This window comes from Spirosoma sp. 209 (assembly GCF_002006735.1).
Classification (GTDB): domain Bacteria; phylum Bacteroidota; class Bacteroidia; order Cytophagales; family Spirosomataceae; genus Spirosoma; species Spirosoma sordidisoli.
The window spans coordinates 1-115,343 of sequence record NZ_MVEC01000007.1; the positions used below are offsets into that span (position 1 = coordinate 1).

Annotated in this window: 81 protein-coding genes (1 of these 81 running past the window's edge); 35 read left to right on the top strand and 46 right to left on the bottom strand. The window is 57.0% G+C overall.

The genetic code is table 11. From position 1 onward, the window contains the following. Positions 1–41 precede the first annotated feature (41 nt). Positions 42–896: an aldo/keto reductase gene (locus B1C80_RS13715; RefSeq protein WP_077921755.1), complete on the bottom strand. Its 855-nt coding sequence runs from the start codon at positions 894–896 to the stop codon at positions 42–44. Positions 897–1,050: 154 nt separating this feature from the next. On the opposite strand from B1C80_RS13715, the gene B1C80_RS13720 reads away from it, so the two are divergent. Next, positions 1,051–2,625 (top strand): M81 family metallopeptidase, encoded by a 1,575-nt coding sequence (locus tag B1C80_RS13720; protein WP_077921756.1) that lies wholly within the window; start codon positions 1,051–1,053, stop codon positions 2,623–2,625. A 193-nt stretch (positions 2,626–2,818) separates the two neighbouring features. After that, positions 2,819–3,409, top strand: a complete 591-nt coding sequence (locus B1C80_RS13725) for a class I SAM-dependent methyltransferase (RefSeq protein ID WP_129601190.1) — start codon at positions 2,819–2,821, stop codon at positions 3,407–3,409. 62 nt (positions 3,410–3,471) lie between these two features. On the opposite strand, the gene B1C80_RS13730 is transcribed toward B1C80_RS13725, so the two are convergent. Further along, positions 3,472–3,873 (bottom strand): cytochrome C, encoded by a 402-nt coding sequence (locus tag B1C80_RS13730; protein WP_077921758.1) that lies wholly within the window; start codon positions 3,871–3,873, stop codon positions 3,472–3,474. A 172-nt stretch (positions 3,874–4,045) separates the two neighbouring features. Here B1C80_RS13730 and B1C80_RS13735 point away from each other — a divergent pair, with 172 nt between their 5' ends. From B1C80_RS13735 to B1C80_RS13755, 5 genes are all read left to right on the top strand, one after another. Then, the gene (locus tag B1C80_RS13735) at positions 4,046–4,783 is read left to right on the top strand and encodes a class I SAM-dependent methyltransferase (RefSeq protein ID WP_077921759.1); all 738 of its coding nucleotides are present in this window, start codon (positions 4,046–4,048) and stop codon (positions 4,781–4,783) included. Between the two features lie 141 nt (positions 4,784–4,924). Continuing rightward, complete coding sequence (locus B1C80_RS13740) at positions 4,925–7,972, top strand: TonB-dependent receptor (protein WP_077921760.1); 3,048 nt, start codon at positions 4,925–4,927, stop codon at positions 7,970–7,972. An 18-nt stretch (positions 7,973–7,990) separates the two neighbouring features. Then, complete coding sequence (locus tag B1C80_RS13745) at positions 7,991–9,487, top strand: RagB/SusD family nutrient uptake outer membrane protein (protein WP_077921761.1); 1,497 nt, start codon at positions 7,991–7,993, stop codon at positions 9,485–9,487. 101 nt (positions 9,488–9,588) lie between these two features. Beyond that, positions 9,589–11,010, top strand: coding sequence for a glucoamylase family protein (locus tag B1C80_RS13750; RefSeq protein WP_077921762.1), 1,422 nt, complete (start codon positions 9,589–9,591; stop codon positions 11,008–11,010). Between the two features lie 84 nt (positions 11,011–11,094). After that, positions 11,095–12,024, top strand: a complete 930-nt coding sequence (locus B1C80_RS13755; RefSeq protein WP_077921763.1) for a DUF3445 domain-containing protein — start codon at positions 11,095–11,097, stop codon at positions 12,022–12,024. A 21-nt stretch (positions 12,025–12,045) separates the two neighbouring features. Here B1C80_RS13755 and B1C80_RS13760 read toward each other — a convergent pair whose 3' ends face one another. Beyond that, positions 12,046–14,613, bottom strand: coding sequence for a DUF5686 and carboxypeptidase-like regulatory domain-containing protein (locus B1C80_RS13760; protein ID WP_077921764.1), 2,568 nt, complete (start codon positions 14,611–14,613; stop codon positions 12,046–12,048). Positions 14,614–15,205: 592 nt separating this feature from the next. Further along, complete coding sequence (locus B1C80_RS13765; RefSeq protein ID WP_077921765.1) at positions 15,206–16,894, bottom strand: VRR-NUC domain-containing protein; 1,689 nt, start codon at positions 16,892–16,894, stop codon at positions 15,206–15,208. A gap of 108 nt (positions 16,895–17,002) precedes the next feature. Between B1C80_RS13765 and B1C80_RS13770 the strand changes: the two genes are divergently transcribed. From B1C80_RS13770 to pgk, 3 genes are all read left to right on the top strand, one after another. Continuing rightward, positions 17,003–17,995 carry a DUF2157 domain-containing protein gene (locus tag B1C80_RS13770; protein WP_077921766.1) on the top strand — a complete coding sequence of 331 codons (993 nt, stop codon included), beginning with the start codon at positions 17,003–17,005 and terminating at the stop codon, positions 17,993–17,995. Continuing rightward, positions 17,982–19,208, top strand: a complete 1,227-nt coding sequence (locus tag B1C80_RS13775) for a hypothetical protein (protein ID WP_077921767.1) — start codon at positions 17,982–17,984, stop codon at positions 19,206–19,208. The genes B1C80_RS13770 and B1C80_RS13775 overlap by 14 nt, the downstream gene beginning before the upstream one ends. A 204-nt stretch (positions 19,209–19,412) precedes the next feature. Then, positions 19,413–20,600, top strand: coding sequence for a phosphoglycerate kinase (gene pgk, locus B1C80_RS13780; protein WP_077921768.1), 1,188 nt, complete (start codon positions 19,413–19,415; stop codon positions 20,598–20,600). 84 nt (positions 20,601–20,684) lie between these two features. Here the strand turns inward: pgk and B1C80_RS13785 are convergent, their stop codons facing one another. From B1C80_RS13785 to B1C80_RS13795, 3 genes are read right to left on the bottom strand one after another with little or no spacing between them, the layout of a single operon-like run. Next, entirely contained in the window at positions 20,685–22,205 is a 1,521-nt protein-coding gene (locus tag B1C80_RS13785) for a lipopolysaccharide assembly protein LapB (RefSeq protein WP_077921769.1), read from the bottom strand. Positions 22,206–22,220: 15 nt separating this feature from the next. Next, positions 22,221–22,976 (bottom strand): zinc ribbon domain-containing protein, encoded by a 756-nt coding sequence (locus B1C80_RS13790; protein ID WP_077921770.1) that lies wholly within the window; start codon positions 22,974–22,976, stop codon positions 22,221–22,223. Positions 22,977–22,993: 17 nt separating this feature from the next. Then, on the bottom strand, positions 22,994–24,094 hold the full coding sequence (locus tag B1C80_RS13795; protein ID WP_077921771.1) for a Nif3-like dinuclear metal center hexameric protein: 1,101 nt from the start codon (positions 24,092–24,094) through the stop codon (positions 22,994–22,996). Positions 24,095–24,241: 147 nt separating this feature from the next. Between B1C80_RS13795 and B1C80_RS13800 the strand changes: the two genes are divergently transcribed. Beyond that, positions 24,242–25,399, top strand: coding sequence for a patatin-like phospholipase family protein (locus tag B1C80_RS13800; protein WP_077921772.1), 1,158 nt, complete (start codon positions 24,242–24,244; stop codon positions 25,397–25,399). A 10-nt stretch (positions 25,400–25,409) separates the two neighbouring features. Here B1C80_RS13800 and accC read toward each other — a convergent pair whose 3' ends face one another. Continuing rightward, the gene (gene accC, locus B1C80_RS13805; RefSeq protein ID WP_077921773.1) at positions 25,410–26,915 is read right to left on the bottom strand and encodes an acetyl-CoA carboxylase biotin carboxylase subunit; all 1,506 of its coding nucleotides are present in this window, start codon (positions 26,913–26,915) and stop codon (positions 25,410–25,412) included. A gap of 224 nt (positions 26,916–27,139) precedes the next feature. Between accC and B1C80_RS13810 the strand changes: the two genes are divergently transcribed. Together B1C80_RS13810 and B1C80_RS13815 are read left to right on the top strand one after the other, a co-directional pair. Continuing rightward, positions 27,140–28,444, top strand: coding sequence for a pyridoxal phosphate-dependent aminotransferase family protein (locus tag B1C80_RS13810; protein WP_077921774.1), 1,305 nt, complete (start codon positions 27,140–27,142; stop codon positions 28,442–28,444). Between the two features lie 145 nt (positions 28,445–28,589). Beyond that, on the top strand, positions 28,590–28,775 hold the full coding sequence (locus B1C80_RS13815) for a histone H1 (protein ID WP_077921775.1): 186 nt from the start codon (positions 28,590–28,592) through the stop codon (positions 28,773–28,775). Positions 28,776–29,093: 318 nt separating this feature from the next. Here the strand turns inward: B1C80_RS13815 and B1C80_RS13820 are convergent, their stop codons facing one another. After that, positions 29,094–29,501: a MaoC family dehydratase gene (locus B1C80_RS13820; protein WP_077921776.1), complete on the bottom strand. Its 408-nt coding sequence runs from the start codon at positions 29,499–29,501 to the stop codon at positions 29,094–29,096. 132 nt (positions 29,502–29,633) lie between these two features. Between B1C80_RS13820 and B1C80_RS13825 the strand changes: the two genes are divergently transcribed. Next, entirely contained in the window at positions 29,634–30,878 is a 1,245-nt protein-coding gene (locus tag B1C80_RS13825; protein WP_077921777.1) for an acyltransferase, read from the top strand. Positions 30,879–30,889: 11 nt separating this feature from the next. Here B1C80_RS13825 and B1C80_RS13830 read toward each other — a convergent pair whose 3' ends face one another. Next, positions 30,890–31,351, bottom strand: a complete 462-nt coding sequence (locus B1C80_RS13830; RefSeq protein WP_077921778.1) for a DUF4440 domain-containing protein — start codon at positions 31,349–31,351, stop codon at positions 30,890–30,892. A 66-nt stretch (positions 31,352–31,417) separates the two neighbouring features. Here B1C80_RS13830 and B1C80_RS13835 point away from each other — a divergent pair, with 66 nt between their 5' ends. From B1C80_RS13835 to argC, 5 genes are all read left to right on the top strand, one after another. Continuing rightward, entirely contained in the window at positions 31,418–32,395 is a 978-nt protein-coding gene (locus B1C80_RS13835) for an NADPH:quinone oxidoreductase family protein (protein WP_077921899.1), read from the top strand. 321 nt (positions 32,396–32,716) lie between these two features. Further along, positions 32,717–33,454 carry a 3-oxoacyl-ACP reductase FabG gene (gene fabG, locus B1C80_RS13840; RefSeq protein ID WP_077921779.1) on the top strand — a complete coding sequence of 246 codons (738 nt, stop codon included), beginning with the start codon at positions 32,717–32,719 and terminating at the stop codon, positions 33,452–33,454. A 223-nt stretch (positions 33,455–33,677) separates the two neighbouring features. After that, positions 33,678–34,571, top strand: a complete 894-nt coding sequence (locus B1C80_RS13845) for a diacylglycerol kinase family protein (protein ID WP_077921780.1) — start codon at positions 33,678–33,680, stop codon at positions 34,569–34,571. Between the two features lie 99 nt (positions 34,572–34,670). Beyond that, the gene (locus B1C80_RS13850) at positions 34,671–35,879 is read left to right on the top strand and encodes an argininosuccinate synthase (protein ID WP_077921781.1); all 1,209 of its coding nucleotides are present in this window, start codon (positions 34,671–34,673) and stop codon (positions 35,877–35,879) included. Between the two features lie 170 nt (positions 35,880–36,049). After that, positions 36,050–37,030 carry an N-acetyl-gamma-glutamyl-phosphate reductase gene (argC, locus tag B1C80_RS13855; RefSeq protein WP_077921900.1) on the top strand — a complete coding sequence of 327 codons (981 nt, stop codon included), beginning with the start codon at positions 36,050–36,052 and terminating at the stop codon, positions 37,028–37,030. Between the two features lie 5 nt (positions 37,031–37,035). Here the strand turns inward: argC and B1C80_RS13860 are convergent, their stop codons facing one another. The 13 genes from B1C80_RS13860 to B1C80_RS13920 all read right to left on the bottom strand — a co-directional run bounded on the left by B1C80_RS13860 (position 37,036) and on the right by B1C80_RS13920 (position 53,093). Further along, positions 37,036–38,136: an ABC transporter ATP-binding protein gene (locus B1C80_RS13860; RefSeq protein WP_077921782.1), complete on the bottom strand. Its 1,101-nt coding sequence runs from the start codon at positions 38,134–38,136 to the stop codon at positions 37,036–37,038. Between the two features lie 2 nt (positions 38,137–38,138). Further along, positions 38,139–39,455 (bottom strand): hypothetical protein, encoded by a 1,317-nt coding sequence (locus B1C80_RS13865; RefSeq protein ID WP_077921783.1) that lies wholly within the window; start codon positions 39,453–39,455, stop codon positions 38,139–38,141. Further along, positions 39,452–40,906, bottom strand: coding sequence for a glycoside hydrolase family 130 protein (locus tag B1C80_RS13870; RefSeq protein ID WP_077921784.1), 1,455 nt, complete (start codon positions 40,904–40,906; stop codon positions 39,452–39,454). Before B1C80_RS13870 ends, B1C80_RS13865 begins: the two co-directional genes overlap by 4 nt. Positions 40,907–40,925: 19 nt before the next feature. Continuing rightward, positions 40,926–41,732, bottom strand: a complete 807-nt coding sequence (locus tag B1C80_RS13875) for a carbohydrate ABC transporter permease (RefSeq protein WP_077921785.1) — start codon at positions 41,730–41,732, stop codon at positions 40,926–40,928. A 164-nt stretch (positions 41,733–41,896) separates the two neighbouring features. Continuing rightward, positions 41,897–42,748 (bottom strand): carbohydrate ABC transporter permease, encoded by an 852-nt coding sequence (locus B1C80_RS13880; RefSeq protein WP_077921786.1) that lies wholly within the window; start codon positions 42,746–42,748, stop codon positions 41,897–41,899. 89 nt (positions 42,749–42,837) lie between these two features. Beyond that, on the bottom strand, positions 42,838–44,133 hold the full coding sequence (locus B1C80_RS13885) for an extracellular solute-binding protein (protein ID WP_077921787.1): 1,296 nt from the start codon (positions 44,131–44,133) through the stop codon (positions 42,838–42,840). A 76-nt stretch (positions 44,134–44,209) separates the two neighbouring features. Then, positions 44,210–45,274 (bottom strand): LamG domain-containing protein, encoded by a 1,065-nt coding sequence (locus B1C80_RS13890; RefSeq protein ID WP_077921788.1) that lies wholly within the window; start codon positions 45,272–45,274, stop codon positions 44,210–44,212. A 45-nt stretch (positions 45,275–45,319) separates the two neighbouring features. Next, on the bottom strand, positions 45,320–46,822 hold the full coding sequence (locus tag B1C80_RS28110; RefSeq protein ID WP_139361654.1) for a RagB/SusD family nutrient uptake outer membrane protein: 1,503 nt from the start codon (positions 46,820–46,822) through the stop codon (positions 45,320–45,322). Positions 46,823–46,833: 11 nt separating this feature from the next. Continuing rightward, entirely contained in the window at positions 46,834–50,298 is a 3,465-nt protein-coding gene (locus tag B1C80_RS13900; RefSeq protein WP_161492764.1) for a SusC/RagA family TonB-linked outer membrane protein, read from the bottom strand. A gap of 38 nt (positions 50,299–50,336) precedes the next feature. Then, positions 50,337–51,428, bottom strand: a complete 1,092-nt coding sequence (locus tag B1C80_RS13905; RefSeq protein ID WP_077921790.1) for a FecR family protein — start codon at positions 51,426–51,428, stop codon at positions 50,337–50,339. A gap of 109 nt (positions 51,429–51,537) precedes the next feature. Further along, positions 51,538–52,137: an RNA polymerase sigma factor gene (locus B1C80_RS13910; protein ID WP_077921791.1), complete on the bottom strand. Its 600-nt coding sequence runs from the start codon at positions 52,135–52,137 to the stop codon at positions 51,538–51,540. A 191-nt stretch (positions 52,138–52,328) separates the two neighbouring features. After that, the gene (locus B1C80_RS13915) at positions 52,329–52,631 is read right to left on the bottom strand and encodes a hypothetical protein (protein ID WP_077921792.1); all 303 of its coding nucleotides are present in this window, start codon (positions 52,629–52,631) and stop codon (positions 52,329–52,331) included. 30 nt (positions 52,632–52,661) lie between these two features. Beyond that, positions 52,662–53,093 carry a hypothetical protein gene (locus tag B1C80_RS13920; protein ID WP_077921793.1) on the bottom strand — a complete coding sequence of 144 codons (432 nt, stop codon included), beginning with the start codon at positions 53,091–53,093 and terminating at the stop codon, positions 52,662–52,664. A 532-nt stretch (positions 53,094–53,625) separates the two neighbouring features. On the opposite strand from B1C80_RS13920, the gene B1C80_RS13925 reads away from it, so the two are divergent. Next, entirely contained in the window at positions 53,626–57,426 is a 3,801-nt protein-coding gene (locus B1C80_RS13925) for an endo-1,4-beta-xylanase (RefSeq protein ID WP_139361655.1), read from the top strand. A gap of 136 nt (positions 57,427–57,562) precedes the next feature. Here B1C80_RS13925 and B1C80_RS13930 read toward each other — a convergent pair whose 3' ends face one another. Together B1C80_RS13930 and B1C80_RS13935 are read right to left on the bottom strand one after the other, a co-directional pair. Next, complete coding sequence (locus B1C80_RS13930) at positions 57,563–58,399, bottom strand: DUF2490 domain-containing protein (RefSeq protein ID WP_077921795.1); 837 nt, start codon at positions 58,397–58,399, stop codon at positions 57,563–57,565. Between the two features lie 151 nt (positions 58,400–58,550). Continuing rightward, the gene (locus tag B1C80_RS13935) at positions 58,551–59,291 is read right to left on the bottom strand and encodes a hypothetical protein (RefSeq protein ID WP_139361656.1); all 741 of its coding nucleotides are present in this window, start codon (positions 59,289–59,291) and stop codon (positions 58,551–58,553) included. Positions 59,292–59,655: 364 nt separating this feature from the next. Here B1C80_RS13935 and B1C80_RS13945 point away from each other — a divergent pair, with 364 nt between their 5' ends. Further along, positions 59,656–60,180 (top strand): hypothetical protein, encoded by a 525-nt coding sequence (locus tag B1C80_RS13945; protein WP_077921797.1) that lies wholly within the window; start codon positions 59,656–59,658, stop codon positions 60,178–60,180. A gap of 317 nt (positions 60,181–60,497) precedes the next feature. Next, positions 60,498–60,866 (top strand): hypothetical protein, encoded by a 369-nt coding sequence (locus B1C80_RS13950; protein WP_077921798.1) that lies wholly within the window; start codon positions 60,498–60,500, stop codon positions 60,864–60,866. A gap of 67 nt (positions 60,867–60,933) precedes the next feature. On the opposite strand, the gene B1C80_RS13955 is transcribed toward B1C80_RS13950, so the two are convergent. The 4 genes from B1C80_RS13955 to B1C80_RS13970 form a co-directional block, all read right to left on the bottom strand. Further along, on the bottom strand, positions 60,934–62,079 hold the full coding sequence (locus B1C80_RS13955; RefSeq protein ID WP_077921799.1) for a glycerate kinase: 1,146 nt from the start codon (positions 62,077–62,079) through the stop codon (positions 60,934–60,936). A 24-nt stretch (positions 62,080–62,103) separates the two neighbouring features. Then, positions 62,104–63,063, bottom strand: a complete 960-nt coding sequence (locus B1C80_RS13960) for a D-2-hydroxyacid dehydrogenase (protein WP_077921800.1) — start codon at positions 63,061–63,063, stop codon at positions 62,104–62,106. 23 nt (positions 63,064–63,086) lie between these two features. Further along, complete coding sequence (locus tag B1C80_RS13965) at positions 63,087–64,859, bottom strand: L-lactate permease (protein WP_077921801.1); 1,773 nt, start codon at positions 64,857–64,859, stop codon at positions 63,087–63,089. A gap of 73 nt (positions 64,860–64,932) precedes the next feature. Further along, positions 64,933–67,098, bottom strand: coding sequence for an alpha-amylase family protein (locus B1C80_RS13970; protein WP_077921802.1), 2,166 nt, complete (start codon positions 67,096–67,098; stop codon positions 64,933–64,935). A 1,281-nt stretch (positions 67,099–68,379) separates the two neighbouring features. Here B1C80_RS13970 and B1C80_RS13975 point away from each other — a divergent pair. After that, positions 68,380–68,853, top strand: coding sequence for a hypothetical protein (locus B1C80_RS13975; protein WP_077921803.1), 474 nt, complete (start codon positions 68,380–68,382; stop codon positions 68,851–68,853). A gap of 105 nt (positions 68,854–68,958) precedes the next feature. Here B1C80_RS13975 and B1C80_RS13980 read toward each other — a convergent pair whose 3' ends face one another. Further along, positions 68,959–70,182 carry a DUF4861 family protein gene (locus B1C80_RS13980; protein WP_077921804.1) on the bottom strand — a complete coding sequence of 408 codons (1,224 nt, stop codon included), beginning with the start codon at positions 70,180–70,182 and terminating at the stop codon, positions 68,959–68,961. Positions 70,183–70,230: 48 nt separating this feature from the next. Further along, complete coding sequence (locus tag B1C80_RS13985) at positions 70,231–72,756, bottom strand: glycoside hydrolase N-terminal domain-containing protein (RefSeq protein ID WP_369822702.1); 2,526 nt, start codon at positions 72,754–72,756, stop codon at positions 70,231–70,233. A 152-nt stretch (positions 72,757–72,908) separates the two neighbouring features. On the opposite strand from B1C80_RS13985, the gene B1C80_RS13990 reads away from it, so the two are divergent. Beyond that, positions 72,909–73,946 (top strand): LacI family DNA-binding transcriptional regulator, encoded by a 1,038-nt coding sequence (locus tag B1C80_RS13990; protein ID WP_077921805.1) that lies wholly within the window; start codon positions 72,909–72,911, stop codon positions 73,944–73,946. A 63-nt stretch (positions 73,947–74,009) separates the two neighbouring features. Here B1C80_RS13990 and B1C80_RS13995 read toward each other — a convergent pair whose 3' ends face one another. Next, entirely contained in the window at positions 74,010–75,026 is a 1,017-nt protein-coding gene (locus B1C80_RS13995) for a LacI family DNA-binding transcriptional regulator (RefSeq protein WP_077921806.1), read from the bottom strand. 278 nt (positions 75,027–75,304) lie between these two features. On the opposite strand from B1C80_RS13995, the gene B1C80_RS14000 reads away from it, so the two are divergent. The 9 genes from B1C80_RS14000 (at position 75,305) to B1C80_RS14040 (ending at position 91,019) form a co-directional block, all read left to right on the top strand. Further along, the gene (locus B1C80_RS14000) at positions 75,305–78,334 is read left to right on the top strand and encodes a TonB-dependent receptor (RefSeq protein ID WP_077921807.1); all 3,030 of its coding nucleotides are present in this window, start codon (positions 75,305–75,307) and stop codon (positions 78,332–78,334) included. Positions 78,335–78,405: 71 nt separating this feature from the next. Next, positions 78,406–79,887, top strand: coding sequence for a RagB/SusD family nutrient uptake outer membrane protein (locus B1C80_RS14005; protein ID WP_077921808.1), 1,482 nt, complete (start codon positions 78,406–78,408; stop codon positions 79,885–79,887). 32 nt (positions 79,888–79,919) lie between these two features. Then, entirely contained in the window at positions 79,920–82,508 is a 2,589-nt protein-coding gene (locus tag B1C80_RS14010) for a glycerophosphoryl diester phosphodiesterase (RefSeq protein ID WP_077921904.1), read from the top strand. Positions 82,509–82,568: 60 nt separating this feature from the next. Further along, positions 82,569–84,311 (top strand): sodium:solute symporter family protein, encoded by a 1,743-nt coding sequence (locus B1C80_RS14015; protein ID WP_077921809.1) that lies wholly within the window; start codon positions 82,569–82,571, stop codon positions 84,309–84,311. A gap of 42 nt (positions 84,312–84,353) precedes the next feature. Continuing rightward, on the top strand, positions 84,354–86,402 hold the full coding sequence (locus tag B1C80_RS14020; protein WP_077921810.1) for a glycoside hydrolase family 2 protein: 2,049 nt from the start codon (positions 84,354–84,356) through the stop codon (positions 86,400–86,402). Continuing rightward, a complete protein-coding gene (locus B1C80_RS14025) occupies positions 86,377–88,719 on the top strand; it encodes an FAD-dependent oxidoreductase (RefSeq protein ID WP_077921811.1) in 2,343 nt (780 codons plus the stop codon). Before B1C80_RS14020 ends, B1C80_RS14025 begins: the two co-directional genes overlap by 26 nt. 270 nt (positions 88,720–88,989) lie before the next feature. Next, positions 88,990–89,283 (top strand): hypothetical protein, encoded by a 294-nt coding sequence (locus B1C80_RS14030; protein ID WP_077921812.1) that lies wholly within the window; start codon positions 88,990–88,992, stop codon positions 89,281–89,283. Between the two features lie 229 nt (positions 89,284–89,512). After that, positions 89,513–89,941, top strand: coding sequence for a DoxX family protein (locus B1C80_RS14035; RefSeq protein ID WP_077921813.1), 429 nt, complete (start codon positions 89,513–89,515; stop codon positions 89,939–89,941). Between the two features lie 232 nt (positions 89,942–90,173). Beyond that, positions 90,174–91,019: a sugar phosphate isomerase/epimerase family protein gene (locus B1C80_RS14040; RefSeq protein WP_369822703.1), complete on the top strand. Its 846-nt coding sequence runs from the start codon at positions 90,174–90,176 to the stop codon at positions 91,017–91,019. Between the two features lie 22 nt (positions 91,020–91,041). Here B1C80_RS14040 and B1C80_RS14045 read toward each other — a convergent pair whose 3' ends face one another. From B1C80_RS14045 to rpe, 11 genes are all read right to left on the bottom strand, one after another. After that, positions 91,042–91,452, bottom strand: coding sequence for a VOC family protein (locus B1C80_RS14045; protein ID WP_077921815.1), 411 nt, complete (start codon positions 91,450–91,452; stop codon positions 91,042–91,044). Between the two features lie 10 nt (positions 91,453–91,462). Further along, the gene (locus B1C80_RS14050; protein ID WP_077921816.1) at positions 91,463–92,461 is read right to left on the bottom strand and encodes a hypothetical protein; all 999 of its coding nucleotides are present in this window, start codon (positions 92,459–92,461) and stop codon (positions 91,463–91,465) included. 11 nt (positions 92,462–92,472) lie between these two features. Continuing rightward, positions 92,473–95,211 carry a hypothetical protein gene (locus B1C80_RS14055; RefSeq protein ID WP_077921817.1) on the bottom strand — a complete coding sequence of 913 codons (2,739 nt, stop codon included), beginning with the start codon at positions 95,209–95,211 and terminating at the stop codon, positions 92,473–92,475. A 139-nt stretch (positions 95,212–95,350) separates the two neighbouring features. Continuing rightward, positions 95,351–96,742 (bottom strand): NAD(P)/FAD-dependent oxidoreductase, encoded by a 1,392-nt coding sequence (locus tag B1C80_RS14060; protein ID WP_077921905.1) that lies wholly within the window; start codon positions 96,740–96,742, stop codon positions 95,351–95,353. A 97-nt stretch (positions 96,743–96,839) separates the two neighbouring features. After that, positions 96,840–97,601 carry a glycosyltransferase family 2 protein gene (locus B1C80_RS14065; protein WP_077921818.1) on the bottom strand — a complete coding sequence of 254 codons (762 nt, stop codon included), beginning with the start codon at positions 97,599–97,601 and terminating at the stop codon, positions 96,840–96,842. A gap of 147 nt (positions 97,602–97,748) precedes the next feature. After that, positions 97,749–98,918: an acyltransferase gene (locus tag B1C80_RS14070; RefSeq protein WP_077921819.1), complete on the bottom strand. Its 1,170-nt coding sequence runs from the start codon at positions 98,916–98,918 to the stop codon at positions 97,749–97,751. A gap of 16 nt (positions 98,919–98,934) precedes the next feature. Then, entirely contained in the window at positions 98,935–100,728 is a 1,794-nt protein-coding gene (locus tag B1C80_RS14075) for a hypothetical protein (RefSeq protein WP_236648781.1), read from the bottom strand. A 74-nt stretch (positions 100,729–100,802) separates the two neighbouring features. Next, on the bottom strand, positions 100,803–102,596 hold the full coding sequence (locus B1C80_RS14080) for a glycosyltransferase family 39 protein (protein WP_236648782.1): 1,794 nt from the start codon (positions 102,594–102,596) through the stop codon (positions 100,803–100,805). Between the two features lie 63 nt (positions 102,597–102,659). After that, positions 102,660–104,717, bottom strand: a complete 2,058-nt coding sequence (locus B1C80_RS14085) for an OmpA family protein (protein ID WP_077921821.1) — start codon at positions 104,715–104,717, stop codon at positions 102,660–102,662. A 117-nt stretch (positions 104,718–104,834) separates the two neighbouring features. Then, the gene (locus B1C80_RS14090; RefSeq protein ID WP_077921822.1) at positions 104,835–106,247 is read right to left on the bottom strand and encodes an alpha-amylase family glycosyl hydrolase; all 1,413 of its coding nucleotides are present in this window, start codon (positions 106,245–106,247) and stop codon (positions 104,835–104,837) included. 61 nt (positions 106,248–106,308) lie between these two features. Further along, positions 106,309–106,980 carry a ribulose-phosphate 3-epimerase gene (rpe, locus tag B1C80_RS14095; RefSeq protein WP_077921907.1) on the bottom strand — a complete coding sequence of 224 codons (672 nt, stop codon included), beginning with the start codon at positions 106,978–106,980 and terminating at the stop codon, positions 106,309–106,311. Between the two features lie 119 nt (positions 106,981–107,099). Between rpe and ligA the strand changes: the two genes are divergently transcribed. After that, complete coding sequence (gene ligA / locus B1C80_RS14100; RefSeq protein ID WP_077921823.1) at positions 107,100–109,175, top strand: NAD-dependent DNA ligase LigA; 2,076 nt, start codon at positions 107,100–107,102, stop codon at positions 109,173–109,175. A 68-nt stretch (positions 109,176–109,243) separates the two neighbouring features. After that, on the top strand, positions 109,244–110,143 hold the full coding sequence (gene dapA, locus B1C80_RS14105) for a 4-hydroxy-tetrahydrodipicolinate synthase (RefSeq protein ID WP_077921824.1): 900 nt from the start codon (positions 109,244–109,246) through the stop codon (positions 110,141–110,143). A 102-nt stretch (positions 110,144–110,245) separates the two neighbouring features. Here the strand turns inward: dapA and B1C80_RS14110 are convergent, their stop codons facing one another. The 3 genes from B1C80_RS14110 to B1C80_RS14120 form a co-directional block, all read right to left on the bottom strand. Further along, positions 110,246–110,440 (bottom strand): hypothetical protein, encoded by a 195-nt coding sequence (locus B1C80_RS14110; protein WP_077921825.1) that lies wholly within the window; start codon positions 110,438–110,440, stop codon positions 110,246–110,248. A gap of 95 nt (positions 110,441–110,535) precedes the next feature. After that, positions 110,536–112,740 (bottom strand): carbohydrate binding family 9 domain-containing protein, encoded by a 2,205-nt coding sequence (locus tag B1C80_RS14115; protein WP_077921826.1) that lies wholly within the window; start codon positions 112,738–112,740, stop codon positions 110,536–110,538. A gap of 122 nt (positions 112,741–112,862) precedes the next feature. Then, positions 112,863–115,343, bottom strand: partial view of a M14 metallopeptidase family protein gene (locus B1C80_RS14120; protein WP_077921908.1) — the 3' portion only. Its footprint extends 93 nt past the window's final position; 2,481 of the gene's 2,574 nt are visible here — the last part of the coding sequence; the start codon falls outside the window, past its right edge; the stop codon is at positions 112,863–112,865.

Below are 115,343 nucleotides of genomic sequence, written 5' to 3' on the forward strand. Positions count from 1 at the left end.
CTGCCAGCTACTCCAAACGCCCCCGACTGGCTGTACTATCGTTAAAAATTGATCTCGTCGGGGTTCAGGCCTGATCCGCCAATGTAGGGCAGCTTGTTGATGGCCAGCATGTCGGCCTCGCTGATGGTAAAATCAAAAACGTCTGTATTGGCTTTGATTCGCTCGGGCGTCACCGATTTGGGCAGGGGCAGGGTTCCGTTCTGCAGGCACCAGCGGATACACAACTGGGCTACCGACTTGTTATAATGACTGGCTAGTTCGGCCAGCGTTTCGTTACCGAGCATTTTGCCGGTACCCAGCGGTCCCCAGGCTTCGATCAGGATGTTGTGCTGCCGGCAGAAGTCGACCGTTTCGGCCTGTGTCTGCCCCGGGTGGTATTCGATCTGGTTGATGGCTGGTATTACATCGGCTTTGTCCATCAGCGCGTCCAGGTGGTGGGGCAGGAAGTTACTGGTGCCGATGGCCTTGATCCGTCCGTCTTGGTGCAGCTGCTCAAACGCCCGCCAGGTATCGGCGTTGATGGCCTGCCAATCTGAATACCGGCGCGCATTGGCGGGCCAGTGAATCAGGTATAGGTCGAGGTAGTCGAGTTGCAGGTCAGCCAGCGTTTTCTCAAACGCCTTCATGGTTTTATCGTAGCCGCGCTCCGTATTCCATAGCTTACTGGTGATGAATAGTTCCGTCCTGTCGACGCCCGACTCGGCCAGGGCGGTTCCGATGCTGGTTTCGTTGCCATAGACTGCCGCCGTGTCAATGTGTCGATAACCGGCATCGAGAGCGGCTTTGACGGCCGAGATGGCAGTATCGCCGTCGGGTGTTTGCCAGGTTCCGAAGCCAACGCCCGGAATGGAGGTACCGTTGTTTAAGGTGTATGTGTCTGTGATCGACTCAATCATGATACAGGTACTGTTTATTTGGGTTATTGTACCTATAAACTACCCGACCGGGCGGCTTTGTTCATACCTGTTCGGGCCCGGCAGGGTCCGTCTAAACCCTATGTACAGTATAGAGTGTCTTCGGAAAACAGGCCGTATCGCTTAACTTGGGGCCATGAAACAGCTTCTCGCAGGATTTGTCATCTGGTTTTCGGTCAGTACCAACGGACTGGCCCAGTCGACGGGGCAGCCCGGTCCCGCCAAACTACCCCGCATTGCCATTGCCGGTCTGGGCATTGAGTCGAGCACGTTTTCGCCGGCGCTGACCCACGAAGAAGCATTCCATGCGCGGTATGGACCGGAGGTATTCAATGCCTATCCGTTCATGATGCCGGTGTCGCCCCTGCGTAAACAGGCGCTCTGGCTGCCTGCCGTTGTCGGTAAATCGCTGCCGGGCGGAGCCGTAACGCGGGAGGCCTACGAGTCGCTGGTGACCAAAACCCTCGATTCACTGAAGAAGTACGGCCCTTACGACGGACTCTATTTCGACATCCACGGCGCTATGAGTGTGGTCGGACTCGACGATCCGGAAGGGGATTTCCTGACTCGCATCCGGCAGGTGATTGGCTACAAAACGATTGTTTCGACATCTATGGATCTGCATGGCAACGTGTCGTGGCGATTGGCTCAGCAGACCGACCTGATGACCTGCTACCGGATGGCTCCGCACGAAGACGCCATGCAAACCAAAGAGCGGGCTGTAGTCAACCTGCTCGAGCGCATCAAAAGCGGGAAGGGCAAACCCGCCTACAAAGCCTGGATACCCGTGCCGATCCTGCTGCCGGGCGAGAAAACCAGCACCCGCATCGAGCCGGGCCGGAGCCTGTATCAGCAGGTAGAACCAGCCTCGAAGCAGGTTGGTATTGTTGATGCCGCCATCTGGATCGGCTACGCCTGGGCCGACGAACCCCGCAATCAGGCGGTGGTGATGGTTACCGGCGACGATAAAGCCGCCGTAACCCAGGCGGCTGAGAAACTGGCCCGCAACTTCTGGAGCGTTCGGCATCAGTTCGACTTCGTTGCTCCTACCGGTCCGCTGGAAAAATGCCTGGCCGACGCGCTGGCCAGCCCCAAACATCCGTTTTTTATCAGCGATACGGGCGATAACCCGACGGCGGGTGGAGCGGGCGACGTAACCTGGACCCTCACCCAGCTGCTGGCCCGACCCGAATTTCAAAAAGCCGACGGCCCGTCGCTGATTTACGCGTCGATTCCCGATGCGGACCTGGTGCAGAAAGCCATCGCGGCCGGTGTGGGTGGTTTGGTAGAAGGAACGGCTGGTGCCCGGGTTGATGCGCGGTTTGCACCCCCCGTCAAACTTAAAGGAACGGTAACCTCAATCGTTCGTGGGGATAAAGATGCGGAAGTGGAAGTCGTCGTCAACGTGGGCAGTATCTACGTCATCGTCACCCAGAAACGGAAGCCCTACCACAAGGAAATCGATTTTACCCGGCTTGGCCTCAAGCCCCGCGAAGCCAATATCGTTGTGGTCAAGATTGGCTATCTCGAACCTGAGCTCTATGCCATGCAGCAGGGCTGGATTATGGCCCTGACACCGGGTGGCGTCAATCAGGATCTGGCCCGGCTTCCTTACAAGCGCATCCGGCGGCCCATGTTCCCGTTCGACAAGGACATGAAAACGCCCGATCTGTCAGCCCAGCTGGTGCCCATCTCCGGCACGTCGAAATAAGCGCTGCCCGTCGGTTAGCTGAACGATTGCCGAACCGCAACGGGCCATAAGCTGGTCTTGCGTTAAACTAGTGTGCTGAACGACTGCGGGTGCGAACGGGCGGCTGTAGCAACGGTTATCTGATCAAACAATCTGCCTGCTTTGGGCTTTCTTACAGTATTGGAATCATCAGTAATCAGATAACCTGCTCAACGTGGCTACTAACACCCTTCCAGCAACTTACTTCGACGATGTATACCGCGCCAGCGATGATCCGTGGGCGTTTGCAACAAGCCCCTACGAACGAGCTAAATACGAAGCAACCGTAGCCGCTCTGCCCAATGCCCACTATCACAACGGGTTTGAAATAGGCTGCTCGATCGGGGTGCTGAGCGAGATGCTGGCCCGCCGTTGTGAGCAGCTGCTGTCGGTCGATGCCAGTGAACTGCCGCTGAAAACGGCCCGGCAGCGACTGGCTCCCTATACACATGTCAGCATCGAACAGATGGCCATTCCGGACCAGTTTCCGGACGGACCGTTCGATCTGATTCTGCTGTCGGAGGTGGGCTATTACCTCTCGCTCGATGACCTGACCCGGGCGCGGCAGCGAATGATCGATACCCTCTCGCCCGGTGGGCACCTGCTGCTCGTACACTGGACACCCGTAGTCCCTGACTATCCGCTGACGGGCGATCAGGTGCATGACCATTTCATGGCTATTGCCGGCGCTGGCCAGCCCCTGACCCATCGGCTGAACCAGCGGGCCGACACCTACCGGCTCGATTTGTTTCAGAAACAGCTGTGACATTGACGGCACAAAAAAACGCGATGGATGGCTCCACCGCGTTTTTTTGTGCCGTCAACAACCTACGATTTCTTGGTTGTCGTCTTTTTGGTCGTTGTCGACTTTTTGGTGCTGGTCTTCTTGCCCGTATCATCGAGCGAGTTGATCCAGACGGCCAGTTTCATCGCATCTTCCTTGGGAACCTGCTTCATGGCAGCCATTGGAGGGTAGCCCGGCCAGTTGGTAGGAACGGGATTGTAGATCAGGTCTACAATCTTCTCATTCGAATAGTTTTTCTTGGCCACATCAACGTACGCCGGACCTACCAGCCGCTGGTTGGGGCGGTGGCAGGCAATGCAGGTATATTTGCTCATCAGCGCATTCATATCTGCCGGAATATCGGCTGTTGGTGCCTGTGCGTTAACGTTGAATGCAGCTACGGTCAAAGCGGTCGTAGCGAGGAGGGTACCAAACAATTTTTTCATGTGAACCGGGTAAGCGATTAATTGGAAAAAAGAATAGCAGGCTATAGGCAAGCCTCACAAAAATAGAGGCTTCAGGATGATAAGCCAATCGAGGCTTGGGATTTTCCTACTAAAACAATTGTCAGACAATAGTTTCTTTAAATCGTTTAAAATAAAAACACATTTTTTTTCAATGACACCCATCGACCGTTTCTCCGGGCATGCCGGCCTGTACGCTCAGTATCGGATTGATTATCCGGCCGAGTTATTCGATTTCGTGCTCTCATTCGTCACAGATCGGCAAAACGCCTGGGATTGTGCCACGGGTAACGGGCAGGTGGCGGGTGCTCTGGCCGAGGTGTTTTCGCATGTCGACGCTACCGATATCAGCGAAGCCCAGCTGGCGCAGGCCGTACAGCACCCGGCCATACATTATCAGCTCTGCACAGCCGAACAGACGCCCTTCGCCGACCATACGTTCGATCTCGTCACGGTGGCGCAGGCGCTCCACTGGTTCGACGTAGAGGCTTTTCACCGGGAGGTTCGGCGGGTGGCCAAACCGGGTGCCGTACTGGCCGAGTGGGGGTACGGTCTGGTAGCACTGGGGGAGGAGCTCGACGCTGTGCTGGTTGATTTCTACCGGAACCGGGTCGGGCCGTACTGGGATCCGCAACGCGCCTACATCGATAATGCCTACGCCACGCTGCCATTCCCGTTTGCTGATCGGCAGCAGGCGTCGTTCACCATCCGGCGGAGCTGGACACTGGATCGGTTCGTGAACTACCTCCGAACGTGGTCGGCTGTACGTCAGTACATCCACGAGAACGAAGAAGATCCGGTCATCCACCTGGGCGAAACGCTCAAACCCGTTTGGGGGGCGGGGGAGCGCGAGGTTCAGTTTCCGGTGTTTCTGCGGCTGGGTCGGGTGTAAGTTTCGGGCCGGATCAGGGTGGGCGTATCGACCTAAAAAAAACGATTTATGGACGTTTTGTATGGTTCTGCAAAGATTAAATAGTACGGACGTAGGAGTGCGTTGTATATTTGCTCTGTAGAACCTAAAACTCAACGATCCATGTGTAGAATACGTTATACACTTCTCCTGGTGTGGGTGGCCGTCTGTGGACTGGCCCACGCCCAGAATCAACAAATTACGGGACGAGTCACGTCGCAAAGTGACAAGCAGGGGTTGCCGGGGGTGAGCGTCATCATCAAAGGCACCACAACCGGTACCGCCACGGATGCCAACGGCGCCTACACCCTGTCGGCGGGGCAGGGCGCTGTGCTGCAGTTCAGCATGATCGGCATGAAGCCGCAGGAAGTGACGGTGGGCAATCAGACCCAGATCAACGTTGAACTGGCCGATGATGCCAAAGCGCTCGAAGAAGTCGTGGTGGTGGGCTACGGTACCCAGCGCAAGATCGACGTGACAGGGGCCGTTGCGCAGGTAAAAGGCGAAGAGCTGGTTCGGCAACCCGTTCTGTCGGCAACGCAGGCCCTCCAGAGCAAGGTAGCGGGCGTACAGGTCATCAACTCCGGCGCCCCCGGACAGGCGCCCGTTGTCAGGATTCGGGGTACGGGTACGCTGCTGGGCGGGGCCGATCCGCTGTACGTCGTTGACGGGATTATCACTGAAGATATCCGGAACATCAACACCTCCGACATCACCTCGGTCGATATCCTGAAAGACGCATCCGCCACCGCCATTTACGGGGTTCGGGCCGCCAACGGGGTGGTGCTGATTACGACAAAGCGCGGTCGGTCGGGAGCTCCGCAGGTCACCTACGATGGCTACGTGGGAATTCGCACGCCAGCCAGCCGGGTGAAGATGGCCGATGCACCGTTGTTTGCGCAGTATAACAACGAAGCCGTTCGCTACGACAGCCAGACCGACCCGCTTCCGTTCGATCCGGCTGCCATTACGGCCAACACCGACTGGTTTCGCGAAATTACCCGTACGGGCATCCAGCATAACCACGCCCTGTCGGTCAGTGGCGGCACCGAGAAAACGACCTATCTCTTCAGCGCCAGCTACTTCAACGAGAAAGGGATTCTGCGCGGCAATGACTACAACCGGCTGGTGCTGCGCCTGAACAACGACTATACCTTGTCGCCAGCCTTGAAACTGGGGCATAACCTGAGCCTGGCCAACAGCAACTCGGTCCTGGCCGATGCGGGCAGCGCCCTGCTCGAAACCACCGACAACATCAGCACGACCTCGCCCGTTCGGGGCAGCGGCTCGGTATATTCGGCCTTCACGAACGCCTACCGGCAGGCCCCGCTGGTACCGGTTTACAATCCGGACGGGACCTACGGTTTCACAGCCCGGAACAACGTAGCCAACCCCATTGCGCAGCTCGACTACACCAACTTCGAAGCCAAGGGACTGCGGTTGCAGGGGTCGTTTTTCGCGAACCTGACCATTGCCAAGCACATCACCGTTATTTCCAACTTCGGTATCGAGTCCAACGTGCTGCGGTCGTACAATTACTCGCCCGTGTACCGGGTGTCGGCTAACCAGCAGAATGCGGTCAGTACCCTAACGGTGGGACGGTCGAACAACGCGCGCTGGCTCTGGACCAACACGGCCGAATACGCCAATACCTTTGCCGAACGCCATACGGTGAAAGTCTTGGCCGGTTTCGTGAACGAACGGTTCCAGGGCGATGTGCTGCGGAGCGCCCGGCAGGATGTGCCGCCCCAGTCGAATTACTTCTACCTGAACACGGGCAATGCCTCAACGGCTACCAACGAACAGACCGGAACCCTCGAAACCCGCCAGTCGTACATTGGCCGGGTCAACTATAACTTCGCCGACCGGTACCTGCTGACTGCTACGGCCCGCTATGACGGATCAAGCAAATTCCCGACCAGCAACCGCTGGGGTTTCTTCCCCTCTATCGGCGCGGGCTGGGTAATCAGTGAGGAGTCGTTCATGCGGGGAAAAACGCCGTTCGATGTGTTGAAAGCCCGCGTCAGCTGGGGGCAGACGGGTAACGACCGCATTCCGGCCAGTGCGTTCCAGTACACCATTGCCAGCGGACTCGACTACGCGTTCGGACCCGACCAGAGTTCGCAACAGGGCCGAACCATCACGAACCTGATCGACCCTAACCTCCGGTGGGAAATCACGACCGGTACCGACGTCGGGCTGGAGTTTGCGCTGGCCAAGAACCGGCTAAGTGGCGAGGTGGCCTACTACCAGAAACGCACCCGGGATGCCCTCTTTCTGCGGCCCATCGACGCTATTTTCGGTGACCTGGATGGGTCGTACCTGACCAATGCGGCCACGGTGCTGAACAAAGGGGTAGAGTTCGGTCTGAACTGGCGCAACTCGGTAAATACCAGTTTCCAGTATAACATCGGGGCCAACGTGACCATGAACCGCAACCGGCTCGAAGACGTGCAGGGTGGTCTGCCCATCAACGACGGCGGCATCGGTAACGGCCAGTTCACGACCCGCACCGCCGTGGGGCAACCCGTAGGTTCATTCTGGGTATGGCAAACGGATGGTATTTTTCAGACGCAGGAGCAGGTCAACAACACGTCAGCTAAGATAGAAGGCACCAAACCCGGCGATTTCCGGTACGTAGATCAGAACGGAGACGGCACTATCGATGATGAAGACCGCGTCTTCGTTGGCTCGTACCAACCCAGGCTCTACTTCGGCGTCAACGGCGGGTTTACCTACCGCAGCATCGACTTCTCGACGGACTGGTACGCCAACTTCGGTAACCAGGTCTACAACGGTAAGAAAGCCCAGCGGTTCGGTAATGAAAACATTGAAGCCTCGCGGGCTGATCGGTGGACACCCACCAACCCCAGCAATACCGAACCCCGCGCCAGCAATGCCGTACCGATCTCGTCGACCTACTACGTTGAGTCCGGCTCGTTTTTCCGGATCAACAATATAACGCTGGGGTACACGCTGCCCAAAACGCTGGTATCGAAGGCAAAACTTAACCGCGCCCGGCTGTACGTGACGGCGCAGAACGCACTGACCATCAAGTCGTTTTCGGGTTATTCGCCCGAGCTGCCCGGCGGACCGCTCAACTCGGGTATTGAGCTGAATGCATATCCCGTTACATCAGCTTATCTGGTAGGTATCAATCTCGGATTTTAAGTTAAGCACTCAACAGACATGAAACGGATTCATAAATCAATGGCTATAGCCCTGGTAGGCGGGCTTTCACTGGTAACCTCGTGCCAGAATTTTCTGGACGTACCACCGCAGGGGCAGCAAACCCCAACCGACTTCTTCTCGAGTAACCCCGACGCGGCAACCACGCTCGTGAACGCCGTTTACGCCAAGATGCTCGACTGGAATTTTCACTCGTTCTCCTGGAACGGGATAACAAGTATGACCTCCGACGATGCGGAGAAAGGTAGCTCGCCGGGCGATACGGGTACGGACAAAGACCAGCTCGACAACCTGACCTTTACGCCGTCGAGCCTGTCGTTCAACGAAGTATGGGTCGGGCAGTACGAAGGCGTTGCCCGCGCCAATCAGGCGTTGACCAACCTGCCAAACCTGACGATTGGCGATACGCTCAAAAACCGGCTCGTTGGCGAGGCTAGTTTTCTGCGGGCTTATTTTTACTTCAATCTGGTCCGCTGTTTCGGGGGCGTGCCGCTGATCACTACGGTGGCCGACCCGACCAACCCAACCGATATTGAGCAGGGGCGGGTCAGAGCCACGCGTGAACAGGTCTACGCGCTGATTGAACGTGATCTGCAAACAGCCGTCACGAATCTGCCCGAAAAAACGCAGTATGGCACTGCCGATCTGGGCCGGGCCAGCAAAGGTGCCGCCAAAGCGCTGCTGGCCAAAGTGTCGATGTACCAGAAAAAATGGAATGTGGTGCAGCAGCTGACCGACGAGATCATCGCGTCGGGCCAGTATTCGCTGTTGCCGAACTACGGTGAGATCTGGCGCGAGTCGTCGGAGAACGGCCCGGAGTCGGTTTTCGAGATTCAGGGTAAAGGAACGACGCCCAACCGGGGGGTGCAGGGGTATTTTGAAAGCCAGGGCGCCCGGGGCGACGGTGGCTGGGGTTGGGGTTTCAACGTGCCGACCGAAGACCTGGAAAAAGCGTATGGCGTAGGCGATACCCGCAAAGACGGTACGATCATCCGGCGCGGCACTACACTCTGGGACGGGCAGGTGGTAAGCGCCAATGCCGAAAATCCCCGGTACAATTTCAAGGCGTACATCAGCCGCACCCGCGAGTCCTATAACGGCGACAACTGGGAAACCAACAAGAATATTCGGGTATTGCGTTATGCCGAAGTGCTGCTCATGAATGCCGAAGCGGCCAACGAACTCGGGCAGTCGGCCAAGGCGCTGACATCGCTCAACCTGGTTCGGGCGCGGGCGCGGGGTGGTGCTACGGGGGTTGTGCCCAACGTAACCACCACGGCGCAGGCCGCCCTGCGGACGGCCATCTGGAACGAACGGCGTCTGGAGCTGGCCTTCGAGCATGATCGCTGGTTCGACCTGGTGCGTCAGGGACGGGCTGCCGAGGTGCTGCGGGCCCAGGGCAAGAATTTTGTGGTGGGTAAGCACGAACTGTTCCCCATTCCGCAGAACCAGATTCAGCTGAGCGGGGGCGCGCTAACCCAGAACCCCGGCTACTAACCAGACCGAAATCGTTTTACTGGCCCGTGAGGATCGATACTCCGACCTCACGGGCTTTTTTACCCGCTCCGAAACGAGCCTGGTCAATTGGACGAAACCCTATGAAACATATTCTTACGATTCTCACGCTGTGCGGATCGCTTTCCATCGTTTGTTGCCAGCCCCGGACGCAGGCCGTTGCGCCCGTTCCTAAACCGGCGGGGCTGACCGCGTCGGACCAGTCGTTTCTCGACAGTCTTCAGCGCGACACGTTCCGGTATTTCTGGGAAACTGCCAATCCCGAAAACGGCCTCGTGCCCGACCGGGCGCCAACCCCGTCGTTCAGCAGTGTGGCTGCCGTAGGTTTTGGGCTGACGTCGTATCTGGTCGGGGTAGAGCGGGGGTACGTCACCCGCCAGCAGGCCGCCGACCGTACCGTGCGCACGCTTCGGTTTTTTGCCAGCGCGCCCCAGTCAGAAAAAGCAACGGGTGTGGCGGGGTACAAAGGCTTTTTTTACCACTTTCTGGATATGAAAACCGGTGAGCGATTCCGGCAGGTCGAGCTGTCGACGATCGATACGGCCTTGCTGCTGGGCGGCATCCTGAGTGCTCAGTCCTACTTCGATCAGAACACGCCCGTCGAAACGGAAATCCGACAACTGGCCGAGCAGATCTACGCCCGGGTCGACTGGACCTGGATTCAGGGCAGGAATGGCCCGGCCTCTAAACCGTTCGTCTCGATGGGCTGGCACCCCGAAACGGGCTTTATTAAAAACGACTGGACGGGCTATAACGAAGCCATGCTCCTGTACGTGCTCGCGCTGGGGTCGCCTACGCACCCGGTCGGAACCGACGCCTGGGCCGCCTGGACAAAATCGTACCCGTGGGCTACGTTCTATGACCAGCCGCATGTCAATTTCGACCCGCTGTTTGGCCACCAGTACTCGCACGTCTGGATCGACTTTCGGGGCATTCGCGACGAGTACATGCGCGGCAAAGGCATCGACTACGCCGAAAACTCGCGCCGGGCTACCTATGCTAACCGCGCTTACTGCCTGAACAACCCGGCCAACTGGCAGGATTACGGCCCAACGATCTGGGGACTGACGGCCTGCGACGGACCTAAAGATACCACGGTGGCGGGCCGAACATTCTTTTCGTATCGTGCCCGCGGAGCCGCATCGACGCAGATTGTAGACGACGGCACCATTGCGCCTACGGCCGCCGGTGGGTCGATGGCGTTTGCGCCCGAAATCTGCATACCGGCGTTGCGGACCATGAAAACGAAATACGGAGATAAGCTCTACGGCCCCTACGGCTTCCGCGATGCCTTCAACCCAACGTACCGTTACCCGTCGGCTTTTGCCAACGGCTCTACCCAAACGGGTTGGTTCGATGTCGACTACCTGGGTATCGACCAGGGGCCTATTCTGCTTATGGCCGAAAACCTGCGGACACAATTTGTCTGGAACCTGATGAAGAAAAATCCGCACATCCGGCGTGGGCTGGTGAAAGCCGGTTTTTCGGGGGGCTGGCTGAACTAGCCCGTCGGGTAGAGTGCGAGCAGGCATTACCTTTGCTGACCATATGAACGCTGGCAACCGTAACGCCTGTTCAGCTACCCGCCTATGCTCCCGTACTTTCCGTTTGGTCCGCAGTTTAACGACAAGATTGGCACCCGCCTGCTGACCGACGCCGATCCGCTGATCGACATCGATGACCACTATCTGGCCGAGGTGCTGTTAAAACGCCAGTTGCTGACCGGGCAGCCCGGCTATTATTACCAGTCGCAGCCAGGCCACGAGACGGCGCAGTGGGACATAGTGGCGCTGGTGCTGCAAGAGGCTGCCCGCCGGGCACCCGACGCCTTTACGCTCCAGCAGCAGGGCGACGAATGGCACTGGCAGAACCACCGGCTCAACGAAGCCTACACCTTTACCGTTGGTAAGGTCGATACGCTGCCGCAGGAGCCACTCGACTGGGTAGGTCGGCAGGTGGCCGAAGATCTGCTGGTATTATCGGGAGAAGGCGTTCGGCTCGTGGCGGGGCAGTTGTGCTTCGGCAACGGCTGGTGCCTGGACGATAAGCTGGGATTACCCTTCTGGGACATTCACGCGCCCATCAACCCCATTGTCGAGTCGATGATGCGGGCTGCGTTGGTCCTAATGGAGAGGATACCCCTCGGTCGACCCGTCTGGCGGCTCAACTGGAGCCTCAAACTCAGCGATCAGCTCGACATGACCAGCCGCCATACGCCCGCGCTCGATCGGCTGCTGGCCGAACGGCTCCCTCAACTGGCCCCCGATACCATAGCGCAGCAGCTTTTTGTCCGTATCGAGCGGCAAACCCTTACCCGACTTCAGCGATCCGGCGCGGTGCTGTTCGGCATCCACACCTACCAGAACCGACTCGATCGCGAGCTGGCCGAACGGCCTGGTGCAGCTCAGAACCTGGCGGCCGTACTGGAAACCGCTCCGCCCGCCCTGCTCGACTACAAAGGCATCAGTCCGTTTCTGGAACCCCTGCTGACGGGTCTGAAACAGGAAAAAACTTCATGAAGCCCCCTTTTAGATCTGTTTTTACAGCGATACATGAATAGCAGCCCGAATGCCAAAAGACCGTGTGCCGGGTGCGTTCAGGTGGGTTAACCGATGGACAGCCGCAACCCGCAGAAAGCGAAAAATATTGTCGATCCCATATCCGAGTTCTACATAAGGGGTAGGCCCGATTGATTTAGGTAGATATAGTTGAGGTAAGTACTCGGGACTAGATTCGAAGTACTTGGAGACTAACTCCTCATTATCCACCCGTAAACTTCCGTAGAGTAGTTTGCCCACTGCAAACGTCCTTAAACCCCACCGATTAAGTAACGGGATTCGGTTCGTTACTAACCCTTCAAACGAGTGATGAAAGGATAAGGACAGATACCGGTCGCTGGCAAATTCCGAGTAGTTCATCAGGTTGAACGCATTTTTGGCGTAAACAAAGGTCTCATTGCCCAGGTGTACGTTCAACAGGTTGATTGGCAATAGCGAAGGCGTATACAAACCTTCGATGGTATAGTCTGTTTTTCCAAACAGGCCAAAGCGCAGCATGTGCGAAAAATCGACTTTGACAATATGGTAGTTCCCCAATTGGGACCCAACAGACGCTAACAGTGTATCGCTAACATGACCGAATGTGTATTTCAAACCAATAACGGGAGCTGATTTGCCGGCCCGGGTTCTTATTCGGTTAGGGTTGCGGCTGGGTATCCGGTTGGGAATATACCGTAGGGCAAAGCTGGCTTCCGGCGCATTGAAGGGCGTGACAATCGAGAATCGCTCCTTACTAAATTCTTCTGGATAGAAATAATCGAGTGGATAAAACGCACGGTGGCGCAGAGTCAGTGTCGTCGTGATATTTTGAGAAAAGTCTTTCTGGAAAAACACTTGATAGTCTCGCTGATAAAATGCTCCGTTTGATCGGCCAAAGCGGGAGGCCAGCCGAAATAACGCATTATCACCGATATCCTCCTGGCGAATACCAATCTGATCGATATCAAGATTGGCTTTCAAGCCGAAACGGGTAAGGGGTGCCGTTGATGGGACGTAGGTGATTTCTAAATCTCGTTTCAGTATTTTATCGCGGGTTCCGTAGGCAAGATACCCGTTTATCTGCCATTTTTTGCTGAATCCGGGGCTGGTGCGCATACCGAGCCAGAAACGATTCTGCTCTATGTTATTCCGCGCGTAGCTAAAGAATGCAGATCCTAATTCAACAGCTTTCGTAAGGCGCACATAACCGCCGTTGACAAAAAAATTGACTGCTTTTGATAGCCGCCTGAACGACGGCACCTGACTAACTGTGTCGATCAGTGCAAGTGATAGCTGTTCATCTTTGGTCAGTTTTTCCTGCCGTTGCTGGGTCCAGAAGGCATCATCGGCTTCTTTACTATCGGCCCTGATTTCAACGGGGGCATCAAAAAAAGCCAGCTCTTTTGGCTTGTTGACAATTACATCTTTCAAGTTGATAGCCAGGCCGATAACAACGCCTGTCGATTTATCGAAAAGCTCAGATGCATCGATAACCAGTCGCGTCTTTTCGGGCATCCAGGTATCCTCTTTTTCGCCAAGCTGTTCATATTCCTGTTGAATCTGTATTTTATCAATGAAATTGATGTTTGCGGTTTTGTCGATATTGGCGTCAATCTGCACGAGTGCGTACGAGGTCGTGTCTATCCAGAGCGTACCTCTAAAGGCCAGGTCGCGGGTATTTTTCGGGTCGAAATCAATTCGGAAGCAGGTATGTAATCCGACCTGGGTTGTGTCCCGTAAAAAATATGTGTAAACTCCGGTTCCGCCTTTTGCCAGAGGGGACATAAATTCTTTACGAAAAAGGCCAATCCAGTTCTGGTAAAAATTAATCGTATTATAGCCCGAAGCGGTAAGTTGTGTTATAAAATCGTTATCAGCAATCCCAAGACCTTTTGAGTAACTTTTCTGAACAATTTCTTTCATCCGCATCGGATTTTTTTTGAAATAAATTGTCGAAATAGCTTCTGATAAATATATAGGGATAACCAGATTTGCATTCTTGTCGCGCAGAGATTCTATCTGAGCTAATTTTTGGTAAATGTCGCGGATAATTCTTTTCTGCTTGAATTTTTCGGATAAGTTCTGGACGGAAATGCTTATTCGGTTGTAAGCCTCACATTCGTAGGCATTTATTTCGGCAAAATTATTTTTACTCCTGTGCTCATCGACTTTACGCATAATTCGATAGGCAGGGTCCTGGCCACGAGTACGAACGATTACCTCTTTAAGTTGCTGTGCGCTGGCAGATAACTGAATATTAATCGTTTGTTGAGCTACAATGCTCACCGGTTTCCGGCTGGTGATATACCCAATGGACGAAGTAACCAGCGAGTCTGCCAGCGTCTGTACCGTCAGTTTGTAATTTCCATCAAAATCGGACTGGGTGCCTACTGATTTCCCCTTTAATGCAATCGATGCAAAAGGAATGCCTTCGCCTGTTTGCGCATCGGTTACTTTGCCTGTGATGGAGTAAATAGGCTGGGCAGAGATGTTATGAACAGTTAGCAAAAAAGCAAGTGGTAGCAGGCGGAAAAGCATTCGCTTTGCTACTGGTACAATGAACGCGAACATAGTGTTACGGTAGGTAAATATAAGCTAGGCAAGCAGTTCAGAAGCTTGCGAAGTAGTTGAAATAGACGTAATCTGTAAATGTATTTCGATAAATAAGCCTGGATAATTAAGTCGGTACTTTCAGAGAAATAATGGCCCTCATTCTTATGTATTAATCGAATAGGATTTATTGCATAGGCTCGTCAATTTATTCAAGAATGATCAGCACTTATTGCCTGTAGGTTTGTCTTTTCTAATTATTCACTAGACGAAACACGAGGTGAAAAGTTTCTCTATGTATTGGATTTATTTGAAGTGTTAATGATGTATTGTTGTACTATCAAACTAGTATTTTTTAGGCAGTCTAGAAAGGAGAGGGTGAATAGCTATGAGGCAAAAGGCGGGGCTGAACAGACCATAACCGTGTGTAGCGGGGAACTCTCAGGAGTTGTTCGACCAGGTCATGGACTGGTCCGGCGGAGAAAATGCAAAGGCAGGGAGATTATCCCTGCCATAGGAAAACCGACCGCATCGGCTACCGTTTGCTGTCGCTACTCAGCAGTTGCCAAACTGCCCCAACTCAGCAGAGAAAGAAGTCTTTTTGTATATAGGATCAAAGCTCCCAGATAACCCGCACGACCTTACCGTGAACGCCGATGGTCTGGAAAAATTCGAGCCAGTGTAGCTGCTGCGGGCCGAGGTGGTCGGTGGGTGATTTGACTTCCACGAATTCATAATGCCCGGCCTGGTTCCAGATCAGCAGGTCGGGAAAGCCGCGCGTATGTTCGCGAACATTCCGGGCCATTTCGAGCAGGATAAGCCGGAGCTGCTCCAGATCGAGGAGGTCGATAAGGCGCTGAACCAGCGTTAGCAGCTCATCCGACCAGTCGACGAGTACGTTGGTGATGCCGTACTTGGCGTTGAACATACGGCCCGTATGCCGTCGCCAGTCGTCGCGGGTAGTTAGTTCGGTCAGGCGCTTTTTGAGCAGCTCTTCGCGTTTCAGGTAAAAATCGGGCAGGTAAAAGTCCGACGGCGCGCGCTGCAGCGGGTGATGAATGGTCGATACGTTGGCGTCGTAGATGATATCCCAGAACACCAGCCCGAACAGTCCGCGCCAGGGGTAGTTTTCGGTAAAAGCCGCGTCGTAGCCCGACTCGAGGTAATAGTTCATCACGCCAGCCTCTACATGATGTCGATAGGCGGCTGGTATGTTCAGGCTTTCGGCATCGGACAGGAAGCGGGTGGTGGCCTTGCGGGGGCGCTTTTTCTCGCCGACGCTCAGGATTTTCTCGCGGAAGTCGTTCGCAAAATAGCGTTCTTCGGCATTGAGGGGCGCTACGGCAATCTCGTCGCAGAGGGCCAGGGCTTCGTCGACGGCGCCGTTGCGGAACAGCAGCCGGACACGTCGTTCCCGGGCCGGCACGCGGTCGCTCAGCTCATAAACAGCCAGGGCCTGCTCGGGTAGCTTTTGTCGTTCCAGGTAGCCACCCACCTTGCATACCAGTTTCTGATAGCCCGGAATGGCAATTTCGGTTAGCTCAGGCCGGGTTTCGTTCCAGTTCAGAAACCAGTTGTAAATATCTTCGGCGGGCGTTTCGCTGGTTTTCAGTTCGTAAAACTCCTCGTTCGTCAGCGAGATCATCAGCTTATCCTCCACCTCTTTACGGGTACGAAAGCGGGCCGTCATCTTGCTGTCGTCGTAGCGCTCGAAGTTGACCATGCCCAGATCGCGGACCACAAAATCAGTCATGCTGCCGCCCCGGTTGCCGAAGAACAAGTACTTGACCATCATCCCCTCGGCTTCGAAGTTCATCCGGATAACCGTTTCGTGGGTGGTCAGGCTGGTGACTATTTCGCCGAAATCGAGTTCATGTAATGCGTACCGAACTACACCCTCTTTCTTTTCCTTGTTGAGCGGGCGTACTTCTTCCGGCGAAAGCGGAAGCAGATCCAGGAGTTCGGGTTTGGTGAAAACACCGAGTGCGTCGTCGCCCATACCTTCGTGGTGTGGTGATAAACGTTCGATAAAGCCAGTTGTCAGGAGTTCGCCAATGGCCGCCGGTAGGTCGGTAATTTCGGCATACTGCAGTTTGTTGACACGAAAAAAGAGTCCTTTTCGGTTACTGAGTCGTACGTATACACACTGGGCGTCGAGGCCGAGGGCTTCGAACCGGCGGATAAAATCCCACTCGGCCTCGTTAAGCAAGCCCCCGTACAGCCGTTTGACAAAGTCCAGCACGTAGCGGAAATTGTCGAGGTAATACCGGGGGGTAAGAATAACTTTCTGTCGTCCGACCATGCCAGGGATTAGTGATTCGGTTTCCCGGTAGCTACTGTCGGGAGACCAGTTTTGGAGCCGCCCGACGGAGCCGTGCTGACCATATAGACAACAAAAAAAACGCTGGATATGTCCCCAACAGACAGCCTGAATGAGTTCGTAAAGCAAGGTATTCTATCGGCCCAGCAAGCGGCAACGATCGATCGGTTTGAACGCGAAAAACCCCTTTCGCTACACTGGGAGCTACGTTCGCTGCTCTACGGGGGAATCCTGCTGCTGAGTTCCGGGCTGGGGTTACTGGTATACGATAACTTCGATCAGATTGGTCATGGCGCGCTGTTGCTGGCTATGGCGGCTGGCTGCGGAGCCTGCTTCTTTTTCGCCTGGCGCCACCGGCCCGACTGGACGTTTGAGCTGGCCCGAAGCCGGTCATCGTTTGGCGATTATGCCTTACTGCTGGGTTGTCTTCTGTTTCTTACACTGGAAGGTTATGCCCAGTATGCCTACACCGTTTTCGGCACCCGATACGGGCTGGTCACCCTGTTGCCGGCGGTTCTGTTTTTGCCCCTGGCCTACCGGTTCGACCACCGGGGGGTATTGAGTATGGCGCTTACGGCCCTTATCTCGTGGGTAGGCGTCACCATACGGCCGCTCGAACTGTATGTCAAAACCAACTTCTTCGATCAGAAAACGGTGTATTCGGCCATCGTGCTGGCGCTGGTGCTGATCGGGGCCGCGCTGCTGCTGGAGCGTCGGCGCATCAAACCCCACTTCACGTACACCTACCTGACCATTGCGGGTAATCTGTTGCTGGTGGCGCTGCTGGGCGGGCTCTTCAATTTTGACTCCGTTCGCCCGCTGTTCGGCCTGGCCCTGATCGGAACCTGCGTCGCCTTCGACCAGTTTGCCCGGCGCAAACGGGCTGTCGACAGCGGGCTGGTATTATTTATTCTGATGAGTGCCATCTACGGCTACATCGGTATTACCTACCTGGTGTTTCATTACCTGGATTTTACAGCCGCCAGCAGTTATTACTGGTATTTTATCCTGACCGGTATTGGCTTTGTGGCGTACCTGCTCAGCCAGTTGCCTAATCGGAAACCGACGAATGAAAGCGTATAACGACGAATGGATTTATAACCGGGAGCTGGTCCGACAGGCCGAACGGTGGCACAAACGCGGCCTGCTGACCGACGCGCAGATCGGCACCGTACAGCAAAACTACCCGCTTGGATTCCGGCAAACGAACGGTATTCTGGAGGTAGGTCTGTTTCTGTTCACGACGCTGGCGATACTGGGTACGTTTTTACTGACAACAACGCTGGTGTCGGGTCTGCTCGATGAGCGCACCTCCTTCGGTACAGTGAGTGTAGTGTTCAGTCTGGGGTTGGGGGTGCTGGGGCAACAGCTGATCAACCGGCGGCTGCTCTACAGAAATGGCGTCGATAATGCCATAGCGGTGCTGGCAGCGGGCTTCCTCGTGCTGGGGCTGCTGATGTTTCTGCCCGAGAACCTTCGGCTTTCTACCTACTGCCTGGCCGCGTTGCCCATCCTGCTGCTGGGGCTCTGGTACTACGGCGATACCATTCTGGCCTTTCTGTCGCTGGCTACGTTCTACACCTTTGTGTTCAATGGCATGCTGGCGTTTAGCTGGGGCAAAGATGCACTACCGTTTGTCATGATGGCCGTATCGGGTGGATTATACGGGCTGTCGCGTAGTCGCTGGCTGGTTGGCGGCCCGGGCGACACTCTGACCAAAGCACAAACGTATTATGCCGATCCGATCAACCTGATGGAGTCGCTGTCGCTGGTGGTGCTGATCGCCAGCGGTAATTATTTTGTAGTGCGCGAACTGAACGGCCTGTTGCTGGAGTCTACGCCCGACCGGCCCCGTTTTGCCGAAGCGCCCGAGATTGGCCTACCGGCGCTGTTCTGGCTACTGACCTTTCTGATACCGGGCGCCTGCTTCGGCTATGGGCTGCGGACTCGCAACCGAATTTTGCTGTCGATGGGGGCGCTGGGGCTCGTTGCGGCCGTGGCTACGCTACACGAATATGCCGCGATCGTATCGCTCAATACCGCGCTGACGCTCGGCGGACTGGCGCTGATCGGAATTGCCGTAGGCTGTATTCGCTACCTGCAGAGCCGCCCGGCCGACCAAACCCGGGGCCGCTTCTCGGATACTCCCGACGACGACTCGCCCGCGGGTATTCTTGGCCATGCCGACACGATAGCGGCCATACAAGCGGCTACGCAGGCCCAGCCTGCTCAGCGGGAGAGCCTGCGGTTTGGCGAAGGTAACTTCGGCGGGGGTGGGAGCGAAGGTCGCTACTAATGCATGGATACAAGGTCAGCATGGCTGTAACACCTGCATAGGGTTGAGATCGGGCCGGGGCAAACAGAGGTGATCCCGACTGACTAACGGGTTGGGTTAGGCAGGAGACGTAGGCTTCATCGCGTCAATCAGCCGGGTTCTGCGGTGGGTCTGGCGAAAAAGTCCTAAGTTTGACCCCGTAAACTAACCAATGATTGCCCTCGCATGAAGACCGTAGACGCCTACAACTTTGCTGGCAAAAAAGCCCTTGTCCGGGTTGATTTTAACGTGCCGCTCGACAAAGAATTCAACATCACCGACGATACCCGCATCCGGGCAACGATCCCGACCGTGATGAAAATTGTCAATGATGGTGGGTCGGCCATACTGATGTCGCACCTGGGGCGGCCCAAAGGAGGCCCCGAAGAAAAATATTCACTCAAGCATATCATTCCGGCGCTAAACGAAGCATTTGGCCGGGAGGTGAAGTTCGCTGACGACTGCATTGGTCAGTCGGCCGCGGACCTGGCAGCCTCGCTGCAACCGGGCGAGATTCTGCTGCTCGAAAACCTGCGTTTTTACAAGGAAGAGGAAAAAGGCGATGTAGCCTTTGCCGAAAAGCTCGCAAAACTCGGCGATGTCTGGGTAAACGATGCCTTCGGTACCGCTCACCGCGCCCACGCCAGCACCGCCGTGATGGGGCAGTTCTTTACCGACCGGGTGGCTGGTTACGTGATGGAAGCCGAGCTGGTCAACGCCAAAAAAGTGCTGGGCGAAGCCGAACGGCCTTTCACGGCGATTATGGGTGGTGCCAAAATTTCGGACAAGATCCTGATCATCGAGAAACTGCTCGACACCGTCGACAACCTGATTATTGGCGGGGGGATGACCTATACCTTTACCAAAGCGCAGGGTGGTCAGATCGGTAAGTCGCTGCTCGAAGCTGATAAGCAGGAGCTGGCGCTGGAGCTGCTGAAGAAGGCAGAGCAGAAAGGCGTCAAGATTTACATGCCTGTCGATAACGTCTGCGCCGATGATTTCTCGAACGACGCCAACCGGCAGGTGGTGCGTACGGGGCAAATTCCGGATGGCTGGGAAGGCCTGGACATCGGACCCGAGACGGTGAAACTGTTCACGGAGGTCGTGCTGGCTTCGAAAACCATTCTCTGGAACGGACCTATGGGCGTATTCGAGTTCGAAAACTTCGCTACGGGTACAAACGCCATTGCCGAAGCGGTGGTAAAAGCTACCGAAGAAAACGGTGCTTTCTCGCTCATTGGCGGTGGTGATTCGGCTTCGGCCGTCAATCAGGCAGGCTACGGCGACCGGGTGAGCTACGTCTCTACCGGCGGTGGTGCCCTGCTCGAGTACATGGAAGGCAAAACCCTGCCAGGCGTAGCGGCACTCGACTAAACGCCACACAACCTATCCCACGTGGAGACGCGAGGGGTCTCGTCTCTACATGGGGTAGCAGCAACAAGCCCGAAAATAAACGCCTTACAGCCCGCTCAGGGCCGCTTTCGCTTTGTTGTCGACGCTGTTTTTGTACTCGTGTCGCTTGAAAGACAGGGCTTTTTCGAAGAACGACCGGGCGCGCGTCCGGTCGTTCTTTTGTTGGTAGATATAGCCCAGCTGAAGCGCCGAGGACGCTCCGAACGAAAGATTCTGCTGTCGGGCTGCCGGGCTATCGGCCAGGGTCAGCGCCCGGCTCAGATAGGGAGCCGCTGTGTCGGGCGCGTTCCGGCGCTGGTAGATGCGACCCAGCCGGTAGTTGTACTCGATCTGTTCGGCCAGCGCCGGAAAACGCGCTTCGGTGTAAGGCCGAAGGTACGCCAGCGCGCTATCCGTATAGCCGCCATCAGCCGCCAGCCGCGCCCGCATCAGTACTTTCTGCTGGGCAGAGGGGCTGCGTTTCAGGTATTGTTCAGCCAACTTCTGGGCGGCTTTGTCCGACTCGACGGCCTGCCGACCCACGCGGGTAACCTGTACGAGCAACGGCCGGGCACTGGCGTCGGGTTCGTTAGCCAGCCACTGGCAGAGAAACAGTTTGTAATAGGAGTCCTTCAGGAAATTACGCCCCCGGTAGGTAGACAGAAATCGCTGAAAATGGCGTGTAGCGGTACCGTACTGCCCTTTTTGCAGGTAGATGTCGCCCAGAATATTGTCCATAACGGGAATGGGCTGGTACGACGCAGCCGTAGGGCGAGCGTTCAGATACGTCAGCGCCTGCTCGCTATGACCGTTCTTCTGTTCTATCGTGGCTCCGAAGAAATGGAGCAGCAGATTATCCGGGTTAGCCCGAATCAGTTGCTGTAACGTCTGGCTGTCGGCTTCGGTGAAGCGGAGCACGTAAGCCCGTACCATCAGATCGATGAGCCGGGCCTCCAGACCAAAAACGGGATCGCGCTGCGCCCGGCTGATCTCCTGCTGCCCCTGCTGAATAGTACCCCGCAGGCCGAGCAGGCTGGCTACCCAGCTATAGCTTTCCGGTACGGAGCCGATCATGATGTGCAGGGTTCCCAGCGACTTATAGGTGGGCAAAAAATCCGGAAACCGTTTCTGGTTATCGGCCAGCAGTTTGTACGCGCGGATGACATCCCAGCTGGCGCTCATCTCTTTGCCAAACTTCAGCTTGATAAACGCCCAGTGGAGCCGCACTTCGGCCTGAAGCACCCGTTGCCAGGGCGACGTATCGTCCAGCGACTGCAGGCCGTCGAGCCGTTCGGCTTCGCGGTCGCTCCAGGTGGCAAACAGCTGATCATCGTCGGAGGTGACCAGCGTGAGCATGTCGGCGTAATCGTCGACGAAAATACGAATGCCGTTATGGGTTGGCTCGCGGGCCAGCAATTGCCGGGCGGGCTGGACGTTGGCTTTCTGCAGATCGGTATAGACGCGCTGCAGCCCGGGTGTCCAGACAAAGTCCTGCGCCTGCACGGGGGCCGCCAGCCAGACGAGTACCCAAAAAACAACGGATCGACACAGGGTTTCTGGTAAGAAAGCTGTGTCGATCCGTCGCATCAGAGTAGGCTGTACTTAGCGTCCGCGGCCTACTACAGCCGGCTCGGGAACGCCTTCTACATCGGCAAAAATCCGTCCGCAGTGTTCGCAAACGATGATCTTTTTCTTGTCTTTGATGTCGGCCTGGCGCTGGGGTGGTACTACGTTGAAGCAGCCGCCACAGGCTCCGCGTTTCACCATCACAACGGCTAGTCCGTTGAGGGCGTTACCGCGAATTTTGTTGTACGAGTTCAGCAGCCGCGGCTCAATGGTCGTTGCCTGCTGGTCGCGCTGCCGGATCAGTTCTTTCTCCTCTTCCTGACTTTCGGAGGTAATCTGATCGAGCTCCTGCTTTTTGGCTTTCAGGTCTTCTTTCCGTTCGTTCAGGGCTTCCTGGGTCGTCTTGATCTCCTCTTCTTTGCCCCGAACCCGAAACTGGGCTTCGCTGATCCGTTTATCGGCCAGCTCGATCTCGAGCGACTGCAGTTCGATTTCTTTCGAGATCGCATCAAACTCGCGGTTGTTGCGGACGTTCATCTGCTGATCCTTGTATTTGGTGATCAGCTTCTCGGCGTCTTTCTTGGCAACCCGGTTCCGCTCGATTTCCTCGTCCAGCGTTTTGATTTCGGCCTGGAACTTCCCGATCCGCGTCTCGAAACCGGCAATATCGTCTTCCAGATCGCGCACCTCTTCGGGCAAACCTCCCCGGATTTTTATGAGTTCGTCGAGTTGAGAGTCGAAGGATTGCAGTTTCAGAAGAGCGTCTAGTTTTTGCGCAATCGTCAGTTCCATTCGGAATGTATTTAGTGCTACGTGAAGTATTGTACCGGATTCGTGTCTATTCCGGATAAAATTACCGCAAAAATAGTGAATTTTTTTGCCAAAAGCCCGCCGATCAACTCTTTCGTACAGACTTCGCTTTCATAATGGCCAATGTCGCAGATGATTAGGCGACCTTCGGCGTCGAAGAACTCATGATACTTATAGTCGGCTGTAACAAAGGCATCGGCTCCGGCGCGCAGGGCATCGGCCAGTAAAAAGCTACCCGCTCCGCCACAAACGGCAATACGCTGTATGGGGCGGTCGGGGAGGGCGGTATGGCGGATGAGGGGCAACTGCATCGTTTCTTTCAGATACGTGAGCCAGTCCGCGCCCGTCATTGGCGCTGGGAGGTTGCCCACGGCGCCTGACCCGACGGTCTGATTGCTGTTGGTGAGGGCGTACAGATCGTAGGCCGGCACCTCATACGAATGCGCCTGCTTCATGGCTGCCACAATAGCGCCTTCCAGATGGGTCGGCAGCAGCACTTCAAGCCGCTGCTCCTGCACGGTTTCATCGCGATCTACTGCCCCTACAACCGGATTGGCTCCGCTTAGGGGTCTGAACGTTCCCGTTCCGCCCACCCGAAACGAACAGTGGTCATAGGCCCCAATGCGGCCCGCCCCGGCCTCATACACAGCCCGCAAGACCGCCGGCAGGTCGGCGTCGGGGGTGTAGACAACGAGTTTGCTCAACGTCTGCGCTTTGGGCGCCAGAATCTGCACCTGCTGCAGGCCCAGCTTTTCCGCGATTTTTGCGTTGACGCCCCCGGCCACATTGTCCAGGTTGGTATGGCTGGCGTAGATGGCCACCTCGTTTTTTATGGCTTTAATGACCGTTCGCTCTACGTAATTTTTTCCATTCAGTTTTTTCAGCCCCCGGAAAACGATAGGGTGGTGTGCCACAACCAGGTTACACCCCCTGGCTAAGGCTTCGTCGATAACGGCTTCGGTGGCGTCGAGGGTAACCAGCACGCCGGTGATGAGCGTGTTGGGGTCCCCTACAATCAGGCCGGCATTATCATAGGATTCCTGATAGGCCAGGGGGGCAATGGTTTCCAGATAAGCGGTAAGCTGGCGGATGGTTGTCATAAATAGAAAAAACGATTGGTCGAAAATTACACCCTTCGGCTGGTTTCCCCAAAATCGACTCGTTGCGACTAATGCCTAACGGCTTGCCTTCGCTCAGATTGTCAGTAACTTATCCGCTTGTCACTGCTAGACCAACCTTACCCAATCATGAAACTGTTACTTCTTTCCGCTCTTTTTTTGCCGTTGTTGTCTACCGTTATGGCTCAGACTGACCCACCTCCCAAACGATTGCTCGTGGTGTCGGGTGGTGGGGCGCGGGGGGCCTGGGGAGTTGGAATCGCTAATTTTCTGGATTCGACCGGAAAACGCTATGCCCACGTAGTTGGCACCAGTACCGGTAGTCTGATGGCTCCACTGATCCTGCTTCGTAAATACGATGTGCTTAACCGGGCCTATACGTCCGTGACGCAAAAAGATATTTTTACCGTTAACCCGTTCAATAAGCGAGGGGCCATTCGGCTGCTGAATGCCCTGTGCCGATTCAACAAACCCTCGTTGGGAACGACCGAAAACCTCCGGAATCTGATCCGTACGTTCGTTACGCCAGCCGATTATGCTCAGATCCGTACCAGTCCGCTGGGCCTTGACTTTACAGTGTCAGTGGTGAACCTCCGAACCCTCGAAGCGGCCTATAAGTCGGCCAGTCAGCATTCCGATTATGAAGAAATGGTAAACTGGACCTGGGCATCGGCCAACCAGCCCGTATTTATGTCGCCTTATATCACCAGAAATGAAGCAGGTGCTGACGATTTTTGGGTCGATGGTGGTGTTAGAAATCCAATTCCGATTCGGGAAGGCCTGCAACTGGCATTCGACAAGCGGTACGAAGCCGTCGACGTAATTATAAATAGCCTGCCCAGCGCCGACGAACCCGCAGCCAGCTGGCCCGATGGGAAAGCCACCGTCTTCAAGGCGCTCACCCGGACACTAGCTACCTACGGTAGTGGCACCCGCGAAATGAATATAGCCATTGGGCGGTTGCTGAACAGACTGAATCAACTCACCCTCCCGCAACTGGCTGAACAGGCTTCGCTGAGCAGCCAGCCAGTAGGGACTGAAGCTGCCGAACCAAGCCTGGTGCTGACGTTTTATTTTATGCCGCACGACCTGTACGCGCTGATTCCGAACGAGCTGATATTTGACCCGGCCACCATGACTACCCTGCTGGAGGCAGGCCGTCGCGGGCGATACGTTACCCAGGTACAGGAGGCCATAGCTACCCCCGGCTTACCCGTTGAAGGAACCTACTCCTTTCAGCTGTCAAGAACGACACTGGGGCGGTTGTTAAGGGAGCTAAATCCCTAATGCTGTCCGACTACCCGATTCGGTTGGTTTTCCATTTACTTCTCGACGCCATTGGCCTCTCATTAACTGCTTCGCTGCGTCTGGGGGTGTTTGTTTCCAGCAGCCAGGCCGCCAGCACAGCCGCCACGCTGGTTTCATTGGGGTCCGGGCTGGTAGTGGTCAGCATTTCCGGTTTGAAGTAGTTGGCAACAAAGCCGGTATCGAACTGACCCGACCGGAAGGCCTCATGCTCCATCACGAACCGGCCAAAGGGGAGTGTCGTCTGAACCCCCGAAATCTGGTATTCGTCAATAGCCCGGATCATTTTCTGGATGGCCTCGTCGCGGCTGTCGCCGTAGGTAACGAGCTTGGCGATCATCGGATCGTAATAAATCGGGATGGCCATCCCCTGCTCAAACCCATCGTCGACCCGCACACCATTTCCCTGGGGACGAACGTAGGTGTCGAGCGTGCCTACGTCGGGCAGAAAGTTATTGGCCGGGTCTTCGGCATAGACCCGTACTTCAATGGCGTGCCCTTTGATGTGCAGATCTTCCTGCCGGATGGTCAGGGGTTTCCCTTCGGCAATGTAGATCATCTGTTTTACCAGGTCGACGCCCGTAATCTGTTCGGTAACGGGGTGCTCGACCTGAAGGCGCGTGTTCATCTCCAGGAAATAGAAGTCGAGCTGATCATTGACGATGAACTCCACCGTACCGGCCCCGTAGTAGCCGCAGGCGCGGGCTACATCGACAGCCGCCCGGCCCATGGCGTCGCGGATGTCGGGTGTCAGGATCGCCGAGGGGGCTTCTTCAACGACTTTCTGATGGCGTCGCTGTACGGAGCATTCGCGTTCGAAGAGATGAATGATATTGCCGTGCTGATCTCCCAGGACCTGAATTTCGACGTGCCGGGGCGAGGTGACGTACTTCTCAATGAACACCGACCCGTCGCCGAAGGCCGATATGGCTTCGCTGACAGCGCGGTCCATCTGCTCGTCGAATTCGGCATCGCTTTCAACAACCCGCATGCCTTTGCCCCCGCCCCCGGCCGAGGCTTTGATCAATATTGGGTAACCAATCTGGGCCGAAATGGCCTTGGCTTCGGCCCGGTCGGTAATGGCGCTGGGCGTGCCGGGAACCATCGGGATATCGTACCCGGCCACGGCGGCTTTGGCGGCCAGTTTACTGCCCATAACCTCGATGCTTTCCGGTGAGGGGCCGATGAAAATCAGGCCGGCCTCCCGCACCTGTCGGGCAAAAGCCGCGTTTTCGGAGAGGAAGCCATAGCCGGGGTGAATAGCATCGACGTTGAGCCGCTTACAGACATCAATGATGGTGTCGGCTCGCAGGTACGATTCGGAAGAGGGGGCCGGCCCCACGCAAACGGCTTCGTCGGCGTAGCGGACATGAAGGGCGTTACGGTCCGCTTCTGAGTAGATCGCAACGGTTTGTATGCCCATTTCGCGGGCGGTACGCATGATCCGAAGGGCAATTTCGCCCCGGTTGGCGACCAGTAGTTTATGGATGGCTGGCATTACGTATGTTGATAAAGGAACCGCCCCAGGCGGCTTTTCCAGACGCAGATTTACGCAAAGATGGGCAAAGGGTGAACACGCTGCCAACAAATGCGTACCGACGGCGAACCGGATCGGTCAAAATCGAATTTATGAGGTGCAATTTTGTCCGAGAAAAAGTTAACCGTACTTTTGCACTTATGGCTTTAAAAACAAGGGTTTAACCCATAAAACGACAATAAAAAGTGGATTTATTCGAGAAACTGCGCACCAACCTAGGCCCAATCGGCTCGCCGGCACGGGAGTTCAATGGCCACCACTATTTTGCATTTCCTAAACTAGAAGGTGAGCTGGGCCCCCGGATGCGCTTTCGGGGAAAAGAGGTACTGAACTGGAGTTTGAATAACTACCTGGGGCTGGCCAACCACCCTGAAATTCGTAAAGCCGATGCCGACGCCACGGCGCAGTGGGGGCTGGCTTATCCGATGGGCGCCCGTATGATGTCCGGTAACTCAGACCTGCACGAGCAATTTGAAAAAGAACTGGCGGAGTTTGTTGGCAAAGAAGATGCTTTCCTGCTCAACTACGGGTATCAGGGCGTTATGTCGGCCATCGAAGCCGTGGTCGACCATCGGGACATCATTGTTTACGACGCCGAAAGTCATGCCTGCCTGATCGACGGTATCCGGCTCCACAAGGCGAAGATGGGTGACTATTATAAGTTCAACCATAACGACATGGCCAGTCTGGAGAAAAACCTCCAGCGAGCTACCCGGCGCGTAGCCGAAACGGGCGGCAGCATTCTGGTCGTTACCGAAGGCGTTTTTGGGATGTCGGGTAAGGTAGGGAGTCTGGACAAGATCGTAGCGCTGAAAGAAAAATACGAGTTCCGGTTGCTGGTCGACGATGCACACGGTTTCGGCACTATGGGCGAAACGGGTGCGGGCGTTGGCGAAATGCTCGGCTGCCAGGCTGGCATCGATCTGTATTTCTCGACGTTTGCCAAGTCGATGGCAGCGATCGGGGCGTTCATTGCCGCCGACCATGACATCATCATGTACCTCAAGTACAACATGCGGTCGCAGACGTACGCGAAAGCGCTGCCGATGCCTTACGTAGTTGGCGGCCTGAAGCGGCTGGAGATGGTACGGCGGTCGTCGGAGCTGCGCGATAAACTCTGGACCAACGTTCGCGCCCTGCAGGACGGACTGCGTGAGCGTGGTTTCGATATTGGCGATACACAGTCGCCGGTAACGCCGGTGTTCCTGCAGAACATTGAAGGGGGCGTGGCCGAAGTAGCTACCCTGACCATGGATCTGCGCGAGAATATGGGTGTGTTCTGTTCGATCGTTGTGTATCCGGTTGTACCCAAAGGAACGATCATGTTGCGTATCATTCCAACAGCGGCTCACACCCTGGACGATGTGAACTATACGCTGGATGCTTTCTCTAAAATGGGCGAAAAGCTCAAGAATGGCCTCTATCGTCAAAATTCAACGATTACGGCCCCAAAAACGGTCGAAATGTCAGCCGAAGCGGCATCTGAATAAGGTTTTTTGGAGAAAAGTTGCATTTTTCAACTAATTTTTTGGCTCACCTATTGCGCTGTATAGGAGAATCACTAAATTTCAGCCGAAAAACCGCGTTTTTAGCGGGATTTGGGCATTTTTCACACTTAAACCCATACGCATCGCTATGGCACGCTTCGATGAAGTAAAGAATCTGGTTATGTCGCTGGAAGGTGATTTCGAGAAGTTCTACGAAAAAAATAACCAGGCCGCCGGTACTCGTGTTCGTAAAGGAATGCAGGATCTGAAGACACTGGCGCAGACCATTCGCTCGGAAGTTCAGGACACCAAGAACAAAGCCGAGAAAGCGTAAATCACCCGGGCAGTCTGTCCTACTGATAGCGCATCCGGCCGTTTTGGCCAAACCAATCTATCCCCGCCCGGCTGCTAGCCCGGCGGGTTTTTTTTTCACCGGCTGGTGGGAATGCGTCGCCGTGGTTTGTGTCCTCACGGACCACAGTAGGGAGGGGTACCTGGAGGAAGTTCGTTGCTGACGCGCATGTGGTCCGTGGGGACACGGACCACGGTGGTGGGAGATAATGGGGACTGACTGCACAGACCCCGGTGGGTTCGGGCGGGGCAGGATGGGAGGCTGAGCCGGAAAGCCGGTCAGCGTGTTTGGCACCCGCGTTTATATTTTCTCGCGGTGCATGAGGGTGGCAATGCCCCGGGTGGTCACTTTTTTGGTTTGCACGTCACGAATTTCGCCCAGGATCTGCGCGGTATGTTTAGCCGGATCCATCGACTGAACAGTGAAGGTGGCTTCGTAATCGGTGTCGACGAACATGGGGCGCAGAAACTCGAGTGTCTGACCCAGGTAAACGGACCCGTAACCGGGAAACTCGGTGCCCAGCACTTTTGTAAATACACTGGCTCCCAGCATGCCATGAATAATAGGGCGCTTAAACGGCGTTGTCGCTGCAAAATCAGCGTCGAGGTGAAGAGGATTGTTATCGCCGGTAACCCGGGCAAAATCGGTAACGTCGGCCTGCGAAAACCGGAACGCGTAGCGGTGAACAGCGTCGAGGGTAAATTCCATATAACTATATATTGAACGTCAGGGCGTATATATCCCGAGGTTGATAGTGGGCAAAGTTCAGTGTTAGCGGTCGCAAATCATTATCTACCGTCCATTATTCATTGTGCAATACGTCCTACCTTCGCGTCTGTTATGCTGAATCAATTGTTTTCGCTGGGTGTATCGCCTGCCAAACGGGTGTTTGGTCTGGACGTGATGCGGGCGGCTGCTATCCTGATTGTGGTAGATGCCCACGCCACCGTTGCGCTGAAGGAGTATTATAATGGAGCGTTCTGGCATCATCTGCTGCCCGATGGAGTTGAACTGTTTTTTGTACTGAGTGGCTTTCTGATCGGTGGAATCCTGATTCGTTCGTACGAAAAGAAAAGTCATTTCGACGCAGGCCTGCTGCTTAATTTCTGGACACGCCGGTGGTTCCGGACGTTACCCAACTACTACCTGGTTTTGCTGGGTCTGATCGGGCTGTCGCTGGTTCGGGCCTATCGGGCTGGCGTACATCATTCGCTGCCTCAGCGCGATACGCTGATCCGCTATTTTTTCTTTCTGCAGAACTTCACCACCTACGTACCCGACTTTTTCACCGAAACCTGGAGTCTGGCTATCGAAGAGTGGTCGTACATAACCCTGCCCCTGATTCTGTGGCTGATGCAGACCCTGCTGCCAGCCTCCTGGCCCCGCCAGCGTATCGTACTGGCGGCCATCCTGACGGTTATTCTGGGTACTAACCTATGTCGGCTGGTGCTGTCTGCACAGGTACCGTTGCCGGCCGGTGAGCTCGGGTTTCGCGGTATTGTACTGACGCGGCTGGATGCTATCTCGTACGGCGTACTGGCGGCCTATGCCAAACACTATTTCCCGACCCGCTGGACCAATGAGCGGCTCCGGCAGCGGCTGTTCGTAATCGGCCTGGTGCTGACGGGTCTTACCGCCTTTACATCGTCTGTTTTTTTGATAGGCTATTACGGTGAGTGGGGCGTACAGCCTGCCTACGTCTTCTACAAACGGACCTTTTATTTTCCGGTCATCGGGCTGAGTATGGCGCTGCTGATGCCGTATATGGATGGCTGGCGGGCCGCGTCGGGGCTTTGGGCGCGGTTCGGGATTGCGCAGGCCATCACGCACATCAGTCTGATATCGTACTCCATGTATCTGCTGAACCTGACGCCCATTATGATCAGCTTCCTCGAACGAATCCCGACCACCTCGTTCGAAACGGCCTGGATGAAGGTATTTCTGTTCTGGGGGCTGGTCCTGTTCCTGTCGACGCTGCTGTTTAAATACTTCGAGCGCCCCGTCACCGAACTCCGCGAACGCCTGTCGGCTAAAGAACCGACCGAACTGGTGAAAGAGCGCAGGAACGAGCGAGTGAATGAGTAAAGGGCCAAACGCTAGCTCGAGTGGTCGCTGACGATCACCCAGCGCTTTTTGATCTTGCGCCAGAGCAGGGTAAAATGACCATCGAGGTTGCCCACGGTGGGGCGGGTCAGGTGCCAGCGGCCGATGACATAGGCCACGTTGGGCGATGGCATGTCCAGCTGCAGGATATCGAATTTTAGGGTCCCCATCGACTGCCGGTCCGGGTAGCGCTTCCGGTAATTGGCCAGGGTAGCCTGATACCCATAGGTGACCCCGGCTTTGCCGATAAACGTAAGTGAGTCGGAAGGCCAGTAGCCATTCATGAATTTTTCAACTCGTCCGGCGTTCCAGTCTTCTGTCTGACGTTTCAGGATGAGTAGAATGGCCCGCCGGTCAGCTGCCACCGTCTTGGCTGCCGATGTGTTGCGGGCCGACTGGCTGTAGGCCGGTGCGATTACCAGCAGGAGCAGGGCAAAAGCGATCAGTCGTTGCATGTGGAAATTGGTTTTCTGGTAAAACTACGGCAATAGTGCTAGGTTTGCACACGAACCTTTATGTTTATGAAAGCCATTCTGTGCGAACAATACGGCCCGCCCGAACAACTCGTTCTGACCGATGTGGCTCAGCCCAAAGCGGGCACTGGTCAGGTCGTTATTCAGGTCGAAGCCTGCGGGGTCAACTTCCCCGATACGCTCATCATCGAAGGAAAATACCAGATTAAGCCGCCGATGCCCTTTTCGCCGGGGGGTGAAGTGGCGGGTATCGTTACCGAAGTGGGTGAGGGGGTGAGCCACCTTCGGGCCGGTGACCGGGTGTTTTCGCTGACGGGATACGGCGGGTTTGCCGAGCAGGTTGCGGCCAATGCCGCCACGACGCTTCCCATGCTGCCGGATATGGATTTTGTAACGGCGGCTTCCACCATGTACACCTACGGGACATCGTACCACGCCCTGAAAGACCGCGCTTCGCTGCAACCGGGCGAGACCCTACTGGTTCTGGGGGCTGCCGGGGGGGTGGGGCTGGCAGCGGTTCAGCTGGGCGTGCTGATGGGCGCCCGCGTTCTTGCAGCCGCTTCGAGCGATGAAAAGCTGGAGGTATGCCGGCGCCTGGGTGCTGCCGAAACCATTAATTATACAACCGAAACGCTACGCGACCGCATCAAAGAGCTGACCGATGGGAAAGGCGTTGATGTTGTCTACGATCCCGTCGGCGACCGCTACGCCGAGCCCGCTATCCGGTCGCTGGCCTGGAAGGGCCGGTACCTGGTCGTAGGGTTTGCCGGTGGCGACATACCCAGTATTCCGCTTAACCTGGCTTTGCTCAAGGGGGCTTCCATTGTCGGTGTGTTCTGGGGGGCTTTCGCCCAGCGCGAACCCAAAACCAGCCTGCAGAATTTTCGCCAGATCCTCGACTGGATTTCAGCGGGCCAGCTAAACCAGCACATCTATAAAACCTATTCGCTTGACGACTCTCCCAAAGCCCTGCGCGACCTTCTCGAGCGCCGGGTTGTTGGCAAAGCGGTCGTCGTGATGCATTGATTTCTGCCGGTGTGAGTGTCGGGGGGGGTGGGAAAAATGGTTTCCCCGGCATGAATGCCGGGGCTAATCATGATCAGGATGGGCGAGAATCTGAATTGAGGGAGCAATATGAATAGGCCCGGCATTTATGCCGGGGACCGGATAATGAAAAATGGTTTCCCGGCATAAATGCCGGAGCTAATCATAGGCAGAATAGGCCGGAATCAGGATTGAGGGAGAGACATGAATAGGCCCGGCATTCATGCCGGGAAACACATGATTGAAAATTATTTCCCCGGTATAAATGCCGGGAAACCGGAGCAATTAGAAAATAGATAACCCATGCGATTGCAACATAAAGTAGCCATTATAACCGGCGCGGCCCGGGGTATCGGGCAGGGTGCTGCGGAGGTTTTTTGCCGGGAAGGCGCTACGGTGATCATCTGGGATCTGCTCGACGAGGGGGAGTCAACGGCGCAAACCCTGCGCGACCAGGGGTACCGATGCGACTTCATGAAGGTCAGCACCACCGACGTGCCCGCCATCGAAGCCGCTACCCGCGAGGTAGTTGACCGCTACGGGCAGATCGATATTCTGATCAACAACGCCGGGATCACGCGCGACAAAACCCTGCTGAAAATGTCGTTTGTCGAGTGGCAGCAGGTGATCGATGTGAACCTGACGGGCGTTTTCAACTGCACCAAAGTAGTGGCCCCTTACATGGTAGAGCGCAAGTACGGCCACATCATCTGTACCTCATCCATCAACGGCGTACATGGTGCATTTGGCCAAACCAACTACGCAGCCGCCAAAGCCGGTATCATTGGCATGGTTCGGTCGTGGGCCAAGGAACTCGGACCCAAAGGCATTACCGCCAATGCGGTAGCTCCCGGATTTATCCAGACCGCCATGACCGATGCGATGCCGGACGAAGTTCGCAATGCTGCCGTAGCTACCGTGCCGGTCCGGCGCATCGGTAAACCCGACGATATTGCGTATGCATACCTGTACCTGGCGTCTGACGAAGCGTCGTTTGTCAATGGGCATGTGCTGGCCGTAAATGGCGGACAGGCTATCTAACTTTTGTCAACGAGCCGTCTTCCGCCGACAGCAGCTATCGAGCCAAGTCATACGAGAACGCCCCGACTAACCCGTAACTGTCCGTAAACAGAAACCGTACTCCACCTGCTATGAACCGCGTCCGTAAGTTTTATAACGAGTACAAACCCTACATCTTCTCGGATGGTTGGTACTATGTGTTTATTGTTCTGTTCATCATCCTGCTCTTCGTTTTCTTTTCCTGATGGCCCAGCTGTCGGCCGTTCTGGCCATAATTAATCCGCTTTCGGGAACCTTGTCGATCGCGCAGAAGACCCGCCTGCGCGACACCTTCCTGCAACGGGCCGAGGGGATGGGGTTTGCTCCGGAGGCTATCTTTACCGACTATCCCGGTCATGCCACCGAGCTGGCAACAGCGGCCGTTACGCGGGGCGTCAGCCGGGTGCTGGCCGTTGGGGGCGACGGTACCATCAACGAAACGGCCCGGGCGCTGCGCCGGTCGGCCTCGGTACTGGGTATTGTGCCGATGGGGTCCGGAAACGGACTGGCGCGCCATCTCGGTTTGCCCCTGCATCCGCTAAAAGCCATTGATCGGGCCCTGGCAGGACGTCCGGTGGTTATCGACAGTGGCGAAATCAACGAACATGCGTTCTTCTGTACCGCCGGGCTGGGGTTCGAAGCCTACGTGGCCCATCAGTTTGCCCTACAGCCGGTACGAGGCTTACCAACCTACCTCCGTACCGCCTTCCGGTCGTTCTGGTCGTATCAGCCTGACCGGTACTGGATCGATGGCGAAGAGCGCCGACTGTTTTCGCTCAGTTTTGCCAATGCAGGGCAGTTTGGCAACAACGCCTGGGTGGCGCCAACGGCTAATATTGCCGACGGGAAGCTGGAACAGTGTGAAATCAGACCTTTTCCGGCTCAGACGGGTGCCCTGCTCACCTGGAGGCTGTTCAACAAGAGTCTAAACCTGTCGCCCTACTGGCAGGGCCGGTCCGTGACAAAAGCGTCGGTACGGGTTGACCTCCAGACGCATCGGGGGCCGCTGCTCATTCATGCCGACGGGGAGCCGATTACGATACCGGACGGGCAGGCCGAGGTGCGGGTGCTGCCGGGAAGTTTGCTGGTTTTGCTGTGAGGTTGCGCAATTCATTCGCGCAACTTAACGGAACAAGCCCGATATTTGCCCCGCCAAAACCATTCCGACGGCGGGCGTGTGTCCGGTGTTTCCTAGCTGATGTCCCAACAAAAAGTAGTTCTTGCCTTTAGCGGAGGTCTCGATACCTCCTTCTGTGTTAAGTATCTGTCCGAAGATCGGGGGATGGAAGTCCACTCGGTCCTGGTCGACACGGGCGGTTTCTCCGACGACGAACTTCGTGCCATCGAAGATCGGGCTTATTCACTCGGGGTAAAATCGCACGTGACGATCTCGAAAACGGATGATTACTACCAGCAGTGCCTCAAATTTCTGGTATACGGCAATGTGTTGAAAAACAACACGTACCCGCTCTGCGTCAGTGCTGAACGTATTTTTCAGGCCATTGCCGCGGCTGAATACGCCCGCGAGATCGGCGCTACCGCCATTGCGCATGGCAGCACCGGCGCCGGTAACGACCAGGTGCGGTTCGATATGGCGTTCCGGATTATAGCGCCCGAAGCCGAAATCATTACCCCCATTCGCGACCTGCGGCTCTCGCGCGAGGCCGAAATCGAGTATCTGAAAAACAAAGGCGTAGAGCAGGAGTGGCATAAAGCGGCCTATTCGATCAACAAAGGCCTGTGGGGCACGTCGGTAGGCGGTAAGGAAACGCTGACATCGAGCCAGTTCCTGCCCGAGTCGGCCTGGCCAACCCCCGTTACCAAAACCGAGCCCGAAACCATTACCCTGACGTTCGAACACGGCGAAATCAAAGGCATTTCCGGGGCTGCAACGGGCGATGAGTCGTTCGCGAATCCGGTCGACGCCATCCGGCGGTTAACCGAACTGGCTGGTCCGTTCGGCATCGGGCGCGACATTCACGTGGGCGATACGATCATCGGCATCAAAGGCCGGGTCGGTTTCGAGGCACCAGCACCGCTTATTCTGATCAAAGCGCATCATACGCTCGAAAAACACGTGCTGACCAAGTGGCAGCTGTACTGGAAAGATCAGCTCGCCAACTGGTACGGCACCATGCTGCACGAAGGTCAGTTCATGGACCCGGTTATGCGCAACACGGAAACCTTCCTGGCCGACACGCAGGGCCACGTGACGGGGAAAGTGCATGTGCTGCTGGCTCCGTACCGCTTCCAGGTGCTGGGCATCGAATCGGATTACGACCTGATGTCGGCCAAGTTTGGCTCCTACGGCGAGATGAACAACGCCTGGACCGGCGACGACGTGCGGGGCTTCTCTAAAGTGGCCTCGAACCAAGTGATGATTTATGAGAAAATCAGCAATCAGTAATCTATACCGTCCGGAACGATTCATGGCCCCGCTGTGTAGCTGCTTCAACCGCTCAACCAGGCGGTGAGCGCCTGCGCAGCGGGGCAGACTGTACCCAACCCGATCACTGGCCTTGTTCTAACCGGTCCAAATGACCGTTGTGGGCCGGTTGCTTCAACTCGTATTCCATTATGAACGATAAAATTCAGGTAGGTATCATCGGCGGAGCCGGCTATACCGGGGGCGAATTGCTCCGTTTGCTGATCAATCACCCTTTTGTCAACGTCTCGTTTGTGCAGAGCAACAGCCAGGCCGGTAAACCTGTCTGGACAATTCATACCGACCTGCTGGGCGATACCGATCTGGAGTTCAGCGCCCCCGCCGATGCCGACGACGAACTCGATCTGGATGTAATCTTCCTGTGCTCGGGCCATGGTGCATCGCATACGTTCATGGCTGAACATGATATCTCCGACGATGTGGCCGTAATCGATCTGAGCGCCGACTTCCGCGACGAACACGATGATTTCGTTTATGGCCTGCCCGAGCTGAACCGCGACCGGATTGCCGAGGCTACCCGGATTGCCAACCCTGGCTGTTTCGCCACCAGTATTCAGCTGGCCCTGTTGCCGCTGGCCAAGGCGGGCCTGCTACAGGGCGACGTACATGTCAGCGCCATTACGGGTAGTACCGGAGCCGGTCAGGCGCTGGTACCTACGACTGGCTTTACCTGGCGCAACAACAACGTGTCGATCTATAAGGCGTTTACCCACCAGCACCTGGCCGAGATTCGCCAGAGTCTGACCCAGCTCGACCCTGATTTTGGGAAGGCCATCAACTTCGTTCCCTACCGGGGCGATTATACCCGGGGTATCATGGCCAACGTTTACACGGCCTTTGCCGGCACGATCGACGAGGCTAAAGACCTCTACCAGCGTTATTACGAGGAACATCCGTTTACCCACCTGAGCCACACGCCGATCGATCTGAAGCAGGTTGTCAATACCAACAAATGCCTGCTGCATCTGGAAGTGCACGACGGGCAGTTGCTCATCACCAGCATCATCGACAACCTCACCAAAGGGGCGTCGGGCCAGGCCGTACAGAATATGAACCTGCTCTTCGGACTACCCGAAGAAACGGGCCTGCGGCTAAAAGCGGTCGCGTTCTAAGCCGGTCAGATAGCCTGCCCGGTCTGGGCGTCGAAAAAATGGGCTTTGTCCAGATTCCAGAACAGCCGGATCGGTTGCCCGAACGTGGTTGCGTACCCCGCCGGTAGCCGTGCAATCAGCTGACCGGTGTCGATCGGGCAGTAGACCAGCGTTTCGTTGCCCATGTTTTCGACGGCTTCTACCGCGAGGGCCTGCTCGTGAACAGACCGTGCGGCCGGTGGCTGCTCGCTGAGGTGTTCGGCCCGGATGCCAAACGTAATGGGTTTGCCGCGATGGGCCTGTAACCGGGCTTCGGGCTGGCTGTTACTGAGGTCGATCTGTACCTGACCCCCTTTGCTGGTGAAGTGCAGCGGCCCCGTTTCGCTGAGTCGACCGGGTACGAAGTTCATGGGGGGCGTACCGATGAACCCGGCCACAAACTGCGTAGCGGGCTGGTTGTAGAGGTTGATGGGCGTATCCTGCTGCACTACGTCGCCATCGCGCAGCACCACAATCCGGTCGCCGAGGGTCATGGCCTCGACCTGGTCGTGGGTAACGTAGATGATGGTGGCGTTCAGTTCGCGGTGGAGCTTCTGGAGTTCGATCCGTGTCTGTACGCGCAGTTTGGCGTCGAGGTTGCTCAGCGGTTCGTCGAACAGAAAAACTTTTGGGTTGCGGACAATAGCCCGGCCGATGGCCACCCGCTGCCGCTGTCCCCCCGACATATCCTTGGGTTTTCGATTCAGTAGCGCATCGATTTCCAGCAGCTGGGCTGCCCGGCTGACCCGCTGCCGGATGTCATCTTTGGGCAAACCGGCCAGCTTCAGCCCAAACGCCATGTTTTCATAGACGGTCATGTGGGGGTAGAGGGCGTAGTTCTGAAAGACCATGGCGATGTCACGGTCTTTGGGCGGTACGTCGTTCATGCGTTTGCCATCGATCAGCAGGTCGCCGTCGGTAATATCTTCCAGACCCGCAATCATACGGAGCAGCGTCGATTTGCCGCAGCCGGAGGGACCCACCAGTACCAGAAACTCGCGGTCCTGTACGGTAATGGTTGCATCCCGAATTACGCGCGGACCGTTTTCATAGGCCTTGGCCACGTGCACCAGTTTAACTTCTGCCATACTTAGCGGTATTTATTGGCCTGCGTAACGGCGTCGGGGTATTTCTCCAGCCGCTGGAAAGCCATCAGGGATTCGATCGTCGATTCGGCTCCCGAATTTTTGTTGATCTGCGTGTCTGAGCTGATGCCGTCATAGCCCAGGCCCGACGCGCTGTCGTACATGATGGCTTTGGCGGGGTTATTACCCAGAAACCACCCGGCCAGCTGTCCCGCCAGGGTGAGGTAGCGGGCATCGCGGGTCTGATCATAGAGTTCGAGGGTAGCCCAGACCATGGGCCGGACGCCGTACGCAATCTGCGAAAAACGCGATTTTCGGCCAATAGCCAGCGCGGTCCCCTGTCCACTCACGGTAAACGATTCCAGAAACCCTTCGTTGAGTAAAAAAGGGTAAAAGGTGTCGACCTCGCGCCGGGCAACCGCAATCCAGTCGGGCCGGTTCAGGGCCTTACCCGCTCGCAGCAGGGCGTACGACTGATCGCTGCCGTAGGCGTGCCAGCTGTTGTCGAAACTCAGAATGGCGCCGTAGGGTGGCTGGCTGGCCGCACCAAACTGCATCTGAACAATACCATCGGCCAGGGTTTCGATCAGTTTCTGCACCTGGCCGTCCGGCGTTTGCTGCTGGTAGTTGAGCAGGCCGAGAATCATCACGGCCGCCTGATCCGAACCGGAGCCAAACGGGAGCCAGCCCGGTATTTTGAGCCCGCCCGGAAAGGTATAGGTCCGGGCTTTGCTGCCGAAATCGCGGATCATGTTGCCGACAAGCCGCTGGCTGGCGGTCTGGAGCCGGGTGGCCAGGGCCGGATCGGTCGTCTTGTAATACGGATATACTTCGGTCAGGCTCCAGAGGGCGCGCCACGACCACCAGTTGGGCTGGTTGATGCTGGTCACGCCAGTCCGGTTAATGGCCCCGTTGCCGAAGATGAAATTGTAAAAATAGCCGGCCCCGCTGCCGCCGTCGCTGGCCTGCATCTGCAAGACAAATTCGGTGAGTTTGCGCAGCTTGTCCTGCTTGCTGGTGCTGGTAGCCAGATCGGGTTCGTGGGCCAGGAACACCACCGTTCGGGCTATGTCGTCGATACAGGCGGCCCCTTCGTCGTCGTCGGCCACCCACTTGTAGTCTGGATACTCGCTGTAAATATTGATCAGACCCACATCGGCGCCGTTCAGCTTAACCACTTGATAGAGCTGGTCGAGGTGGGCCGTGTTGACCAGGCGGCCACTGTCGGGCGCGGGCTGGCTGGGTTGATTTTTATGGCACGAGACCGACAGCAGCGGAAACTGAAGCAGGAGCAGCCAGAGCAGTCGTTGATAGATTTTCATAACGCAGGAGCGGTTAGGAGGTCGTGAAGTAATTCCTGTTTCGACACGGTAATGATCCCGCAGGCCGAGTCCGACATGGCATAGGGAATAATGATCAGGTCGCCGTGGTCGAGCCAGCCGCAGGTGTAGACCACGTTGGGTACGTAGCCTTCCCGTTCCGACTCGAGCGGGTAGATAAGCGGTTCCGGCAGCCGGGCCCGTACCAGGGTCGGGTCGTTGAGATCGAGCAACACCGCCGAGATGACATAGCGACGGACTGGCCCGACGCCGTGGGTGAGCAGCAGCCAGCCCTGGTCGGTTTTAAGGGGCGAGCCGCAGTTGCCCAGCTGAACGACTTCCCAGGGGAAAACCGGCTCCAGCAGCGTTTGGACGTGGTTCCAGACGTATAGATCGTCGGAGAACATAATGTTTATGTATTCACCCCCCTGTCGGCTGATCATCGCATACTGCCCGTTTATCTTCTCCGGAAACAACGCCATGCCTTTGTCCTGAACGGCATCGCCGTACAGGGTTCGGACGCTGAACCGCACAAAGTCGGTTGTCTCCATCAGCTGGGTTTTGATGGTTTCGCCGTCGTAAGCCGTGTAGGAGCTGTAGTAGCGCTCAGCCCCGTCGTCGTCGCGGAATTTTACGAACCGGACGTCTTCCATGCCCTTGCTTTCGCCTTTGGCGTTGGGGAAGATGAGCCGCTCATGCAGCGGGGCGTCGGCATCGGTCACCACGTCGTAGTTCGTGTCCAGCATGGTCAGGATCGCTTTCCGGGTCGTCTGTACGGCCGGTTCGACGGGTGATGTTGCCGTCAGCTCGTTCAGTAGCCGGGTGGCCTGCTGCAGATCGAACTCGTCGGGTAACTGCTCCAGCAGGCCTTCGTCGGTATGGGGGAAGTAGGCGAGCCGATGCCGGACAAACGCGCGGGTGTAGGTTTTGCACCAGTCTTTTTCGGAACTGGTGGCGTATCGATCCGCTTCGTCGAGGTGGATCAGACCCGCCTGGTTGACGGTTCCGGTCCGGAACTCGATGGACGAGATATGCCCTTCGCCGGTGGCGCGTAAACTCATGATGAACCGAAGCGTGCCGGGCTCCAGACCCGACTGGTCGGGGTGGGGCACGATCGACGGGTTGAAGAGTGCTGCCGACTGGGTCGAGTATTCCATAGTCAGGCAGGCGCCGAGCAGTAGCCGGCGGTTGGCCGAAAAATCGGTGGGCGGTTGCGCCAGTGTTTCGACCGCCCGCTGGTAGTTTCGCTCGAAAGCCGCGTCGAGGTGGCGGTGGCGTTCGCCAAACTGCCGCCGGGCATCGGCCAGCATCGTGTCGACCTCGGCCTCAGAAAACCGGGCGATTCGTTCGCAGATGTGCAGCACGCGGTGGGGGCCGTGCAGGGTGAGGTAGCGGGCAATGACTCGCTCGGGGTTGGCCGAAAAACGGATGGCGGTACGGGTTACCTGGGTCATACGTTGAGGGAAATAAAACTTAATCTTTCAGGCCCGACGAGGCCATACTTCGGATAAAATGTTTCTGAAAAAACAGGTACACGATAAGGATAGGTAAAGCCAGCATAACCGCTGCCGCAATTTTTACCCCCAGCTGCGCGTCGGCACGACCCCCGACCGAGAAGAGCGTCACCATCTGCGGCATGGTCATCGTCGACTCGTCGCGGATAACGATCAGGGGCCAGAGCGCTTCGTTCCACAGGCCCATGAAGGTCAGAATTGTGATGGTCAGCACCGTCGGAACAATGTTGGGCAGCAGGATCTGGAAAATAATCCGCAGCTCGCTACAGCCGTCTATCCGGGCGGCATCGATCAGCGCCTGGGGCAGGCCGGCAAACGCCTGCCGGAAAAGCAGGACCGCCAGCGAGTTCATAACGAAAGGAACAATGAGCGCAAAATAGGTGTCGACCCAGCCTAGTTTCACCATCGTGATGTAGTTGGGAATGAGCGTAATCTGGAATGGCAGGGTCATCGTGAAAATGATCAGGTAGAAGATCAGGTCACGCCCCCTGAACCGCAACCGGGCCAGCGCATAGCCGACCATGGCTCCCAGCATCAGCACCAGCCCCGTTGTCACGAGCGCCACGAATAAACTGTTCAGGAAGGCCCGGCCCAGCGGTATGCGCTCAAAAACAGTCGTGTAATTGCTGATCGTCAGACCTACCGGTAGTAACGTCAGCGACCCGATCCCCTGCTCCGATGAAAGCGACGCGCTGATCATCCAGACAAACGGATAAATGAACGACAAAGCCGCCAGGAGAAGTAGCGCGTAGCGGAGTAGTTTCATGGGCTTTTTATTGAGCGAATGAGTGATTGGTGATTGAGTGGGTTAGTGATTGAGTGGGTTAGTGATTGTGTGGGTTAGTGATTGTGTGGATGGTGAATGATTCCGGGCGTCGCTCAATCACTCAACCGCTAACTCGCTCAATAAGAATCACTCAATGAAAAAGGTTAGTTTTCCTGTTCGACATATCGTTTCTGGATGGCTACGACGCCCAGGATCAGCAGGGCAAAGAAGAAGCCGAGCGTGGCCGAATAGCCCATGTGGTAGTACTGGAACGCCTGTTTATAGATATACATGACGGCCGACAGGGTGCTGTTCAGCGGGCCGCCCTCGGTCATGATGTAGGGTTCGATAAACAGCGAAAACCCACCGATGGTCGAGAGCACGACAACCATAAAAATGGTGGGGTTTATCATGGGTAGGGTGATGTAACGAAACTTCTGCCAGGCGGTAGCGCCTTCCATATCGGCGGCTTCGTAGTACTGAACCGGTACGGTTTGCAGGCCAACCAGGAACAGAATCACGTACAGCCCCACGTTTTTCCAGGTGGCCATCAGCGCAATGGCGTACATGGCGATACCGGGTTCTTCGAGCCAGGCCACGCGGGGCAGCGACAGCGCCGTCAGGCCCCGGTTCAGGATGCCCGCGTTGAAACCCAGCAGCTGTTGCCAGAGAATGGTCACGACCACGCCCGACACAATGACCGGCAGAAAAAACGCCCCCCGAAAGAAAGCCTGACCCCGTATTTTCTGGTTGAGAAACTCGGCCAGCGCCAGCGCGACCACGATCTGCAACGGAATATGCACCAGCAGGAAGCGAAGCGTGTTGTAGATGGCCTGCCAGAACAGCCGGTCACTGAACAGCCGCCGGTAATTGTCGAGCCCCACAAACGTCATGGGCGAAATGATATTCCAGCTGTGGAACGTCAGCACCACCGAGAACGCCACCGGAAACGCCACGAAGACCGCAAAGTACAGCAGGTAAGGCGAAACCAGCCAGTAAGGGATCTGTTTTTTCATAAGCTCTTTTTATTGAGTGAGTTAGTGATTGAGCGATTGAGTGGTTCACCTGTTAAGACCTTCACTAACTCAATCACTCATTCGCTCACTCATTCATTGGCCGGTTCGCTCCTTAGTAAGACATCAACGGCTTCGGCGGCATCGCGGATGGCGGCTTCGGGGGTTTTGCGGTCGTACACCACACAGGCTTCGTATTCCTGCGAGATGATGTCGAACACTTCGACGATGACTTCGCTGTTATCGACGCCCCGGATGTAGCGTGACTGCCGGGCAAAGGGAATCAGTTTCGGGTTCTTCTGCAAAAACGGCTGAAAGTACGGGTCAGTGTCCACGTTGAGCCGGTTCGGGAACTGGCCCGTCAGCTCCATCAGCCGCAGGTCGCCGGGTTTGTCGACGAGGGTTTTGATAAAGGCCCAGGCGGCTGTGGGGTCGGGGCAGGTATTGAAAATGACAATGTTTTTGGGGTCGCCGTAAGTATAGGCCGGGCCGGTATGGGTGTCGGGAACGGGCATTGGCCAGGTGTCGTACTGGAGGCTGGTGTCTTTGTATTTCTCCAGAAAACCCACCTGCCAGGGCCCCGTAAACGAAGTTGCGATGCGCTGGTCGAGGAAAGGGTCGCGCGTGGCCGACAGGCGTTCTTTCGAGAAATAGCCGTTGCGGTAAAGCTGTTGTAAAAACCGGAAGACGCCCACCGCGTGTCGGTTATTGAACGCAGCCCGGTTGTTTTTGATGAGTGGCGCACCGTTCGACGCGGCCAGGTAGAGCGGGTAGAAGTTGAAAAAGCGCTGGTACCAGATCACTTTCACCTCCGTATAACCCAGCCACTGGTCCGTATAGCCGTCCTGGTTTACGTCTTTTTTGAGCCGCTGGCCCGCGTTCAGGTAGCTCGAATAGGTATAGGGTGGGGGTTGTAAACCCGGCCCTTTGACCTGTCGTGTGTTGCAGAGGGTCATGATGGGGTTTACTTTCCAGGGAACCTGATAGATGTGGCCGTCGGAGGAGGTAATTTCCCGAATCACGGCCGTGTCGCAGCGGGCGCGCAGGAACGACATAAACCCGCTGATGGTGTCGAGCGGCACGAGGACGCCGGCTTTGGCGTACATCTCCACGCTGCCCTGCCACATGTTGGCGTAGATATCGGGCGTTGTTTTGCCCACTACCGAGGCCAGAATGATTTCTTCGCTCGACTGCCCCTCCGGAATGGGCTGGTAGCGCAGGGGTTTGTCGGGGCGGGTGCGTTGCCAGCGGTCCGTAAACTCCCGCGCAAAGGTAATTTCAGCGGCATTGTTGGAACACCAGAACAGCAGCGGTCGCGATGCCTGCTCCTGTTGGCATCCGCTGGCCAGCAGCCACAACGCACCAATCAACCATCCAGTTTTTTGCATACTCAAAGCTAAACAAAGCCCGGTAAGGACGGTGCTCCTTAAGTTGGTGCACCGCCCCTGCCGGACATAAACAGTACTATTGGCTCTTCTCGGCGTTGTAGAGCGAGGTAATCTGGGTACTGGTCAGCACGGCGTTGTAGATACGAACGTCGTCCATCGCCCCGGTATAATAGCCGCCCCACGGCCCGTTGAAGTTGTTGCCGTCGGCATCGTCTTTCTCGTTATTCTGGTACAGGCTCGTGGGCAGATCCTGACCGATGGTCATGTTGATCGTGCTTTTTACGGGGGCCAGATCGCCCGTTACGTCGGTCCAGCTTTTCACCAGCGTGCCATCGATGTAAAAATTCATCTCACCCGACTTGTAGGTGGTGGCAATGTGGTACCACTTGTTGCGGGCCAGCGTAACCGACTCGTTATCCTTGTCTTTGGCGCCGGTCGTGGTCTTCACCGTGAAGAATACCTTATTGGCCTCCTGCAGCTGGATTTTGTAGCCGTTCCAGCGGTTCAGCGCCAGCAGGTAGTTGCTGGCCCGGGTGGTATCGCGCTTGATCCACATGCTGATCGTAATCTCTTTCGAAGGGTTCAGTACCGAGTTGTACGGAATCTCGATGTTGCCGCCCTTGTCGAAGTAATACGCCTGGTTCGCGTTACCGAACCGATCGGCCGTCAGCACCGGCAGGCCCGCGCCCCACTGTGCACCACCCGTTTTCAGCGTACCGTTGAACCCTTTACCCGATGCGTCGTTGGCGTTGCCGTTAAACAGCATGTGCAGCACGAGTTTGTCGGGGGCGATTTCGGCTACCTGCTTGCTGCGGAAGGTCGTGATGGCCTGACCCAGGTTTACGTTGGCGTTGTTAACGGCCGTCTGCGTCGCGTTGTTGTCGTTACTTACCGTCGTAGCGGCATCGATGGCAGTCTTGAAAACGGCTTTCGAGCCTACTTCGTAGCGGCCGATGGCGGTGCCTTCTACTGCGTTGTTATGCAGGGTGTTGGCGCTGTCGAGCCGGGCCCGGAGCGCAGCTTTGTCGACCGGGGCTACATCCGGGCCGTCGTCTTTCTTACAGGCCTGAAACAGGGTAAACAGCAGGCAAAGCATCAGCAGACTGCGAAGCACAGGGGTACTGGTTGTTACGTTTTTCATACGTGTATTGGGATTTTATAGGATTACTGAAAAAAGGAAACTGGGTTAAAAACGAAGCTTTTTGTTGGTATCCCGCTCACTCTGCGGTATCGGGAAGTACCGGTCGGTGTCGTAGCTGAACGATGGTTTGTCGCGCAGGGCGGCCTGGGCGTAGTCTTTGCCGTAGCGGATCAGGTCGAAGTAGCGATGAAACTCGAAGCCCAGCTCGACCCGGCGTTCGCGCCGGATCAGGTCGCGCAGGCTGGACTGGCTCGTAGTCGTGATGTCGGGCAGCAGCCCCGTGGGTACGGCCGGGCTGGCAGCGCTCAGGCGCGTATCGTAGAGGTAGCTTTCGCGGGCGCGTTTCCGAACCCGGTTCAGCGGCACCAGCGCATCGGCCGACCGACCGGCTTCGTTCAGCGCTTCGGCCTGGATCAGCAGCACTTCGGCATAACGAATCGTCACGTAGTTGAGGTTGCCGTCGCCTTTGGTGCTTCTGGGAACTTCCGTTACCGGCTGCACGTGTTTTTTGTTGAGATAACCCGTGGGCGACCATTGCGGGTCATAGGCGGTGCCGTCGATCCAGGGCTGACCCGCGCGGGCTACGGTATAGTCGAGCCGGGGGTCAACCACGCCTGCGCTCGTTTTCTCGAAGGCGTCGACGAAGTTCTGGGTCGGCACGTTGAAGAAATAGCCGTTCTCGGTGTTGCGCGGGGCAAACCACTGGTTCAGCCGGTTGCCGGTAAACGGAACCTGCCCCGTCAGGTGCTGTACGGCGAAAACTGTTTCTGAACTGTTCTTATGCGCCTGGTCGAAGTTCTGGCTGTAGACTGGCAGCAACTCGTAGGTGCCGCTGCTGACAACCTGCCCGGCGGTTTCGGCCGCCTGCTGCCATTTGCCCTGAAACAGATACGCCTTGGCCAGCAGCGCCTGCGCGGCCCCTTTGGTAGCCCGACCTACGTCGGCGCCGGTATATACAGCGGGTAAGCTCCGAATGGCTTCCTGCAGATCGGGTTCGATAGCCGTCGTATACACCTGGGCCACCGGCGACTGTTCGATCTGAAGCTGGTCGGCATTTTTAGGCTCCAGCAGGACCGGCACCGGCCCGTAGATGTTGACCAGGTAGAAGTAATTCAGCGCCCGCAGAAATCGGGCTTCGCCCACAATCCGCGCCTTCAGCTCGGCCGCCATCTCGATGGTCGGTACCTGCTGAATAACCCGGTTGCAGCGGCTGATTCCTTCGTAGAGCACTCCCCACTGTGATTCGACCGGTCCGTTGTTGGGAAATACCGTGAAGTCATCGATCAGACCGATGTCGGCCTGGTCGCCGGGGTCGCCCCCCTTGGCCGCATCGTCAGAGGCTACGTCGCCAAAGACCCACAGTCGGTTATTGTCCGACGCAAACGTCAGCGTCTGGTAGGCGGCATTGAGGGCCTGCAGGGCCTGGGCCTGGGTTTTATAAAACGTTTCTTCCGAATAGGCCGCCCGCACCTCTTCGTTCAGGAAGTTGGAGCAGCTGCTGGCCGTAATCAGCAGGGCCGTGGCAACGAGTATCGTCTTCTTTTTCATAACGAATGGCGCTAAAAACTGACCGTTAATCCAGCCGTGTAGATGCGGGCGCTGGGGTAGGTGCCCCAGTCGATTCCCACGGCTACGTCGCCCCGGAACTGTTCATTGTTGAGGTTGTCGCTGCTCTGCTGTTCGGGATCCAGGCCGGGATACTTCGTCAGGGTGAACAGGTTCTGGCCGCTGAGGTAGACCCGCAGGCCCGTTGATCCGAACTTTTTGGCGAGCGTGGCGGGTAGGTTATAGCCGATCTGGACGTTCTTCAGGCGGGTATAGGCGCCATCTTCCAGAAAACGGGTGGAGGGCTGTTTGTTGTTGGCCGAACCGCTCCACGAGACGCGCGGCTGGCTGTTGCTGGTTCCCTCGCCCCGCCACCGACCGTCGACAACGCGTTTGGTGACGTTGAAGGCCCGGTAAAACCCTTCGATGTCGGTCGCCACCTGGTAATAAATTTTGTTGCCCGATACGCCCTGAAAAAAGGCCGACAGGTCGAAGTTTTTCCATTGCAGGTTGGCCGTCAGCCCGTAGGTCAGCGTCGGAATCGGGCTACCCACGTGCGACCGGTCGAGCTGGGTGATCAGCCCGTCGCCGTTGGTGTCCACGAACCGGACGTCGCCGGGGCGGATGGCGTTGCCCTGGAAAGCGCTGGTGAAAATCTGCCCTTCGTTCTGGAAAATACCGTCCTGCTGAAGCAGGTAAAAAGACCCGATCGGATGGCCCGGTTCGGTCAGGGTAGCGAAGACGCCATTGTCGATCCGGCCACCGGGAATGGGGCGCCCGTCGCTGAGCGAGAGAACTTTGTTGCGGATGAACGACGCATTGGCCGTAATATCATACGAGAAATCGCCTTTCTTGTCGCGGTAGATCAGGTCCAGTTCCAGCCCCCTGTTTTCTACCTTGCCGGCGTTCACGTAAGGTGCGGCTGCACTACCCCCCGAGCGCGGTACCGGTATCGGTACCAGGATGTCGGACGTCTGCTTCACGAAATAGTCGGCCGTGAGCTGAAGCTTGTTCTGAAGCACCCCGATTTCCAGGCCAATATCCGCCTGGGTCGACGATTCCCATTTCACGTTGGTATTTCCCCGGCTCACGACGGCATACCCGGCCACCGGCTGCGGACTGGCGCCCAGCACGTAGTTGTAGCCACTGCCGATGAGCGACGCGTACGGGTAGTTACCAATGTCCTGGTTACCCAGCTGGCCGATGCTGGCCCGTAGTTTCAGCTGGGAGATCGTTTGGGCGAGGGGTTGAAAAAAGGCTTCCCGATCGATGTTCCAGCCAACCGAGCCCGAGTAAAAATTGGCGTAGCGGTTGCTGGGCGAAAAGCGCGACGAGCCGTCGCGCCGAACGTTGACCGACGCCAGGTATTTGTCTTTGTAGGCGTAGTTGACCCGGCCGAAGAGCGAGAACAAAGCCCAGCGCGAATCCCCTTCGAACGACTGCCGGCCGGTGATGTCGGCGCCCTGCCCGAGGTAACGCAGGTTGGCGACCTGGTCGATGAAGTTACGGTCCGAGCCGCCAATGTCGCGGCTGACGCTGCGGATGGCTTCGGTACCGGCCAGGGCGTTGATCTGATGGTCGGTACCCAGGGTCAGGTTGTAGTTAAAGGTGTTGTTCCAGGTCACGGTGCTGGCCGGGCTGAACCGGTTGACCAGCGTGGAGGGGCTGTTGATGCGGTTGTTGGTACCCCAGTTTTCGTTGAAGGTTTTGCGGTTAACGATGTTGAGATCGAGTCCGCCGGCCGTCCGGAACCGCAGGTTTTTTAGTATCTGCCACTCCCCGAAAATGTCGCCGAAGACCCGGTACTGCTGTTCTTTGTTGTCCTGTTTCTCGGCCAGACCCACCGGGTTGTAGCCATCGCCGAAGAAAGCCGGGAACTGGGGCAGGTCGGCATAGTCGCCGTTCTGGTCATAGATCGGGGTGGCGGGCGTATGGAACAGGGCATACCGGACAATACTGCCCCCGTTGCCTCCGTAGCCATCGCCCGAGCTGCCGACAATAGACCGTTGCGAATAAGTAATGTTCAGGTTGGTGCCAATCTTTACTTTGCGGGCAATCTCGGTGTCGACGCTGGTGCGGAGGGCGTAGCGTTTGTAGCCCGAGTTCAGTATGATACCCTGCTGGTCGAAGTAATTGCCCGATATCAGGTAGTGAGAGCGTTCGGTGCCGCCACTGATCGACAGCTGGTAGTTCTGGATGGGGGCGGGGCGGAAGATCGCCTGCTGCCAGTCGGTATCGGGTACCTGGAGCGAGGCCGGAATCAGGGGCCGTTGCAGGCTGGGGTTGGTGATCGTGGCGTTGTCGTTGGTGGCCGCTTCGTTATAAATGCTGATGTACTCCTGAGCGTTGGCCATCGGAATCAGCCGGCCGTGCTGCTGAACGCCCGAATAGGCGTTGAGTGTAACCCTCGGGGCGCCGGTCTTGCCCCGTTTGGTCGTGACAACGATTACCCCGTTGGCGGCCCGCGCGCCGTAGATCGCAGCCGACGACGCATCTTTCAGCACCGACATGCTCTCGATATCAGCCGGATTCAGCACGCTGAACGCATCCTTGGTCGGCACACCATCAATGATGAAAAGCGGGCTGTTGTCGTTGATCGTGCCGACACCCCGAATCCGCACGGACACGCCTTCGCCCGGTGCGCCCGTAGCCTGGGTGACCCGCACGCCCGACGATTTTCCCTGCAGCGCCTGATCGATGCCCGCTACCGGCAGCCGGTCAATATCCTTGGCCGTTACCGTCGATACCGCTCCCGTCAGGTCCGACTTTTTCTGGGTGCCGTAGCCGACCACTACTACTTCCGACAGTGATTTGTTGTCTTCAACCAGCGTAACGGTCAGAGTACTGCGGCTGCCCACCGGAACCTCCTGGCCCAGATAACCCACCGACGAAAACTGAAGAACGGCCTGATCGTCGGCCACGGCAATCCGGAAGTTGCCCTGCGCATCGGTGCTGGTGCCGGTCCTTGTGCCTTTAACAACCAGATTGACCCCCGGTATGGGCTGATTATTGGCGTCGACGACCGTACCCGTAATGGTTCGGTCGACCGAAGCCGGGGCGTCGGGGGCTACCGAAGCCCGGAAGTCCGTGGCGGGTGCCAGCACGGCCTCACCCGCTTTCGGGCGCAGGATGATCAGTCGGCTGCCCGTTACGGCATAGTCGATCTGGAGCGGGTTGAGCAGGTCGTTCAGGACCTTTTCGAGCCGTTCGTTCCGGGCGTTCAGACTGGCCCGCCGGTCGGCCCGGATCAGCTCGTAGCTATAGGCAAACTGAACGTCGACAATCTTTTCGAGCCGCTCCAGAATGGTCTCGATCGGCTGGTTGGCCATCGACAGGCTAACCGTGCGCTTCAGCGGGTTCTGGCCGCGAACCGGCTCGGCCAGCAGGGTGCCTACAAGGCTGGTGAGTAAGAGAAAGGGCAGCAGGGTAAGTCGCATGAGCCAGCGGTGACGGGAGCGATGGAGTAGCGTTTTCTTCATGGATGGAGTTGAGTACGGGGTGAAAAGAAAGGATAAGGTCATCGACAACCCGCCGACTGAACAACGAGCTGGCCGTCCTGGAGGGCGTAGGTCGAGCCGGTACTGGCGGCAATGATGTCGAGCCGGGCCAGCAGCGACGGATCGTCGAGCCGGGCAGTGAGCGTACAACCCGACAGCGCTTCCCGGTCGTACTGAATAGCGATGCCATAGGCTTTGGCCAGCGCGTCGAGCACGATCGGCAGGGGCGTGCGCCGGAACGAAAAGGCCTGGGTGGTGGCCGGAAGCGTAGTGGCCGTTGCCCGGTTCACATCGCTCTTTACCAGGCGGGCATTGTTGGTCGAGAACGTAGCCTGCTGGTTGGGTAGCAGCACAACGGCGGCTGGCCGGGGCCGGTGGCGGGTGGACCGACTGGCGAAGTCCAGGTTCGTCGATACGGTTACCTTTCCGGTTTTGACCACTACGTTGACCGTGCCGCCCGTTTCGGGGGCGCTGATCAGAAAGCTGGTCCCGAGTACTTCGGTCGTTAGCTCGCGGGCAAACACCCGAAACGGCTTTTGGGGGTTGCGGACCACTTCGAAAAAGGCCTTGCCGGTCAGGTAAACGTCGCGCCGGGAACCGTCGAACCGGGTTGGATACCGAACGCGGGCGTGTTGCTGCAGAACGACCAGGCTCCCATCGGCCAGCTTCACCAGCCGGGGAGCCGCCTGCGTATTACTGACCTCGACCAGGGCTGCGGTCAGGGGTGTATTCTGTACGGTACGGCTGGCAACCGGGGGTGCCTGCTGCTGCCAGTACCTCCAGCCCAGCCCGCCGGCGGTCAGCAACAGTGCCACCGATGCAGCTACCCGCAGCGGCTGCCAGCCCGACCGGCTCCATAGCGGGCGAACGGGCGTCTGGCGCTGCGACGGAGCCGCCGACAGAAGCTGCCCCACGGCGTCGCTGATCTGCTGGTCGGTTACCGGGGGAAGCTCGCCCCGGGCCGTGAGCAGAAAGGTGCGCGCCAGGTCGGCACTTTCCTGCTGCTCGGGGTGCTGGGCCAGGTAACGCGGCCAGTACGCGGCTTCGTCGGGCGGGTTAACGAACACCCACCGGCGAAACGATTCGTTGTCAATGAAATCCTGCGGAGTCAAGGCCGTTGTCCGGTCTACTCAAGGGGCGTCGGTGCCGCTTGTAGCACGAGGAGTCGGCCGGGCAGAAAAAGTAATCGCCGGGTATGAAAATTTTATCAAAAAATAAAAATTAAAGCAGGAATGACAGCAGAAACAGGGCGTAGGAGAGGTCCTGCCAGTGGTCGCGGAGGTTGTGCAGGGCGTGCTGGAGGTAGTTGGCCACGACCTGCCGGCTGAGGCCCATGGTCGTAGCGATCTCTTCGTAGCTCAGGTTTTCGTAATAGCGGAGGTAAATGGCCTCGCGCTGCCGTTTGGGGAGCCGTTCGAGTGCTTGCCGGAGGCTCTCGTGCAGCGATTGTTCGTGCTCGGCCTGTACGTAAAGCGTTTCGGGATTGGCGAGCCAGTCGGTAGCCACCAGGTCGGAATCCACATCGGTACTGGTGCCGTTCTGTTTCACCTGGCGTAAGACGTTATTGCGCAGTGACACAAAGAGATAAGCCTTGACTGAATGCAGCGCCGGAATGGTCTGCTGCTTCTCCCACACGGTCAGAAACAGGTCCTGAATACAGTCCTGAATAAGGGCGTGATTGGTCGTTAGTTTGGTGCCGTAATGAAACAGGGCGCGGTAGTGCCGCTCCGCCAGTAAACCCAACGCTTGCTTATCTCCCGTTCGTAGCTTCTCCCACAGTGCATCATCCGATAAGGTACTGGGGGCCGATGAATCAGACATGTGTAGGTATCCTCTCTAGAAACAGACCCTAATATTACAATTAATTAAGGGGAAAGTTTAAGTATATATACTAAGCCGACATTTATTATGGTGTTTTTGCCAGTCAAAGGGCCTGCCTGTCTGGCTGGAGGCAGCAACAAAAATCCCCGACACGAGTGCGCCGGGGATTCTGAGCATTAACCTAACCTAACTTAGTTTCGTCGATGGGTGGTCGTTGCCACGGGCTGGGGCGCTGGGGCCTGCTGAGCAACGGCTGGCTTAGGCTTATAGATGGCTCCGGTAGCGAAATCGACCGGAATGCTGATGAGCGGGAACAGCAGAATATCGGCAACCAGCGCGCCCGCCCGTACCCGGCGCTGGGGTTCGCCCGGCATGGGTCTGCGTTTTTGCGATTCGGTGACGCGCCCGCCGAATACGGTAGCACAACTGGTTAGCGAGCTGCTCAGCGTAAGCGCCGTCAGCAGCAGGAGCAGGTAGTGTCTGGTTGATTTCATGCGATTGGGGGAAAAAGAGGACGATTCGGGTTATTTGGTAGCGGTAAGCGTAAACGGATTGTTGGCGGTGTCGCGGCCGTTGACCACGAATTGGTTGGCTTTGCCCTGAGCAAACGTCTGGCCGCTGTATTCGTAGGTAAAGGCGCTGCCATTTTCCCGAACGGTTACGTCGTTCAGCACGTCGTTCAGAAAGGGGTTGCCGTTCCGGAGCGATATGGCAAAGGCGATGCGTACGGTGGTTTCGGTCTGGCGGCTAATGGTTACCGTTCCGCGCAGGTTGGTTTCGTCGGCGGGAAGTGTCTGGCCGTTTGAACTCAGCTCGGAATACGTATAGGTGCCCGCTACGCGGTCAGACAGGTCGGTGGGTTGCGGAACGACATTGTCTTTTTTACAGGCGGTCACCAGTGTGGCGCTCAGCAACAGAGCCAGCCAGACCAGTCGGAAATGGAGTAGAGGTTTCATCGGTATTGTTGTGTTTTGGGTTGTCGCCGAAGCGATTATAAAAAGAGGATTGGGGCCGTCTGGCTCGTTGGTGGCCGGCCGGTGATACAAAGTTGGCAGGGAGCCGTGGCCCGGCGAAGTAGCGGATGGGCCAACCGACAGATGAGCGTCCTGAAGCGGTTGAAAGCGGGACTGAACTGATGAGGTGTAGTGACAGCAGGAACGTTACAGGGAGCGGGTAAACAAGGTCTGATGAGCAGACAGCCCTGTTCCGATGGACTCGTCTGTGCATTGTATGGTATCGGGTTTGGCGCTCGCCTGCTGTTGCAATCAATTGCAGTAATGTAGAATATGGGCGTTGCATACGATTCCCCATTTGCGCGCTGTTTGTATAAATTAGTAGTATGAATCAGTGTATGAATAGGACTATACGTTACTAATTAATAAAAAAATATAATTTATAGGTCGTATTGTTCTATCCGGTTTTTCCATATATACTTGTGCAATCGATTGCAAAATTTCCATTGCTCAACCTTTACCCATCAATTAACCCATGCACACTGTTTACCGACGGTGGCTGTACTTATGCAGTATGGCCCTGTTGCCCAGCTTATCGAAAGGGCAGCTACCAATAATTATCGAAGCAGAAACCGGTACCATCGGCACCACCGCGCCAACGGCTTTCCCGGCCGAGTGGTTCGTGGCCACAACGGGGGGCGTCTCCTACGTCCGGAATGCCGTCACGCTCAATACCGGCACCGCCAACGCCGGGTCGGGAACCCGGGCCAACAGCAACATCCCCGACCGGGCCGAACGGATCATTACCTACTCGATCAACGTTCCGGCGCCGGGCACCTACGACCTGTTTGCCCGCGTCAACGTGCGCGGAGGATCTGGTAATGACGCATTTTTCTACGGAAGCAGCTTCGGCACCAAGCCTATTGGAACGGATAACAGCAATACCGACCCGGCCAATGACTGGATCAACGCCAACAACCTGGGTAACACCGGCGGAGGAGGGGCCGCCGGCGTTGGTCATAACTGCAGCAGTCAGGTGGTCGACATCACCGATACGTACCTGCGGAGCGTGACGAACGGTAACTCGACCGGTACGCTGGTCAACTGGAAGTGGATCAAACTATCGGCCATCACCCTGACCAATCTGGGCCCGGGTGTTCCGGGTAACTACGAGAACGGGGTGTCGTTTACCGTGCCATCGGCGGGTACCTATACGTTCCAGATCGCCGGTCGGGATGCCGAACTCTGGATCGACAAGCTGGCCTTCTGCCTCAGTACCGATGGAGCTTCGCCAACCCCCAACCGCCTGTATTATACCGTCAGCAATCTCGACAGCGGAACCGCCGGGTCAACAACGCCACCCGCTCCGCCCTATACACCCCCCACCACGCAGCTACCGATCGCTACGGGGAAAAATAAATTTCTGGGGTCGGTCTATTCGGGTAGTCAGATCGCCAACTTCAACCGGTACTTCAACCAGGTAACCCCCGAAAACGACGGCAAATGGGGATCCGTAGAGGGTACGCGCGGCACCTTTAACTGGACCGCCCTCGACGCGGCCCGTAACCTGGCCAAAAGCAATGGCTTTCCATTTCGCATGCACGTGCTGGTGTGGGGACGGCAGCAGCCAACCTGGATGAAGACACTCTCCGATGCTGAACAGGTCGTCGAAATCAAAGAGTGGTTCCAGGCGGTGGCGAATCGTTATCCGGATCTCGAATTTCTGGAGGTCGTCAACGAAGCGCTGAACGATCCGCCGAATAACGAAGGTGCCAACGCATCGGATGCGGGCAGCGGCAACTACCTCAAAGCGCTCCGCTCGCTGAATGCCGAACTGAACACCACCCCCGGTACCTACGACTGGGTCGTGAACGCGTTCAAGCTGGCCCGGCAGTATTTCCCCTGCACCACTAAGCTGGTCATCAACGACTACGGTATCGAGAATAATACGGCGCTGGCCACGACCTATCTGGGCATTATCAACCAGCTGAAAGCCGACAACCTGCTCGATGTGGTGGGAATTCAGGCCCATTCGTTCTCGACTAAAAAATACAGCGCCAGCCAGAGCTTCGAGGATCATACGGCTTTTCTGCGGAGTAACCTGGACCTGCTGGCGTCGGCCGGCATCCCGATCCAGATCACCGAACTGGATATCGACGGCGACGTGGGTGCCACGGATGCCGAACGCGATGCGAACCAACTATCCGAGTACCAGCGCATTTTCGGGTTGTACTGGAACCACCCGGCCGTTACGGGTATAACGCTATGGGGGTATCTGAACGGCCACTGGCGGAGTGCGCAGCTGGCCTATCTGGTCGACCCCTGTACCAATACCGAACGGCCAGCCCTGCGCGATTACCTGAACAATACGCTCGGCAATACCCCCAACAGCGTGCGGGCATCGGGCAATCCTGACCTCGGTAACCGCTTCATACCGTCCATCTGTGGCGTACCGGCTTCGCTGACGGTGGCCTGTCTCTCCAGCGTTCCGGTGGCCAGTACAGCCACCATTACCGTAACGCCCACCAACTGCCCCGGACCGGTAGCGATTACCGTAGCCGATGTGGCCACAGCCGCTACGGCCGACTCGCCCTACCTGATTACCCGAACCTGGTCGACTACCGATGCCTGTGGTAACAGCCGCAGCGCGTCGCAGCGGATTACCGTAACCAACCCCGGCTCCGTGAGCCTGGAGGCCGCGACCACTACGCTGACCTGCACGCAGCCCGTTGTTAGCCTGTCGGCAGTAGGGGCGGGAACCCTGCTGTGGTCGACGGGCGAAACAACCTCCGCTATCTCGGTCAGTGCCGCCGGGCCGTATTCGGTTACGCTCACGGGCGCGGGCGGGTGCGAATCGACCGCGTCGGTGACGGTTTCGCAGAGCCTGACGATTCCCGAAGCGCCCAACGCCAGAAGCCTGACGGTAACGCTGGGGGCAACGAACGTGAACCTGACGGTAACCAACTGCGCCGGTACGGTCAGCTGGAACGGGGTCGACGGAACGGCGTCGCTGCCGGTTTCGGCTACGGCCGTCGGTACCGTCAGCTATACCGCCATTTGTAAAGTTGGCAGCTGTGCCAGTGCCCCCACCCAGGTAAGCCTGACGGTGGTGCTGCCCGCCCCGACCCTGAGCGTCTCGCACCGCGACGACGACCGGGGCCGTACCGACAACAACATCATCCGACCTTACCTGCAACTCAATAACGAAAGCAGCAGCCCGATTCCCTACAGCGAGATTACGATTCGCTACTGGCTGACGGTTGAGGATTTTGCGCCCATGACGAACCTGTTTGTGGACTGGGCCCAGCTGGGTACGAACCGGGTGAAGATGACGTATGTACCACTGACGCAGCCGCGCGCGGGTGCCCTGGGGTATGTTGAGTACAGCTTCGATGCATCGGCCGGTCAGCTGCCCGCCAACGGGAATTCCGGTGAGATCCAGAGCCGGATTGGTAAACAGAACTGGACCAACCTCAACGAACTGGATGACTACTCGTTTGCCAACCGCACGGCCTACACCAAAACCGATCGTATTACGGTATACCGCAACGGGGTGCTGGCCGGAGGGGTTGAGCCGGCGGTGGTAGCGCCGGTACGCGCGCTGGCTGTTTATTCGGAGAACAAGAACGCCCGGCCCAATACCAACCAGATCAGAACCCATCTGAAACTGGCCAACGAAGGCAGCGTACCGGTCGATTACAGCCAGCTGACGCTCCGCTACTGGTTCAGTGCGGAAGGGAATCAGCCGCTGGTCTATACCGTCGATTATGCCGAACTGGGGAACAGCCGGGTACAGGGACGGTTCGTGAAAGAGAATCGGGCCGGTACGGATACGTATCTCGAACTACGTTTCGCGCCCGAGCTGGGTCAGCTGAACCCGCTCAGTTCGACCGGTATCATCCAGCAGCGGATCAACAAGTCAGACTGGTCGGACTTTAACGAAACCAACGACTACTCGTACCGGCTACCGGCTTCGCTGGCGGCCAACCCAACCATTACGGCCTATCTGAACGGGTCGCTGGTATACGGTCAGGAGCCGGGTGTCGCGGGGGCGCGGCTGGCGGCCGGTGAGATGCCGTCGGGCCTGCAGGTGTCGGTGCTGGGTAACCCAATCCAGGGCGATGTCGTTCAGGTGGCCGTGCGCGGGGTTGAAGGACAGCCGTTGCGGTTTGTGCTGACCGATACCGAAGGTCGGCTGGTGGCCGAGCGGTCGGTGGCCCAGTCGGAGGCAGTAGAGCGCCACCAGTTCTCCATTCGCCAGTCGTCGGCGGGAGTGCTGTTGCTGAACGTGAGCACCAACCAGCAAAGCCAGACCATCAAACTGCTGAAGCCCTGATTGGCGGGTATAGGTAACCAGCTGATCAATGCATAAAAAAGGCCTGCGACCTCGTGTTGCAGGCCTTTTTTATGGACAGATAAACCACATAGCCAGGCCGTCGAGCCGTCGTTTGGAGAAGGCTTCCCGATGCTGCCTATTTCCGGCTGAAGTCGAGCGTATGGTTGAGGTTGAGCCGGAAGCCGTTGTTAATTTCAAATACCGACTGGCCCGAAGCGGGATCCGGCTCGGCATGCTGAAGAATCTGGTTGAGATAATTCAGTTCCAGCTGAAATCCGTTTTTGAACTGATAGCCCAGTCCACCCGAAATCCGGTTCTGGTTGAACACATTCTCGCCCACGTTTTGGCCGAAACCGATGAACAGTTCGTCGAAGAAGTTCAGGTAAAACTCCTGATCGTCGATGGTGGGGCCGTGCAGCGCCAGATCGCCGGAGACCTGGTAGCGAGCCCGGTTCTGAAAAGTCCAGCTGGTAATGCGGCCGACGGGCCCCTCGGTCGACGCGGTTTCGGCCTGTTCGGCCAGCCAGCGCTGTTCAAGCCGAAACCGGTGGCTCAGCGTAAGTCGCCCGTAGCTGTCCTGAAGCTGAATATCCTGGTGAGTCCGGTGTTCGGGATAGGGGATGCCCAGGTCGGCCTGTGGGTAATCGCCGAAGGGAAAGGTCACAAAATACGTGTACCCCCCCGCCAGCGACACCCGGTCCGACAGGGCGTAGGTGGCGCCGAGCCGCGCCAGCGACTGCTGCCAGCTGCGGATCAGATCGATCCGGCGCCACTGATATTCGGCGTGGATTCCCCATTTTTTGGTCAGGTTGTAATCGCCATTATAAACGTACCAGCCAATGGCATTACGATCCAGCAATCGCTGACGCTGGGCAAAGCCGGGGGTTGCCAGCAGCAATAAAAGGCCAGTAAGGAGTAGGGGGTACCAACCGCGTACGGCTACTGCTTCTTTCTGGCGTATACGGCTGATCATGGATGGGGGAGTTACCATTGCTTACCTATATACATACGTACAGGGTAAACGGTTCAGGTACCTACGGCGCCGACACGCCCCGGACCGACAGCCAGAATGATAAAGACCGGCTCTGTTCGGGCCGGTCCTGTCAGGTGGGTAAGGGAACTGATTAAAACTTGGCGGTAACTCCCAGGCGCAGTGCTGACACACCATAGCCAACTTCGGCAAAACCACCCACTTTATCGCTGAACATATAGCGGCTTCCCAGGTGTACGCCCAGAAACAGACCGCTGTTGTACGGACTTACGTAATCGTTATAACCGTAGTTATCGCGGTAGCCGGCGTAGCGGAAGCCCAGCGTAGCGCCAACGTACGGGTCGAACTTGTCATTTTCTACGCTCAGCAGCTCACCCAGGTGGTACGAAGCCCGGGCACCAGCGTAGACGAAGGTGTAGTTCCACTTATAGCCCCCCGAGTTATAACCGTAGCGGAGGTAATCGACGGAGCCGCCGACCGATATGTTGTTTTTCATGTCAACTTCAAACGAAGCGCCCAGGGGTAAGCCGCCACCGTAATAAGCGGCCAGGCCGATGCCCAGGTTCAGGTATTTCTGACGGGCCAGCTGCGCCGAAGCGGCCGGCCGCGGAGCTACCGATGGGCTGGTCTTCGGGGCCGGTGCTGCATGAGCCTGGGCAGCAGGGGCGCTGGTCTGGGTAGCTACCGGTTTTTGGGCCGAGGCCACCGGCTGGGCGGTTGCGGTGCGTGGCGCTGTCGACGCAGGGCGGGTGGTGACGGTCGGTTTGGCAGGGCTGGCTTTGCGGGCCGGTTGCTGCGCCAGGGATGGTCCGGCGGTGCCAAGGGTCACGGCCATAAGGGCGAACAGGGCGATGCGGGTACAGGAGATAGTCATGAGTATTTGGTTGTTTGGCGGTTGAAAAGAGGTTTGTGAAAGCCGCTAGATCGGCGATGCTGGCACAAACCTACCGCCTGCCGGTAGCCCTTGTCGATGCTCGTATACACCAACTGTCATTTTGGGTAAGTCAACGGGTACTTTTCGCGGGTGAAGCGGGAAAGTGGGCTCAGCCGCGCGGGAAAAGCCTGTTTTTAGCCTTCTGGGCGGGGTCTGGTCAGTTGAGCGGAAGCTTGTGCGGGTTCATCCGCAACTTATGCCGGTTCATGCGGCTGGCGGTTCCGGTTAGGGTGGGCCCCGGTCAATCTTTGCATCGTCAGTTCGCCGATGGGCTGACTAACCAAAACCAAAAACAACTGGACTAATGAAAACGTCAACCTTCCTCTTTACCCTCAAAACCGCCCTGTTTGGTCTGTTGCTCCTGACCGCTTCCTGTAAAAAAGATACCGAAGAGGCCGTTACACCCGATGGCGGCAGCGGATCTACGCTGGCCTGCGCAGGAAAAAACCTGCGCCTGGCGGCTCTGAATTTCGACCCGGCTATCGACCTCGACGGGGATGGTAAGCTGGATAACGATCTGCTGAAGTTCATGGACGACTGCGCCCGCGACAACACCATCGTTTTCGAAAAGAACGGGAAGCTGTCGGGCAGCGAGGGCGCCAAGGTTTGCCCGAACACCGGCGACGACAGCCCAACCAGCTACGGCCCGAGTACCTGGACCTATAACCCACAAACCCGACTCCTGCGAATCGTTGCTAATGGCGATGCCACCGACGTGACCGAATGGAAAGTGCTCGACGTTTCGGGTAGCCAGCTGAAAGCAACCATCGCCACCGAATCTGGCGACGGTACTGAAATGAAAATGGTGATGACCTGGCAGGCCCAGTAAGCGATCCTGCTCTTTGCGTACCCCTGCGGCATCGGCGTCACAGCTTCCCGATCCGCAGGGGTTTTTCGTGTGCGCGGGATGGAGACTGCCTACGCGCTGGAGCGCATAACGGCTCGGGATCGAATGGCCCGGTGGGCGGCCTGAACGGGGCGGATTTGCTGGTTACAGTTCAGGCCATTTTTCGTCGGCTTCAACCAGTATTAGCGGCATCCCAGCGGGTATCGATTGCGCTTGGGGGTGGGCATCTGCCATCTTTGATTCATCAGACCGCCGAAACCGTTTCGGCGGCTGAAACATCCTCTAAACAACAACTACCGATGAACACTTTCTTTGCCCTTGCTCTCGCCTGCACACTCAGCACGGCCCCCAACACCGACGACAAAACCCTGTCCCGGGAAACGGCAACCTACGTCGTGACCAACAAGATGGCGATCTGGCTAACCGAAGCCGGCAAGCTCAAACTGTCGGTTGGTCAGCACGATGGCAGCGCGGTCATCAAACTCTTCGACCACAAAGGCACGCTGTATACCAATCGGGTGGGCCTTCGGAAAGGTATTCATCAGACGTTCGATCTGACGCAGATTACCGAAGGTACGTACCACATCGAGGTAACCATTGGCGACGAGGTTGTGGTCAAAACGATCCGCGTCGAGCGCCACCAGTCGCCCGTGTTTCGGTTGGGCTAGTTTAGCCGAACGCCGGGAGACGGGAACGGAGGGTCTGCTTATAGCGGCATTCTGTTCCCGTCTTTTTTTAGGGCGACGATACCGGCCCGTGGGCAGCCAGCAGATTCCCCAGCTGCCGGGCGGTACGCGTCAGATTCGTTTCGGTATGCAGGAAGGCGGCAGGCAGGTCGGTGGGTTCATGGCCGATGGCAAGCAGCGTATCGAAGTACTGACCAAGGGTTTCGCTGGGGTGCAGTGGAATCCGGCCGGCCAGCCCGATAACGGGCAGCCGACGTTGTTTGGCGCGGAATGCTACCCCGTAGGGCCCTTTGCCGTGCAGGGTCTGCTCGTCGATACTCCCTTCGCCGGTAATGACCAGATCCGTCTTTTCCAGAAAGCGGTCGAAGCCGGTGAACGTCAGAAAAAAATCGATACCGTTGACGAGGCTGGCGCGGAGAAAGGTGTGCAAGCCAGCAGCTACCCCCCCGGCCGCTCCGCCATGCCTGACCGCAGCCATGTCGACCCCCGTTTGCTGCCGGGCCACTTCGGCCAGGCGGGCCAGGCCTGCGTCGAGACGCTGCACATCAGCTGGCGTGGCGCCTTTCTGGGGGCCAAATACCGCGGCTGCCCCCGCCGGTCCGACCAGCGTATTGTCAACATCGCAAAGAATGGTCAGGTCGCTGGTCAGCAGCCTGGAGTCGAGCCCGGCCGTGTCGACGCGGGCGAGGGCCGTTAGCTGATCGGGCGTGGTCAGTTCCGCACCGGTGGCGTCGAGAAACCGGACGCCCAGCGCGCGCAGGATGCCGGTGCCGCCATCGACCGTGGCCGACCCGCCAACCGCCAGCACAAACCGGGTCGCGCCTTCATCGAGCGCATGTCGGATCAGTTCACCCGTGCCGAACGAAGTAGCCCGCAGCGGGTTCAACTCGTGGGGCGGCAGCAGGCGCAGCCCCGAGGCATCGGCCATCTCGATAATAGCCGTCTGGCCTTCGTCAACCAGCCCGAACGACGACGCAATGGGCCGCCCAAACGGATCGGCCACCGTGACCGGCACCCGCTTTCCCCGACGCTGGTCTACCATCAGCGACCCCGTTCCGTCGCCACCATCACCAATCGGAAAGCAGGTACAGATGCAGTCGAGACGGCTCTGCAACAGGCCGTTCTGGATAGCCAGGACCACTTCCGGTGCGTTCAGGCTGTGCTTGAAGGCGTTGGGCGCGATGAGAATATGCATAGGCTATAGGGGCCAGCGGCCTGTTCAGGAACGAACCTGGTTGACCGGATTCCCGGTTTGAAAAGCCGCCAGGTTGCTGACCGCAATCTCCATCAGTCGGGCGCGGGCTTCCTGGGTGGCCCAGGCGATGTGGGGCGTGATGAGGCAGTTTTTGGCGCTGAACAGCGGGTTGTCGGCCGCGGGTGGTTCGGTCGATAAGACGTCGATACCGGCCCCGGCAATGACGCCTTCGTTGAGGGCGTCGGCCAGGTCCTGTTCAACGATGACGGGCCCTCGGGAGGTGTTGAGCAGAAAGGCCGTAGACTTCATGCGGGCCAGGTTCTGGCGGTCGATCAGGCCTTTGGTTTCCGGAACGAGGGGGGTATGAATACTGACCACGTCGGCCTGCTCCAGCAAGTCCGGAATGTCTGCCCACCGGAAATTAGGGCGGTGCGACTGGTCTGTCCGGTGGCGTTTGGACCCGATGACGTTCATGCCGAAGGCGGTGGCTACGTCGGCCACTTTTTCGCCAATGCTCCCGAACCCAATGATACCCATCGTTTTGCCGGCCAGTTCGATCAGCGGATAGTCCCAGAACGAGAAATCGGCCGAGCGGGCCCACTTGCCGTCCCGGACCGAATCGCTGTGGCGCTGAACGTGCAGGGTTAGCTCGAGCAGCAGCGCAAAGGTCAGCTGCACCACCGACGCCGTTCCGTAGCCTGGTACGTTGGTCACAACGACCCCCTTTTCGGTGGCGGTCTTAACGTCGACGATATTATAGCCCGTGGCCAGCACGCCAATGTACCGGAGGGCGGGCAGTTGTTTCAGCACGGCTTCGCCCAGGGGCGTTTTGTTGGTCAGGAGAATGTCGGCATCCTGGGCTCGTTCCAGCACCTGATCCGCGGAGGTTCGGTCATATACCGTTACCTCGCCCAGTTTTTCGAGCCCTTCCCAGGACAAATCGCCCGGATTTAATGTATACCCATCGAGTACGACAATCTTCATAGTACGCGGTTGATTTCTCGTTGCTAGTTTTCCGTCGATGCGCTGACCGGGGCGGCAGGTTTGGCCGTCCGCAGAATAACCGATACCAGCCCGGCCAACAGGACCGCCAGGCCGACAAGATACGGGTAGCCATTCGATGGATTGGGTGGAGCCGGGGTATTTTTTACGTCGGTCAGCTCATAGGTCGGAATAATCCAGCTGATCAGATAAGCCTGCGCCAGGGTAATGAAGCAGATGAAGAGCAGCATGAAAAAGCTGTGCTTGACCGTAAACCGGAACAGCTGCGACTCATGACCAACCAGGTTACCGGCAGCCGCAGCCACGGCGATGGACTGCGGGGAGATCATCTTGCCAACGACCCCGCCCGATACGTTAGCTCCTACCGTCACGACCGGATCGACTCCGATCGATTCGGCCGTAGCGTATTGGAGTTTACTGAACAGCGCATTGGCCGAGGTGTCTGAGCCGGTGATAAACACGCCCAGCCAGCCCAGCACCGGCGCAAAGAACGGAAACAGAACGCCCGTGCTGGCCAGCACCCGCGCCAGCGTGAGGGTGATGCCCGAATCGTTCAGGATATACGCAAACCCCAGCACGGCCGCTACCGTCAGAATCGGGAATTTCAGCTGGCTGAGCGTGGCGCCAAAAATCGTTAGTCCCTGCCGGTAGGGTAAGCCAACCAGCGGCAGCGCAAGGAGAGCCGCCAGCAGAATAGCGGTACCGGCTGCCGACAGATAGTTAAGCTTGAATAGCTTGGGTAGCAGGGCTCCGCTTTCGCTTTGAATGGCATTATGAAGGCCCGGAAATTCGAACTGTACCTGACCAGTTGCGTTCAGCACCTCTTTGATCGGCTGAAGTCCCCAGGCAATGATGAGTACGGTCAGCACGATAAACGGCGACCACGCCCGAATGATCTGCCCGCCCGAATAGTGAACGGCTGTAGTCGGGGTGGGGGCCGGTTCGTTGTCGAAGCGCCAGATCGTCCTGGGCTTCCAGAACCGCAGAAACACCATCAGGCTCAGGATAGAACCCAGGCCCGCGATGACGTCGGGCAGGGCCGGCCCCAGAAAGTTGGACGATGCAAATTGCAGCAGCGCGAACGATAAGCCGGATACCAGCAGGGCCGGGGTAATTTCGCGGGCTTTCCGCAGCCCGGCAATGATGCTCACCAGATAAAACGGCAGGAGCGCCGACAGAATCGGGAGGGTGCGGCCCACCATCTGCGAAATGGGCAACTCCGGGATACCCGACACCTGCGACGCTACCGTGATGGGGATTCCGATAGACCCAAACGCAACGGGGGCCGTATTGGCAATCAGGCAGATACCCGACGCGTAGAGCGGGTTGAACCCCAGCCCCACCAGCATGGCCGCCGTAATGGCCACGGGAGCCCCGAATCCGGCGGTGCCTTCGAGAAACGAACCGAACGAAAACGCAATCAGCAGGGCCTGTAACCGACGGTCGGCGGTGATCGAAGCCATGACGTGTTTGATGATCTCGAACTGACCGCTGGCTACGGTGATGTTGAACAGAAAAACGGCCATGATCACCAGCCAGCAGATCGGAAACAGGCCGTACAATGCCCCGTGGGCTACCGACAGCAGCGCCAGCCCGGCTGGCATGCCATACAGGCCGATGGCCAGCAGCAGCGCCAGACCCGTGGCGATCAGGCTGGCCTGATACCCTTTCATCCGGCGAATGATCAAGGCCCAGAAAATAAACAGAATCGGGATGGCCGCGACCAGAACGGACAGGGTAATGTTGTTGAACGGATCGGTAACTTGTTTCCAGACCATGGGCAGGCGTTGGTTAAGCGGTAGATAAACTCCGTTGCGGGTTGTTGAGTCGAAGCAGATAGCACCGGCCCGGCTACACCAGGTCGAGGGCAACGATCTCGTGGTCGAGGATGCTGGGTACGGTGACGAGGATCTGGTCGTTTTGGCGGGTGAAAGCCGGTATCTGACCGCTCATAAGCAGTTTCACGCCTGTCACCGTAGTGCCTGCCGGAACCCGGACCGCTACCTGCGCGGCTACCGGAATCAGTTCGCGAAACGGGCCTTTCAGCATCATCGGATTGGTCAGGTTAACGAGGTGAACGGTCATCGATGTCCGTTGCCGCCATACGTTGATGTCGAGTACGCCCGGTCCGGTTACACTCACAATAGGCTCTTCGCCGAGCGCCCAGCGGATGACGTTGCCGAGCAGCTGACCATGATCGGTGTTGAGCAGCTGCCAGAACGATCGATCCAGGTCGCCGGGCAGGTAAGCCACCCGCGACCTGCCAATCTGGCGCAGGTACAGCTCGCGCGTATCGGTCTCGGCCACCCGTGGGTAAACGTCTTCCATCGGCAAATCCGGATAGGTCGGAATCAGGGTTACCGGACTGGGGAAGGGCATCGTTGGGGTGACCTTTACCCGGTGAATGGCATTGATAATCCGGGGTGTATCAGTCAGGCCCTTCAGGATGGCCTGGCTCTGGCGGTCGGCGGGGGTGTGGCGCAGGTGCAGGTAGCTGTTGCGCAGGGGGCCTTCTACCTGGCTGGCGTAAGACACGCCGAAGAGGCTCGCCAGTCCGAAGTCGGGCCGCTGCTGACCGTCTTCGGTATATAATGAGGTCTCGAAGGTGGCGATCAGGCTGCCGCCCGCGTCAACGAAAGCCCGCAGCTGCTGACACTGAGCATCGGACAGCGCTGCCGTGTTGGGCAGGATCAACAGCCTGAATCGGTCCAGATCGCGGGGCGTAAGCAGCTTGTCGTTGACCATGTCGAAGGGGACGCGGCTCTCGACCAGGGCCTGGTACATCCCGTCCAGGTGGTCACTGCTCTTCTGCTGCCAGGGTTTGCCGCCGTAGTTACGGTCGGTCTGCTCGGAATAAATCACCCCCACGCGCGCCATCGACGCCGTGTTTCGCAGGTAGGACTCGTTTTTATGGTAGCCTTCGTACAGGCGGGCTACGGCTTCCATCCAGCGTTTGTCGTAAATGTCGCCCCCGAATTTGACGAAGCACGGGCGCATGCCGTTGGCCGTCCCTTCGGCTACCCAGATACGAATTTCGGCGTCGCTCTGCACCGAGTCTTTCCACCGGAATTCTTCTTCGATGCCAACGCTGAAAATGCCGATGAGCGGTTTCATGCCGAGCGTAGCGCGTAGTTCCTTGGCGCCTTTGCCATTGGCCCAGGGTGCCATCAAACCGCGCCGGGCCTGCTGATCGGCGAAGAAAAGATCGGCTTCTTTACCGGTCATCACCTTGTCCGGAAACCCATTGGGAATAAAGCGGGAGGCCGGGCGCTGTTTCCGGATCTCCGAATCCCAGTGCATCCACAGCGCCCGTAGCCGGGTCATACGCCACTCGGCCCACTTCCGGTAGGTTGGTTCGAGTCGGTCGATCTTTGCCGGCAGCGCCAGCCCCGTGGCCTGTTTGAATTGCCGGGTACAGTGCTCGCAGTAACAGATGTCATGGCCTGCCCAGCGGTTGGAGAAGATGCCTTCGGGCTGGTACCGCTGCATGATCTCGGTGTTGACCCGGGTCATAAACTCGAAGTTGTACGGCCCCAGCGCGCAGGTTACCCACAGGTCGGGGTTAGCCCAGTGCCGACGCTTCTGGCCATCGGCCGTTACGGCAATCCAGTCGGGGTGCGCGTCGTACACATCCTGCCGGGCCGCGTGCGGATCAGTCCGGAGCATGATCGTCATACCCTGTTTTTTACAGCCCTCAACCAGGTAGCCGAGCGTGTCGGTATTACCCAGAAAATCGCTCCGGTGGTGCAGCGGTATCTGAGTCGGGTAAAACGCGACCACGCCCCCGGCGCTCAGCAAGGCTCCATCGGCATGAATGCGTTTGAAGTAGCGGAGCCAGAAATCCGGATCGTAATGGCCGGGGTCGCGCTCAACGAAGGCCAGCTGTGCCCACCGCATCGGCCCGTCGAGCCAGAGCGGTTCGGCAGGGGGCGCTCCCGTGGCCAGTACTGATGGCCCCGACAGGGCATAGGCACCACCCAGCAGGCTGGTTGTTCGGATAAACGTTCTTCGTTTCATGCGGGTAGGGGTTGGGCTTCGGCTGATCAGCGGAGCGGAAAAGGTGACAGATCGATAAAGCGAAGAGTTGGGTTGGTTTACCGGTTTTCAGACAATCGGGTTCGCTCCGTGAAATTTGGCGCCGGTCTCAAAACATTCAAGCCGATTCTCAGTCGATACCGGATTGATACCATTTATTTATTCGCCTGTAATCCTAAAAAATCCGTCCTTTCTTTTAGGATTACAGTTTTTAGATCAATGAGTAGCGGGCTAACCTACGGGGGAGCAACCTGGTTAATTCTTCTTTAGAGTTTGACTGTGAATGGTCGACCGTATGATATGACTGACGAAGTATGGCCCCATTTTCATGGCGCTGACTAGGCCGTCGAACCAGAAAACGTTCCCCAAAAAGAGGCATAATTATTCACGTACGTCGTTCTCAGTTTTAGGTCGGCAGCGTTGATAGCTGACGTTATCGGTTAACGAAAAAGTTAGCTTACCAGAAAGGGCCATTCGCCTGACTTCAGACACATCGGCACTTGTTAGCTCAAACGGAATAGTAGAAAAATACTTGACCTGATTCAGGAATTACGCGTAACCCGGTTGCTAACTGGAAAATAATTAGTTGTTGTTAAGAAAGATTATGTTTCCGTAAAAGAGAAAATCTTAATAAAGTCTATATGTAGAATATACTTTGTTGAAATACATTTATTTGGAAAGGTCAGACAGGTATGTCATACGCCCGACTATCAGGTGATGGGCTCAGTAGTCGCGTCCGCCAGAGAACGTTGCCTGTTTTTAGTTTAGGAAGAGCACCTGCTGGCGTAGCAAGGGCCTCGTTTTCGAAACCTATGGTGCATTTAATTACCGGAGCAACCTGGTTAGCGTACCATTATTTTTGTAGATGACCGCAGTTTAATTTGTTCGATTCGCCTGTAAATGTTCGATTCTTTTCCCGTGCATAAAGCGTCTTTATACAGTCTGGCATAAGTAACCGAGGATTCGTGTTTAAGTAGATTTAAACAATGATGGTCGGTTTAATTAGGCGAATAAATTGAAAAATAAAACGGTTAGTTTGATCAATATCAGCCGGGGTAAGTTGCATCGTTTAGTCCATTATTGATACGGATGCCCCATTTATTTAAACTAATACACCTGTATAGATCAATACTTTAGAACCGGTCTGTGAGAAATAAAGAAAAAAATAAGATTAAAAAATTTTAAGGGTGATTGGATAAGGCTACTTATTAATAATTGATTACGTTTGCACTGATATACTGATAAAACACTACTTCTGTCGCAATGAAAGCAAAATCAATTGAATTTTTCTCTCCTCAGGATAACAGCCAGCCTGCTAAAAAAAGTGTCGCTAAAGCGCCTAAACTGACAGGCTATATTTCGGCAGCAGGCAAGCTTGTATTTCCACACAAGACGGTTGAACAGCTGGGTCTGGATCCGCAGGCAACCCGGTTTAAAATTGGTACTCAGGAAGGAAAGCGCAAGTTGAAATCGCTGTACCTGATTCCGGGTTCGGCCAGTGAGTCCGATGCTTTCGAATTGGTTGAAGGAGCTAAAAGTTATTCTATTCCGCTGGGTGTAATCCTGCAGAAAAAGGGTGTCGATTACGCGAATACAAAGTACAACTTTACCATCCAGCCTTTTGATTATGAGGGAGATGTGACGGGGTACGAGCTTGAATTCGAGCAACCAGGGCCCAAAGCCGAGTACACCGGCAAGCCCCGGGGCCGTAAGCCCAAGGCGAGCTCGGACGAATAAGCTGTCCTGAATAAACGAGTCCCGGTTTTGTCAGCAACGTTACTGACAAAACCGGGATTCGCTGTTTTATAGCCTCCGGTCCGGACCCAGGTTAGGGAAGCCCGGTTACCGGCCTTTTCGGGGAGCAGAACCGCCGGCAGTTTCGGCTGAAATAACCAGCGGCTGGCGAAGCTGGTTGGCGTATGATTGCAGGTAGGCAAACCAGGCGTCGGCTGAAGTAATCTGTCCGGCTTTATCCCAGGCGGCTCCGCTGTAATAGACGAAGGGTTTGTCCGACGGTAGGGCTGTACCGGCCAGCGCGTGATTGCGCTGCTGACGCAGGGTCGCCATCGGTACGGGAAAAACGCAGCCGATGCCAAGGGTGCCATCGTTCCCGTGTGCAGGCTCCCAGTAGCTCATAATTCCTGAGCTTTTGTCGAAGCGTACCTGACGCGGTTCCGGACGGAGGGTAATACCGACTACGATCGGCAGGGGCTGCGAAGGCGTATGGGCCAGCTGTACCTCGATCCGGCTGAGCTGTGAGCCCGCATCCAGCGAAAACGTTTTGATGGCGTTGACCGTTATGGGCCCAAACTGATAGGGCGAAAAACGAACCCGGAAGGTAGACCGGAGCGGCCCGTTGTCCAGTACCTGCCAGCTGGTGTAATTATGGATGTAGTTGATGGAGTCGCCCAGCCATATGCCTACGTCACCTGCGCCCAGGGTCAGCCCTACCTGATAATAGTCGAGACCCTGGCCGTGGTCTTTGTGGTAATCTCCGCTTTTATACCAGTCGTTGATCACCAGCTGGCTGGTTCGCTTGGCCCACACATCGGTGCCATAGGCGTTGTCGGACCGGCCGTTCAGGGATTTGCCGTAGATCCGGAAGGCGATCCGGTCGTTTTCCCAGGCAAAATCATCATACCGCTCCGGTACGAAACGGCAGTAGGTTTTTTGGGCAACGGGAGCGGGCTGCCCCTTACGCAAGGTTAGCAGGATGGTTTGTTTGGGCGCTACGGTCAGCTGTACCAGCAGGTTCTGTACGGTTCTCTGGCCCCGCCGTTCGAACTGATACGGCACCGGCTCACCCGTCGATGCCTGTACGATCTGCAACTGGGTGGTATCTACGGCGGGGTAGGCCTGCCGCACAACGGACCACGGAATCTCCAGCACGGCCTGGGTCCAGGGGGTGGTACCCGGGTTCATGATCCGGACCTGTCCCGATGTCGCTGACCGACTGGCCGACTGAGCCGTTACGGGGTTCGGGATAAGGCATAAACCACCGTTTAGAAGGAGGAGCAGGAGGGCAAGCCGACCCGCCTGGGATAACAGATAAGAGGTTGTTCGCATGAGATTAAGTGGATTGGCCAGCCAAAGAAGAGGCCGCTGACCGGATGGTTATTTTTTTAGGACCAGCGTATAGGTTCGTCCGGGCTGGGTCGCGAAACTGTATACCGACCCGATCCGGGGTTTCATCATCCGTAGCTGAGCCGCTGGCGATACGATCGGTTCTTTCACCGTTGTCAGCTGGTAAAAGGGGTTAGGGTTTTGGGCGGGGTTGAGTTCAACCGAAAACCCCTTGCCCTGCATGGCGTTGGGCACCCGGATCTGGCACTGCCCGCCCAGGGTCGATCGGATAACCACACTGGTAACCTGGCCGTCCTGCCAGTCGAGAGAAACCAGCTCGAAGCCTCCGCGGGCCCGTAGCCCGGTAATGTGGCCCGCAGGCCAGCGGTCGGGGAGGGCCGGCAGCAGATGAATGGCTCCGTCGTGGCTTTGCATGAGCATTTCGGCAATACCGGCCGTACAGCCAAAGTTGCCGTCGATCTGGAAGGGCGGGTGGGCATCGAAGAGGTTTTTGTACGTACCGCCAACGCCTGTGCCACCGACGCGTTTCCGGCCGCTTTCGTCGACCGGCGATAGCTGATTGGTAATGAGTGTATAGGCCCGGTTCCCGTCGAGCAGCCGTGCCCACCAGTTTACCTTCCAGCCCATACTCCAGCCCGTTGAGGCATCGCCCCGCTGCTCCAGGGTGTTGCGGGCGGCCGTAAACAGCTGTGGCGTACGAAAGGCCGATACCTGCGCCGACGGATAGAGGCCATACAGGTGCGAGATATGCCGGTGTTTATCGTTCGGATCGTCGAGGTCGTCGAGCCACTCCTGAAGCTGGCCGTGTTTACCGATCTGCATGGGCGGTAGCTGCGCCAGTTTCTCCCGAACGATACGGACAAAATCGGCATCCGTGTTCAGTACCTGAGCAGCCCGGATAACGCTGGTGAACAGATCGAAGACCAGCTGGTTGTCCATCGTCACCCCCGCGTCGATGGAGGTTTTGGGGCGGGTGACCGGCGCGTTTTCGGGCGACATGCCGGGGCATACGACCAGATAATGGTGGTTGGAGTCTTCGACCAGGTAGTCGACGAAGAACTGAGCGGCTCCTTTCAGCGCCGGGTATACCGACGCAAGGTACGCTTTGTTGCCCGAGTAGAGGTATCGCTCCCACAGGTGCTGACTGAGCCAGGCCCCGCTCATGGGCCACATGGCGTAGTAGATGGGATCGCAGGGGCCGGCAATTCGCCAGAGGTCGGTGTTGTGGTGCGATACCCAGCCCCGGGCGCCGTACATGACCCGGGCTGTTTCCTGCCCCGTCTGCGACAGGTCGTTCACCAGCCGGACCAGCGGCTGGTGCATCTCGGTCAGGTTCGTGACTTCGGCAGGCCAGTAGTTCATCTCCGTGTTGATGTTGATGGTGTATTTACTGTCCCAGGGTGGGTCCATGCGGTCGTTCCAGAGGCCCTGTAGCGTGGCTGCCTGCCCGATTTCGCCGTTCGGGCCGGGTTGCGAGGTGGCGATGAGCAGGTACCGGCCAAACTGAAAATACAGCGACACCAGTTGCGGATCGTTACCCGTGGCAAACTGCCGGATGCGTTCGTCGGTGGGCAGTCTGGCGGCATCGGTCGTGCCCAGATCGAGTCTGACGCGGTTAAAGTAGCGCTGGTAGGCAGCTACGTGGGTGGCCAGCAGGGCAGAGAAAGGCCGTTGAGCCGCCCGGTTTAGATACCCGTCGGCCAGCGCCTGCGGGTTGGCCGATAATGTCTTGTAATTCAACACGTTGGTGGCCATCGACACGTAGAGGGTGGCCGCGCTGGCTCCGCGCACAACGACCGATGTATCGGTGCGGCTCGTCTGCCCGCCTTCGGTCCGTATTCGCACGTGGGCGTTGAAGCGCACCTGCCCCGGCACGCCCTCATGGTCGCTGGTGATACCCGACAAAACGAGTTTGTCAGTTCCTGCAACGCTGCGTTCGGTTCGCTGGGGGCTGTTCATGAACGCCGAGAACGACAGCTTGCCGGGCTGGCTGGCCGTAAGCCGAATGGCAATGACCTGATCGGGTGCCGACGCCATGACCTGTCGGGTGTAACGTACGCCATCTACGGTATAGGCCGTAGTAGCCACCGCCTTGCTGATGTCCAGATCGCGGTAATAGTCGGTATAGGTCTGGTGATTCGGGAAGTCGAGCAGCAGGTTTCCTACCGGCTGGTACTTCATGCCGCTATTCGTTTTAGACTCAATTTTTTGGGCGGCCAGCTGCTGAGCTTCGGCCTGTTTGCCCGCAAAAATCAGGCGTCTGATCTCGGGCAGGGCCGCCAGCGCATCGGGGTTGTCGTTGCGGTTGGGACCACCTGACCAGACCGACGATTCGTTGAGCTTGATCACCTCCTGAGCCGGGTTACCGTAGACCATGGCGCCCAGCCGGCCGTTCCCAAGAGGTAGCGCATCGGTCCAGACGTTACCCGCCGGTTGCGTATACCAAAGCGTGAGTGGACCCGGTTTGGGGCGTTGCTGGGCCAGGCCAGTGTGGGCCAGTAAGGTCCCTGCCAGCAGGAGAGCGTGGCCTGATAGCCGGAAGGTGAGGTTGCGCACGGAAAGAAAAGTTAGTAATAAAAAGTACCGGTACGCGTAGTAAAGCAGCAAACCAATGCTTCTTTACCTGAAAAAAGCCTGCTTATCCCCGAACCGCGGATCTGAATCAGCCGCCCGGAGATAAAGCACGATTGATTTAGTAGATTACACCTATGAAAACCGCTCCCGTTACGATCAAAGACATTGCCCGCTCGTTGAACATCTCGATTTCAACCGTTTCGCGGGCGTTGCGGGGCATGCCGGAAATCCACCCCGATACGCGCTCTGCGGTGATTCGGCTGGCTCAGGAGCTGGATTATCAGCCGAATCAGGTTGCTAAAAACCTGGTCAAGAGCCGAACCCGTACCATTGGCGTGATCGTACCGAACCTGAGCTACCACTACTTTTCGGCCATGCTCAACAGCATCGAAGAAGCCGCGTTGCAGGCAGGGTATAGCGTGCTGGTGGCCCAGACCAACGAATCGTACCTGCGCGAAACAACCAATATTCAAAACCTGCTCCGCAGCCAGGTAGAGGGGCTGATCATTTCGTTGTCGCGCGATACCGACAATTACGCCCACGTTGACCGGCTGGTTCGTAAAAACGTGCCCCTTGTGCTTTTCGACCGCTATGCCGATAATATCGACGCGTCGAAAGTCATTGTCGACAACTACGCGGCTTCCTTCAAGGCTACCGAGCACTTGATTGAGCAGGGGTGTCGGCGAATCGGGTTTCTGGCTGGCCCGGCGCATCTGCTACTGAGTAACCAGCGGGTCGATGGCTATCGCGCTGCCGCAGCCCAGCACGGGGTCGTTGCGGGCGGTCCGTACGTCCTTCACTGCGATTATACCCAGGAGAATACCATCGTGCAGACGCTGGCTATGATGAGCCTGCCCAATCCGCCCGATGGCGTTGTGACCATCAGCGACCGGGTGGCTTATCCGGCCATATACGCCATGAAACAGAAAGGCCTGGCGATTCCTGACGATGTGGCGATTGTCAGCTTTAATAACGAGCCGGTGTCTGCTTTTTTTTCGCCAACCCTCAGCAGCATCAGCCAGCCCATCCAGGAAATGGCCGCCGAAACCGTTCGACTGCTGCTCCGCCAGATCGAGACGACCGACGCCACCGTGCCGCGCGAAACCAAGATCATGGAAACGCAGCTCGTGGTGCGCGCGTCGTCGCTCCGGACCGGCTATGCGCTCAACTGACCGACGAGCCCGCGCTGCCAGCTGCTACGGCCCCGGGTCCTTAAAGAAGGCTTCTGAAATTGATCACCCAACGGTCGAGCTACGGACGATGAGCTCGGTGGGCAGAACAACCGTTTCAGGTTCAGCTCCTGCTTCGGCAGCCAGTTGCCGGAGCAGCAGCCGCGCCGACTGCTGACCAATCTCGCTGACGGGCTGGGCTACGGTGGTCAGACCGGGTTCTACCAGGGCTGAAGCCGGATCGTTGCTGAACCCGACGATGGCAATATCATCGGGAATGCGCAGCCCCCGGCCTTTTATGACTTTGAGGGCCTCGATAGCGGTCGGGTCGTTTACGGCAAAAAGTGCGTCGGGCGGTTGGGGCAGGTTGAGCAGGTGATTTACGTAAATATTGGCCTTCTCGAGGGTCAGATCATAGGAAATGACCAGTTCGGCTTCTTCCGGAATCTGGTAGTGGCGCAGGGCATCGCGGTAGCCATTCAGGCGGTGGCGGCTGTTGGGAAGGCTGTCGGGCCCGGCCAGGTGCGCAATCCGGCGTCGACCGGTCTGGATCAGGTGTTCAACAGCCTGGAAAGCTCCTTCGTAATCATCGACGGTAACCTTCGACACACTCATATCCTCACAAACCCGGTTGAAAAAGACGACCGGGATACCCTTCCGTTGAAAAATCCGGAAGTGGTCAAAATTGCGCGTGTCTTTCGTGTGCGACACCAGCAGCCCATCGACCCGGCTGGCCATTAGCGCCCGGGCGTTGGTGACTTCCGTTTCGTACGATTCATTGGAATGGCAGATCACCACGTTGTAGCCCGCTTCGGCCAGCACCTCCTGCGCTCCGATGATCACCTTCGGAAAGAAAAAACTCAAAAATTCGGGTACGATGATACCAATCGTGCGGGTCTGGCTGGTCAGCAGGGAGATGGCCAGCTGGTTCCGCTGATAGTCGAGCTGCTCGGCCAGGTCGAGCACGCGCTGGCGGGTTTTGCTATTTACGTTGGGATGCCCCGTGAGCGCCCGCGACACCGTCGATTTGGAGATGCCCAGCTGTTGGGCAATGTCGACGATAGTAGGGAGGTGCTGCTGCATAGAATTGTATTTTTCTGATAAAGTAAGCCGGGTAGTGTTTATATCGGCTTAAACGTACAACTTTTTTTGGGAACATTCCCAACAACAATTGGGAATGTTCCCAAAAAAATAATCAAAATATTCCTTGACAAAAGCTAGTTATAGAGGGAAATTAGAAAGAGTCGTAGGTAAGAAATGGCCAAACTGCTTCGCTAACGGCTTTTTGTCTGATTCGGTCCGTTCAGGGTACCTACGATTGGGAAATAACAAAAAAATTAAACTATTCCTATATACCCCTTATGGAGAAAGTAATACGTTTTATGGGTTGTCTGTGGCTGCTGATGGCCTGCACAGTAGCAGCCGCCCTGGCGCAGAACCGTGCTGTAAACGGTCAGGTTACCGGGCCCGACGGCATCGCGCTGCCGGGTGTCAACGTGGTTGTGAAAGGAACCCAGCAGGGCACCACCACGAATGCAGATGGTCGGTACTCGCTGTCGGTGCCGGGGCCGAACAGTATACTGGCGTTCTCGTACATCGGCTACCAGCCGCAGGACGTACCCATCGGAAACCGCGCCACTATCGATGTCATCTTACAGACCGACGACCGTTCGCTGAGTGAAGTGGTGGTGGTGGGCTATGGTACGCAGCGAAAGATCGAAACAACGGGGTCTATTGCCTCGGTAAAGTCGGCCGATCTGGTACAAACGCCCGTGTCGAACGTAGCCCAGGGCCTGCAGGCGCGGGTGTCGGGGGTGCAGATCAGCCAGAACTCGGGCGCGCCGGGCGGCAACATCAGCGTCCGGATTCGGGGCACCAACTCGATCAACGGCACATCGGAACCGTTGTATATCGTGGATGGAATTCAGATTTCAAACGGGGGAGGTATTACCGACGTAAGCCCGCTGTCGACCATCAACCCGAGCGATATCGAGTCGGTCGAGGTGCTGAAAGACGCGTCGGCAACGGCCATTTACGGCTCACGGGCCGCCAACGGGGTGGTGCTGATCACGACCAAACGGGGTAGGGCCGGCGTAACCCGGGTCACGTACGATGGCTATTACGGTACCCAGCAGGTGGCCAAAACACTGCCAGTACTGAATGCCGCCGAGTTTGCCCAGCTCGAAAACGAGGTGTTCAAGAACAATTTCTACCCTAACCCCGGCAGTCTCGGCGAGGGGGTAAACTGGCAGAACCTGGTGTTTCAGTCGGCCCCGATTCAGAATCATCAGCTCAGCATCAACGGCGGCTCGGAGAAAACGCAGCTAGCCGTGTCGGGCAACTATTTCGCGCAGGATGGCATCGTCATCAACTCGGGCTTCAGGCGCTATTCCATGCGCGTCAACCTCGACCATCGCATCAGCGAGCGGGTCAAAATGGGGGCCAGTATTCTGGGAAGCTACTCGCAGAGCAAAAACGTTCCGTACGGGGTTACCAGCCTGGGCGATGGCGATGTGGTGACGAGCAGCATTCTGGGGGCGGCTGTTGGGGCTCCGCCAACGCTGCGGGCCTACCGCGACGATGGCAGTATTTTTCCGTTCGGCGAACAGGGCAACGGCCAGTACCGCGAAGTAGCCAACCCGCTGGGGCTGGCCTCGATCACCAACCAGATCGGCATCCGGCGGACGCTGGCCAATTTTTACGGCGAAGCCAGCCTGATCAAGGGACTGACCTATCGCGCGTCGTTCAACATAGACCTGCAAAGCAGCCTGCGCGATACGTATTCGCCCCGGTCCATTATTTCCCGAAACGACCTGAACGACAACTCGGGTTCCGGCTCCAAAGTAAACGCGAATAGCACCGTTCTGCTGCACGAGAGTATACTGACCTATGTGGCTACCCTGGCCAGTCAGCACAGCCTGAAGTTTACGGGCGTATTTGCGACCCAGAACAACCTGTCGAACTCGAACACGATCAATGCTACCGGTTTTCCTAACGACGCGACCGGCAACGAAGCCCTGCAGCTGGCGCTGGCCCGAACGGTAAGCAGCGGCCGCAGTAAAGAGCGGCTGGACTCTTACCTGGGGCGGGTCAATTATGGCTACAAGGACAAGTACTTCATCGACCTGACGGCCCGGGCCGATGGATCGAGCAAGTTCGGAGCCAACCACAAATACGGGTTCTTCCCGGCGGTGTCGGCGGCCTGGCGCCTGATCGAAGAACCCTTCCTGAAGAACGTAAGCTGGCTGACCGACCTGAAACTACGCGCGAGCTGGGGCATCACCGGCAACGCGGGCGGCATCAACCCGTACCAGTCGCTGGCTACGGTAGCCTCGTCGGGCAGCGATTATCAGTTCAACCATGTGTACCTGACCGGTATCAACCCGTCGGGTATTGCCAACCCTGACCTGCGCTGGGAGAAGTCGGCGCAGACAAACATTGGTCTGGATGTCAGCCTGTTCAATAACCGACTGAGTCTGGTTGTCGACGTTTACGACAAGAATACCCGCGATCTGCTGTACATAAAAACGCTCCCGCTGTCGTCGGGATACGGGAGCATCACGGGTAATTTCGCGGGCCTTCAGAACCGGGGTGTCGAAGTAGCGGCCAATGCGCGCATCCTGCAGGGCGCTTTACGCTGGGATGTATCGGCCAACGCGACCGTGAACCGGAACAAAATACTGGATCTGGACGGCGGCACCACCCGGGAGCGGTTCGTAACCACGTACAGCATTCTGGGTGTGGGACAGCCGCTGGGCCTGTTCAAAACCTACGTGTTCGACGGTATCAACCAGACGGGTGAAACCATCCTGCCGGGGTATGATGGGCGCCTGGGCGGTCATAAAGTGAAAGACCTGAATGGCGACGGTGCCATTACGGCCGCCGATCAGACCATTACGGGTAATCCCAACCCGTCGTTTATCTTCGGGTTCTCTACCAATCTGGCCTACCGGAACTTCGACCTGGGGGCGTTCCTGTCGGGTACGCAGGGCAACGATATCTTCAACCAGGCCCGCTTTGCCTTCGAGACCCCGCTGGGGCAGCGAAACCTGCTGAAAGGCGTAGCCAACCGCTGGTCGCCCACGAACCCGAACAACGAGTTTGCCAGTGCGGCCCAGGGCAGCCGCCTGCCCGTGAGCGATCGCTTCGTAGAAGACGGCTCGTACATACGCTGCAAGAATATTACGCTGGGCTACACCCTGCCCAGGGTGAAAGGCATCGAGCGCATTCGGATTTATGCCAGCGCCAATAATCTCTTCACCCTGACGAGCTATACCGGCTTCGATCCGGAGGTAAACACCTACGCGGGTAGCAATACCGTGATCGGTGTCGACAATCTGGTCTACCCACCGGCCCGTTCCTTCCTCGGCGGTCTGCAGGTCACATTCTAATTGGCGACTGAGCGATTGAGCGAAATCCGCTCGATTGCTCAGCTGCTCAATCCCTCAATCTATTTTCTGCCATGAGAAAGACACTTATTCCTATACTGGCCTTTGTGCTGACGCTTAGCTCGTGTGAGCTGGAGGAAACAATTTACTCCTCTATTTATACCGAAGCCTTCTACAAAACCGCAGCTGACGCCGAAAAGGGCCTGATTGCGGTATATGACCCCATTGCCGATATGTGTGTGGGGCCGGCACTGACCATTGTTTCGGACTTCAGCGCCGATCAGTGCTACCCGCGGGCGGTGGTCGGGCGCAACACGCTTACGCTGTTTTCGTACGATCCCAACTACACGACCCAGCGCACCGCCGGCCGGTTAAGCGAAGCTCCGCAACAGATCTGGACCTCCTGCTACGACGGTATCGAAAAGGCCAACTGGATCATCGAAAAGGTGCCCAGTGCCAACATGGACGCCACCCGCCGGGCGCAGATCGTGGGCGAAGCCTATTTCCTGCGGGCATTTTATCACTGGACACTGACCAAAAATTTTGGGGATGTACCGGTTAAAATCAAAGCCAGTGTCGATCAGGCCGAAGCGATAGTAGGCAAAAGCGCTCGAGCCGATGTCTACAAACAGATTTACAGCGATCTCGATCAGGCCGTAGCGGCCGGACTGGTATCCGGGCCGACGGTTGAGAAAGGGCGCCCCTCTAAAGAAGCGGTCAATGCCCTGTACGCCAAAGTAGCGCTGTATAACGAAGACTGGGCCAGGGCGCTGCAGAAAGCCCAGGAAGTAATTAACGCCGGCAAATACTCGCTCATGCCCGATGTACGTGACGTGTACCGCTACGACCGCGAAGACCTGGCTCGGGTCGAAAACATCTGGGCGTATGAGTCCGAAGGCGGCTTCAGCCCCAGCCGGGGCCATCAGCTGTCGGGTCTCTGTGGACCGCCAAACAGCGCCGGGGCCGAGTATTCACGGGCTTCGTTCGGGTCGATGTTTGCCTACCAGTCGTTCTTCAACTCGTTCGATCCCAGGGACAAACGGCGGCAGTTGCTCGACACGAGCTATGTGGACCGGAGCAACCGGGTAGTGCCGCAGCGTAGTATTACCCCGATCACGACCCAGGGGGTACTCATCAAAAAATACCAGGACCCTGTTTCGACGGTGGGCAACCTGCCCAACATCCCGATTCTTCGGCTGCCCGATATGTATCTGGTTGCTGCCGAAGCCGAAGCGCGTCAGAACGGCCCCACCGCGCTGGCCTACGGGTTTATCAACGTGGTTCGGAAACGGGCCGGGCTGGATGATTTGCGGACCGGATTGAGTAAAGATGCGTTCATTGATGCTGTCATACAGGAGCGGTCGTGGGAGTTTTTTGCCGAAGGCGACCGCTGGTACGACCTGACCCGTACGGGCAAGTACCTGACCGAGGTGCCCAAAGCCGTTAACAACGTTTATCCAACGCGCCCAGTACAGGCCCGAAACCGGTATTTTCCGATACCGCTCGACGAACTGAATGCCAACCCGAAACTGGAGCAGAACCCCGACTGGAAATGACCATAACCACCAATCAGATGATCAGAAACCGGATGAGCAGGGCGTACGTACGCCGGGGCCTTTGGCTGCTGGTCGGGCTGTTGCCGGCAACCATAGCCTGGGCGCAGTCGGCTAAGTCGATAGCGCTGGGCAATGAGCAGATTCGGCTTCGCTGGCGGGCGGGTGCCAGCGGCTATCAGCTGGCCGAGCTGTCGGTCAGGCAGGCCCGCCAGTGGAAACCGGTAGCCAATCCGTCGGGCGAGTTTACCCTGCTCTATACGGCCAGTAAACCCGCTGCCGAACCCGAACGGACCTTTACTGACAATACGGGCCAGGCGTTTCCGGGCGAGGCCTATCATTATCAGCGCGACCAGTGGCGCCAGACGACCAACAGCGTGGGCCTCAACACCGCCGGTACGGCCTATCACTTCTTTCCGAAAGAAGCGAGCCAGTCAGGGCCAAACCGCATTCGGTTCCGGCACGAAACCGAGGTCGCTACCATCGTGTCGGACTGGTCGATCGATACCAAGTATCCGTCCGATCTGCTTGTCAGCCAAACGGTTACGGTTAAAAAGCCGGGTTTCTATTCATCGGCCAGCCCTACGGTGGCTACTGTGGCCGAAACGGATATGCGCTGGGCTGCGATTCCGGGCTACTGTCAGGGCGATGCCATCCAGCGTGATTTTGTGCGAGCCTATGCCTACGGGCAGGGGGTTCCCGACCTGCCCGTCATCTACCGGGAGCGGTGTGCCAGTACCTTATGCCCGATGGTCAGTACAAAAAGTGGTCAGACCCTGGCCGTCATTCCCGATCCGTCGCTGGGCCGCGATCCATGGGCCGTCGATAAAATTACCCAGGAAGACTGGAATATTGGTTTGTCGCACAAAAACCGGCGTTCGCAACTGAGCCCGACCCTGTATTTTCCGGTACTGGGCGAGCCGAAATCGGAGCGCAAAGCCGGGGAGGTATTTACGTACTCGGTGCGGATCAGCCTGCTCGATGGCGACTGGTACAAGATGCTGAACCATGCCGTTTATGATGTCTTTCGTTTCGGCGAGTCGGTAGCGCTGCGGCAAAACAGGCAATCGTTGACGGATCGTATTCATCAGATGCACCAGTACCTGACCAACCCCAAAACGTCGCTGTGGAATGTTGAAGAGTTTGAAGGTAAAAAAATCGGGGCGCAGTCGTACCTGGGCGGGGTTGTTGGCTCCAACAAAGACGCCATGAAAAACTCCGACTACGGCGCCATGTGGATGCTGGCCGGGGCTACCCAGGACCCCTTGCTCACCCAGAACGTATTGCCCTACGCGCTGAATTTCAAGCTGGCGCAGCAGGAAACCAACGACGATTTCTTTAAGGGAGCGGTAGAAGGGCAGTATTACCTGGCCAAATCCAAAAAGTTCGTGGAGGAGTGGGGCCCCGTGGTCGAACCCATTGGCCTGACCTATTATACCATGCTCGATATCGGCAATATGCTGCTCTTCGAGCCGGACAATGCCGACCTGAAAACCCGGCTTCGGCTGGGTGCTGACCGGCTGCTGGTCTGGCAAAAGCCGGCGGGTAACTGGGCGGTGGCCTATGACAAAGCTACCGACCAGGAAGTATTTCTGGACATTCCGGACGTTCGCCCCACGTTCTACGGTCTCATTGTCGCATACCGGCTGTTGCGGGACGAAAAGTACCTGCGGGCCGCCCGGAAAGGCGCCGACTGGTTCCTGACCAATGCCGTCGACAAAGGGCATTTTCTGGGCGTGTGTGGCGATGCCCGTTACGCGCCCGACTTTGCAACCGGTCAGGCGGCCCAGGCGTTGCTGGACCTGTACGACCTCACCAAAGACCAGCGCTATAAGGACGCGGCCATCAGGACCGCCAGACTCTATACGACTTCGATCTATACCCACCCGATAGTAAGCCAGGCCGCCAAGCAGGTGAACGGCACCAGCCGTCAGGATTGGGAAATTACGCAGTCGGGCCTCAGCTTCGAACACGGTGGTATTTTCGGATCGGCCAACCGGCATGGCCCCATCCAGCTGGCCAGCCATGCCGGGTTGTTCGTGCGGATGTATGGCCTGACCAAAGAGCCGATTTTTGCCGATATGGCGCGTTCGGCGGCCATTGGGCGCCATGCGTTTGTCGATGACAAAACGAGTGTGGCCTCTTACTACTGGAATACCATGAACCGGGGCGCAGGCCCGTATCCGCACCATGCGTGGTGGCAGATCGGGTGGATCACCGACTACCTGATGGCCGAAGCCGAACTGCGGTCGGGTGGGAAGGTGTCGTTTCCGCGCGGGTTCGTCACGCCCAAAGTAGGACCCCATCAGACCTATGGGTTTGCGCCTGGCCAGATTTACGGTCAGCCGGCCAGTCTGCTCATTCGCAACGAGCTGGTAACCCCTGCCGACCCCAACATCGATTACATAACGGCGGTATCGCCCGATCAGAAAAAACTGTTTGTCGTACTGCTGAACAGCCGGGCGCAGGCCACTACGACAACCGTACGGCTGCAATCGGCTGGTATCCGTACCGGAACGGGGCAACTGAAAAGCCTGACCAGCCAAAAAAATCTGGATGCGCAGCGGGCCATTCTGACCCTGCCTCCCTTCGGTATCGACGTCTGGCAGTTCGAATGGCAGTAGAGTGAACCCGGGTAAACCAACCGTCACTCAACCGTCAATCGCTCCTTCACCCAATAGTTTATGAATACAACCATTGATACCGCTGTTATCGTCATTTTCTCCGCGTTTGTGCTGGGAATCGGGATGTTGTTTGCCCGGACGGGGCGTAACCTGAAATCGTTTTTTGCGGGGGGCGAAGCCGTACCCTGGTTTATCGGGGGACTGTCGCTTTTTATGAGTTTTTTCTCGGCGGGTACATTCGTGGCCTGGGGTTCCATTGCCTACAAGTACGGCTGGGTGGCCATTACCATTCAGTGGACCATGTGCATCGGGGCGCTGGTGACGGGGCTTTACCTGGCTCCGCGCTGGAAACGGGCCGGTGCGCTGACGGCCGCCGAGTTTATTCGGGAGCGGCTCGGTCTGACGGTACAGAAAGTGTACATCTTTATTTTTACCCTCGTATCGGTATTCATTAAAGGCTCGGTGCTGTATCCGGTAGCCAGGCTGGTTAGCTCCTCGCTGAATCTGCCGCTGGTGCCCTGTACGATCGGGCTCGGTATCTTCATGATTGCCTACACCGCCGTGGGCGGGTTATGGGCTGTTATGGTAACCGATATTCTGCAGTTCGTGGTGCTGTCGGCGGCCGTGTTTATCCTGCTGCCCCTGTCGCTGGATCGGGTGGGGGGGCTGACGGGCTTCACCCAGGCCGTTCCCGACGATTTCTTCAACCTGCTCAACGGCGAATACACCATTGGGTTTATCCTGGCGTTTGTCTTCTATCACATTGCCTACATCGGCGGCAACTGGACGTTCGTGCAGCGTTACACCAGCGTCGATAGCCCGAAGTCAGCCCGGAAAGTAGCGTTTCTGTTTGCGGGCCTGTACCTCATCAGCCCCATTATCTGGATGCTGCCGCCTATGATCTACAAAGCGATCAACCCGTCGCTGGCCGGACTCGACACCGAAAATGCCTATCTCAAAATCTGTCAGCTGGTGCTCCCGCCGGGGCTGCTGGGGCTCATGCTCACGGGTATGTACTTTTCGACCTCCGCCAGCGCCAATACGGCCCTCAATGTGGTGTCGGCTGTGTTTACCAACGACATTTATAAGGGACTCATCAGGCCCAATGCTTCCGACAGGCAACTCATTCGGGTAGCCCGTGGCTCGTCGTGGGTGTTTGGGCTGGGCATGATCGGGATTGCGCTACTGGTGCCGGCTGCGGGTGGAATTGTGGAGGTAGTACTGAGCATCTCGGCTATTTCGGGCGGGCCATTGCTGGCGCCCCCGCTCTGGGCGCTGTTTTCGAAGCGGCTGACCAGCCGGGCAACCCTCTGGATCACCAGTATTGGCCTTTTTGTCAATCTTTTTTTCAAGGTGCTTTCCCCCTGGTTGCTGGATTACAGGCTGTCCCGGTCCTGGGAAACGGCCATCGGTGTTGGATTGCCGCTGCTGCTGCTATTGATCTACGAGGTCTGGAAAGCCCGGCAGTCTGCCGCCCCGGCCGACGAGTACCTGAGCTACCGGCTGGCCCGCGCCCAGAAGCAGGATCGGGCCCTCCTCGAACCCGACCAGCCCGAAGAAGCGCAGGCCATTCGGCAGCAGAACCGGTTTGGGCTGCAGGTAATAGCCGGCTCACTGGTGTTTACCTCGTTGATGCTGTTGGGCTTGAGTTTTCTGGCTACGTCGGGAGCGGCTACAACGGCGGGTATTGCCGTGGTTATCTTACTGGCCGCCCTGATTCCCTGGCAGGCTTCCCGGCGGGTTCAGGTGCTGGCGTCTGACCCGCCCGTACCGGATGCCCCCAGCACCCTCACCAATGTATAACCCCTACGGCAACGCCCCTAAACAGCCTTTATGCATCACGCTATGAAATACCTGCTCACATTACTAGGCATCGCCGGCAGTATCCTGGCGCTGGCTCAGCATACTATCCGCGAGCCAAAAGCCATACGCTTACACGGGGCCGACTGGCAGTTTGCGCTCGATCCGGCCGGGGTGGGCGAAGCGGGCGAATGGTACTCGAATAAGGTGCCCGCCAGCCGATTCGACAAAGTATCCGTTCCGCACTGTTTTTCCGTTGACCCCCGGTATCAGTTTTATACCGGCACGGTCTGGTATCGCCGGGCGTTTCCGTGGCGGCCCGCCGGGGGGAAACGCGTGCTGCTGCATCTCGACGGCGCCTATTATTCCACTACCGTTTACCTCAACAACCGGAAAGTAGGGGCGCATGAAGGCGGGTATACACCCTTTAAACTCGACATCACGGACTACCTGAAAACAGACGGTACCGATAATCTGCTGGCCATCTCGGTCAACAACAATACCTGGTTGCCGGGCAGCATACCGGGAGCCAAAGACAACAACCAGCCCAACGACCCGTTCCCGGGCTGGATGAACTACGGTGGCCTGATACGGCCGGTCTACCTGACCGTTGAACCCGCCGTGTATGTCGACAACATCAAAGTTGAAACAACCCCCGATCTGGCCAAAGGCACGGCCGTGCTGACCGTCAGGACCCGCCTGCGCAACACATCCGGGCAGGCCGTCTCGCCCGGTATGCAGCTACAGGTCCGGCAGGGTGAGCGGCCGCTGACGCTCAGCTGGAAAGCCACGACGGGCCCCATTGCTCCGAACCAGACGGGTGTGCTGGAGGCAACAGCCTCGCTGAAAGCGGCCGATGTGAAGCTGTGGAGCGTTGATCAGCCCACCCTCTACGATCTGCAGGTAATTAGCGGGTCGGATACGGCCCATACGCCTTTCGGCATACGGAAGGTAGAGGCCCGGAATGGTCAGCTGCTGCTGAACGGCAAACCCATCCGGGTAGCGGGCGGTAACCGGGTTGTCGACTATCCAGCCCTGGGATCGATGGAGCCCGACTGGCTGGTCGAGAAAGATCTTCGGCTCATGAAAGAAGCGGGCATGGAGCTGCACCGCCTGACCCATTACACCCCTTCTGAGACGGTCTACGACTGGGCCGACCGGCATGGCATGCTCATCATCACAGAAGCCGGAAACTGGCAGCTGACTCCCCGGCAGATGGATAACGACACCATTCGGGCCAAGTTCAGGCAGCAGTTTCGGGAGATGGCCGAGCGCGACTGGAACCACCCCAGCGTCATTGCCTATAGCGTAGGAAATGAATACCTCTCCGAAACGCCTTCGGGACAGCGCTGGACCAACGATATGATTCAGTATGCCCGGCAGCTCGACCCGACCCGGCTTTACACGTTTGCTTCGATGCGGTTGAACATATTACCCAAAACCGCCGATGGCGAAGCCAGTCAGTACTGCGATTTCGTGTCGACCAATACGTATGGCAACCATGCCGTCGTTCTCGACCACATTCACCGGCTCTATCCCGATAAACCCGTATTCATCAGCGAGTGGGGCCGCCGGGCCGATACGGAAACCGGTGAAGCCGGTCAGGTAACCCACCTGGAGGAGGTTATGGTCGAGATCAGAAAACGGCCCTATGTTATCGGCGCGTCGTGGTGGTCATTCAACGATTACCAGAGCCGCCATCAGGGTACGAACCCGAACGGATACCGACCCTGGGGGCTGGTAGGGCCGGAGCGGACAAAACGCCCGCTATATGCGGCCCACCAGCGCGAGATGGCCCCGCTGACCGTCCAGAAACTAAGTTTCACTCCGGGGGCCGAAGGGATTCATACGTTGCAGCTCCGGGTGGTGGCCCGCGCTGATTTTCCGGCCTATACGCTTCAGAATTATCGGTTGCAGGCCGCCGATGCCAACCTGCTTATTCCGCCGTTGCAGCCCGGGCAGCACGTCGACCTGGCTGTGCCTGTTCGTGGCTTCGACCGAACACTCAACGTAACCGTCCTGAAACCGACGGGCTTTTTTGTTCTTTTTCAATCTATTGACTTAACGAATGATACGCGAACAAGCAACCGATAAACGACCCCTCAAAACCATTCGACACCAGGCCGATCTGATCGTAACGGGTGGTGGGTTATCCGGCACCTGTTGCGCCATTACGGCCGCCCGGGCTGGGATTCAGGTTATTTTAGTGCAGGACAGGCCCGTGCTGGGTGGGAATGCTTCGAGCGAAGTTCGGCTGTGGGTACTGGGCGCTACATCTCACATGGGCAACAACAACCGCTGGGCTCGCGAAGGGGGTGTCATCGACGAACTGCTGGTTGAAAACCTGTACCGAAATCCGGAAGGAAACCCGCTCATCTTCGATACCATTCTGCTCGAAAAAGTAATGAACGAGCCAAACATTCGGCTGTTGCTGAATACGGCGGTATACGAGGTAGAAAAGGCCGACGCTGATACGATCAGCGGGCTGAAAGCCTTCTGTAGTCAGAACAGTACCCTCTACGAGCTGTCGGCTCCTTTGTTCTGTGATGCATCGGGCGATGGGATTGTGGCGTTTCAGGCCGGAGCCGCCTTTCGGATGGGGGCGGAGTCGCGCGAGGAGTTTGGGGAGAAGTTTGCCCCGACGGCCGAGTACGGTGAGTTGCTGGGCCACTCGCTATATTTCTATACCAAAGATACGGGCAGGCCTGTCCGGTTTGTCCCACCGGCCTATGCGCTCGATGATATCACCAAAATCCCGCGCTATCGACGGTTTAACGCTCAGGAGTACGGCTGCCAGCTCTGGTGGATCGAATACGGCGGGCGGCTCGATACCGTTCACGATACGGAAGCCATCAAGTGGGAGCTGTGGAAGGTCGTATACGGCGTCTGGAACCACATCAAAAACTCCGGTCTGTTTCCGGAAGCCGAAACGATGACGCTCGAGTGGGTCGGTCATATTCCCGGCAAGCGCGAAAGCCGCCGGTTTGAGGGCGACTACCTGCTGACACAACAGGATATCGTAGAGCAGCGTACCCATGCCGATGCGGTCGCGTTTGGGGGCTGGTCGATCGATCTGCACCCGGCCGATGGTGTGTTTTCCGAAAAGCCGGGCTGCAACCAGTGGCATAGCAAGGGTATTTACCAGATTCCGTACCGCTGTCTGTACAGCCGGAACATCACCAACCTCTTCCTGGCCGGGCGTATCATCAGCGCTACCCATGTAGCCTTCGGATCGTCGCGGGTGATGGGAACAAGCGCTCACGTAGGCCAGGCCGTCGGTATGGCAGCCGCGCTTTGTACACGGCATACCCTATTACCCCGCCAGTTGGTAACCCCCGTAGAGACGCAACCCTTTGCGTCTCATGTGCGCCAGCCGGTTTCAGCTGACGCGCCAGAGACGCAAAGGGTTGCGTCTCTACAGGTGGAACTGCTGAAAACGGGGCACCATATTCCTGGCTTTCGGCTGGATGACCCGGACGATCTGGTTCAGCAGGCTTCGCTTCGGGCGTCGAGTGAATACCGGCTGGCGGCCTTTCCGCCCGATGGGCCACTGCTGCCGCTGGCGCAATCGGCCGCGCAGATGCTGCCGCTGCCGGCCGGTCCCGTTCCCGGTCTGACGGCCTGGGTAGTGGCCGATGAAGAGACAGAACTGACGGTTGAGCTACGGCGAAGCAGCAAGGTCGATAACCATACGCCCGATGTGACCCTGGAGACGGTCCGCATCCCGCTGCAGAAAGGACGCCAGGCCCTGGATCTGCACTTCCAGGCCCATATCGAGGAGCCCTGCTACGTGTTTGTCATGTTTCTCAAAAACAAATCCGTTCAACTCCAGTACAGTCTGTTTCGGGTAACGGGGGTATTGTCGGTTTTCAACAAGATCAATCCCGCAGTGTCCAACTACGGCAAGCAGGAGCCAACGGAAGACATCGGAGTCGATACGTTCGAATTCTGGTGCCCTGAACGTCGTCCGCTGGGGTATAATATTGCCCTGACGCTGGATACGCCGATCCGGCTGTTCGGAGCCGGGAATGTACGCAACGGCATTCAGCGCCCCACCCGACAGCCCAACGCCTACGTGGCCGATCCGGCCGATCCGAACCCGACTGTAACCCTGAGCTGGCCCACGACCCAGCGCATTGCCCGCGTCGATCTTTTTTTTGATACCGATTATGATCACCCGCTGGAGTCGGTTATTATGATTCATCCCGAAACGGCTTCGCCTTTCTGCGTGCGGGAGTACATCCTGTGTAACGACAGGCAGGAGCGGGTCTGGCATGAGACGGCCAACCATCAAAGCCATACCGTCATCCGATTCGATCAGCCGGTTGTGACCAGCAGTCTAACCATTCATCTGAAAGCCACGAACGGCACCGCCCCGGCCAGCCTGATGGAGGTTCGGTGTTACGCGTAACGTCAAGGTTTGTAATCGGTCGGTGACGACGCCAACAGGTCACTGATTTCTGTCAAAAGCCCCATGAACTGGGGCTTTTTTTGTAAAAAAATACCTTTAAAGAACTAAAATGGCTGAAATGAGGAAAACTGTGACCGAAATGCGTTAATATCCATTGTGAACAAAAAACAATATTTGTTTATTATTTATGTCTGTCTACGAAGCCGCTGGACTATCACACATCAACAAACGGCCAGCGCTTTTTTGTACGACTGATAATTCCAGACTCCTATGCAATATATTGATGAATCGAAAGCCTTTAAGCGAGTTACCTGTACCATCAGGCTCGGCCGTCAGCCAGTCAGCAAAAGTCAGCACCAGACTCTTTCCGAGCAGACGATCCCTTTTCTACGCAAAACGCTTTTAGACAAAAACTGGTCTGCCGAAAACAAGCTACCCGAAGTCGGAGAACCGCAGGGGTTACCGATGGACGAGTTTGAACGGCTCTTTCAACAGTATAAACGAGCTGGGCATGAGTACTACCAAAGGCTAAGTCAGCAGACCGATAAAACAGACCCCCGCTAGGCTACTGTCTTTCTGCTCTCCTAAAACGGCCACCGACCCGCTTATCTACAGGCGGGCCAGTGGCCGTTCTCATGGGCGCCAGCTTTACCATCTATTGGCTTCGTCGGTACGGGGTCCGCTACGGGAAAAGATGGCCTGATCACCCCCCGAATTTGCCCCGTTTACCCCCCGTCGGGCCGGGTGCCGGGCGGTATATTTACCTGATCAATCAACCAAACGACAGGTAAACATGGCTACGAAAAAGACAAAAATCATGTACTGGGTCTTCACCGGTTTGTTCGCCTTTGTGATGCTGGGCTCCGCTGTTCCTAATATCATGGTCGATCCCATGTCGGTTCAGGGATTTCGTGAGATGGGGTACCCCGTCTATCTGATTCCGTTTCTGGGCTGGGCCAAGCTGCTGGGGGTTGTAGCCATCCTCGTGCCTGGTTTTCCCCGGCTTAAAGAGTGGGCCTATGCTGGTTTATTCTTCGACCTGCTGGGGGCTGTGTATTCGATTCAGGCCATTGGGAAGCCTGTTGTCTACTGGGCACCGATTCTGCTCTTTGTAGCCGTCGGGGTGGGTTCGTATGTGTGCTATCACGCCCTGCAGCGGCTGGCTACCGGTAATCACAAAGATCCGCAACCGGCCACCGGGCCCGTTGTGTCAACTTTATAAGGTGCCGGAAAGCGTGCGGGTGAGTCGCTGAGTGCTTCGCTGTCGGTCTGAGTCATAGAGGATTCAGACCGTTTTCGTTATAGATACTTACCCGGGTGCAGGAGTGGAGTTTTTGAAAATCAGAACTGATTGCATGGGTAAATTCAGCGCGGTTTTCGCTTGAAATCACGAAACGCTCCGTAAGCCGATGGCTTATAAAGCGGCAATCGTCTATTTTAATCAAGCTGGATTCGTGAAGACAAACACATTGCTCCTCGCCTTTTTGCTACTGGCATCGGTAGTGCAGGCCCAGAAAAAAGTATTCCCCCAGGCGCCGGGTATGGTGTCGTATACCTATCGCAACAGCTTCTCGAAAAATGTGGCTGCAACCCTCGATACCATTAAAGCCCTCGGTATAACGGATATGGAATTCTCCAACTTGTTTGGGAAAACCGCAGCTGAATTACGTAAGCTCCTCGACGAACGCGGCATGAAGTGCTCCTCGTTCGGGGTTAGCTACCCGGATGCCCTGAACAAGACGCAGGAGGTGGGCCAGAACGCCAAAACCCTGGGCGCCAAATTTGTACGGGTTGCTTGGATTCCGCACGATGGACCGTTTACGCTCGACATGGCCAAAAAAACCGTGGCGGATTTCAACCAGATTGGCAAACGCCTGAACGATGACTATGGCATTACGTTCTGCTACCATAACCACGGCTTCGAGTTCCAGCCCCATCAGGACGGGACCCTCTTCGATTACATTGTTCAGCAGACCGACCCCAAGTACGTAAGCTTTGAGATGGACATTCTCTGGACTTTTTTCCCGGGTCAGGATCCCGTGGCCCTGCTTAACAAATACGGCAAACGCTTCAAACTCATGCACCTGAAAGATCTGCGCAAAGGCGTTACCGGCAACCTGTCAGGGGGCACTCCCGTCGAGAATGACGTGGCGCTGGGAACGGGCCAGATCGACCTGGCGGCTGTGCTGAAGGCAGCCCGCAAAGCCGGTGTGCAGCATTATTACATTGAAGACGAAAGCCCCAGCATCAAAACCCAGGTGCCGCAGAGTATTGCCTACCTCAAAAATCTGAAAGATTAAGCGCTGGCGGAGGCCGGTTCGGTTAGCTGTCCGCAGGTGGTCGTTGCAGAATCTGAAGCATATTCCCCTCCGGATCGAAGAAACTACGGACCTGGCCTCCGCCAATAGCCTCGACCCGCTCGCCATCCCAGCGAACGCCCTGCTGGTCGAGATAGGCGATGGCCCGATCGATGTCGGCAACGCGCAAGGCCAGATGCGACCAGCCGGGTGTCCAGGTGGTGCGGGGGGACCGGGTCGTGTCATCTTTGGGCATGATCTCGAGCAGGGTATTGTCGGGCGCCTGCAGCATCCAGACCGGCCGGCCCGCATCGGCTTTCCAGTGGCGGAACCACTTCGTATAGCCCAGCACTGTGCAGTACCAGTCGGCCAGGGTTTCTACGTCGTCGGCAGCAACAGCCGGATGGTCGACACCCGTAAGCGTAAGTTCATTCATCGGTCAGTGGTTAGATGCCTATTTTCTCCCGAACCAGCCGCAGCCAGATAGCCCGCCCTTCACAATCCCAGTGCGTATCGCTCTTCAGATAGGGTGAGGCAGGGGCCTGGCTAAAAGGACTGTACACATCGATGGTCGGAACGGCCAGCTTCGGATGTTGCTGAATACGTTCGATCAGGTGATTATAGGCGTACCGGTTTGGTTCGAGGATACTCGCTTTGTTGGGAATGATCGACAGATATACGGCGTCGAAGCCCTGCTGCTTATAATAGTCTGCCGTAGCATTGAGGCTATCGACATAGGCATCGACCTGAGCGCTGGTCAGGGGCGAGTAGGACGATAGTACGCTGCTGGTATCGGTGTCGGAGTTCAGAAAGATGTGTTGTCTGTTCCGGGACAGACTAACCCCCTCGTTGGACCGGTCAAACCAGCGCAGGGTCAGCGTGGCTTTTAGCTCCTTGAACCAGAAGGCCCACTGGTGACTGAACAGGGCCGTTTCGAGTCGTTGCTCCACATCGCTCCAGTGAATATCCGTTTTGACGCGCTCCCAGCCCGTTGGCGGTGGTAGCCGCGACTGGTTGGTGTCGGCGTCGACGACCAGCTCACGCACGGGCTGGGTCACGTGATCCCGAAAATGGCGCTCGATGGTTTCGATCAGTAACACGTTTCGTTTGCTGGTATCCAGCTGGGCCCGTTGCTTGTTGTACCAGTGTACTCGCTGGTAATGGCTGACCCTAAAATCATCTTTGGTAATCCGCTGCGGCTCCGAAAAACTGTCGCCGATGATGTACAGATGGGTTGACGCGGTGTCGCTGTCGCGGTTGGAAGGCGTACAGGTGGGTTGTTCCTGTTTGAACTGAGGCAGCGCTGACAACCGGTACAGGTCGCCATAGCGGTAATCGTCGGCTATGACCCCGGCTTCGTATAACCAGTGCGATACCGTAGCCGACAGGCCACATAGCCAGAATATACCGGCAGTTACTAAGACAGCGTAGCGAAGAAAACGCATGGAAAAATAAATTATCGGACCCGGATCGAGTAAAGGTTGACGGCGCGCTGAACGCTGCTGAGCACGTATAACTCATTCGATCGCTCATCGAACTGCAAAACTACCGGAAAATCGCTTGGGATGGGTCGATCACCTACAATGCGTCCGTTGAGATCATACAAGGTGGTGAAACTGCCCGACTTGATACTCACCAGCTCGACCCCCGCGCCCAGCCGGTGGTACCGAATGCTGTTACGACCCGACTGAAGCGCCCGGACCTCGAACCGGCGTTCGCCTTTCTGATCCAGTATGGCCACCTCGGTATCAGTTGAGCGCAGCACCAGCCAGTTCGTCTGTTCTTCGTCGGGAAGGAGCCGGAACGTGCCGCTGCGGACGGGCCGGTACAACTGCGTTCGTTTGGTTACAGTCCCGTTGGTGAGCAGGGTCAGGAGCTGACCTTCGTCGGTGATGGTCTGTAACGTCGACTGACCGGGTGGAATCAGGGCGGGACCGGCGAAGCGAACGTCGGGTTCGTCTTCGGTCTGCCGCTCGACCTTAACCGGGAAATGAGGATGCTGCGTACCGTTTTCGCGCCAGTAGTTGAGCGTACCGTCCGCCTGTGCGGCCAGGATATCCATACCATCGGGGGTAACCATAATCTGGAACGGCAGCAGCAACGGTCCTTTGCGGGGAGCGCTCATGAGTTTAACAAAGGCTTTTCGCTGACGATCCAGCCCATAGACCTGCCCGTTTGGATGAGTGGCGAGCGCAACGATGCTGCGTTGCCTACTTCCCCGTGGTCGTACCAGATAAGTTGGATCAAGACCAGCGGGGAGTGGTATCTGCTGGAGCGATACGGCACCCGTACTACCTGGCTTCTGACCCGGGTCGGCGATGTACAGCGTCCGGTCGGTCATGAACAGGTACTGCAACCGCCCATTATCCAGAAAATCAACGGCCAGCGCGTTGCTGCGAACCGGCCCGTCGGTGCTGCTCTGTATGGCCCCATCGCTGTTGGGGGTGATCAGGCTCAGCTTCGCATCGGCCTGCTGGGCGTAGAACGGGGCCGTTCCGTCACTCAGGCTACCGGTTGCAAAAGGAGCCGCCACGAGCGGAGCGGCCAGTTCGGTGCGTTTGCGGAGCAGGAGCTTGTTCAGTACGGCCCGGCTGGCCCGGCGGGTCGTGCGGCCAAGAATTACCGTCGACTGAATGTTTTCGTTGCCGTAGCTGGCCTGGTACGCCATGTTCTCCAGATTGGCCAGGGCGGGGCTACCCGTGGCGGGGTCTGGCTGGTCAAGGAGATTTTGCCAGGCTAACGGCCAGGTTGTCGGTACGGTGGTGTGGGCCCGGTTGAGCCGTACGAAGGCGGTGAAGTTAGCCGGGCGCAGGGTACCGTTCAGAAATTCGGCCTGACGGTCGTCGGCCGACCAGACGGCTTTTCGTTGCACCTGCTGTAGATAATCCTGCAGGGCCTCTTCGCTGTTGGCCACAATGAGGGCCGAGCCGTGTTGGGTAATCCAGCTTTGCGGAAAGCCGGTAAACAGGCTGCTGAATAAGGACGCAGGCAGCTCGGAAACGTTCAAGAGCAGCGTTTTGTGGCCCAGAAAGCTTCGCAGGGGAGCGGGGGCGGTGGCGCCGGCGCGGTATGCAATGCGCTGATACGCACTGACGAGCTGTTTACCATCCCGGCCGGGTAAGATAAGCACCTGCCGCTGAGCGCCTGTTGCCGACTCCATGCGGCAGAGGAGCACGTCCCGGTCCAGCGCCTGATAAAACGGTTTGGTGTCTGGTTTGATCTGATCGAATCGGTCGCGCAGGAAGTCGCTGGAAGCGGACCCCAGCAGCTGGCTCAGCGACCGGCCAAACCGCGCAGCATCGCTGATGCCGATATGGTACAGGCTGGCGGTTGTCTGCGGAATCAGGTCGGGCCGGGCAATGCGCTGGGGCGTCTGGTCCTGAAAAAGGGCCGCCACGTCGCGTCGACCACCGATCTCATCGACGGCATACCCGATCAGGTGGGTCCGCGAGGCCGATGGCCGAAATTGTAAGGTTAACGACTCGGGTAAGAAAAGCCGTACCAGCGAGCTTGCATCGCTGAACAGGCCCTGTAGCACCTCCGGCCGAACGCTGACCCCGGCGGGATGGTCGGCATCGACTTTTCCTTCTACCCGGATGATAGAGCCGTTTTCGGCCAGTTTGAGCTGACGATGCATCTGCCGCGCTACGTTCTCGACCAGGATGCCGGATACGCTGCCAACCAGGAAGTCGTCGGTCAGGATAAACGAACCGACCGGCTCATTCGCTCGCGAGACCAGGTCAAATATCTTCTCCCCCGAGAACGTGTGATTAAGGACCCGGTACTGGCGGGGATCGGGGTTGGTGAGCCGTTGCAGAAACGACTGATCAGTTTCTGTCAGAGGAATGTAGAAGATATAGTCGAGGGTCGTTCTGGATACGGTATGGAGGGAATACCGGACGTTCCTGCCCGAGATAAACTGCAGCACCGTGGCCGTGTCGGCGGTAGCGTACAGGAACCGGTCGAGCCGCTGACGGGCTTCGTCAAAAACGGGTAGCTGCCGTAGGGCGATCTCATTCCGCAAAGCCTGGGCCGACACCGTATCCTGCAGGCGATCACTGGCCAGCATCATCAGCGCCCCTGGTGGGATGAACGCATCGATACTGCGGTCGTTGGCCCGGTAATGACGGTAGCCGAGCCAGCCACCGACCAGCAGCACCACTACACCAATACCCAACCAGACGTTACGGTTCATAGAGTAAATAGAAATAAGCAAAAACGAGACGGGGCCAGCTGGTCGTCATAAGTGATAAAGATCGCCAAAGTAGGCATACTACTTACGACTTTCCGCACTCACAACGGCCGGGTGGCCCCGTCGGGATACTAATTCGGGTTTATTTACCCCACATCGCGTTGGCGGTTTCGGGGAACGGCAGGGTCAGCTCCGGCACGTTGGCTGCTACGCGGTTAGCCCATTCGACCCCCTGCATCAGCGAGTGGTCCTGGTTGCTTACCTCGTATTTCCAGGCGCCGAACCGGCCCCGCGAATAAATTCCGAACGGTTCCAGTTTCGGCAAAACAGCTTTCAGAATACCGTCGCGCTCGACCGAAGGGGTCGGGTAGCCGTAATCGAACGCCATGTGGAAGGTCGAGATAACATCGTCGGCCGACTCGATCAGCTGATCTTCGACCAGGGCGCGGATGGTGTCGTCGATCAGCGTTTCGCGATTGACGGGTTTTGCCGACGATTCGCTGGTCTCGGTCATCAGCGACCAGTGCTGGTTGATATCGGGTACGTTGTTGGGGCTGTAATTCGAGAATACCGTTACCCGGTAATACGGGCTGTTGGCTTCCGGGAAATACATCCAGCACATCGTTTCGAGGCTTGGCTTCGGCTTGCCTTTCAGGCCGATACCCACAACGTTGGTCGACGAGTGTTTCAGACCCTGGGCGGTTTGTACCGTTTCGGGGGCCAGCCCTTCGACCCGCTGGGTAAAGAGGTCGAGCGGCATGGTGCTCATCAGGTGTTCGTACTGAATGGTTGAGCCATCGGCCAGCACGATTTTCTTCTCGGGGCCAATTACTTTCTCAACCGTACAGTTCAGCTTCACGTATTCGCGGCCAACCAGATCGCCCACGGCTTCCCAGATACCGCCCGTACCGCCTTGTTTCGGAAATTTGAAGGTGCTGTTCGGCCCCCACGAAAAGTCGTCCTGATTGAAGATGATATTTTTCGTAACCCGCTGCAGATCGGTAACGGCAACGCGCTCGCCCACCCAAACCGCGTTCATATCTTCCGGTGGGTAAGCCCACACCTTAAAGTTATAGGGGAACATGAAGGTGTCGGCCAGCCCCTGTCCGAACGTTGCCAGAATCCACTCGCGGAAGTTGGCCGGCTTCTGATTGTTCGGGAATTTGTAGTTGTGGATAATCCCTTCCAGGCATTTCCACATCGTTTCGGGCGACAGGTATTTGATGTTGTTCTGGAACGGGTAAGGAACAAACCGGTTCTCAATCCAGACCCACGATTCGCGCTGGTGACTGAGCCAGCCATCTTCGCCCAGTGCTTTGAGCATCAGGTCGTCGAAGTACTTGTAGTGGGAAAACTGCACGTGGCCGCCCACATCCCAGGTAAAGCCCTGTTCATCGACAAAGCTTTTCGACAGCCCTCCGATCCGGTTTTCTTTTTCCAGGACAATAAAGTCGGTGATGCCCAGTTCTTTCAGGCGATACGCGGCTCCCAGGCCGGTAGGGCCCGAACCGATAATAACATATTTATAGTTCATGATGACGTTTTTGGCCAACCCGATTCAGTGGTCCGGGCACTACGGCCCCATAGGGACACGCCAGCGACTGGACTACCGGAAAAGGGCAGACTTGTTTTCAGGCGGCTACTGGCTCTGGTGATTTGAGGGCTTTAACTTTACTGCCCAGGTCGAACCGGAACTGCGCCAGTTCTTTAAAACTCTGCATACAAACTTTCAGCAGCTTCCACTTCAGAATCGACACCGTACCGGTTTGCCGCTCTTTGTGGGTAATGGGAATGTCGAAGGTGTTGTACCCGGCTTTCTTGGCCATAACAGCCAGAAAAATGTTGGGCGCAAAGGGCGTTGGCGTTGGCAGCTGGGCCAGCAGTCGACGCAGGAACGAACCCCGGATCAGACGGAACGGGATATTGCTATCCATAATGTAGGTTCCGTAGATGAAGGCGATACTGAATCGCAGGATGCGGGTGATGATCAGCCGCGCAAACGCATCGTAACGTTCTTCGCGGTAGCCGAGAATAAACGGTGAGTCGTTTCGCCGGGCCCATAGTTTCTCAAAATCCTCGGTGACGAACTGATCGTCACTGTCGGTCTGAAAAACGTATTCGGAATCGAGCGCAACGGCTTGCCGGTACCCGTTTACCACGGCATTACCATGGCCGCCATTGGGCTGATGAACGACCATCAGTTTAGGGTAGCGTTCTTTGATCTGGTCCAGAATAGCCCCAGTATTATCTCGGGAACCGTCATTAACAACAATCAGGCGCGTGTTCTCGGTAGGGAATCGACGGGCCAGCATGTCTGTCCATTGCCGGACAACAACTTCGATGACTTCTTCTTCGTTGTAGGCCGGCATTACTATTGACAAGAGGAGACTCATGCAGGGGTATATAGTGATGAATGTATACTGAACGGTGTATAGTGAGAAGAGTCACTACATACATCCTAAACATCGCAAATATAAGAAATTGTTGCCGGGAGTCTGACGAACCGTCTAGTAGATTATCGAGCGGACTAATCCGGGTGCTCAATAGGAAAAACGGTCTTTCAGATTATTGATCGGTTTTTCGATCAAATACCACGAAACGGTAGCCAGCGCAACTGTCAGCAACAGGAAAAACGAAAACTGAAACGCGTAGGTGCTATCCAGAACAGGGGCCATGTCTGTAAGCCGGCGCCAGGCCCGGAGCGAAAAATGGTTGGGCTGGGTATGATATACGTTGAAGACGAAATTGTGGAAGAGATACAGGCCATAGCTGATCCGGCCGAGGTACTGACTTACGGGATTTTCGAGCAGCCATTTCATGATGGGGTTGGTAAAGCCCATCACCGCCCGCCCAATCAGGAAAAAACCAACCAGCGAGGCCGCCAGCCGCTCCCAGACGTCGGACATGATGTTGTGGTGACCGGTCCAGCCACGCGGGTCCGGAATGGCGGGCAGCAGTTTGGTAGCCACCAGCACAACGATAAACAACCCGACACTGGCCCAGACCCAGCCCGACGACCGGAAAACCTGGTTGAAACGCTCGCGCTGGTAGAGCCACCAGAACGCCATAATAGCGCCCAGTCCAAACGAATCCAGGCAGGCAGGCATGGTCACATACCCGATGAACCACGGCATACGGGCGCGGAAGATGACGTACCGCAGGCATACCGCCCCGATAATCATCAGCGCAGCTGTCAGCGGCACCCATCGGCGGGGCACGACGAACAGCAGCAGTGGAAAAAACAGATAAACCTGCTCTTCAACGGCCAGCGACCACAGGTGATCGACGGTGCCCATCCAGGTCGAGAAGTAGGCCATATACAGGTTGGTCGCGTAGAGGGCCAGCCAGGCGAAGGTACGCCGGACGGGGGGCTCGTTGACCAGATACAGCACGAACAGGGTGATGTAATAGACCGGAAAAATGCGGAGCGTCCGGCGGATGTAGAAGACTTTCATATACTTGGAAAATCCTCGTCCGGGTTGATGACTTAGCTTGTCTTTGCTGGAGAGCAGAATCCGCGTGATTAGAAAACCGCTCAGCACGAAGAAGATTGTAACGCCCAGCGCACCCAGCGGTAGCTCAACCCGGCCTGCCATCCAGTGATCGAACAGAACCAGCGCCACGGCGATAAACCGGACTCCATCCAGCTGGAGCAGATGAGTCAGAGTCGGGCGGGTAGCGGATGGGGTCAGGGTTTGATTGGACTGCATACAGTGATGATTGAATCTACCAGTTTTTTTCGGTTGTATCGGCGGGTTGTCCCGCCGACGTAACGGTCTGGCCAGTGTTGATGAGATAAGGTGTTGCCGGGCCGTCCGGAACAACCAGCACGCTTAGCTGATACGTGCCGGCAGCCAGTTCGGCCATCAACACGTCGGCCCGGAAGCCGGTGGTAAACTGCCGGTCCGGCAGCAGACGGGCCCCGCCTGCCGACCGTTTGTTCTGCCAGACAGGAAACAGATACCGCCGTTGACCGGACCGGGCCAGCACATAAGCCCCCGCATCGCGCAGGCCCTGGGGGGGCAGTTCTGTTTCCTGGATCGTGAACCCGGCCGGATTGGGTTGAACCGTCATCTTCAGATTACCCGGCCGACCGGCGCTGAACAGAACAGGCAGGGCGGTGTCGTAAAAAGCAGGAGCGGGGTCGGTATAGCGGGCCGTTACGGCATCGAGTTGAGCAACGGGCCGACGGGTCGTATAGTGCCAGTTGAACTGGTTGGTCGTGAGCCAGTGCCGCCACCAGATCGTTTCGTCGAGGAACGAAAAATACGACAGCCAGGCCAGGGCCAGCCCACCAACTCCGCCAACCAGACCGGCCCACTGACCCAGCCGACCGGGCAGGGTGGCCACGGCATAGCTGTACAGCAGGGCCAGCAGGGTAAGCGAGTAAATCTTGTAGCGGCTGGTGATGAGCAGATCGGCACCGAAGCCAGTCCGGGCGTAGGCCACCACAGCCGCCGTGCCCAGCAAAAAGGCCGCGCTGCCCCAGAAAAACAACGCAATGGCCGGCATCGTGGCCAGGCCGCCCGCCCGATTGGGGTGTCTGACCTGCTGCCATACGCGGCTAAGGCTGCGCTGGTTCATAACCAGGCCCATGCCTACTATACCCAGGGTCAGTACGACCGTAAGCCCGCCCAGAGCCGTGCTGTTGGTTAGCGGCCGGCCCATAGGCAAAGCCTCCCCGGCAGCACCGATTACGGCAAACCAGCCCTTCAGCAGATCGGTAACGCCCGGTCGGATGGCATGCGCCCCGCCTGGTTTCTCGAAGCCAACGAAGTACAGGCCTATGACCAGCAGTGCACACAGGGTCCAGCCCAGCAAGGGGCGATAGGATGTCCGGCTGGCACCCGCCCGCACTTCGGCGCTACGGAGCAGGAGTAGCGCAAACCCAATAGGCCAGACGAGCAGGCCATTGCCGCTCGTAAGCGTCGCCAGTACGGCGGCCCCCACGGCCAGCCCCCACCGGTCTGTGTAGGCCAGCCAGTAGAAAGCGGCCAGCACCCACAGAACAACCGAGAAATTCTGGAGAGCGGCCATGCCCCAGTACATATTTTCCCACTGCGACAGGTTGAAGAGTACCAGTGCCACCGGAACGGCGTAGAGGCCGGTATTCCGGCTGGCGGCTCCGGCGCTTCGACCCAGAACGGCGTAAAAGACGGCCAGCAAGCCAACCAGACTCAGGTTGCCAATGGCCATCAGGTGCACGTAGTTGAGCTTGCCGGTCAGCCAGTAGTCGAGCAGAGTAATCAGTCGGTCATAAACAATCCGGTGTTCGTTATGCTGCCTGAAGAGCTGATAAAGCTTACCGGAGAGGGTCGTTTCCTGATCGGTATTGAACAGAAAAGCCCGCAGCGCGTGGTCGTCCCACTTGGGTATGTTGATGGCATACTGCTGCCACACCCAGCCAAAAACCAGCAACGGCACGGCCAGTAGTACCCAGCCCAGCGCGGCCTGTCCTCCGGTCGCGGTTCGTGTTGAGCGCGACGGGGGAGCGTAAGTAGGTTGCGAGCGGGAAATCATGCCGTATTGATTTTGGTGGACTGGCCGTCAGCGTCGGCCCGGTACTGTTTGTGCGGTCGGTTCGAAGCCAGACGCTAGTAGCGATACTTGGTGCCTTCGAAATCGTAGATCGTAATGCGCTGGCCGGTTTTTCCTTTGATCAGGATGATCCGGTCGGTCTGGGTCGTATCCATCCGCTGATAGTATGTAGCGTCTTTGGGCAGATACAGGTTTGTATACTGGGCGTCGATGATCGAGTGCGTCGTATACGTCTTTTCGATTTCGTCGCGGGGGTTCGTACGTGCCGAGGGGTATAGTACCGTATCGCCGGGCGCATACTGGCTGATGATTCGCTGGGCGGCCGTGTTGTACGGGTTTTCGATCCGGTAACGACCGTAGTAGGTGTATTTAGGCGCCTGATCTTCGTAGATCCGGTACAGCAGATCGCCGATGAAATAAGCCTGTACGAGCAGGATCGCCCCGAGCGTCAGCCGCAGGTAGGCAGGCTGCCGGAACAGCTGCTGGATAATAAGACCTACCAGCGTCAGCGCGTAGGGGAACGAAAAGCCCGAATAGCGCTGGGTGATGCCGTAGGTATGGCCATTTCGAACCGCAAAGGCGATCAGAACCAGCGTCGGTATGGTGCTGCAGAGAACCATCAGGTACAGAAAACGCCGTTCGGACCGGTCGTTATGGGCTACAAAAGCCTGGTAAAGCAGGTAGTAGAGCAGGGGTAGGGCAGCCGCCACCACCAGCCGGGCCGACTGGATCGTGTACAGGGCCATGCCGGCAACCAGCAATATAGGCACCGCGACTTTCACCCAGGCTGGTGGCTGATTTTTCTGACCGAACCGAACTACCACCAGTAGGGCAATCAGGCCAAAACCAACAGCGATGACCAGGTTGCGGAACGCCAGCGTCTCCGCCGAAAGGCCGTTCGAGATCATGAACAGATCAGCCCAGACCGGTATCGACTTCTTCACAATATTGGCCAGCGTAGCCGGTAAAATGATCCCGAATCCGTTGTTATACGGGTTCGTCAGGGCCAGTCCACCGTACAGTTTGGCCTGGTACGCCAGCGTAAAGAGGGTGTACTTACCTCCCCCATATACGAACCAGGGTAAAATCAGGCCAACCGCCCCGCCCACCGTACTCAGCCCAAAGCCGATGTATGTCTTCAGATCCCGGTTGAAGAGCAGCAGATAGATACCGTGACACAGAAAAACGGTGAAGGCCAGATAGTGGCCCAGTGTCGCCAGTGCAAACGACAGGCCATAGCCGATATACAAGCCGATGGGGTGCCTGCCCTCCGCGCGTTTGTCGAGGATACGCAGGAACAGCCAGGTGCCCAGCAGACACAGAAAAATGGTCATGCAATAGTTACGGGCCATGTGGCTGTAGGCGATGAAAAATGGCTCTACAGCCGCCAGCGCAGTTACAATCAGGGCCAGCGGCTGGGATTTCAGGTAGCGTCTGACCAGGAGAAACAGCAGACCGACGATCAGGGTACTGAAAATGATAGACGGCATCCGGATCGACAGATCGCTCAGGCCAAACACTTCGATCCAGGCCCAGAGCAGCGCGTAGTGAGAGGCACTGTTACCAATATCGGTCTGAATGATAGCCCGGATGTAATCGTTGAGTTGTTTGGGCTTCCAGAACTCCTGGGGGGTAAAATACACTTTACCGGGCGTATGGAACACATCGCGCTGGTTGGCGCCTTCCAGCGAAACGCCCTGGGTGTTGACCAGCGTAAACTTCTCGTCGAGGTAAAGACCGTGTACACTGGACTTGTACAGCCGAAGGCCCAGCGCCAGGAGCAGAATCAGATAAATGGTCCATTGTGACCGACTCAGCGAAGCAAGTAAACCCGAACGGGATTCGTTCATTGTGCGGTTAGTAGCGGGTGATTGCAGCATATTAGCGCAAAAGTAAGTCCGTACCTATCGCTTTTACAATTTAAGGATGGTGAATTCTACCCGCCGGTTCTGTTTCCGCTTTTCTTCGGTCTCGTTACTGGCAATCGGTTTACTGGGTCCCCAGGCTTTGGTCTGAATTCGGCTTTCGACAATACCCTTGCCCGTCAGGTACTCTTTCACCACCCGAACGCGGTCCTGCGACAGTTTCATATTGGGTTCCCAGTCGCCCTGGTTATCCGTATGCCCTTCAACGAGCAGCTCCATAGCGGGGTATTTTTCCAGCATGGCTACCACCCGGTCCAGCTCTACGCTGGCACCCGGCAGGAGCGCAAACTCACTCTGCTGAAACAACACATCGCGCATGATAATTTTCTGGCCCGGCTCTATCTTGACCAGGTACAGGTTGCGCCGAATGTCGCGAAACCGTTTGTCTTTGCTCAGGTCCAGGGTTTCGGTCGTGGGGAAATAGCCTTCACGACTGGCGGTCAGGTTATAGGTTTTCTGGGTGGGCAGAATGAGCTTATACTCACCGGTCTCCGGGTTGTAGTCTACCTTGCTGACGGCTTTGTTTTCGTTGAAAATACCCGAGATGACTTCCGACGCAACGGGCTTTTTGCTTTGGGCGTCGAGCACCTGCCCCGATACGATGGCCACGGGGTCGGGTTTGATGGCCGGGTACAGCTTGAGCCGGAAAATATCGTCTTCGCCCATCGAGCCCGCCCGCGAACTCAGGTACGCAAAATCACCCGAGGCCGGAATGGTGAAATAACCGTCCCATTCGGGTGTGTTAATGGCTGGTCCCAGGTTTTCGGGTTCACTCCAGTTGCCCCATGAGTCATCGAGCCGGCGCGATACGAAGATGTCGCCATTGCCGAAACCAGGATGTCCCATAGACGTGAAATAGAGCGTACGCCCATCGGCGGCCAGAAAAGGCGAACTCTCCGCATCGGCGGTGTTCACGACGCCACCCAGCGAGACGGGCTCTGCCCAGGTCTTGTCCGGTAGTTGCAGCGACACGTACAGGTCCCGGTTGCCGCGGGTATCTTTCCGCTGTACGGCCAGAATGATGGCCTGCCCGTCGGGCGAGACGCAGAATTCCAGTTGGTTCTCTTCGTGCAGGTTGTAGTTGTTGGCGATCTTACACTCAACCGGTTGCGACCAGCCTGCCTTGGTCCGGATCGACCTGGAGATGCCGAACGACATAGAACCGTTGGGCTGATATACGTTAATGAGGTAGGCTGTTCGGCCGTCGGGAGCCATGCCGCTGATGGCATTGTCGCCCGCGTTGTTGATGGGAGAACCTATGTTAATGGCCTCGTTCCAGCTGGCGGGATTACCGCCACTGGCCGACGCGAGTGTTGCGTACCAGACGTCCTGATGCTCTGCTCCGCCGATGTTGGCTTTGTTCAGCCCCCGCGTAAAATACAGAGTGCGTCCATCGGGCGAGATCACGGGGGCTACTTCCTGCCCCGGCGAATTGACGGTTTTGCCGAGGTTTTCTTTCTGAATTTCCTTGGGCGTATTCGCCGATACGTTGATGCCAACGCTAACGGGGCTGGGATCTTCCGAAATGCCGATGGCATCGATCTGGTTCATGCCTTTCAGAGCCGCCCCGTTGATGACTACTTTGATCTGATGACAGACGTAGGTGGGGTTGGTCAGAAAAATACGTAGCAGCGGGTCCTGACGCGGCTGGTTTCCTGTATTCTGGTACACCACATGTTCCTGTTTATTTTCATCCAGCACGATAACGCGAACCACGGCGCCCGGATTGATGTTCTCGGCGACGACGATCTGGCGGGCGCGGATGGGTTTGTCGAACCCGACCTGCACCCACTCGTCGGTGGTTCCATCCGGATAGAACGGAGCCCAGGCGCAGGGGGTAGTTCCAAGCTGCAGCGGTTTGTTGGGACGCCCCAGCGCCTGCGATGCCTTAAACTGGTCGCCAGTCGTTTCGCCTTTCTTTTCTGACGAAACACCTACCACGCGGCTGGCCCATTGTAGCGTGCCCCGGTTGGCGGTTTGTGCCGAACCCGACAGGGTAAGGCTCAGCAAGCCACCAATCAGGGTCAGAAGACGCTGCGTACACATGAGATGTCTATATTGAATAAAAACAGCTGATCGGCAACCCCCGAACCGCCATTGGCAGGGCTGGTTTCAGGGTGTCGTTCCGTACCACACGTCAGCCAATACTCAAAAATAGCAAACTTAATTAGTCATTACCCGATACTCCCAGGGTTTCATGGCAACACTCATGGCGGGTTGCAGCGTTACGGGCTGATGCTGAAAGACTTCGGTATAGGTGCCTTCGAATCCTGACCCGTTAAGGCGTACTTCCTGCGGCTGGTTGCTCAGGTTGAGCAGCACCACCACCCGATCGTTGTCCCGCTGGCGGTAAAAGGCATAGACCTTGTCGTCGTGATCAGTCTGAATTTTTACCACTTTTCCACCGGCAGGTCCGTTCCAAAGGGCCGTATTCCGGTGTTTGAGCGTGAGTAGCGCCTTGATAAAGTCACTCTTGCTGTAATTGCCCCAGGGTATTGAGTCTTTCTCAAAAAAAGCCAGCCGCTTGTTCAGGTTCGATTCCATGCCGTTATAGACCAGCGGCATACCTTCCAGCGTGCTGCTAAGAACGATAAGCGCATTGGCCGCGGGACCGAACGACTCGGCCAGCGTTCCGTTCCAGCTGTTCTCGTCGTGGTTCTGGGTGAACAGCATCTGGTAATACCAGGCCGGGAACCGCTTCTGGTTGGCCAGTCGCAGCGAATCGATCTTGTCGGCCGTACGTGCGCCTTTGGCCACCGCCTTCATCATGGTGTGCATGCTCCAGCCGTAGTTCATGTTGAAGCAGCTCTTGAAGTGATCCGGTTCATCCTCCCATTCGGCCAGCATGAAAACGGGTTTGATCTTATCCAGCTGCGGGCGGAGCTCGGCCCAGAAGTCGTTCGGTACAAAACCGGCCACATCGCAGCGATACCCGTCGATATCACATTCCTTGATCCAGTACTGCATGGCTTCGATCATACCCCGGCGCATGTCCGGGTTGTCGTAGTTGAGGTCAACGACATCGGTCCAGTCGGTCGGTTTGTTCGTTTTCGGATCGATAGGCGCAATCATTTTCCCGTTAACCAGCGTGTACCAGTCCGGGTGCTGCTGCGTCCAGACATGATCCCAGCCGGTATGGTTCGGTACCCAGTCGAGAATGACCCGCAGGCCAAGCGCATGGGCCCGGTTGACCAGGGCCTTGAAATCGGCCAGGGTTCCGTAGGCGGGGTTAACGGCCTTGTAGTCGGCAACGGCGTAGGGGCTACCCAGTGTGCCTTTTTTGTTTTTCTGGCTGATCGGGTAGATGGGCATGAGCCAGATAATATCGACACCCAGTTCTTTCAGGCGGGGGAGCTGGGCTTCAACGGCTTTAAAATTGCCTTCTGGAGAAAACTGGCGGGTATTTACTTCATATATGGTAGCGTTCCTGGCCCAATCGGGAGCCGGCGGAGGAGTCGACTCAGGGGCTGACGCGCTGGTAGAAGTGGTCGTGGTTTCAGCTTGTTTTTGTTCATTGCGGCAGGCCGTCGCCAGGGTCAACAAACTAAGGGCAACGGCCAGATAGGTTTTCTTCATAAACAGTTCTGTTGTTAGGTCGCCGTACTGGGCGCTACGTTACGGGGTTGGTTTGTTGCACTCAGGCCATCGTTGGCCGATGGCTGTTTTTTAGTTGCTGAACCGCTTCGATCGGATCGGCAGCCCGAAACACCGAGTTGCCTGCTACCAGGATATCGGCCCCGGCCTGTAGTAAAGCCGCAGCATTACCCACACCTACTCCGCCGTCTACTTCGATCAGCGCAGCCGATTGGTTGGCCACCAGCATTTGTTTGAGCCGGGTTATTTTGGGGAGGGTATGCGGAATAAATGCCTGCCCGCCAAAGCCCGGGTTGACCGACATGATCAGCACCACATCGATTGACTCCAATACATCGATCAGGCCTTCGACGGGCGTATGGGGGTTCAGCGCTACACCCGCCTGGCAGCCGCGCTCACGAATGTGCGTCAGCGTACGATGGAGGTGCGTACAGGCTTCATAGTGAACGTGAATAATGGCTGCGCCCCCGTCGGCAAAGGCATCGATGTACCGGTCGGGCTGAACAATCATCAGATGGACGTCCAGGGGTTTCTGGCAGTGTGTGCGGGCCGCTTCCAGAAGGGGAAAACCAAACGAGATATTGGGAACAAACTCGCCATCCATCACGTCGAAGTGCAGATAATCGGCCTCACTGCGGTTGATCAGGTTCAGGTCACGTTGCAGATTGGCAAAGTCGGCTGCGAGTAGAGAAGGGGCGATGAGAGGCTGTGACATACCACTATTTTTGTCTCGTAAAAGTACTTTTTTTTGGCCGAACGAAGAAACAATACCCATATTGCCGGCTTAAAACCTATTGGGTTTTGAGTGATTGGCTACAAACTGCCTACTGCCTTATGACACCCCAGCAACGAATTGCCGAATTAACGGAACGACTGAATTACTATAACTATCAATACTACCAAAATAGCACGTCGGAGGTCGACGATTTCACCTTCGACAAGTTGCTGGATGAGCTGACCAGCCTCGAAAAACAGCACCCGGAGTACCGGCAGGCCGACAGCCCTACCCAGCGGGTGGGCGGTACCGTAAGCAAGGATTTTGCTACCGTATACCACCGTTTCCCCATGTTGTCGCTGGGTAACACCTATTCGGAGGAGGAGCTGGTCGAGTTCGATACCCGCGTCAGGAAAGGGCTCGACGGGGCTGATGTCGAGTACATCTGCGAATTAAAATTCGATGGTGTGGCCCTCAGCATGACCTACGAAAACGGGGTGCTGGTGCAGGGGGCCACTCGGGGCGATGGGGTGCGGGGCGACGATATTACCCATAACATCCGGACCATCCGTACGGTGCCGTTACGGATTCCGGCTGCGCTGAACCCACCGGCTCTGTTTGAGGTGCGGGGCGAGGGTTTTTTGCCACTGGCGGAGTTTGAGCGCATCAACAAAGAACGCGAGGATATTGGTGAGCCGCTGCTGGCTAACCCGCGCAATGCAGCCTCGGGAACCTTCAAGCAACAGGACTCGACGGCCGTAGCCAAACGCCGGCTCGACTGCTACCTGTATTCGTTTTTATCCGAACCGGCTCCCAACGGTACGTCGCTCTTCAAAACCCATGAAGAAAGCCTGGTGGCCATGAAGGCGTGGGGGTTCAACGTATCGCCTACCTGGAAAAAATGCGCCGACATCCGCGAGGTGATGCTGTACATCAACGAGTGGGAAACCAAACGATTTGATCTGCCCCTCGGCACCGACGGAATCGTGATCAAGGTGAACCGCTATGACCAGCAGCAGGAACTGGGCTATACGGCCAAAAGCCCGCGCTGGGCAATTGCCTTCAAGTACAAAGCCATGGCGGCCAGCACTACCCTGAACGCAATTAACTACCAGGTGGGTCGAACGGGAGCGGTTACCCCGGTTGCCCTGCTGACGCCGGTGCTGCTGGCCGGTACTGTCGTCAAGCGGGCTTCGCTGCATAACGCCAACGAAATTGCCCGGCTGGGGGTCATGCTGCACGATACGGTCTTTATCGAAAAAGGGGGCGAGATTATTCCGAAGGTAACGGGCGTCGACCTGAGTAAACGGACCGGACAAACCGAGCCGATTACGTATCCGACCGAATGCCCTGCCTGCGGCACTCCGCTGGTCCGGCGCGAGGGAGAGGCTCATTTTTATTGTACCAATACCAACGGCTGTCCTCCGCAGCGGCAGGCGCGTTTCGAACATTTTATCCAGCGCCGGGCCATGAACATCGAAAGCCTGGGCGAAGGAAAAATACAACTGCTGATCGAGCGGGGACTGGTGCAGACACCCGCCGATCTTTACGACCTGACCAACGCCGATCTGCTGGGTCTCGAAAAAGCGTACCCCGCCGACAGCGGCCCGGAAGAAACCGGGAAGGTGCGGGTGGTGAAGTTTGGTCAGAAAACCGTCGATAATATCCTGACCGCTATTGACCGATCCAAAGGGCAGTCGTTTGCCAACGTGCTGTTTGCGCTGGGTATCCGGTACGTAGGCAACACCACCGCCGAACGCTTGTCCGACTATTTTGGCAACATCGATGAACTAATGAATGCCTCGCTCGAAACCCTGGCCAATGTGCCGGACGTCGGTCCGCGAATTGCCCAGAGTCTGGTTGAGTGGTTCTCGGAAGCTGACAACCGGCTCTACGTAGAACGGCTGCGGGCGGCAGGGTTAACCATGGTCGGCGAACGTAAGGTAGTCGAAGCCCTGAGTGATACGCTGGCGGGCAAAACGTTTCTGTATACCGGCACCTTTGCCAACTACAGCCGCGAGCAACTCGAAGCCGAAATAGCCGCTCATGGTGGTAAACTGCTCAGCGGGGTTTCTAAAAAACTCAACTACCTGATTGTAGGCGAGAATGCCGGCCCCTCCAAAGTCAGCAAGGCTCAGCAACTGGGGGTGAGCATGATCAGCGAAGACGAGTTTAGTGCTATGCTGAACGTATAGATATTTACTAGATATTTCCCGCTTAATTTCCTGTAACTTTGTTGTCAAATTAGTCCGTGCGGCACATCATGACCACTCAATTTCACGGCGTTGGCGTCGCCATTGTGACGCCCTTCAACGCTGATCATTCCATTGACTTCGACGGCTTCGGCCGCATCATCCGGCATGTCTCCGACGGGGGCGTCCGGTATATCGTCCTGCAGGGCACTACCGGCGAGTCGCCAACGGTGACGAAGCAGGAGAAAGCCCAGCTGCTTCAGTACCTGAAAGAAAACAACCCCCGCCAGCTGCCCATCGTTTTCGGGGTTGGAGGCAACGTAACAGCGGATGTGGTATCAGGCATGAAATCCATCGACTTCGACGGGGTCGATGCTATCCTGTCAGTTTGCCCGTACTACAACAAACCCGGCAAACGGGGCGTCATCGAGCACTTTACGCGCGTGGCCGATGCCAGCCCGGTTCCGGTTATTCTCTATAACATTCCGTTCCGGACGGGTATCAACATGACGGCAGAAACGATCTGCGAACTGGCGCAGCATCCCAACATCATCGGGGTGAAAGAAGCGTCCTGCGTAATTGAGCAGTGTATGGAGATCGTGCGCGACAAACCCGACGATTTTCTGCTCATCTCGGGCGACGATGTGCAGGGCGTTCCGATCATCAGCATTGGTGGCGTAGGCGTCATGTCGGTTATCGCCAATGCGTTCCCGGCTAAGTTCTCGGCCATGATCGATGCAGCCCTACAGGGCGATTTTGCCATGGCTCAGAAAGAGCTTGGCCATTTCCTGCGTATCGATCCGCTGCTTTACGAAGAAGGCAATCCCGTTGGGGTGAAGAGTATTCTGGAGATTATGGGGCTGATTTCGGCCGAGGTTCGTCTGCCCCTCATGCGCGCTTCCGATGAGCTGAGCGAACGCCAGCGAGCCGTGTTGCAACGCGATGGACTGCTGGAACTGGTAACCCAATAAAACAACCAGACTAATAGGCCAGGAGCGCCAGACCTCGCGGGTCTGGCGCTCCTGGTGTTTACGGACTACACCAGCACCAGGCTGGCTGACCATAAAGGCGATTTAAACATTGCGCCGGCCGCCCCCGAAGAGTTTGGATACCAGCCAGATGATTAAAACAATCACGATAACCACGCCTATAATGCCCGTATAGGCACCGGCTTTAAAAATATCACCAACGAGTTCGCAGCTGGTCAGCGAGAAAGTGAGCAGCAAGGCCACAGCGGCCATGGGGAAGAAACGGAGCAGAGTTTTCATGAACGTTGACTGTCAGTAGTGTATAGATATTAAAGGGCCAGCCGGCCGCTCAACATCTAACCACCCCCACCCGCGTTTGTTCGACTACGCCCGTATCAGATATTCCACCAGTATGTCCATTTGAGCACTAGCGCCCGGTTTCTGACCGAGAACAGCCCGGGCACATCCTGCCCGATCTGGGCGGCACCGGGCAGGTAGTTGTCGGTGTAAACCAGGAAAAAATCGGAGGCTGGCTTGTACCGCCACTGAACCCGGGCGTTTACGTTCATATTCTGCTGCTGCTCGTTGTACTGCACGAAGGTAGTCAGGTACAGGGTGTTGGTCATCGTGACGTCGAATCGCGGACCAACGAGCCAGAACGTCGTCTGGCCCCAGGGCTGGGGCAGCCGGATATCGTTGTAGCTGGCGCTCATCGCCAGACTGACATAGGGCTGAAATCGGTAACCGGCATCGGCGGTCAGGTTCAGGCGGGTACCGTTGGCGTAATAACCGCCGTATCGGGACGTGAACCCGTACGTGAACAAACTCTGTGGTTTCGAGATAAACTGGGTGCCCCAGGCATTCCAGCGGTGTTCGGTGCCCGTATTCAGCGTTTCGCGGTTAGTATTGGTCGGGTCGAAAGGACTCAGCAGCCGTACGAAGTCGGTGGCTACCCAGCCCGTCAGCGTGGCCCGGCTGCGGAACGTGATCAGGTAACTCAGCAGGCTTTCACTGTCACTTTTACGCCCTTCCGGATCGAAAAAATACGTAGACTGAACCTGGGGGCCATGACTCAGGACCTGGCTGCCAGTAGGGAAAAAGGTGTAACCAATGGTGCCGGTAGCCCGCTGATACCCCCGGCGCGGCACATAGCCTGCTTCGGCCGTATAACTTTTACCCACCGCTTCGAGCTGACCGCCAACGAGCCACTGCCGGCTGTTGTACTGGAGATTACCGGCATAGACGGCATCGCTGCCCGCCACCCCCGGTTGAAACGATTTCAGGAACAGGGCTTTCCCCGACCACAGGTTATTGGATGACGCCAGGTTATACTCGACGCCCAGATTCCGGTTATACTGTGAGTAGGCCGGGGCATCGGCAACGGGCTGGTAGTTCAGCGATTGCTTATTGACAAACAGGACGCCGATGTTCGAGCGGGCAAAGACGCGCCGTTGCAGGGCCAGTACGGCAAAGTTCTGCGCGGGCAGGGCCAGATCGTCTACCCGTCCCGTCTGCATGTCCATCAGGCCCAGTCGCCAGTCTTTGTTGAGCTTGCCACTCAATCGGGCTCCGAACCGGATCGGAACCCCGCCCAGACCGATCCGTCGGCTAAAGAACGGACGTATGGTCGCGTAACCGAAGTTGGTGAACTGATCGCCGTTTTCGAGGAAAAACTGCCGCCGTTCCGGAAAGAACAGCTCGAAGCGGTCGAGGTTGGTCACCTGCTGGTCAACGTCTACCTGCGAGAAGTCAGGGTTGACCGTCAGGTCCAGATTCAGCGAGGAGGTAACGGCTACTTTAGCATCCAGCCCGGCGTCGAAGCGGCCCGTAGTTGGAATGTTACGTTCGTAATCGCGTGTCAGGCCGGCCAGCATGTACGGAATGATGGAAATGTTGGGGCCGGGGTTCGGGGGGGGCTGGTCCCAGACGAGCACACCCGTATAAGCCAGCGATGCCGTCGGGAACTGCCGCTGAACGGGTGCCCAGGCTGACTTCTCGGTCGTTTTAAGGTCCTGGCGGCTGAAGTTGATGCCCCAGCGGGTGATGCCCTGCTTATACCGAATGGTTTTGAAGGGGATTGCCATTTCCAGCACATACCGGTCCGGGTAATTACGGACTGACGAGGTCCATTTATTATCCCAGCTCAGGTTGGCTTTACTGCCTTCGTACAGGAGCCCATCCCACTGCGCCCCAACGGCGTTGGTGCCGAAGGTGAACCCGTTGGTCTGGTCGTCGAAGGTATCCATGAAGAAGATGAAGTTGTCGTTGCGGCCGAAGTTCCAGTCGCGCCGGAGCGACTCGACAATGTAAGGGCCCGACCGGTTACCGTGGTGACAAACGGCACTCAGGTACAGATTCCGGTCATCGTAGGTCATACGTACCTCGGTCTGAACCTGTGCCCGGCTGGTATCCATGGGCAGTACCATCCAGAAGTTATCGGCTACCTCGGCGGCCTGCCAGGCGGGTTCATCCACCTGGCCGTCGACCACCACCGGCGAAACGGCCCGGCTGATGTGAAGCTGGTATGACTCATTCTTTTTCTGGGCCAGCAGAGGAACGCTGAGCAGCAGGGTAACTAACGAAAGCAGTAGAGGTCGCACTAATCAATGGGATTGGCGTATATGGATAAAAAAGTACCGGATTGAGTAATTATACCGGATAGACAATACAAAGACGCAACGACCTGGGGCCGTTGCGTCCTGCGTTACTGGTTTATAGATGATTAGTTGCCAACCATAAATACTGCGTTGCCGAAGAGGAGCTTTCCGTTGTACCAGAAGCCCCGGAACAGCGGGTCATCGGCCAGGTAAACCACGCTGCCCCGTCCGTAATTCTGGACGCCCATCAGCAGGGTATTTTTAAGTTTTTCCTTCGCGTTCTTTCCCGAAAAACCAGCTACGTAATTGTCTGATTTAAGGTAGCCCACGTTCCAGCCGTCCTTCAGGAAATCGAAATTATAGGCGTTCTGCACCAGCGTGTAATACCCGTTGGTCAGGCCAAAACCCAGCGGGTGAGACGAGTCGATATTGACGCGGTAGATACTGCCCGGTGTCTCGTCCGAAATAGCGGTCCGTTCGCGGTCGCCGTAGAGTTTGAGCGAGTCAGCGGCATTGCCTTTTTTCTCCTTGTCCTTGGCCGACTTATCTTCTTTTTCTTTCAGGTCGAACCCGTCTTTACCGGCCAGGAAAGCCGTAGCCCGCTCGAGTGCAATAAGTTTACCGCCCGACTGGATCCAGCCTTTGACAGCGGCCAGCACACGATCGTTGAGGAAGCGGCCGTAGTTGTAGTTCGTCGGCAGAATCAGCACGTCGAGCTTGTTCCAGTCAACGCTGCCGAGCGCATTGCCGTCGATGACCGAGATGGGGTAATTGAGTTCCTGATCGAAGTAATGCCATACTTCACCCGCAGCCGGTGGGAGGGTGCCATCGCCTACGACTACGGCAACCCGCGGAGCCTTCAGCGCGGTTACGAAGTCAGAACCAAAATCAGATCCTTTCGTTACAAAGCCTGTTTGCACCGGTGTCAGATCGGCACCGGTGCGGGTAGCTTCGGCGCGAACCAGGGCATCGAGCCGGTCGCCGAAACGTTCATTACCGGCCCGGGCCACAATGAGCGTACCGGAGGGATATGTTTTGCCTTCCAGCTCGAACGGTTTTTCAGCCGCCCGCACCCGTATCTTCTGTTTCAGCAGACCCGCCAGCATCTGTACCGCCGGCATCGACTGCCAGCGAACTACGTAGGCATAAGGCTTCATGGTCGATGGCGCTGGTGCGGCAGCTGCGGCAGGCGCCGTGGCCGATGGGGTCAGGCGGGTGGTAAGGCCATACGTCTGGAGACCGAAGGCGTATGGCATTGACCAGGCCGTAATGTCGTAGGTGGCCGAATCCTCCAGGGCCGAGTTAGGCTCGAACAGGATTTTCAGCAGGGTCGATTTGGGCTGATAGGCGCTGATGACCACATCTTCGGGAGCGATCGAAACGCTTTTCTCATTCTTCTGGCTCGTATAGTTAAAGCCGGGCAGGGTCTGGGCCTTGCCGGCATACCCGTAACTGATCTTGTTCCGGTCGAGTAACTGCTGGAGGGCCTTCAGCCGACCCGCGTCGCCGTTGGCTTTGATGACATAGCTTTTGTAAGCGCCAATGGGCTTATTGCGGGCGTTATCGAAAAACTGGCCGAACTCCTTAACCACATCCGGAGCGCGGTCGGCTACGGATTCGAGAGTGGCGATGCTGGCCGTTACGTGGTGATCGATGCGCTGCCGCAGGGTAAGGGTGTCGCCGTCGGCTTTTTCGATGGCCAGGCCGGCCCGGCCGCTACCGCCCTGCTCGTAAGTCATGCCAATGGCACCGTTGTAGGTGGGGTAGGTATCACCGTAGCTGGGGTAGAAGAGGTCGAAACGCTCGCGGGTGTAGTAAAGCCAGCCGTTGCGGTCAAAATAGCGGCTGCAATACTGGCCGATCGTTTGCTGGAAATCGCGCTGAAACTTGGTGATGTCTTCGTGATAGGGTTTGGCCGAAGGCGCAAAGTAATATGGGCTCTCGACGCCCATCTCGTGGAAGTCGCCGTGGAGGTGGGGCATCCACTGCTGGTAAAGCGCCATCCGCTGCTGCGTAATTTCCTGTGTTTGCCAGGCCCAGTCGCGGTTGGGGTCAAACAGGTAGTGGGTATAGCGTCCGCCGGGCCAGGGTTCGTTGTGTTCGCGGGCTGCGGGGGTCGGGTCGGCCGAGCGGCCCATCATCTGGTTGTACCAGTTCACATACCGATCGTGGCCGTCGGGATTGAGACCCGGATCGAGGATGACTACCGTTGCGTTCATCACCTTCTGCGAAACAGGATTGGCGGGGTCCAGCAACTGGTACAGCACGTCCATAAACGCTTCGGAGCTCACGGCTTCGTTGCCGTGAACGTTGTAGCTCAACCAGGCGATAGCGGGCTGGGCAGCGCTGGATGGACTACCCTCCAGCATGCCAATTCGTTTGAGGTTATTGGTGCGGATTTCATCGAGCCGGCTCAGGTTGGCCTCCGATGCAATGGCTACGACCATTAGCTGGCGACCTTCGTAGGTCGTACCATACGGAATGAGCCGAACGCGGCTGGGGACCTGGCGGGCTACCTGTTCGGCGTAGGCTAGCACGCGATGATGTGGCGTGAACCGATCCCCGACTTTATAACCCAGGAACTGAGCGGGTGAATCGATACGGGA

What these genes read in the sequence shown, in the direction of transcription:
- B1C80_RS14070 (WP_077921819.1), bottom strand. Translation starts at nt 98,918, where the DNA reads ATGCAGTCCAATCAAACCCTGACCCCATCCGCTACCCGCCCGACTCTG.
- accC (WP_077921773.1), bottom strand. Translation starts at nt 26,915, where the DNA reads ATGCCAGCCATCCATAAACTACTGGTCGCCAACCGGGGCGAAATTGCC.
- B1C80_RS13880 (WP_077921786.1), bottom strand. Translation starts at nt 42,748, where the DNA reads ATGAAAAAACAGATCCCTTACTGGCTGGTTTCGCCTTACCTGCTGTAC.
- B1C80_RS14035 (WP_077921813.1), top strand. Translation starts at nt 89,513, where the DNA reads ATGGCTACGAAAAAGACAAAAATCATGTACTGGGTCTTCACCGGTTTG.
- B1C80_RS13925 (WP_139361655.1), top strand. Translation starts at nt 53,626, where the DNA reads ATGCACACTGTTTACCGACGGTGGCTGTACTTATGCAGTATGGCCCTG.
- B1C80_RS14010 (WP_077921904.1), top strand. Translation starts at nt 79,920, where the DNA reads ATGAGCAGGGCGTACGTACGCCGGGGCCTTTGGCTGCTGGTCGGGCTG.
- B1C80_RS13865 (WP_077921783.1), bottom strand. Translation starts at nt 39,455, where the DNA reads ATGAAAATCTATCAACGACTGCTCTGGCTGCTCCTGCTTCAGTTTCCG.
- B1C80_RS13965 (WP_077921801.1), bottom strand. Translation starts at nt 64,859, where the DNA reads ATGGTCTGGAAACAAGTTACCGATCCGTTCAACAACATTACCCTGTCC.
- B1C80_RS14045 (WP_077921815.1), bottom strand. Translation starts at nt 91,452, where the DNA reads ATGAATGAACTTACGCTTACGGGTGTCGACCATCCGGCTGTTGCTGCC.
- B1C80_RS13870 (WP_077921784.1), bottom strand. Translation starts at nt 40,906, where the DNA reads ATGACCCAGGTAACCCGTACCGCCATCCGTTTTTCGGCCAACCCCGAG.
- B1C80_RS14000 (WP_077921807.1), top strand. Translation starts at nt 75,305, where the DNA reads ATGGAGAAAGTAATACGTTTTATGGGTTGTCTGTGGCTGCTGATGGCC.
- B1C80_RS13890 (WP_077921788.1), bottom strand. Translation starts at nt 45,274, where the DNA reads ATGAAAAACGTAACAACCAGTACCCCTGTGCTTCGCAGTCTGCTGATG.
- ligA (WP_077921823.1), top strand. Translation starts at nt 107,100, where the DNA reads ATGACACCCCAGCAACGAATTGCCGAATTAACGGAACGACTGAATTAC.
- B1C80_RS13820 (WP_077921776.1), bottom strand. Translation starts at nt 29,501, where the DNA reads ATGGAATTTACCCTCGACGCTGTTCACCGCTACGCGTTCCGGTTTTCG.
- B1C80_RS13760 (WP_077921764.1), bottom strand. Translation starts at nt 14,613, where the DNA reads ATGTTCGCGTTCATTGTACCAGTAGCAAAGCGAATGCTTTTCCGCCTG.
- dapA (WP_077921824.1), top strand. Translation starts at nt 109,244, where the DNA reads ATGACCACTCAATTTCACGGCGTTGGCGTCGCCATTGTGACGCCCTTC.
- B1C80_RS13835 (WP_077921899.1), top strand. Translation starts at nt 31,418, where the DNA reads ATGAAAGCCATTCTGTGCGAACAATACGGCCCGCCCGAACAACTCGTT.
- B1C80_RS13975 (WP_077921803.1), top strand. Translation starts at nt 68,380, where the DNA reads ATGAAAGCAAAATCAATTGAATTTTTCTCTCCTCAGGATAACAGCCAG.
- B1C80_RS14020 (WP_077921810.1), top strand. Translation starts at nt 84,354, where the DNA reads ATGAAATACCTGCTCACATTACTAGGCATCGCCGGCAGTATCCTGGCG.
- B1C80_RS14080 (WP_236648782.1), bottom strand. Translation starts at nt 102,596, where the DNA reads ATGAACGAATCCCGTTCGGGTTTACTTGCTTCGCTGAGTCGGTCACAA.
- B1C80_RS13860 (WP_077921782.1), bottom strand. Translation starts at nt 38,136, where the DNA reads ATGGCAGAAGTTAAACTGGTGCACGTGGCCAAGGCCTATGAAAACGGT.
- argC (WP_077921900.1), top strand. Translation starts at nt 36,050, where the DNA reads ATGAACGATAAAATTCAGGTAGGTATCATCGGCGGAGCCGGCTATACC.
- B1C80_RS14055 (WP_077921817.1), bottom strand. Translation starts at nt 95,211, where the DNA reads ATGAACCGTAACGTCTGGTTGGGTATTGGTGTAGTGGTGCTGCTGGTC.
- B1C80_RS13910 (WP_077921791.1), bottom strand. Translation starts at nt 52,137, where the DNA reads ATGTCTGATTCATCGGCCCCCAGTACCTTATCGGATGATGCACTGTGG.
- B1C80_RS13980 (WP_077921804.1), bottom strand. Translation starts at nt 70,182, where the DNA reads ATGCGAACAACCTCTTATCTGTTATCCCAGGCGGGTCGGCTTGCCCTC.
- B1C80_RS13775 (WP_077921767.1), top strand. Translation starts at nt 17,982, where the DNA reads ATGAAAGCGTATAACGACGAATGGATTTATAACCGGGAGCTGGTCCGA.
- B1C80_RS13945 (WP_077921797.1), top strand. Translation starts at nt 59,656, where the DNA reads ATGAAAACGTCAACCTTCCTCTTTACCCTCAAAACCGCCCTGTTTGGT.
- B1C80_RS13715 (WP_077921755.1), bottom strand. Translation starts at nt 896, where the DNA reads ATGATTGAGTCGATCACAGACACATACACCTTAAACAACGGTACCTCC.
- B1C80_RS13765 (WP_077921765.1), bottom strand. Translation starts at nt 16,894, where the DNA reads ATGGTCGGACGACAGAAAGTTATTCTTACCCCCCGGTATTACCTCGAC.
- B1C80_RS13970 (WP_077921802.1), bottom strand. Translation starts at nt 67,098, where the DNA reads ATGAAACGAAGAACGTTTATCCGAACAACCAGCCTGCTGGGTGGTGCC.
- B1C80_RS13785 (WP_077921769.1), bottom strand. Translation starts at nt 22,205, where the DNA reads ATGCGACGGATCGACACAGCTTTCTTACCAGAAACCCTGTGTCGATCC.
- B1C80_RS14090 (WP_077921822.1), bottom strand. Translation starts at nt 106,247, where the DNA reads ATGAAGAAAACCTATCTGGCCGTTGCCCTTAGTTTGTTGACCCTGGCG.
- B1C80_RS13815 (WP_077921775.1), top strand. Translation starts at nt 28,590, where the DNA reads ATGGCACGCTTCGATGAAGTAAAGAATCTGGTTATGTCGCTGGAAGGT.
- B1C80_RS13825 (WP_077921777.1), top strand. Translation starts at nt 29,634, where the DNA reads ATGCTGAATCAATTGTTTTCGCTGGGTGTATCGCCTGCCAAACGGGTG.
- B1C80_RS14110 (WP_077921825.1), bottom strand. Translation starts at nt 110,440, where the DNA reads ATGAAAACTCTGCTCCGTTTCTTCCCCATGGCCGCTGTGGCCTTGCTG.
- B1C80_RS13915 (WP_077921792.1), bottom strand. Translation starts at nt 52,631, where the DNA reads ATGAAATCAACCAGACACTACCTGCTCCTGCTGCTGACGGCGCTTACG.
- B1C80_RS14030 (WP_077921812.1), top strand. Translation starts at nt 88,990, where the DNA reads ATGCAATATATTGATGAATCGAAAGCCTTTAAGCGAGTTACCTGTACC.
- B1C80_RS13850 (WP_077921781.1), top strand. Translation starts at nt 34,671, where the DNA reads ATGTCCCAACAAAAAGTAGTTCTTGCCTTTAGCGGAGGTCTCGATACC.
- B1C80_RS13745 (WP_077921761.1), top strand. Translation starts at nt 7,991, where the DNA reads ATGAAACGGATTCATAAATCAATGGCTATAGCCCTGGTAGGCGGGCTT.
- B1C80_RS13995 (WP_077921806.1), bottom strand. Translation starts at nt 75,026, where the DNA reads ATGCAGCAGCACCTCCCTACTATCGTCGACATTGCCCAACAGCTGGGC.
- B1C80_RS13770 (WP_077921766.1), top strand. Translation starts at nt 17,003, where the DNA reads ATGTCCCCAACAGACAGCCTGAATGAGTTCGTAAAGCAAGGTATTCTA.
- B1C80_RS13750 (WP_077921762.1), top strand. Translation starts at nt 9,589, where the DNA reads ATGAAACATATTCTTACGATTCTCACGCTGTGCGGATCGCTTTCCATC.
- B1C80_RS13845 (WP_077921780.1), top strand. Translation starts at nt 33,678, where the DNA reads ATGGCCCAGCTGTCGGCCGTTCTGGCCATAATTAATCCGCTTTCGGGA.
- B1C80_RS13920 (WP_077921793.1), bottom strand. Translation starts at nt 53,093, where the DNA reads ATGAAACCTCTACTCCATTTCCGACTGGTCTGGCTGGCTCTGTTGCTG.
- B1C80_RS28110 (WP_139361654.1), bottom strand. Translation starts at nt 46,822, where the DNA reads ATGAAAAAGAAGACGATACTCGTTGCCACGGCCCTGCTGATTACGGCC.
- B1C80_RS13955 (WP_077921799.1), bottom strand. Translation starts at nt 62,079, where the DNA reads ATGCATATTCTCATCGCGCCCAACGCCTTCAAGCACAGCCTGAACGCA.
- B1C80_RS13790 (WP_077921770.1), bottom strand. Translation starts at nt 22,976, where the DNA reads ATGGAACTGACGATTGCGCAAAAACTAGACGCTCTTCTGAAACTGCAA.
- B1C80_RS13730 (WP_077921758.1), bottom strand. Translation starts at nt 3,873, where the DNA reads ATGAAAAAATTGTTTGGTACCCTCCTCGCTACGACCGCTTTGACCGTA.
- B1C80_RS13990 (WP_077921805.1), top strand. Translation starts at nt 72,909, where the DNA reads ATGAAAACCGCTCCCGTTACGATCAAAGACATTGCCCGCTCGTTGAAC.
- B1C80_RS14065 (WP_077921818.1), bottom strand. Translation starts at nt 97,601, where the DNA reads ATGAGTCTCCTCTTGTCAATAGTAATGCCGGCCTACAACGAAGAAGAA.
- B1C80_RS14085 (WP_077921821.1), bottom strand. Translation starts at nt 104,717, where the DNA reads ATGTGTACGCAGCGTCTTCTGACCCTGATTGGTGGCTTGCTGAGCCTT.
- B1C80_RS13720 (WP_077921756.1), top strand. Translation starts at nt 1,051, where the DNA reads ATGAAACAGCTTCTCGCAGGATTTGTCATCTGGTTTTCGGTCAGTACC.
- fabG (WP_077921779.1), top strand. Translation starts at nt 32,717, where the DNA reads ATGCGATTGCAACATAAAGTAGCCATTATAACCGGCGCGGCCCGGGGT.
- B1C80_RS14025 (WP_077921811.1), top strand. Translation starts at nt 86,377, where the DNA reads ATGATACGCGAACAAGCAACCGATAAACGACCCCTCAAAACCATTCGA.
- B1C80_RS13900 (WP_161492764.1), bottom strand. Translation starts at nt 50,298, where the DNA reads ATGAAGAAAACGCTACTCCATCGCTCCCGTCACCGCTGGCTCATGCGA.
- B1C80_RS13830 (WP_077921778.1), bottom strand. Translation starts at nt 31,351, where the DNA reads ATGCAACGACTGATCGCTTTTGCCCTGCTCCTGCTGGTAATCGCACCG.
- B1C80_RS14050 (WP_077921816.1), bottom strand. Translation starts at nt 92,461, where the DNA reads ATGCGTTTTCTTCGCTACGCTGTCTTAGTAACTGCCGGTATATTCTGG.
- B1C80_RS14060 (WP_077921905.1), bottom strand. Translation starts at nt 96,742, where the DNA reads ATGAACTATAAATATGTTATTATCGGTTCGGGCCCTACCGGCCTGGGA.
- B1C80_RS13795 (WP_077921771.1), bottom strand. Translation starts at nt 24,094, where the DNA reads ATGACAACCATCCGCCAGCTTACCGCTTATCTGGAAACCATTGCCCCC.
- B1C80_RS14005 (WP_077921808.1), top strand. Translation starts at nt 78,406, where the DNA reads ATGAGAAAGACACTTATTCCTATACTGGCCTTTGTGCTGACGCTTAGC.
- B1C80_RS13735 (WP_077921759.1), top strand. Translation starts at nt 4,046, where the DNA reads ATGACACCCATCGACCGTTTCTCCGGGCATGCCGGCCTGTACGCTCAG.
- rpe (WP_077921907.1), bottom strand. Translation starts at nt 106,980, where the DNA reads ATGTCACAGCCTCTCATCGCCCCTTCTCTACTCGCAGCCGACTTTGCC.
- pgk (WP_077921768.1), top strand. Translation starts at nt 19,413, where the DNA reads ATGAAGACCGTAGACGCCTACAACTTTGCTGGCAAAAAAGCCCTTGTC.
- B1C80_RS13950 (WP_077921798.1), top strand. Translation starts at nt 60,498, where the DNA reads ATGAACACTTTCTTTGCCCTTGCTCTCGCCTGCACACTCAGCACGGCC.
- B1C80_RS13800 (WP_077921772.1), top strand. Translation starts at nt 24,242, where the DNA reads ATGAAACTGTTACTTCTTTCCGCTCTTTTTTTGCCGTTGTTGTCTACC.
- B1C80_RS13875 (WP_077921785.1), bottom strand. Translation starts at nt 41,732, where the DNA reads ATGAAACTACTCCGCTACGCGCTACTTCTCCTGGCGGCTTTGTCGTTC.
- B1C80_RS14015 (WP_077921809.1), top strand. Translation starts at nt 82,569, where the DNA reads ATGAATACAACCATTGATACCGCTGTTATCGTCATTTTCTCCGCGTTT.
- B1C80_RS13960 (WP_077921800.1), bottom strand. Translation starts at nt 63,063, where the DNA reads ATGAAGATTGTCGTACTCGATGGGTATACATTAAATCCGGGCGATTTG.
- B1C80_RS13755 (WP_077921763.1), top strand. Translation starts at nt 11,095, where the DNA reads ATGCTCCCGTACTTTCCGTTTGGTCCGCAGTTTAACGACAAGATTGGC.
- B1C80_RS13935 (WP_139361656.1), bottom strand. Translation starts at nt 59,291, where the DNA reads ATGACTATCTCCTGTACCCGCATCGCCCTGTTCGCCCTTATGGCCGTG.
- B1C80_RS13930 (WP_077921795.1), bottom strand. Translation starts at nt 58,399, where the DNA reads ATGATCAGCCGTATACGCCAGAAAGAAGCAGTAGCCGTACGCGGTTGG.
- B1C80_RS13740 (WP_077921760.1), top strand. Translation starts at nt 4,925, where the DNA reads ATGTGTAGAATACGTTATACACTTCTCCTGGTGTGGGTGGCCGTCTGT.
- B1C80_RS13885 (WP_077921787.1), bottom strand. Translation starts at nt 44,133, where the DNA reads ATGCAAAAAACTGGATGGTTGATTGGTGCGTTGTGGCTGCTGGCCAGC.
- B1C80_RS14075 (WP_236648781.1), bottom strand. Translation starts at nt 100,728, where the DNA reads ATGATTTCCCGCTCGCAACCTACTTACGCTCCCCCGTCGCGCTCAACA.